The sequence below is a fragment of the Pseudomonas mandelii genome (assembly GCF_002251635.1).
In the GTDB taxonomy this organism is placed as follows: Bacteria; Pseudomonadota; Gammaproteobacteria; order Pseudomonadales; family Pseudomonadaceae; genus Aquipseudomonas; species Aquipseudomonas mandelii_B.
On record NZ_NMOJ01000034.1, the window covers coordinates 1 to 81,295 of the forward strand.

At 58.5% G+C, this 81,295-nt stretch carries 74 protein-coding genes and 4 pseudogenes; 36 read left to right on the forward strand and 42 right to left on the reverse strand.

Features of this window, described 5'->3' with window-relative positions; genetic code table 11:
* Positions 1-7: 7 nt before the first annotated feature.
* From B7L09_RS05135 to B7L09_RS32740, 4 genes and pseudogenes are all read right to left on the reverse strand, one after another.
* Positions 8-343, reverse strand: coding sequence for a hypothetical protein (locus B7L09_RS05135; protein ID WP_438269292.1), 336 nt, complete (start codon positions 341-343; stop codon positions 8-10).
* A gap of 157 nt (positions 344-500) precedes the next feature.
* On the reverse strand, positions 501-1,151 hold the full coding sequence (locus B7L09_RS05140) for a response regulator transcription factor (protein ID WP_010459044.1): 651 nt from the start codon (positions 1,149-1,151) through the stop codon (positions 501-503).
* Positions 1,152-1,255: 104 nt separating this feature from the next.
* Positions 1,256-1,843 carry a lecithin retinol acyltransferase family protein gene (locus tag B7L09_RS05145; protein ID WP_010459040.1) on the reverse strand — a complete coding sequence of 196 codons (588 nt, stop codon included), beginning with the start codon at positions 1,841-1,843 and terminating at the stop codon, positions 1,256-1,258.
* Positions 1,844-1,973: 130 nt separating this feature from the next.
* A pseudogene (locus B7L09_RS32740) lies at positions 1,974-2,195 on the reverse strand (serine/threonine-protein kinase PknK); the annotation flags it as partial.
* Between the two features lie 330 nt (positions 2,196-2,525).
* Between B7L09_RS32740 and B7L09_RS05155 the strand changes: the two are divergent.
* Together B7L09_RS05155 and B7L09_RS05160 are read left to right on the forward strand one after the other, a co-directional pair.
* A pseudogene (locus B7L09_RS05155) lies at positions 2,526-3,701 on the forward strand (NAD(P)/FAD-dependent oxidoreductase); the annotation flags it as partial.
* Positions 3,702-3,902: 201 nt separating this feature from the next.
* Entirely contained in the window at positions 3,903-5,363 is a 1,461-nt protein-coding gene (locus B7L09_RS05160; protein WP_094467984.1) for a M15 family metallopeptidase, read from the forward strand.
* Between the two features lie 72 nt (positions 5,364-5,435).
* Here the strand turns inward: B7L09_RS05160 and B7L09_RS05165 are convergent, their stop codons facing one another.
* Both B7L09_RS05165 and B7L09_RS05170 read right to left on the reverse strand, forming a co-directional pair.
* On the reverse strand, positions 5,436-5,894 hold the full coding sequence (locus tag B7L09_RS05165) for a GNAT family N-acetyltransferase (RefSeq protein WP_094467985.1): 459 nt from the start codon (positions 5,892-5,894) through the stop codon (positions 5,436-5,438).
* 20 nt (positions 5,895-5,914) lie between these two features.
* Positions 5,915-6,568 (reverse strand): peroxiredoxin, encoded by a 654-nt coding sequence (locus B7L09_RS05170; RefSeq protein ID WP_094467986.1) that lies wholly within the window; start codon positions 6,566-6,568, stop codon positions 5,915-5,917.
* A gap of 370 nt (positions 6,569-6,938) precedes the next feature.
* Here B7L09_RS05170 and B7L09_RS05175 point away from each other — a divergent pair, with 370 nt between their 5' ends.
* A complete protein-coding gene (locus tag B7L09_RS05175) occupies positions 6,939-7,211 on the forward strand; it encodes a DUF2790 domain-containing protein (RefSeq protein WP_094467987.1) in 273 nt (90 codons plus the stop codon).
* Between the two features lie 44 nt (positions 7,212-7,255).
* Here the strand turns inward: B7L09_RS05175 and B7L09_RS05180 are convergent, their stop codons facing one another.
* The 5 genes from B7L09_RS05180 to B7L09_RS05200 all read right to left on the reverse strand — a co-directional run bounded on the left by B7L09_RS05180 (position 7,256) and on the right by B7L09_RS05200 (position 13,347).
* Positions 7,256-8,194, reverse strand: coding sequence for a LysR family transcriptional regulator (locus tag B7L09_RS05180; RefSeq protein WP_094468041.1), 939 nt, complete (start codon positions 8,192-8,194; stop codon positions 7,256-7,258).
* A gap of 63 nt (positions 8,195-8,257) precedes the next feature.
* Entirely contained in the window at positions 8,258-9,208 is a 951-nt protein-coding gene (locus B7L09_RS05185) for an aldo/keto reductase (protein ID WP_094467988.1), read from the reverse strand.
* Between the two features lie 20 nt (positions 9,209-9,228).
* Positions 9,229-10,719 carry an efflux transporter outer membrane subunit gene (locus tag B7L09_RS05190; protein WP_094467989.1) on the reverse strand — a complete coding sequence of 497 codons (1,491 nt, stop codon included), beginning with the start codon at positions 10,717-10,719 and terminating at the stop codon, positions 9,229-9,231.
* A 19-nt stretch (positions 10,720-10,738) separates the two neighbouring features.
* Entirely contained in the window at positions 10,739-12,211 is a 1,473-nt protein-coding gene (locus tag B7L09_RS05195) for a DHA2 family efflux MFS transporter permease subunit (protein WP_094467990.1), read from the reverse strand.
* Positions 12,211-13,347 (reverse strand): HlyD family secretion protein, encoded by a 1,137-nt coding sequence (locus B7L09_RS05200; RefSeq protein ID WP_094467991.1) that lies wholly within the window; start codon positions 13,345-13,347, stop codon positions 12,211-12,213. Before B7L09_RS05200 ends, B7L09_RS05195 begins: the two co-directional genes overlap by 1 nt.
* Before the next feature lie 252 nt (positions 13,348-13,599).
* Between B7L09_RS05200 and B7L09_RS05205 the strand changes: the two genes are divergently transcribed.
* From B7L09_RS05205 to B7L09_RS05235, 7 genes and pseudogenes are all read left to right on the forward strand, one after another.
* Positions 13,600-14,226, forward strand: a complete 627-nt coding sequence (locus B7L09_RS05205; RefSeq protein WP_094467992.1) for a TetR/AcrR family transcriptional regulator — start codon at positions 13,600-13,602, stop codon at positions 14,224-14,226.
* Complete coding sequence (mug, locus tag B7L09_RS05210) at positions 14,219-14,725, forward strand: G/U mismatch-specific DNA glycosylase (protein ID WP_094467993.1); 507 nt, start codon at positions 14,219-14,221, stop codon at positions 14,723-14,725. Before B7L09_RS05205 ends, mug begins: the two co-directional genes overlap by 8 nt.
* A 200-nt stretch (positions 14,726-14,925) precedes the next feature.
* A complete protein-coding gene (locus tag B7L09_RS05215; RefSeq protein ID WP_094467994.1) occupies positions 14,926-16,299 on the forward strand; it encodes a glutamine synthetase family protein in 1,374 nt (457 codons plus the stop codon).
* A 10-nt stretch (positions 16,300-16,309) separates the two neighbouring features.
* Positions 16,310-17,701, forward strand: a complete 1,392-nt coding sequence (locus tag B7L09_RS05220; protein WP_094467995.1) for an aldehyde dehydrogenase family protein — start codon at positions 16,310-16,312, stop codon at positions 17,699-17,701.
* Positions 17,702-17,704: 3 nt separating this feature from the next.
* Positions 17,705-18,865 (forward strand): iron-containing alcohol dehydrogenase, encoded by a 1,161-nt coding sequence (locus tag B7L09_RS05225; protein ID WP_094467996.1) that lies wholly within the window; start codon positions 17,705-17,707, stop codon positions 18,863-18,865.
* A gap of 133 nt (positions 18,866-18,998) precedes the next feature.
* Positions 18,999-20,564 (forward strand): amino acid permease, encoded by a 1,566-nt coding sequence (locus B7L09_RS05230; protein WP_094467997.1) that lies wholly within the window; start codon positions 18,999-19,001, stop codon positions 20,562-20,564.
* Between the two features lie 164 nt (positions 20,565-20,728).
* A pseudogene (locus B7L09_RS05235) lies at positions 20,729-20,851 on the forward strand (GNAT family N-acetyltransferase); the annotation flags it as partial.
* 20 nt (positions 20,852-20,871) lie between these two features.
* On the opposite strand, the gene B7L09_RS05240 reads toward B7L09_RS05235, so the two are convergent.
* The 4 genes from B7L09_RS05240 to B7L09_RS05255 form a co-directional block, all read right to left on the reverse strand.
* On the reverse strand, positions 20,872-21,984 hold the full coding sequence (locus B7L09_RS05240) for a hypothetical protein (protein ID WP_010459008.1): 1,113 nt from the start codon (positions 21,982-21,984) through the stop codon (positions 20,872-20,874).
* 83 nt (positions 21,985-22,067) lie between these two features.
* Positions 22,068-23,243: a DUF2252 domain-containing protein gene (locus tag B7L09_RS05245; protein WP_420802912.1), complete on the reverse strand. Its 1,176-nt coding sequence runs from the start codon at positions 23,241-23,243 to the stop codon at positions 22,068-22,070.
* Between the two features lie 538 nt (positions 23,244-23,781).
* The gene (locus B7L09_RS05250) at positions 23,782-24,975 is read right to left on the reverse strand and encodes an MFS transporter (protein ID WP_094467998.1); all 1,194 of its coding nucleotides are present in this window, start codon (positions 24,973-24,975) and stop codon (positions 23,782-23,784) included.
* Positions 24,976-25,046: 71 nt separating this feature from the next.
* Entirely contained in the window at positions 25,047-26,069 is a 1,023-nt protein-coding gene (locus B7L09_RS05255) for an alpha/beta hydrolase (protein ID WP_094467999.1), read from the reverse strand.
* Between the two features lie 191 nt (positions 26,070-26,260).
* On the opposite strand from B7L09_RS05255, the gene B7L09_RS05260 reads away from it, so the two are divergent.
* Positions 26,261-27,160 carry a LysR family transcriptional regulator gene (locus B7L09_RS05260; RefSeq protein ID WP_094468000.1) on the forward strand — a complete coding sequence of 300 codons (900 nt, stop codon included), beginning with the start codon at positions 26,261-26,263 and terminating at the stop codon, positions 27,158-27,160.
* A 266-nt stretch (positions 27,161-27,426) separates the two neighbouring features.
* On the opposite strand, the gene B7L09_RS05265 is transcribed toward B7L09_RS05260, so the two are convergent.
* From B7L09_RS05265 to B7L09_RS05275, 3 genes are all read right to left on the reverse strand, one after another.
* Positions 27,427-28,257 (reverse strand): type 1 glutamine amidotransferase domain-containing protein, encoded by an 831-nt coding sequence (locus tag B7L09_RS05265; RefSeq protein ID WP_010458998.1) that lies wholly within the window; start codon positions 28,255-28,257, stop codon positions 27,427-27,429.
* A 271-nt stretch (positions 28,258-28,528) separates the two neighbouring features.
* Positions 28,529-29,278, reverse strand: a complete 750-nt coding sequence (locus tag B7L09_RS05270; RefSeq protein ID WP_094468001.1) for a creatininase family protein — start codon at positions 29,276-29,278, stop codon at positions 28,529-28,531.
* A 62-nt stretch (positions 29,279-29,340) separates the two neighbouring features.
* Positions 29,341-30,654, reverse strand: a complete 1,314-nt coding sequence (locus B7L09_RS05275; RefSeq protein ID WP_094468002.1) for an MFS transporter — start codon at positions 30,652-30,654, stop codon at positions 29,341-29,343.
* Between the two features lie 138 nt (positions 30,655-30,792).
* Here B7L09_RS05275 and B7L09_RS05280 point away from each other — a divergent pair, with 138 nt between their 5' ends.
* Positions 30,793-31,725, forward strand: a complete 933-nt coding sequence (locus B7L09_RS05280) for a LysR family transcriptional regulator (protein WP_094468003.1) — start codon at positions 30,793-30,795, stop codon at positions 31,723-31,725.
* 132 nt (positions 31,726-31,857) lie between these two features.
* Here the strand turns inward: B7L09_RS05280 and B7L09_RS05285 are convergent, their stop codons facing one another.
* Complete coding sequence (locus tag B7L09_RS05285; protein ID WP_094468004.1) at positions 31,858-32,592, reverse strand: FadR/GntR family transcriptional regulator; 735 nt, start codon at positions 32,590-32,592, stop codon at positions 31,858-31,860.
* Positions 32,593-32,851: 259 nt separating this feature from the next.
* On the opposite strand from B7L09_RS05285, the gene B7L09_RS05290 reads away from it, so the two are divergent.
* Both B7L09_RS05290 and B7L09_RS05295 read left to right on the forward strand, forming a co-directional pair.
* On the forward strand, positions 32,852-33,958 hold the full coding sequence (locus B7L09_RS05290; protein ID WP_083377142.1) for a mandelate racemase/muconate lactonizing enzyme family protein: 1,107 nt from the start codon (positions 32,852-32,854) through the stop codon (positions 33,956-33,958).
* Between the two features lie 104 nt (positions 33,959-34,062).
* The gene (locus tag B7L09_RS05295) at positions 34,063-35,004 is read left to right on the forward strand and encodes an AEC family transporter (RefSeq protein ID WP_094468005.1); all 942 of its coding nucleotides are present in this window, start codon (positions 34,063-34,065) and stop codon (positions 35,002-35,004) included.
* A gap of 249 nt (positions 35,005-35,253) precedes the next feature.
* Here the strand turns inward: B7L09_RS05295 and B7L09_RS05300 are convergent, their stop codons facing one another.
* Entirely contained in the window at positions 35,254-35,613 is a 360-nt protein-coding gene (locus tag B7L09_RS05300) for a DUF6124 family protein (protein ID WP_094468006.1), read from the reverse strand.
* 573 nt (positions 35,614-36,186) lie between these two features.
* Between B7L09_RS05300 and B7L09_RS05305 the strand changes: the two genes are divergently transcribed.
* Both B7L09_RS05305 and B7L09_RS05310 read left to right on the forward strand, forming a co-directional pair.
* Positions 36,187-37,275: an NAD(P)/FAD-dependent oxidoreductase gene (locus B7L09_RS05305; RefSeq protein WP_094468007.1), complete on the forward strand. Its 1,089-nt coding sequence runs from the start codon at positions 36,187-36,189 to the stop codon at positions 37,273-37,275.
* A 179-nt stretch (positions 37,276-37,454) separates the two neighbouring features.
* On the forward strand, positions 37,455-37,937 hold the full coding sequence (locus B7L09_RS05310; RefSeq protein WP_010458980.1) for a hypothetical protein: 483 nt from the start codon (positions 37,455-37,457) through the stop codon (positions 37,935-37,937).
* A 909-nt stretch (positions 37,938-38,846) separates the two neighbouring features.
* Here the strand turns inward: B7L09_RS05310 and B7L09_RS05320 are convergent.
* Entirely contained in the window at positions 38,847-39,440 is a 594-nt protein-coding gene (locus tag B7L09_RS05320) for an NADPH-dependent FMN reductase (RefSeq protein WP_010458976.1), read from the reverse strand.
* Positions 39,437-40,294: a sterol desaturase family protein gene (locus B7L09_RS05325; protein ID WP_042932176.1), complete on the reverse strand. Its 858-nt coding sequence runs from the start codon at positions 40,292-40,294 to the stop codon at positions 39,437-39,439. Before B7L09_RS05325 ends, B7L09_RS05320 begins: the two co-directional genes overlap by 4 nt.
* Before the next feature lie 67 nt (positions 40,295-40,361).
* On the opposite strand from B7L09_RS05325, the gene B7L09_RS05330 reads away from it, so the two are divergent.
* Positions 40,362-41,324: an AraC family transcriptional regulator ligand-binding domain-containing protein gene (locus tag B7L09_RS05330; protein ID WP_010458969.1), complete on the forward strand. Its 963-nt coding sequence runs from the start codon at positions 40,362-40,364 to the stop codon at positions 41,322-41,324.
* Between the two features lie 222 nt (positions 41,325-41,546).
* Here B7L09_RS05330 and B7L09_RS05335 read toward each other — a convergent pair whose 3' ends face one another.
* The 4 genes from B7L09_RS05335 to B7L09_RS05350 all read right to left on the reverse strand — a co-directional run bounded on the left by B7L09_RS05335 (position 41,547) and on the right by B7L09_RS05350 (position 45,510).
* Positions 41,547-42,557 (reverse strand): zinc-dependent alcohol dehydrogenase family protein, encoded by a 1,011-nt coding sequence (locus B7L09_RS05335; protein WP_010458967.1) that lies wholly within the window; start codon positions 42,555-42,557, stop codon positions 41,547-41,549.
* A 56-nt stretch (positions 42,558-42,613) separates the two neighbouring features.
* Entirely contained in the window at positions 42,614-42,910 is a 297-nt protein-coding gene (locus B7L09_RS05340) for an ArsR/SmtB family transcription factor (RefSeq protein ID WP_010458965.1), read from the reverse strand.
* 264 nt (positions 42,911-43,174) lie between these two features.
* The gene (locus B7L09_RS05345) at positions 43,175-44,014 is read right to left on the reverse strand and encodes a nitrilase family protein (protein ID WP_094468009.1); all 840 of its coding nucleotides are present in this window, start codon (positions 44,012-44,014) and stop codon (positions 43,175-43,177) included.
* On the reverse strand, positions 44,011-45,510 hold the full coding sequence (locus tag B7L09_RS05350) for a purine-cytosine permease family protein (RefSeq protein WP_094468010.1): 1,500 nt from the start codon (positions 45,508-45,510) through the stop codon (positions 44,011-44,013). The genes B7L09_RS05345 and B7L09_RS05350 overlap by 4 nt, the downstream gene beginning before the upstream one ends.
* Before the next feature lie 148 nt (positions 45,511-45,658).
* On the opposite strand from B7L09_RS05350, the gene B7L09_RS05355 reads away from it, so the two are divergent.
* Entirely contained in the window at positions 45,659-46,558 is a 900-nt protein-coding gene (locus B7L09_RS05355; RefSeq protein WP_094468011.1) for a LysR family transcriptional regulator, read from the forward strand.
* On the opposite strand, the gene B7L09_RS05360 is transcribed toward B7L09_RS05355, so the two are convergent.
* On the reverse strand, positions 46,555-47,085 hold the full coding sequence (locus B7L09_RS05360) for a cysteine hydrolase family protein (protein WP_094468012.1): 531 nt from the start codon (positions 47,083-47,085) through the stop codon (positions 46,555-46,557). The genes B7L09_RS05355 and B7L09_RS05360 overlap by 4 nt on opposite strands.
* Before the next feature lie 841 nt (positions 47,086-47,926).
* Here B7L09_RS05360 and B7L09_RS05365 point away from each other — a divergent pair.
* Positions 47,927-50,824 carry a beta strand repeat-containing protein gene (locus B7L09_RS05365; protein WP_438269293.1) on the forward strand — a complete coding sequence of 966 codons (2,898 nt, stop codon included), beginning with the start codon at positions 47,927-47,929 and terminating at the stop codon, positions 50,822-50,824.
* A 52-nt stretch (positions 50,825-50,876) separates the two neighbouring features.
* Here B7L09_RS05365 and ggt read toward each other — a convergent pair whose 3' ends face one another.
* Positions 50,877-52,604 carry a gamma-glutamyltransferase gene (gene ggt, locus B7L09_RS05370; RefSeq protein ID WP_094468014.1) on the reverse strand — a complete coding sequence of 576 codons (1,728 nt, stop codon included), beginning with the start codon at positions 52,602-52,604 and terminating at the stop codon, positions 50,877-50,879.
* Positions 52,605-52,753: 149 nt separating this feature from the next.
* Here ggt and B7L09_RS05375 point away from each other — a divergent pair, with 149 nt between their 5' ends.
* Positions 52,754-53,269 carry a methylated-DNA--[protein]-cysteine S-methyltransferase gene (locus tag B7L09_RS05375; RefSeq protein WP_094468042.1) on the forward strand — a complete coding sequence of 172 codons (516 nt, stop codon included), beginning with the start codon at positions 52,754-52,756 and terminating at the stop codon, positions 53,267-53,269.
* A 164-nt stretch (positions 53,270-53,433) separates the two neighbouring features.
* Here the strand turns inward: B7L09_RS05375 and B7L09_RS05380 are convergent, their stop codons facing one another.
* From B7L09_RS05380 to B7L09_RS05395, 4 genes and pseudogenes are all read right to left on the reverse strand, one after another.
* Positions 53,434-54,027 (reverse strand): NUDIX domain-containing protein, encoded by a 594-nt coding sequence (locus B7L09_RS05380; RefSeq protein WP_094468043.1) that lies wholly within the window; start codon positions 54,025-54,027, stop codon positions 53,434-53,436.
* A 144-nt stretch (positions 54,028-54,171) separates the two neighbouring features.
* Positions 54,172-55,173 (reverse strand): annotated as a pseudogene (locus B7L09_RS05385) (chitinase); the annotation flags it as partial.
* Positions 55,174-55,213: 40 nt separating this feature from the next.
* Positions 55,214-55,849, reverse strand: a complete 636-nt coding sequence (locus tag B7L09_RS05390) for a lytic polysaccharide monooxygenase auxiliary activity family 9 protein (RefSeq protein WP_094468016.1) — start codon at positions 55,847-55,849, stop codon at positions 55,214-55,216.
* Between the two features lie 222 nt (positions 55,850-56,071).
* A complete protein-coding gene (locus tag B7L09_RS05395; RefSeq protein WP_094468017.1) occupies positions 56,072-56,509 on the reverse strand; it encodes a hemerythrin domain-containing protein in 438 nt (145 codons plus the stop codon).
* A 153-nt stretch (positions 56,510-56,662) separates the two neighbouring features.
* Here B7L09_RS05395 and B7L09_RS05400 point away from each other — a divergent pair, with 153 nt between their 5' ends.
* The gene (locus B7L09_RS05400) at positions 56,663-57,094 is read left to right on the forward strand and encodes a GNAT family N-acetyltransferase (RefSeq protein ID WP_094468018.1); all 432 of its coding nucleotides are present in this window, start codon (positions 56,663-56,665) and stop codon (positions 57,092-57,094) included.
* 141 nt (positions 57,095-57,235) lie between these two features.
* Here B7L09_RS05400 and B7L09_RS05405 read toward each other — a convergent pair whose 3' ends face one another.
* A complete protein-coding gene (locus B7L09_RS05405) occupies positions 57,236-57,586 on the reverse strand; it encodes a hypothetical protein (protein ID WP_094468019.1) in 351 nt (116 codons plus the stop codon).
* Between the two features lie 164 nt (positions 57,587-57,750).
* Between B7L09_RS05405 and B7L09_RS05410 the strand changes: the two genes are divergently transcribed.
* The 9 genes from B7L09_RS05410 to B7L09_RS05450 all read left to right on the forward strand — a co-directional run bounded on the left by B7L09_RS05410 (position 57,751) and on the right by B7L09_RS05450 (position 62,787).
* Positions 57,751-57,999 (forward strand): hypothetical protein, encoded by a 249-nt coding sequence (locus tag B7L09_RS05410; RefSeq protein WP_008154823.1) that lies wholly within the window; start codon positions 57,751-57,753, stop codon positions 57,997-57,999.
* Between the two features lie 21 nt (positions 58,000-58,020).
* Entirely contained in the window at positions 58,021-58,350 is a 330-nt protein-coding gene (locus tag B7L09_RS05415) for a DUF6388 family protein (RefSeq protein ID WP_094468020.1), read from the forward strand.
* Between the two features lie 35 nt (positions 58,351-58,385).
* Positions 58,386-59,090, forward strand: a complete 705-nt coding sequence (locus tag B7L09_RS05420) for a YoaK family protein (protein WP_094468021.1) — start codon at positions 58,386-58,388, stop codon at positions 59,088-59,090.
* Positions 59,091-59,315: 225 nt separating this feature from the next.
* Positions 59,316-59,708 (forward strand): sulfurtransferase complex subunit TusD, encoded by a 393-nt coding sequence (gene tusD, locus B7L09_RS05425; protein WP_094468022.1) that lies wholly within the window; start codon positions 59,316-59,318, stop codon positions 59,706-59,708.
* A 1-nt stretch (position 59,709) separates the two neighbouring features.
* Complete coding sequence (tusC, locus tag B7L09_RS05430) at positions 59,710-60,072, forward strand: sulfurtransferase complex subunit TusC (RefSeq protein WP_094468023.1); 363 nt, start codon at positions 59,710-59,712, stop codon at positions 60,070-60,072.
* Entirely contained in the window at positions 60,072-60,365 is a 294-nt protein-coding gene (gene tusB / locus B7L09_RS05435; RefSeq protein ID WP_094468024.1) for a sulfurtransferase complex subunit TusB, read from the forward strand. The genes tusC and tusB overlap by 1 nt, the downstream gene beginning before the upstream one ends.
* Positions 60,362-60,697 (forward strand): TusE/DsrC/DsvC family sulfur relay protein, encoded by a 336-nt coding sequence (locus B7L09_RS05440; RefSeq protein WP_094468025.1) that lies wholly within the window; start codon positions 60,362-60,364, stop codon positions 60,695-60,697. Before tusB ends, B7L09_RS05440 begins: the two co-directional genes overlap by 4 nt.
* The gene (locus B7L09_RS05445) at positions 60,694-61,695 is read left to right on the forward strand and encodes a glycosyl transferase family protein (protein WP_094468026.1); all 1,002 of its coding nucleotides are present in this window, start codon (positions 60,694-60,696) and stop codon (positions 61,693-61,695) included. The genes B7L09_RS05440 and B7L09_RS05445 overlap by 4 nt, the downstream gene beginning before the upstream one ends.
* Positions 61,696-61,785: 90 nt before the next feature.
* Positions 61,786-62,787 (forward strand): glutathione S-transferase family protein, encoded by a 1,002-nt coding sequence (locus tag B7L09_RS05450; protein WP_094468027.1) that lies wholly within the window; start codon positions 61,786-61,788, stop codon positions 62,785-62,787.
* A 113-nt stretch (positions 62,788-62,900) separates the two neighbouring features.
* Here the strand turns inward: B7L09_RS05450 and cysG are convergent, their stop codons facing one another.
* The 6 genes from cysG to B7L09_RS05480 form a co-directional block, all read right to left on the reverse strand.
* Complete coding sequence (cysG, locus tag B7L09_RS05455) at positions 62,901-64,295, reverse strand: siroheme synthase CysG (protein WP_094468028.1); 1,395 nt, start codon at positions 64,293-64,295, stop codon at positions 62,901-62,903.
* Positions 64,296-65,576 (reverse strand): serine--tRNA ligase, encoded by a 1,281-nt coding sequence (serS, locus tag B7L09_RS05460; RefSeq protein WP_094468029.1) that lies wholly within the window; start codon positions 65,574-65,576, stop codon positions 64,296-64,298.
* 16 nt (positions 65,577-65,592) lie between these two features.
* A complete protein-coding gene (gene crcB / locus B7L09_RS05465) occupies positions 65,593-65,967 on the reverse strand; it encodes a fluoride efflux transporter CrcB (protein ID WP_094468030.1) in 375 nt (124 codons plus the stop codon).
* Positions 65,968-67,290 (reverse strand): replication-associated recombination protein A, encoded by a 1,323-nt coding sequence (locus B7L09_RS05470; protein ID WP_094468031.1) that lies wholly within the window; start codon positions 67,288-67,290, stop codon positions 65,968-65,970.
* A 187-nt stretch (positions 67,291-67,477) separates the two neighbouring features.
* Complete coding sequence (gene lolA / locus B7L09_RS05475) at positions 67,478-68,101, reverse strand: outer membrane lipoprotein periplasmic chaperone LolA (RefSeq protein ID WP_007904916.1); 624 nt, start codon at positions 68,099-68,101, stop codon at positions 67,478-67,480.
* A 78-nt stretch (positions 68,102-68,179) separates the two neighbouring features.
* Entirely contained in the window at positions 68,180-70,588 is a 2,409-nt protein-coding gene (locus B7L09_RS05480; protein ID WP_094468032.1) for a DNA translocase FtsK, read from the reverse strand.
* Between the two features lie 307 nt (positions 70,589-70,895).
* Here B7L09_RS05480 and trxB point away from each other — a divergent pair, with 307 nt between their 5' ends.
* From trxB to infA, 4 genes are all read left to right on the forward strand, one after another.
* Entirely contained in the window at positions 70,896-71,855 is a 960-nt protein-coding gene (gene trxB / locus B7L09_RS05485; protein WP_094468033.1) for a thioredoxin-disulfide reductase, read from the forward strand.
* Positions 71,856-71,919: 64 nt separating this feature from the next.
* Positions 71,920-72,600: a leucyl/phenylalanyl-tRNA--protein transferase gene (gene aat / locus B7L09_RS05490; protein WP_094468034.1), complete on the forward strand. Its 681-nt coding sequence runs from the start codon at positions 71,920-71,922 to the stop codon at positions 72,598-72,600.
* 57 nt (positions 72,601-72,657) lie between these two features.
* Positions 72,658-73,365 carry an arginyltransferase gene (locus B7L09_RS05495; RefSeq protein WP_094468035.1) on the forward strand — a complete coding sequence of 236 codons (708 nt, stop codon included), beginning with the start codon at positions 72,658-72,660 and terminating at the stop codon, positions 73,363-73,365.
* A gap of 100 nt (positions 73,366-73,465) precedes the next feature.
* On the forward strand, positions 73,466-73,684 hold the full coding sequence (gene infA, locus B7L09_RS05500; protein ID WP_002553999.1) for a translation initiation factor IF-1: 219 nt from the start codon (positions 73,466-73,468) through the stop codon (positions 73,682-73,684).
* 235 nt (positions 73,685-73,919) lie between these two features.
* Here infA and clpA read toward each other — a convergent pair whose 3' ends face one another.
* Together clpA and clpS are read right to left on the reverse strand one after the other, a co-directional pair.
* A complete protein-coding gene (gene clpA, locus B7L09_RS05505) occupies positions 73,920-76,190 on the reverse strand; it encodes an ATP-dependent Clp protease ATP-binding subunit ClpA (protein WP_094468036.1) in 2,271 nt (756 codons plus the stop codon).
* Positions 76,191-76,219: 29 nt separating this feature from the next.
* Positions 76,220-76,603, reverse strand: a complete 384-nt coding sequence (gene clpS / locus B7L09_RS05510; protein ID WP_094468037.1) for an ATP-dependent Clp protease adapter ClpS — start codon at positions 76,601-76,603, stop codon at positions 76,220-76,222.
* 224 nt (positions 76,604-76,827) lie between these two features.
* On the opposite strand from clpS, the gene B7L09_RS05515 reads away from it, so the two are divergent.
* Positions 76,828-77,109 (forward strand): cold shock domain-containing protein, encoded by a 282-nt coding sequence (locus B7L09_RS05515; RefSeq protein WP_094468044.1) that lies wholly within the window; start codon positions 76,828-76,830, stop codon positions 77,107-77,109.
* Positions 77,110-77,188: 79 nt separating this feature from the next.
* On the opposite strand, the gene icd is transcribed toward B7L09_RS05515, so the two are convergent.
* On the reverse strand, positions 77,189-78,445 hold the full coding sequence (icd, locus tag B7L09_RS05520) for an NADP-dependent isocitrate dehydrogenase (protein ID WP_094468038.1): 1,257 nt from the start codon (positions 78,443-78,445) through the stop codon (positions 77,189-77,191).
* Between the two features lie 493 nt (positions 78,446-78,938).
* On the opposite strand from icd, the gene B7L09_RS05530 reads away from it, so the two are divergent.
* Entirely contained in the window at positions 78,939-81,164 is a 2,226-nt protein-coding gene (locus tag B7L09_RS05530; protein WP_094468039.1) for an NADP-dependent isocitrate dehydrogenase, read from the forward strand.
* The last annotated feature ends 131 nt before the right edge of the window (positions 81,165-81,295 follow it).

An 81,295-nucleotide genomic window follows, 5' to 3' on the forward strand; every position in this document is an offset into this window, starting at 1 on the left:
TGTTTTTTCACTTACGCGCCAACTTGTACCGCACGCACTCTTCATAAAAGCTCTGCCGGACGTCCGCCGGCTTGTACCGCGACTTGCTGTCGTAGGTCTGCTCGGTGATGCCCATCGCCATCATGCGCATCCACGATTTGCTGAACTTGATGGTCTGGATCTTCTGCCGCGCGGCATACAGGGAGACCCCGGCCAGCTTGAGTTCCTGGGCCCTCGCCGCCGTGCCCGCCCCCCAGCTGCACATATACCGTTCATTAGACGCCAGCTCCTTGGCATGGGCAGAGGCTGCAACGCTGGCCAGGGCAAACGAGATCATCGTGACAAATACTCTTCGCAATTGCATTCCGCCTAACCACCTGAAAATGAAGTGATTTTGGCGACAACTGTGACGCTTCGGGGCCAGCAAAATGCCTCTTTTTCACCCCCCCCGCGACAGCATCGTGGGCGCCTTTGCGTTTTCGGCCGTACTCGAAATGGATCGGGCCAGCGGGCCTCTTGAGTCATTGATCGTGGCCAATCCCCAAGGACTCGGCCATGCGCACCAGGTCCGCAAATGACTTGGCGTGCATTTTTTTCATGGCATGGGCGCGGTGGATTTTCACGGTGATCTCGCTCAGGTTCATCTGCCCGGCAATCTGCTTGTTCATCAGGCCTTTGGCGGCAAGGGCCATCACCTCTTTTTCCCGGGCCGTCAGCGATTGGTAGTTGCTGTGCAGGTCTGATCGCTGTTGCTCGACTTCCCGGCGCCGGATATCGGCCTGAAGTGCGCCTGACACCGCGTCCAGCAGGTCCTGTTCACGGAACGGCTTGGCCAGAAAGTCCACGGCCCCTGCTTTCATCGCCTTGACCGACATCTCGATGTCGCCATGACCGGTGATAAAAATAATGGGGATGTTCGCGTTTGATTCCACCAACTGACGCTGGAAGTCCAGGCCACTGCTCCCTTGCAGTCGTACATCAAGGACCAGGCAACTGGCGCCCCCGGTCTTCGGATGCTGAAGATACTCGGCCGTGGAAGCGAATGTCTGGACCTGGATCCCGGCAGAGCGCAACAGATTAGCCAAGGCGTCGCGAATGGACGCATCGTCATCCACCACGTACACCATCGAACCTTGATTGCCTTGCTTACTGGAGGAAGGATTGCCGCTCATGGGCGGTCCTCAATGAGAATGGGTAGCAAAAAAGTGTAGCAGCACCTGAGGCCGATTTCCGAGGCGCGACGTTTTTGTAGGGTCGCGCTCGGGCCTAACCTGCACTAGGCAATAAAGTTGTGCTCCAGCGCCGAAATAAAAGAGAACAAAGAACGTGGGCTGTGCAACCAGGCATTGACCTGGGCGCTGTAACTTTTGCCGCGGGTGCACCAACTGCAAAAGTGCTCGCAGTTATTGGAGAAAATCCGGTATTGATTCTCGCCGATCCTGGAGCGCGCCCGGTTGGCGATTTCATGGCAGGGAAAGTCGCCTGGCTCCTGATACATCCAGACCGGTTTGCCGTGGGCGAAACGTTCAAGATCGATGACTTCGACGGGGCCGGGTTTGAATGAACTGCTGAACCCGGAATAGTGAGCCACTTTTCCACCGCCTAGATAGATGCCGTGATGCATATAGAACGTGCGTGGCCCCACCAGATGCGCACCGACAGGCAAGCTGTCCGCGGCCTCCTGGACGTCGATCAATTTCAACACAACGCCGGACGACAGGTAGGTTTCGGCGAAGGGGTGATTGACGGGCAACAGGGCGCTTAACTGACTGGACATCTCCGTTGTCATGATGGTCAGGCAAACACGTGCAGTTGAACGAAGCGATAAACAGCGTTCGACGACCTTGGTGGTAAAAGCACTCATGACAACTTCCTCCGTAACCCTTGCATTGACTCTATCGACAGGGTTGCGGAGTTTCATTTGTACATACGATTAGTCTGAACGACCTATGAATATACCTCCCCTAAACCTAAGTATTAATCCGGGGGCCGGGCAGCGTGAATTGCACCGTGGCACGCAACATCTCAAGCGGCTGCACCGCCCACGTGCGATCGAGTTCGTCCTTCAGGCCAAACTCATGTGCGAGTCGGCCAAGGCAGGCTGGGAGAGGTTGTTCCGCCGCAGGCCGCGCGATGAGCACAGGGCTGTCGCTGCCGGCGTTCGCGCGTAGCTCCCGACAGAAAATACGCTCACCGTCGTCCCAGGATAACTGCATGCTTTTGTTCATCTGAGGGTGAACACACGTTGGTTTTTTTATAGGCCGCACTGCGGTCAGGCTGTCGTCCAGTCCAGTGTCACCACCTTACAGACTAGCGCCACTTCGCAGACCTTCACACCACTGAGAACATTCCTGAATGTGTTGCTCCGCGCCCCTGTTAATACCTTTGTATAGATCCCTGCCACTGAGGTATGACTTTTCTGAACCGACGTAGCAGTGCGCCGGAAAAGTTCCGCCAATACCATGCACTCACAGCGGACGACTGCCGTCCCGCCAACTTGAAGAACAACTTCAAGACTATTGACCACTTCTTTTCAGGAACAAATCATGAAACAGCAAATTCTGGTTATCGGTGCGGGGTTCGGTGGTGTCTGGAGTGCATTGAGCGCCGCCCGTCTGCTGGACATGCACGACCGTAAGGACGTGGACATCACTCTGCTGGCGCCTCAGGCGGAATTGCGTATACGTCCGCGCTTCTACGAAACCGACGTGCACAAGATGTTCGCCCCCCTCGACGCGCTGTTCGATTCGGTGGGTGTGCGTTTCGTCAAAGGCATGGCCGAGCGTATCGACGAGCAGACCAAAACCGTCGGCTACCGCGATGAGGCGGGCCACGAGGGCACGTTGAGCTACGACCGTCTGATATTGGCCGCAGGCAGCCAGCTGGTCCGGCCGAAGGTGCCAGGTCTTGCCGAGCACGCCTTCGACGTGGATCAGATCGAAGCCGCCGTGCGCCTTGAAGACCACCTCAAATCCCTGAAAGACCGCCCTGCCAGCGTTGCGCGTAACACCGTGGTGGTCGCGGGTGGCGGTTTTACCGGCATAGAGACCGGCACCGAGATGCCGGCACGCCTGCGGGCTGTGCTCGGCGACGATCAGGATGTGCGCGTGATCATTGTCGACCGTGCGCCGCAGATCGGCGCGACGATGGGTGATGGCATTCGTCCCTCCATCATCGAGGCGTCTGAACACCTGGGCGTCGAGTGGGTGGTCAACGCCAGTGTCGCGGCAGTGGACGCCAACGGCGTGACCCTCGCCGATGGCCGCCACATCGAAGCCCAGACGGTGATCTGGACCGTCGGGTTCCGCGCCAGCCCGCTGACCGAACACCTGACCAGCGATCGCGACCCACAAGGGCGCTTGCACGTCGATGAGAACCTGAAGGTATTGGGCCAGACGCATGTCTATGCTGCCGGCGACGTCGCCTATGCCGCGACCGACGACCTTGGCAACTTCGCCGCCATGTCGTGCCAGCACGCGATCGCCCTGGGCCGTCATGCCGGGAACAACGTCGCCGCGGATCTGCTGGGTGTTGCGCCGACCCCTTACCGTCAACCGAAGTACGTGACCTGCCTCGACCTGGGTGCCTGGGGTGCAGTGTTCACCGAAGGCTGGGATCGCCAGCTCAAACTGGTCAAGGATGAGGCCAAGGAGCTCAAGACGCAGATCAACACTCAGTGGATCTACCCGCCAGCCGCTGATCGTGCCACCGCTCTGGTGGCGACAACTGTGACGCTTCGGGGCCAGCAAAATGCCTCTTTTTCACCCCCCCCGCGACAGCATCGTGGGCGCCTTTGCGTTTTCGGCCGTAATGCCTGCGCCTAAACATGAATCAGCCAGACACTGGCGGTCATGGTTTAAGATCCGTTTGAAGCGTCCTCCGGACTCGACAACACCTCCATGCGCTTAAACCTGAAGGTTCGTATGCCCTCCTCGCTACCCTTGCCAGTTCAATGCCGCCACCTGCCAGCCCGCTCGTGGCTGCGGTCACTGCTGTTGCTGAGCGTCATCCTGCCAGGCATCGCCAGTGCTGAGCCAAGACCCGACAACATGGTCTACCTGCGCACGATTGATCCGACCATCGTGCAAGACATTCGCTACGCCAGCGCCCATAACTTCACCGGACACTCACTCGACGGATACGCCGCTGCCGAGTGCCTGCTGTCGCTGGACACCGCCCAGGCCCTCGCCCGGGTGCAACAGGCACTTCAAAAGCAAGGCTATGGCTTGAAGGTGTTCGACTGCTATCGACCCAGCCGGGCGGTGGCCGATATGGGCCGCTTTGCGACTGAGCCGGGGGACCCGCGCAAAGCCGAGTTCTATCCGCGCGTGGACAAGCAGGACTTCTGGCGCCTGGGGTATGTGGCGCGGGTGTCGAATCACTCCAGAGGCTCGACCGTGGACCTGACGCTCATCGGTCCCAAGGCTCTGCCCGCCGATACCTGGACACCCAAGGCCGCGCAAGTTGATTGCACCGCGCCTTATGTCCAGCGCTGGCACGACGGCGCACTCGACATGGGCACCGGGTACGATTGCTTCGATGAGCGTGCGCACACCGCCAACCCGACGATCAATGCGACGGCGAAAGAAAACCGTCAGCGACTCAGCCGCGCCATGGAAAAAGAGGGTTTTGCCGGCTACTCGAAAGAGTGGTGGCACTTCACTTTCGGTGGAGACGGAGCACCGAAGAATGTGATGGATTTTCCCATCACGCCGTTGAGTGCCAGCGAGGTGCTGGACAGCAGCCACCAACTGATTGTGGTCACCACAAAAAACTGGGATGACATTCAGGGCACTGCCCAGCGCTATGAACGAGACGGGACCAGCTTTCGAAAAGTCGGTGACGGGTTTGCGGTGGTGGTCGGCAAGAACGGGTTGGCGTGGGGTAAGGGTTTGGGCAACGTTGAGCCTGGTGAAGGACCGGTCAAGCGTGAAGGCGATGGAAAAGCACCTGCGGGGATGTTCAAGCTTGGAACGGCGTTTGGCTACGATGCAACGGGCGATACAAAACTGCCTTATCTCGCGCTGACCTCGGCCACCGAATGCGTGGATGACAGCAAATCCGAACGTTACAACGAACTGGTCGACGGCGCGGCGATAACCAAGGACTGGAACAGCTCCGAGCAGATGCGCAAAGAGGCTGGGTATCGCAAAGGGATCTTTATCGAGCACAACACGCCGGCGTCACCGGGTGACGGCTCGTGCATCTTTTTCCATATCTGGCGCGGGCCTGCCTCGCCGACGTTGGGGTGTACGGCGATGGACCAGGGTGATATTTCGCGGTTGTTCGAGTGGCTGGATCCGCGTGAATCTCCGGTTTTGGTGCAGATGCCTGAGGGGCAATATGAGCAATGGCGCGAGCGATGGAAGTTGCCGCAGCGTTGATCGAATGCGGGATAACCACGTTCCAGCGAGGTATCACGCAGCTTATTGATGAGGGAGGTTGTTATGCGTTGGTCAACCCTGCTTCAAATCGAGGCAGTAGGTGTAATACCCCGGATCGCGCACGTAACCCAGCGACTCGTATAACCGCTGTGCGCCGAAATTATCCGTGGCCGTTTCCAGCACCATGCCCTTGGCGCCTGTCGACAGTGCAAAGGCTCGGGCAGCGTTCATCAGCAGCCTCCCCACGCCCTGCCCCCGGGCCTCGGGAGCGGTGAAGAGGTCGCTGAGCAGCCAGGTGCGGTGGGCGTCAATGGAGGAGAACGTCGGGTACAGCTGGACGAACCCCAGCGCATTACCGGTAAGGTCCGATGCGAAAAAGATCACGGATTCATCCCGGGCAATGCGTTCAGCGATGAAATCCCGGGACTGTTGAAGGTTCGAGGGCTGGCCGTAGAAGCCTCGATAAGCGTCGAAGAGGTGGGCGATTGTGTCGATGTGCGTTGCCTCGACACGCAAGACTTGAACGGCCATGCCTGGGGTCTCCGTAGGGGTTACTTCGGTTGCGCCACCGTGCGCAAATAAGGTTTCACCGTCTTGAAACCATCCGGGTATTTCTTTTTCGCGTCCTCATCGGACACCGACGTCGGGATGATCACGTCCTCACCCGGACGCCAGTTTACCGGGGTCGCAACGGTGTGTTTGGCGTTCAGTTGAAGCGCATCGAGCAGGCGCAGCACTTCATCAAAGTTACGCCCGGCACTCATCGGGTAGATGAGCATCGCCTTGACCTTTTTGTCCGGCCCGATGATGAACACGGAACGCACCGTGGCGTTGTCCACGGCCGTGCGTGCGCCGCCGCTGGCATTCGGGTGGATCATGTCGTAGAGCTTGGCCACCACCAGGTTTTCGTCGCCGATCATGGGGTAGTTGACCGCATGCCCCTGGGTTTCTTCGATGTCCTTGGCCCAGCTTGCATGGTTACTGACGGGGTCGACGCTGAGCCCGACGACCTTGGTGTTGCGTTTGTCGAACTCCGGCTTGAGCGCTGCCATGTAACCGAGTTCAGTGGTGCACACCGGGGTGAAGTCCTTGGGGTGCGAGAACAGAATCGCCCACTTGTCGCCGATCCACTCATGGAAATGCAGCGTGCCTTCGGTGCTTTCGACGGTAAAATCCGGTGCTTCGTCGCCAATGCGGATGGTCATGATCGTTCTCCTGAGGGTGAGTTCGTAGGGAAGCCGTCGGAACGCGAGTCGCTGTTCCAACGGCATTCGGGATCTGTGTTGAACCGGTCAACGCGGATCAGTATAGGAGACGCTTCAAGACCTGCCGGTGACCGGCGCATTCACTTTGTAAGTCCTTGATTCAGGCCTTTGAAGGCTGCTCAGGCAACACCGCCAGCGCTGATGCAGACGCAACGCCATTGGCTTTTTCGACGCCTGCCATTCATGCGTAATCCGGCAACAGTGTTTGTCCAGCGGGCCGCTATTTGAGGGTTCGGTAAACCCCTAGCATCGTCTCTACCCGGTGAGCCAATGGAGTCCGTCTCCATCGGCTCACGCCGGGTCAATCNANATGAAAGCTTTAAAAATTGCGCTGTTCCTGGCGCTGGGCGGTATAGGCGCACAGGCCTTTGCAAGCGACAACCCGTCTAAGGCCGAAGCCATTAAAACGCCGGTTGAAAGCTACTCCTACGGTACAAAACTGGACATCAAGAAAATCATCACCGTGACAGAGATTGCAGACGAGTGCGGCCCGGTCCCGGCCCGAATGACCTATGAAGATTCCAAGGGTCAACGCCATGTCCTTCAGTACCAGGTCATGGGCACTGGATGTTCAAATGGTTGAAGCCAGTCAGGAAAATGGAGGGTCGACACTCCATGCCTGCAACGTCATCTTTTTTTCGCTGAGCCGACGATTTTTTCATCCGCAGCCAGCACGTCCGGAATGGAGTATTTGAGAAACTCCACCCAGGTCTTTATTTTTGCATCGACGAACTTTCGTGACGGATAGATCGCATACAGATTCAGCGCTTCAAGGTGGTGCCCGGGCAATACGCGCACCAAGGTGCCGGCTCGCAGGCCATCGACCGCAGACGCGATGGGCTGGATACCAATCCCCATGCCGTTGGTAATCGCGACGGTCATGCCATCGGCGGTGTTGATGTGGAACGGTGATAGCGGAACGCTGACGGTCTCCACGCCATCCGGCCCCTCCAATACCCAGTTTTCAACCGGCATCACCGTATTCACGATTTTCAGACAGTCATGTTCGGCGAGCGCGGCCGGGGATTCCGGCTGTCCGCGTTTTTTCAAGTACGCCGGCGAGGCGCAGAGAATGCTGTAGGTGATGCCGAGTCGCTGCGCCACGAAGCCTGAATCGGGCAAGTCCCGGGCCAGCACGATCGACATGTTGTAACCCTCCTCCAGCAGATCCGGCAGTCGATTGGTCAGTGTCAAATCAAACATGACCGTCGGGTGCAGCTCTCTGTACCTGGCAACGGCATCGATCACGTAGTGATTGCCGATGGCGGCCATCGCGTGAATCTTCAGGCGGCCCACAGGTTGGGTGTTCGCGGTGCCCGCTTCCTCATCGGCCTCCCGCACCTCTTCAAGAATCCTCTCGCAACGTTCCAGGTAACGCAGGCCGGCTTCGGTCAGCGCCAGACGGCGGGTTGTGCGGTTGATCAGGCGTGTGCGAAGCCTGGCTTCCAGGCTGGAAACCGCTTTGGAAACGTTGGTCGTGGTGGTGTCCAATACCTCCGCCGCCGCCGTAAAGCTGCCGCTTTGGGCCACCGCCACGAAAAACCGCAGGGTCTGGAACACGTCCATGGTTTTCACCTCGCAGGGATGGAAAGAAGAGGCGGCCTTGTAAGGCCGCCCCGTCATCATGGGTTACTTCTTGCGCGGAATAAATCCTGGGACACCGGTTTCCACCACTGAGTTGAATCGAATCCTGGTGGTGATGTCGTTCTGAATTTCAACCATGGCCCTTTGCGGCAAGGTCGAAATATCGAAGTTTTCCCGGATATGACTCGGTGTCGCAGACGTGGTCAGGAACGCCACTCCACGCTGCACCGACCAGGCCAACGCCACTTGCGCCGGGGTCTTCTGCACACGCTGGGCAATCTGGGTGATCACCGGGTCTTGCAGGACATTAGGCTCCATGCCGTGACCCAGCGGCGCAAACGCAAGCACGATAATCCCATGCTGTTTGCAGAACTCGAGCAGTTCCCATTCCGGCAGGTACGGGTGGGACTCGACTTGCACCACGGCCGGTTTGATCCGCGCCACTTCGACTATTTCCTGCAGTTTTTCCAGGGTGATATCCGACAAGCCGATGGCCTTGCAGCGGCCTTCATCCACCAGGCGCTCCATTGCCCTCCAAGTCTCGATGAGCGTAACGCCGTCGTCGTAGATCACGTGGCCCGATTCATCCCTCGGATCCTGGTTGTCGCCGGGTTGAAAGGCAAACGGCGTATGGATCAGGTAGCAATCGATGTAGTCCACCTGGAGGCGTCGGCAACTGGCCTCGAACGCCGGTTCGACGCGCTCGGGACGGTGGTTGGTGTTCCACAGTTTGGTGGTGATGAACAAGTCTTCGCGGCGGACGTTTCCGGCATCCAGCATTTCCTTGAAGGCCACGCCGACCTGTTCTTCATTTCGATAACGCTCGGCGCAATCGAAATGGCGAAAGCCCGCTTCCAGCGCGTCTTTGACCGCTTGGGTGGTGACGCTGAGGTCGCGAAACAGGGTGCCAAATCCCACGGCCGGCATTTCAACGGAGCCGTGGTTCAGTGCAAATTTCGTGTCGCGAAGGTCATCGTTGAAGGGTTCGTAAGTCATGTCTGTACTCCAATCTCTGGCTATTGATACGAAGGTTTCGCTGCTTCACGACTGGCAACGCGCTGCTCGAACGCGCCGACAGAATTACCGCCAAGCGCCACGTACAGCTGCACGGTGTCGAGGTATTGCGCGGTCTTCACGCGGATCTGGCCGAGTAACGCCTGCTCGTAGGCACGTTCGGCTTCCAATACCTGTAGGATGCTGTTCTCACCTTGCGCGTAGGCTTGCTGGTTCAAGCGAAAGCTGGTGTCGGCGGCGCGCAGCGCGTCTTCCTGCGCCAGGTTTTGCTCGGCGTCGTGGTTGATCGCCTGGAGCGAATCCGCGACCTGGCCGAACGACTGAATGACGGTCTGCTGGTAGCCGGCGAGCGTCGCCTTGTAGCCGTCGACCGCCGCCTGACGCTCAGCCTTGAGCGTTCCGCCATCGAACAGCGGCCCTGCAATCCCCGCCGCGAAGCCCCAAAGCGCGGCGCCGCCATTGCCTGATGCGGCTTGCGCCAGCGACGCGGACAGCGTGACGCGGGGATAGAGATTGGCGGTGGCGATGCCGACTGCCGCGCTGGCCATGTGCAGTTCGGCCTCGGCTTGCAGGACGTCCGGCCGACCGTGGGCCATTTCCGACGGCACGCTGACGGGCACGTTCGCCGGCAATACAAACTCGGCAAAATCGAAGTCCGGCGCGCTCCAGTCGCCCGGGCCTTTGCCCGTCAGAATCGACAACGCGTGACGTGCGGCATCGCGCTGCTGAGCGAGGGGCGGCAGCAGCGTGCGGTCCTGGGCAAGCCGGGTTTCGGCCAGGGAAACGTCGATCTGCGTGGTGGTGCCGTTGGTGTGGGCCATGCGCACGAGGTCGAGGTTCTTCGCGTCATTGGCCAGCAGCTTTTCGACGGCCGCGATCTGCGCGTTGGCGGAAGCCACCAACAACGCCTGGCTGGCGACATCGCCGGTCAGGGTCAGGTACGCCGCTTCGTAACGATGCTTTTGCAGCGCGGCAAATGCTTCTTGCTGTTCGATCACGCGTTTGTTGCCACCGAACACGTCAAGGTCAAAGCCGACCCGTGGCCCGATGGCATAGAAGTTGGAAGTGGCAGGCTCCTTCGCGTTGTGTACCCGCTGGCGACCTGCCGTCGCGCCAAAATCGACTTGCGGATACAGTGCACCTTCTGCTGCGGCCACTGAAGACGCGGCTTGCCGGATCGTTGCGTCCGCCGCCACGAGCTCAAGATTGCCCTCGATGGCGCGACGCACCACGTTGTTGAGCTTCGGCGACTGGAAGGCTGTCCACCAGTCACCGCGGACCTTTTTACCCAAGTCGATGCGTTGTTCGCCGGGCGTGTTGCCGCCCTGGCCGAGGCGTTGCTCGGCCTGTTGATCATAGTGCTGCGAAAAGCTCGGCGGCGGCAATTGGTAGTCAGGGCCGACGGTGCAAGCGGTCAGGAATACCAGCGCCGATACCGCACCGAAGGTGGTTTTGAACAGCTGTCTGTTGAGGAAGTGCGCATTGGATTTCATTGGGCAAACTCCACGAAAACTAGTTGGTCGGAACGGGCTTGCGAAGAAAGACAACCAGTGGGCTCACCACCAGCATCGCCACCATCAAAATCTTGAATTGGTCGACCACCGCGATAAACGCCGCCTGGTGGGTGATCATTTCGTTGAGCCCCGCCAGTGCTGGCAGGGACATCGGCGCGACGGAATACGGCGTCACGTTACTGACGAGTGCCATGTGCATCGCTTGCGTGTTGTTGAAGAAATACAACTGCACAATCGCCACGCCCAACGTGCTGCCGTACACACGGGACAGATTGAACAGACCGGTGCCTTCGGGGCGTAACGTCGGGTCAAGCGTGCTGAACGCGACCTTGGTCAGCGACGGCATCAAGATGCCGATGCCAATGCCCTGGACCGCACCGGCCAACGCCACGGGCGACCAGTCCATCAACGGCGAATAACCGAGCATCAGCCAGTTGGCATAAATCACCACGCCAACGCCTGCCGCCACGAACAGCCGACGGTCGAAACGCTCGGGCACACGGTTCATCAGCAGGAACGCGCCGACCAGCCCGATACCACGGGGGATGGTCAGGGAACCGGTGGTGTCCGGCGGATAGCCGAGAATCTCGTCGAGCATTGGCGAGGTCAGGGCCATGGTCGACAGCAGCACGAAGCCGACGGCGAAAAAGATGATCGTCGACAGCACGAAATTGCGGTCGTTGAACAAGCGCTTGTTGAGGAAATGCACCTTCGCGGTCAGCACGTGCACCGCAAACAGGTAGGCCCCCAATGCGCAGCCGATGGCTTCCAGCCAGATTTCGGTCGAGGCAAACCAGTCCAGGCGTTCACCGCGGTCGAGCAGCATTTGCAGGCTGATCAACCCCAGCGTGAAGCTGCCGAAGCCAAAGAAATCGAACGTCGGCCGCTTTTCGGCTTTCTTCTCATTCAGCAACAGCGCCATCACGAGGAAGATAAAGACCGACAGCGGAAGGCTGATGTAGAAGATCGGGCGCCAGTCGAAATGCTCGCCGATCCAGCCGCCCAGGCTCGGGCCGCTGACGATGCCGAACAGCACGATGGCGGTCCAGGTTGCACCGAATTTTGCACGCTTCTCCAGGGGCAATGTCTCCAGCGAAATCGCCATCGACAGCGGCGCCAACACGCCACTCGCCAGGCCCTGGAGAATGCGCGCCCCGATGAATTCCAGCGACGTCGTTGCGTGGGTGGAGAGCAGCAAACCAAGGACGAAAAAGGCCAGCGCGGTTTGATAAACCCGCTTCAGCCCATAACGCCCGGCGAGCCATTGCGCGATCGGCATGGTGATGGCGCTCGCTGCCAGGTACGAGGTGAAGATCCAGCCCGCCTGGTCGTCGGTCATCGACAGGCTGCCTTGAATCAACCTGAGCACAGCATTCGGAAGCGGCAGGTTCGCCGACTGCATGTAAGTCGCGAGCAGCGCGGCGAACCTTAACGTTCCCGCACCTTGAGGTCCGGCAAGGTTGGCGTTCATCAGAAGTTACCTGCGGTCAACAGAGCCTTGAGCGGTTGCCACCACGGCGTGCGGTAGCCGGTATCGACCTTGACCGTGGCGCTGGTGCCCGAGAACAGCGGCAACGCAGGATCGGTCTCATCGAGTTCGAGCCGCACCGGTACGCGCTGCACCACCTTGACCCAATTGCCGGTCGCATTTTCCGGTGGCAGCAGGGCGAAGTCCGACCCGGCACCCGGGCTCATGCTGGTCACGTGGGCTTTGAAAACGTGATCAGGATAGGTATCGATACTGACCGTCGCCGCCTGGCCGGGGCGCATGTGGGTGACGTCGGTTTCGCGGAAGTTGGCTTCCACCCAGATCTCGCGATCCGACAGCAGGGCAAAGGCTGGCGCGCCGTTGTTAACGTAGTTGCCGACCTGCAAATCGTCGACCTTGGCGACGATGCCGTCATCCGGCGCATACACCGTCGCGTAGGAAAGGTAGAGCTGCGCTTCGTCGAGCTGAGCCTTGGCTTCACGAACCGTCGGGTGGGTATCGGCGTCGATGTTCGGATTGCCATTCAGCGCAACAACGGTACTGGCGATCTGTTGTTCAACCGACGCAATCCGTTGCCGGGCCACTTTGAAGTCGGTGTCGGCGCGTTCGTAAATGGCCCGCGAGACGAACTCGGTCGCCACCAGCGCCTTCTTGCGAGCAAATTCCCGTTGATCGAAATCGGCCGACTCTTTGGCCGATTGCAGTTCCGCCTGTTGCTGACGGTAGCTGGCCTTGAGTCCATCGATACGCAGGCGCGCCACGCTCAACTGCGCTTCTGCGCGGTTGACGGCGATCTGCAACGGTTTCGGATCGATGCGGAACAGCACCTGGCCTTTGTGCACCGGCTGATTGTCCTCGACGGCGATTTCAACCACTTGCCCGGAAATCCGCGCGTTGATCGAGGCCTTCGCCACCCGGGCGTAGGCGTTATCGGTCGAGATAATGGCGGCGCCGGCCTGATAACGAGCGAATCCGACGACGGCGAAAATCAGCGGCAGACCGACAATAAGGAACGGCCGCAGTTTCTGTTTGAACGGTTTTTTGATGGGCGTATCGCCAAGGTTCGGTGCGGGGTGCTCGAAGCTCTGCGAAGCCGGGATGTCGAACTGTTTAGTCATGATCGAATACACCTTTAACCGGGACATCGGGCCGGCGAAAAGTGTGGCGGCCCCGACGTCAATAGTTGCTGTGATGAATCAAGCCCGAGCACGGACGGGAGGATCGCTCCGCCGCACCTGTTTCGTCGCCGCAACACTCAGTTCGAGCTCCGCTTCAACAAACCGTAAACCAAGGAATTTCTGGTTCCTTAATTTTGTGCGATGGTGTAAGAATATCCCCACACAAACACTCCATCAAGGTTTTTATACGACATGGCACAAAAAAAGATTACCGAAGGAAAAGGCCGCGGCCGTCCACGCGCTTACGACCCGCAGACAGCTCTGCAGCAAGCGCTTGGTGTGTTCTGGAGCACCGGCTATTCCGGCGCGTCGCTGGACAGCATCGCCACCGCAGCGGGCATGAATCGCCCCAGCCTCTATGCGGCATTTGGGGACAAACACGCGCTCTACATAAAGGCGCTTGAGCAATATTGGGAATTTGCCGCGGCGGCGATGCACGAGGCGCTGACGGACAACACCCTGCCCCTGCGCGATGCGTTGATGCGTTTTTACGAAGGGCAGTTATCGATCTACTTCTCGGGCGACGGCCAACCGCGCGGCTGCTTCGCGATCGGCACAGCGACCACCGAAGCGGTCGAGGATCCGGAAATTCGCGAAGTACTGTCGGACCGGCTCAGCAGGCTCGATGCCGATCTGGAAACGCGTCTGCGCACCGCCATCGATTCCGGCGAACTCAAAGGCGATGTCGACGCCGCCGCCCTCGCCGTCCTCGCGTCCTCCCTGCTGCACAGCATTTCGATACGCGCACGGGCAGGCAAATCCCGAGAGGAATTGACGGAGCTGGCACGCAATGCGGTCGGTGTGATCTGCGGTGCGTGAAGGCCTCGAAGACATTCTGGCTGAACAGCTGGCGGTGATTTTTTGCGGCATTAATCCGGGCATGACGGCCGCCGCTCAAGGGCACCACTTTGCCGGCAGAGGCAATCGCTTCTGGCGCACGCTGCATCTTGCAGGCTTCACGCCTGAGGAAGTGCGCCCGGAAAACGACCGGACGATCTTGAACTATCACTGCGGATTGACGGCCGTGGTGGATCGGCCCACGGCGCGTGCGGATCAGTTGTCCCTGCATGAATTCACCGCCGCCGCGGCGAGTTTTGAACAGAAGATCGCTCGTTATGCGCCGCGTTATGTCGCGTTTCTCGGTAAAGCGGCGTATGGCGCGTTATCCGGCCAGCGCGACATTGCCTGGGGGCTTCAATCAAAAACCTTTGCCAATGCCCAGGTCTGGGTCCTGCCTAACCCGAGTGGGCGAAATCTCGCGTTCAGCCTGGATCAACTGGTGGACGCGTACCGCCAACTTTGGTCGGCAGTGAATTAGCCTGCACCGAGGACTCCCTCGGCAAGGCTCGGCCTGATTCACCCGGCGTCGTTCACCAAAACTTGCGTTCGGCGGCCGTAGGCTAAGCTTAGAGCAGCTTATTGCACACGATGCTCACGTCTGCAGGTTTGGGGTTGTTCTGGAGAGCGTCTGCAACAGCTATTTCAGACAGGCCCAACCTATTCACGCAGGACTACGTGATGACCGAGCCCCTTCTCAGTTTTGATCAACTCAAGCGTGCTGCCGCCTCCGGCGAAATTGATACTGTTCTTGTTTGCATGGTCGACATGCAAGGCCGACTGGTCGGCAAGCGATTCCAGGTCGAGTTTTTCATCGACAGCGGCCACGAAGAAACCCACTGCTGCAATTACCTGCTGGCCGACGACATCGACATGGAACCCGTACCGGGTTACGCCGCCGCCAGTTGGAGCAAAGGCTACGGCGACTTTGTCCTCAAACCCGACATGTCCACTTTGCGACGGGTGCCCTGGCTGGAATGCACGGCGCTGGTGCTGTGTGATGTGCTTGATCACCACCATCGACGCGACCTGCCGCACAGCCCGCGGGCGATTCTGAAAAAGCAGATCGAGCGACTGCGCGAACGCGGCTACACCGGCATGTTCGCCTCGGAACTTGAGTTCTATCTGTTCGACGAAAGCTACGAGGCCATCCACAAGCGCAACTACCACAAGCCGAAAACCGCCGGCCACTACATCGAGGATTACAACATCCTCCAGACCACCCGCGAAGAGCCAGTGCTGCGGGCGATTCGCAAGCATCTGCAAGCCTCCGGCATTCCCGTGGAAAACTCCAAGGGTGAATGGGGACCCGGCCAGGAAGAGATCAACATTCGTTACGCCGATGCGCTGACCATGGCCGACCACCACGTCATCATCAAGCACGCCTGCAAAGAGATCGCGCAGCTGCAAGGCAAGGCGATCACGTTCATGGCCAAGTGGCGGTATGACGCCGCCGGGTCCAGCAGCCACATCCACAATTCGCTGTGGGACAAGAACGCCAAGAAGCCGCTGTTCTTCGACGCCAAGGCCGAGTTCGGCATGTCGAAACTGATGCGCGCGTGGGTGGCCGGGCAGCTTAAATATGCCAACGACATCACCTGCTTTCTCGCGCCCTATATCAATTCCTACAAGCGTTTTCAGGCCGGCACCTTTGCGCCGACCCGGGCGGTCTGGAGTCGCGACAATCGCACCGCCGGCTTTCGTCTGTGCGCGGAAAGCAGCAAATCCATCCGCATCGAATGCCGCATTGGCGGCGCCGACCTCAACCCTTATCTGGCCTTTGCCGCGTTGATCGCTGCGGGGCTCGCCGGTATCGACGAGAAGCTCAACCTCACACCACCCTTCGAGGGCGATGCCTACGTCGACGAACACTTGCCGGAAGTGTCAAAGACCTTGCGCGAAGCCTGCGCCGCGCTCCAGGGCTCGACCATGTTGCGCGAGGCATTCGGTGATGAAGTGATCGACCACTACGTGCACACCGCCGAGTGGGAGCAGAAAGAGTACGACCGGCGCATCACCGACTGGGAATTGCAGCGCGGTTTCGAGCGCTATTGAGACCGCCATCATGACTGCAACGATTCAACTCATTTCACCGGTCAATGGCCGGGTCTATGCCGAACGTCGCTGTGCCAATCCTGCGCAGATCGAGCAGGCGCTGGCGGCTGCCGCAACTGCCCAGGCGTCATGGAAGCGCCGACCGCTGAGCGAGCGCGCCGCCTTTTGCAATGCTGCGGTGGACGCGATGCTGGCCATGAAGGACGAGATCGTCCCGGAACTGGCCTGGCAGATGGGCCGCCCCGTGCGCTTTGGCGCGGGCGAACTGCGCGGCTTCGAAGAGCGCGCCCGGCATATGATCGCCCTTGCACCTGAAGCGTTGGCAGCCATTGAACCCACGCCTGTCGACGGTTTCCGCCGCTGTATCAAGCGCGAGCCGATGGGGACGGTGCTGGTCGTCGCACCGTGGAATTACCCCTATCTGACGGCGGTGAATACGATTATTCCGGCGTTGATGGCCGGCAACAGCGTCATCCTCAAACACGCTTCGCAAACGCTGCTGGTGGGTGAACGGTTCGCCGAAGCGTTTCGCCGCGTCAATCTGCCCGAAGGCCTGTTTCATAACCTGCTGCTCAATCATGACCAGACCGCCGCGATCATTGCTTCCGGCCGTGTGCAACAGGTGAACTTCACTGGTTCGGTCGGCGGTGGCAGAACGATGGAAAGCGCAGCGTCAGGCCACTTCCTCGGCCTGGGCCTGGAACTCGGCGGCAAAGACCCGGCCTACGTCCGCGCAGACGCCAACCTCGACCACGCAGTGGAAAACCTGGTGGACGGCAGCTTCTTCAACTCCGGGCAAAGCTGCTGCGCCATCGAGCGCATCTATGTCGATGAAAAAATCTACCCGGCGTTTGTCGAGCGATTCGTCGCGCTGACGAATCAATACGTGCTGGGTAGTCCACTGGACGAAGCCACCACACTCGGCCCGATGGTGAACCCAGGCGCTGCGGAATTCGTGCGCGGACAAATCGCCGATGCGCTGGCCAAAGGCGCAAAAGCGCTGATCGATCCGAAGGCCTTTCCCCTCGACGCACCGGGCAGCGCCTACCTCGCGCCGCAGGTGCTGATCGACGTCACCCATCACATGTCGGTGATGCGCGAAGAAAGTTTTGGCCCAGTGGTCGGCATCATGCCGGTGACCGGCGATGACCACGCCATTGCCTTGATGAACGACAGCGAGTTCGGGCTCAGCGCTTCCATCTGGACCCAGGACCTCGCCGCCGCCGAACACCTGGGCAACGCGATCGACACCGGCACCGTGTTCATGAACCGCTGCGATTACCTGGACCCGGCCCTGGCCTGGACCGGGGTGAAGAACAGCGGCCGCGGCGTGACCCTGTCGCGCCTGGGTTACGAGCATCTGACCCGAGCAAAATCCTTCCATTTGCGCCATGAGATCTGAGCCATGAGCCTGACCGGGAACTGGAACTACCCCACGAGCATTCGCTTCGGTGTCGGCCGCATCAGCGAGCTGGCCGAGGTCTGTCGCAGCCAGGGTATCCAGCGACCGCTGCTGGTCACCGACAGCGGCCTGGGGCGCGCGCCGATCACCACGGCGGCTTTAGACTCCTTGCGTGCCGCCGGCCTTGGCGTCGCGCTGTTTTGCGACCTCAAGCCCAATCCGGTAGAAGCCAACCTCGCGGGCGGGCTCGATGCCTGGCGCGCCGGCAAACACGATGGAGTGGTCGCCTTCGGCGGCGGCAGCGGCCTGGACATGGGCAAGCTCATCGCCTTCATGAGCGGCCAGACCCGGCCGGTCTGGGATTTCGAAGACATCGGCGACTACTGGACACGCGCCGACGCCAGCCAAATCGCCCCGGTCATCGCGGTACCGACCACAGCAGGCACAGGTTCGGAAGTAGGCCGCGCAGCGGTGATCATCGATGAACGCACCCACACCAAACGCATCATCTTCCACCCGAAAATGATGCCACGCGTGGTCATCAGCGACCCGGCCCTGACCGTCGGCATGCCGGCCAAAGTCACCGCCGGCACAGGCATGGATGCCTTGGCACACTGCCTGGAAGCCTACTGCGCGCCTGGTTTTCACCCGCTGGCCGACGGCATCGCGGTGGAAGGCATGCGCCTGGTGGCCAACGCGTTGGTGCGGGCCGTGCACACCCCGTCCGACCTCGACGCGCGCGCGCAAATGCTCGCCGCCGCCGCGATGGGCGCCACCGCATTCCAGAAAGGCCTGGGCGGCATGCACGCCCTCTCGCACCCGGTCGGCGCGCTGTACGACACCCATCACGGCATGACCAACGCCACCTTTATGCCCTACGTACTGCAATTCAATCGCCCCGCCATCGAAGAACGCATCACGCGCCTGGCGGCTTATCTGCGCCTGCCCTCGCCCGGCTTCGACAGTTTTCTGGCCTTTATCCTCAAACTGCGCAAAGACATCGGCGTGCCGCACACGCTGGTCGAGTTGGGCGTGGATGACCAACAGGCCGACCTGATCGCGGACATGGCCATTGTCGACCCCTCTGCCGGCGGCAACCCGCTGCCATTGACCCGGACTGGCGCGGCAAGCATTTTCGACGCGGCTTATCACGGCCGTATTTAGAGCAGTTGTCTGTCCAGACATAGGGCATGGACAGGGTGTACCGGTTGGAAAAGGAGCAGTACGACAAGGGGTTGAAAGCCAGCCCATCCGGGACCCGGATGGATGCGTATCAAAACCTGAAGGGGCACACAACATGAAGCCAGCAAGCCAAGCCGGCACCGACGCGTCGCACGACGATGACGTCAAGGTGCTGCACAGCATGGGCTATGCCCAGCAACTCTCGCGACGAATGGGCGTTTTCTCCAACTTTGCCATTTCCTTTTCGATCATCTGCATCCTCTCGGGTGGCATCAACTCACTCGCCCAGGGCACCTCGGGCGCGGGTGGCGCGTCCATCGGCATCGGCTGGCCGATCGGTTGCCTGATCTCCGGGGTGTTTGCCATGGCCATGGCGCAGATCTCATCAGCCTACCCCACCGCCGGCGGCCTCTATCACTGGGGTTCGATTCTCGGTAACCGCTTCACCGGCTGGCTGACAGCCTGGTTCAACCTGCTGGGGCTGGTCACCGTTCTCGGCGCGATCAACGTCGGCACTTATTACTTCTTTTTCGGTGCTTTCGGACCAGCACTGGGGATGGAAGACACCATCACGACACGGATGATTTTCCTGGCGATCCTCACGGGCCTGCAAGCCTTGTGTAACCACCTGGGGATTGGCCTGACTGCGAAACTCACCGACTTCTCGGGGTACCTGATCTTCGCCACGGCACTGGCGCTGACCATCGTCTGCCTGATCTCGGCGCCCAGTTATGAATTCGCCCGGTTGTGGACCTTCGGCAACTACTCCGGCGAAGCGGGCGGCAGCGTCTGGCCGCAGGTGTCGAACGGCTGGATCTTCATGCTCGGCCTGCTCTTGCCGATCTACACCATCACCGGCTATGACGCCTCCGCGCACACCTCCGAAGAAACCCGCAACGCCGCCCTGTCGGTACCGCGCGGCATGGTCATGTCGGTGGTCTGGTCGTTGCTGTTCGGCTGGGTCATGCTCAGCTCCTTCGTGCTGATGCTGCCGAACATGGACGAAGCCGCGAAACATGGCTGGACCGTGTTTTTCTGGGCGATGGACACGCAAGTGAACCCGACAGTAAAAATGGCGCTGTACGTGGCCATTTTCATCTCGCAATTCCTCTGCGGACTGGCGACCGTGACCTCGGTGTCACGCATGATCTTCGCCTTCTCCCGTGACGGCGGCCTGCCGTTCTCCAGAGCTCTGTCCTCGGTTTCGCCAACCCTGCGCAGCCCGGTGGCTGCAATCTGGACCGGCGCCACCCTCGCCGTGTTATTCGTGTGGGGCTCGTCGGTGATCTCGGTCGGCGAAACACCGGTCTATACCATCGTGGTCTCCTGCACGGTGATCTTCCTGTTCTTCTCCTTCATCATCCCCATCGTGCTCGGCCTGTTCACCTACGGGACGTCGAAGTGGCCGACCATGGGGCCGTGGAACATGGGGCGCTTCTGGTACACCGTGTTCGCCCTCCTCTCGATCCTTTCGATGGTCATCATCTTCGTCATCGGCATCCAGCCACCGAACGAATGGGCGCTGTACATCACCATCGGCTTTCTGGTGCTGACCGCCATCGTCTGGTTCGGCTTCGAAGCCCGCCGCTTCCAGGGCCCGCCGATAGGCGACGTGATCATCAGGCGCCAGGCTGAAATCGCTGCGGCGGAAGAGGCGCTGAACAAACACGCCGGAGGCTGATACCGACCACCGCCATAAAAAAACGGGATGCCAAGCGTCCCGTTTTTACGAAAACAGATAGCACAAACAATCAGCTACCTGTGGCGAGGGAGCAAAATAGTCGCCCCCGGAAAACACCCAATGCACACACTTCCCCCCACGCCTGAGCCTGTTCCCAGGCGTGTGTTGGCGCTGTGCGGGTACCGTCGTCGATTACAGCAGAGGAGTTTTACGCTGCGTTGGGTTATCAGAACATCCGCGACGAGTTCCATGGGGCTGAGCGCACCATCGTTATGGAAAAGCGGCTTGAGGCTACCCCCCCAGTCGCTCAGTTTGCGGGCACGGTGATCACAGGTGTCTGTGGCGCCACGCCCGTTTCGGCCAGCGAAAACAGTACAAGAATAAACAAGAACTCCGATTTGGATTTCATGTCACGGTCATCGATCCAGAACCAATAGTCGCGATAGCGAACGGCTGCATAGGCATCGATTGGCCGCTCCCTGCTTGAGTGAATGCGCACTAATGGTTCGTCCCATGGGCTTGGATGCTCAGGCGCGGCAGGCGCCGGGTTTGCACGTCCTTCTTGCACATGGGCAGGTGGAACCTCGATGGTAGCGGCCAGCTCCACGAAGATTTCCGACATGGAACGAGTGAGTAGCACGACCTCGGTATCATCCTGCTGCACCATGCCGAACTTTAGATTCAGCTCGCTGGCATCGGGGCTCAAGTGAAGGAGTTCGCGCACCTTTCGGCGATCTTTCTCGATGTCGTCGGAGACGTCCCGCGAGATCAGGACGAGCATGCTTTCATCGTTGCTTCGTTGATTGATGCGCATCCCCAGCGACTCAGAGCGCTGGATCCGTCTGAAGGCCTCCAGTAACTCGTAGAAACGCGGATCTGCTGCTCGAAAACGCGAGGGGGATGTGGATCGGTTATAGACACCATTAACGGCGCTGGTGGTCAATTGCAGGACGCGATCGATAGGATAGCCGGCCTGAATCAGGGAGAACACGGCAGCCGGCGATAGGGGCTGCAGTAAATAGCGAGAGAATCTCTCCCCGGAAAGCGGGGTGTAGCTGATCGTCGGTCGATCCGTGTACACCCCGGAAGCCCCTATGGCCTGGCTGTTTCCATCGCTGGGAAGTCCAGAATACCAACTCGCTGCGAGGGTGACCTGGCTCTGCATCGCGCTGGAGGCAATGACCGAGGAAACCTCGAGGAACACGGGCGCATCTGCGTAGCGTAATTTGACGATATTGAGCAGTGTCTGTTCTTTCCAGGTCGAGGCAATAACTGCACTGTAATCTGTACGGTCACGCTGAATCGAGTTCGGTCCCATCGTTGTGCACCCGGTCACGCAGCAGGCAACGAAGAAGAGCGCTACTTGACGAGTACGGCCCGGCAATAGCCTGGTCTTCGCCGTTGAAAGATCGTGATCCATGACCTTGCCTCACAACGTATTGTTCTGTTGCACTGGGCAATCGGGTTCAGCACGCGAGGTAATGACTGCGCACTGGATCGGTTTCATAAGTCTTCTTCTCTCAACACTTTGATGCGCCCCGATTTTTCAGCGGCCACCAACGAGGCATGGTCTTTCGCGTTTTGCTTGGCGTAGCTCTGGGCAAATTCGCCAATAGCCAGATCGAAGGTGTCCGACTTGCCCAAATAGCCGCTGATGAGCGCAGCATCCCCGGATTTGGCGTGGGCACGGGCCAGTGTGAGACCGCACAACTCGGCATACAGCTTCATCTGATCGACCGTCGCGCCTTCGACAGGGGCCGCCATTTTCATGTCTCGCAACTGCCGGACGAAGAAATGCCGGCCACTTTCCCCCTGCGTCCAGCCCAGGAAAATATCGCTGGAGGCCTGCATCAGGCGTTGCCCGGTGACCACGCGCTCACCTTGATTCTCAAAGTCACTCTTGCCCGCAAAAGGAGCCAACACCGAAGGACAGGCTTCCTTGAATTGAAGGAGCAACGGGTGATTTTCAGCAGAAAAGAACAGGCCGACAAAACAATAGGTGCCGACGCTTCCGATCCCGACAGCCTTGACGACAAAGTCTTCGAGACGGTAACGATCGAACAGCACACGCCGTTCAAGCGGTAGCGATAATCGATAGTCTTGCAGCGCCACCTGCACACGTTGTGCAAAGTCCTTTTCATAGATATGAAACAGTATCGGTGGCTGATCGAGCAGGCGTCGACGTCCCGCTACTACGCTGCTGATTGTCGGATAAAGGTATTCGCCGATGCGTGCTTTGGCCTTGGCAATCAGCTGAACTCGGTTCTTTTTGATTTTCGCGTTGGGGGCCATGTCGATGATCGTTTGAGCGTCCAGGCGGTCATACCAGACGTCCAGCGGGCTCATCTTAGACAGTTTACGCAGGCGCTCGCGGTAAGCACGAACACACTGGACCGCTATCGCCTGGGCGTCTTTGTCGCTGAGCCGGTTGTCACGGGCAGCCACGACGAAACTGATTGCGAGGCGTTTTACATCCCATTCCCAGGGGGCTGGAAGCGTTTCGTCGAAATCGTTAATGTCAAAAATCAGGTTGCGTTCAGGAGTGGCAAAAAGTCCGAAGTTCAAAAGATGACAATCCCCGCAGGCTTGGACTTGAATGCCTGTGTTCGGCGTATTAGCCAAGTCATGCGCCATCACCCCGGCAGAGCCACGCAAAAAGGTAAACGGGCTGCGTAACATGCGCCCGTAGCGAACCGGAATCAGATTGGGCAGGCGATATCGGTTAGACGCTTCCAGGATTTCAATCGGGTCGCGGTGTTTACGCTTCGGCTTCCAAACGGCGTGAAGTGCGTGCGGCACGCTCTCGGATAAACGCTCACCTGCTTCCAGTCGTTCTTTGCGCGAGCGAAATATCGGTTCATCGTTCTCCATGCCTTTTGCGTCCTTCAACGTACCTTTGATAGGACTCTGCTTGTTGCGAGACATGTCCGCTCCTTTGTTCTCTGGGCACCATTGAGTCAACCACGGTTGTAATGAGCCATATCAGGGCAAGGCCGTAGCCATTGTTCATCAAAACGCTAACACCAGATGGCATTGGCATTTCTGACAAAAATCAATGCAGCGACGGGAAAAGCGTTCAGTGATGGGATGCCTTCAAGCAGATGTGCTTACGAAAACAGATAGCACAAACAATCAGCTACCTGTGGCGAGGGAGCAAAATAGTCGCCCCCGGAAAACACCCAATGCACACACTTCCCCCCACGCAACAGCGGCATTGTCATCGTAATGGGGGCAGATCCGATCGTGATACGAACAGTGCAAGTACGGCAGCCACCAGAAGAAATACTCCACTCGCGATGAATGTTGCCTGGTAGCCAACTCCGTCATAAAGCAGCCCACCCAGCGTCGCGCCGAGTGTGATAGCCAACTGAATAACCGCCACCATCAAACCGCCTCCGGTTTCGGCATCACGGGGAAGCGTGCGTGATAGCCAGGTGAACCAGCCCACAGGCGCGCACGTAGCAATCAGGCCCCACACACCCAGCAAAACGGCTGTCGCCCACATCGAGTTGCCGAAGACGAGTAGAGCCACAGCAATCCCCGACATCAGCAGTGGAATGATCATCAGCACTCGATTAAGGCTTCTGTTCAACACCGGGCCGATCACCATGGTGCCCACCAATCCGGCCATTCCGATAATCAGTAAAAGCAGCGAGAGTCCGGACACATTAACCCGTGTCACCGACTCAAGAAACGGACGCAGATAGGTGAATAACGCGAACTGCCCCATAAACAAAAATGCCACTGCGGCCATGCCCAGCGAGACTTTGGCGCTACCTAACAGCCGAAATACATCAAGTGCAGATCCAGATTCATTTTGGTCAGGCATTTTCGGCAGCGTGAATGCTTGCCAACAGAGCGCCAGAGCGGCGAGCGGAACCACGCAGAAGAATGCACCTCGCCAGCCGATCAACCCGCCCATGAAACTGCCAATGGGGGCTGCGACTGCAGTGGCAAGTGCGGTACCGCCCTGAATCAAAGCGATGGCTTTAGGCACAAAACTCTCGGGAGCAATCCGCATCATGACGGCGGTCGACATTGACCAACTGCCACCTATGGCGATCCCCAAAATGGCTCGACCCACCATCAGTGTCGAGTAGTTCGGGGCAAAAGCGACGAGCGTGCCAGAGGCAATCATCAAGGCTGTCAGGAAAAGCAAAACGGGTCTTCGGTCGAGCCGGCGAATGACTGAGGAAATGAAAAGACTGGTGATGACCGCGAAGAGGCCAGAAATTGAAATCGCCTGTCCGGCCTGCCCCTCTGTCAGCGCGAGATCGGTCGCAATCGGTGTGAGCAAGCTCACCGGCAGAAACTCCGAAGTCACCAAGGCGAAGGCGCACAGCGACATCGCCAGGACGGCTCCCCATACCTGTCGGCTCGCGGCTTGAATAGGTAAGGCAGTGCTGCTCATCTAATTTCCTTCAATACGTAAAGCGCCAACGCCTGTTGAGAGCGCATGGCCTGATAGCCCAACGATCAGTGTCACTTAAGGTTGGTTTGGAAGAACGAGGTCAGCTTGGCAAACGGGATAAGATCGACCCGATCATAGAGATCCACGTGGCTTGCACCTGGAATGATGACAAGCTCTTTGGGTTGACCAGCCAGACGATAGGCCTCTTCACTGAACTCACGCGAGTGAGCATTTTCACCGGCGATGAACAGCATTGGGCGCGGCGAGATCGTCTCGATATCGTTGAACGGATAGAAATTCATGAACTTGGTATTACTGGCCAGCGTCGGGTGAGTGGTCAGTAACGGCGACTGGCCTTTGGGGGTGAACTCACCGCGTGGCGTGCGGTAGAAATCGTAGAACTCACGCTCGATAGGGTTGGAGTTGTCCGTCAGCACATGGACAGTTCCGCTGGTGTGTTGGGTTTCGCCTCCGGTGAACTCGACATAGCGCTGCTCGGCAGCAGCGGCGATCACTTGTTTCCTCTGCTCGACAGTGTGCTTCAGGCCATTTCGGTTGGCCGCGCCCATGTCGTACATGCTGACCGTGGCAATGGCCTTGAGGCGTGGGTCGATCTTGGCAGCGCTGATGACGAAGCTGCCGCTACCGCAAATGCCCAGGACACCCATCCGGTTCCGATCAATGAACGTCTGTGTGCCAAGGTAATCAACAGCGGCACTGAAGTCCTCAGCATAAATTTCTGGCGAGACCGCGTTGCGCGGTTGTCCTTCACTTTCGCCCCAGAACGACAGATCGATGGCGAGGGTCACGAAACCTTGCTCCGCCAGTTTCTGGGCATACAGGTTCGAACTCTGCTCTTTGACCGCGCCCATGGGATGGCCAACGATGATCGCTGCGGTTTTGCTGCCGGGTTTCAAATCTTTAGGAACAAACAGATTCCCTGCAGTTTTCATCTGGTACTGATTGTTGAAGGTCACCTTCACCATCGTGACCTTCTCACTTTTGTAAAAGTTATCGGCTCCGTTAGACATGTCGGCTCCCAGTGCAGAGAGCGACGCCATCAGAAGGCCGAGCAAGATAACGAGTTTTCTCATGTGCTGCTCCCATCAGTGAATAGGTGCTGATCGACGTGGTTGCCGGGTCTGGATCAGCGGATCGTGTGGGCCCTGCCTGTGACCACAGGTGAGGCTTGCCCTATTCTCTGGGAATACGCAGTGCTTGGTAATCTAATGAAAGCTTGTTGAAGTTATAAGTACAGCTAATCAATTGCGCTAGGCAGGCTCCGATGCCACGACATAATCTGAACGACCTTTTGGCCTTTGTAACGGTCGCCAGGGAAGGCAGCTTCACCCGAGCGGCCGCCCTCTTGGGTGTCACGCAATCCGCCCTGAGCCAGACTGTTTCCGGGCTTGAAAAGCGGCTAAAAATCCGCCTGCTGACGCGTACCACTCGTAGCGTTTCGCCGACTAGTGCGGGGGAACGCCTGATGCAAGCCATTGGTCATCGTTTCGACGAGATCGAGGCCGAACTGGATGCTTTGACCGAGCTTCGTGACAAGCCGGCGGGCACGGTGCGCATTACCTGCGGCGATTTTGTCCTGAAGACAATCCTCCTTCCGCGACTCACGCCTTTGCTCCTCGAATACCCTGACATCAAGGTTGAGTTTGATATCAACTATGGCTTCCGGGACATCGTTGCTGATCGCTTCGATGCGGGAATCAGATTCGGCGACACCGTTGATAAAGATATGATCGCCGCGCCTATCGGACCTGAAGTACGGATGGCTGCGGTGGCATCGCCTTCGTATTTCGCACGCAACAGCATGCCCAAGAAACCGCAGGATCTGGTGAATCACACATGCATCGACATACGCTATCCAACGCTTGGCGGAGTTGACGCCTGGGAATTCGAAAAGCGTGGTCGAAAGATCAACGTGCGTGTCGTGGGCCAGGTCATTGTGAACACCAGCGCACATGTCCCGGCAGCGGCAGTTAACGGTTTGGGCATCGCATACTTACCGGAGGAAGAATTTGCACCGCACATTGAAGAGGGCCGCTTGGTGCGGGTACTGGAAGACTGGTGCCCTTTGTTTCCGGGTTATCACCTGTACTACCCAAGCCGTCGTTTGCCGACTCCGGCCTTTTCGCTGGTTCTTAGCGCTCTACGCGGTGAGGCTTTCTATTAACGCGGCGCGTGGGATGGAGGGGGGCTTTGGATCGAATGCGGTTACCACCTTTGATGCAGGGCATTGGAAGGCGGGAACCAAAACTATCGGGCGGTAAATCTCTAAACGAGGGCATTACGAAGCCGCCCTTGGGACTGGACGAAATGTGCGGGTGTCGTCTTCCGACACATAAGAAACAGGACGCACCAACGCCCGGATCTACCGGGCGCTGGCCAAGTTGAGAAGCCGCAGGTTCAGCCAGGTTTGCCCGGAACGGCCGCCCAGGATTACTTCAGTTTCGCCAGCATGGCCACGGCGACTGCCTTGGCCGACTGTGGGTTCTGGCCGGAAATGACTTCGCGATCTTCGATCACATTCTCGCTCCATGGCTTGGCTTCGGAGAAGTTAGCACCGGCTGCCGTCAGGCCATCCTGCGGGAACAGTTTCATATGGCCGCCGCCGAGGAAACCTTTGGCCTGCTCCTCTTCCGCGTCGGTGAAGGCGGTGACTTTGTAGCCCTTGTAAATCCAATTGGCTGGCGCTGCCGGCTGTTTGCCCGATTCCAGTGCAGAGACAAAACCGTGCGCATCCGGGATCGCCGACAACATGGCTATGGTGCCATGGCAGGTGAAGCCGGTGATCTTGCCTTTTTCATGGAAGTTGGTCAGCAGTTGGCCCAGTTGCTTGTCCTTCAGCAGATCCTGCATCGGGATATGACCGCCAGGCACGAATACAGCATCGAACTTGTCGTAGCCGATTTTCTGAACCTGCGCGAAGCTGATTGCCGGCGAGCCGCTCTTCGAGGTCAGCTTCAGCGTGTCCAGCAGCGCAAGACTTTCCTGACGGGCCTTTTCATCGCCGCCCCAGAAGCTCACATCATTGGATTTCTGGTCTGCGGTTGGCGCCTTGCCGCTAGGGGTGGCAAATACGACGGTTTGACCCGCCTCGATGAAGGTCTGTACCGGTTGCATTAATTCGTTCAGGAAGAAGCCTGTTTGCATGACCTTGCCGTCTTTCAGGTCCAGTTGAGCCTGATCCGACAGTACAACCAATACCGTGCCGGCGTTGGCATAGTTAGCGGCAGCGGTTAGCAGGGCGGCAATAATGGTTTTTTTCACGCGATTCTCCAGTAGCAATGGTTTGTTGGCGCCATCTTATTACTAGAGCAGAGAGTGATAGAGCCCCTGAATTGAATTTCACTTATTACACTGGGTAATGAATAGTTGGGGCTTGCTGTCGCTGAAGTGCTAGGCCTGCGGTTGAAATTTTCTCGGTGAAAACTCCGGGGCATGGATAACCCTCTGCGGGTGTCGTCTTCCGACACATAAGAAACAGGACGCACCAACGCCCGGATCTACCGGGCGCTGGCCAAGTTGAGAAGCCGCAGGTTCAGCCAGGCATTGATTCGCGGCTGAAAGCCTCCACCTCCCGCACCAGGCTTTTTGCTGCCAACATCACCAGTTCACNGCCTTTTTCCACCGTCGCCAGGGCCGGGTCCGAGCCCATGCGACCATCGGGGAAGCGTGCGCGGAAGTCCANCGCTTCGCGGATCGGGCCCCAAGGGGCGATCTGCGGCGAGTATTCAGCCGACTTGATCGAATCCGGGTAGGCCCATTGTGTGACCGCGATCTCGGACGGCGTGGCATGAACACCGTGCCCCGTAGGGAACTGCTCGCGCGCAAGCTCCCCTACCCCCTCAAGGTCCCACCAATTGCACAACTTCAGCGCGAACCCTGACGGGCGTCGAGCGAAGCTGGCTTCGGCGTAGAGCTCCGAGAACGCCGCCTCAATCGATGCAACGTTGCCACCGTGGCCATTGAGAAAGAGGATTTTTTCAAACCCGTGAGCGGCCAGCGAGCGCACCCAATCGCCAATCGCCGCAATGAAGGTCGACGGACGCAGCGAGATGGTGCCGGGAAAGCCCAGGTGGTGCTGGGCCATGCCGATATTGAAGGTCGGGGCGATCAGGATGTCGGCATTCTGCTGCGCCTCATGGGCGATGATCTCCGGGCACATCCAGTCAGTGCCCAACAGGCCGGTAGGACCGTGCTGTTCGTTCGAACCGATCGGGATCACGATGGTGCGGCTGCGTTGAAGAAATTGACCGATCTCGGCCCAGGTCGACAGGTGTAAAAGCATTTGAGTTCTCACTTTTAAAGGGTTCCTTGCGGAACATGACAAAGGACGCGGGTGGCAGCAGATCAACCCGCACTGTATTCCGGAATCGCGCCGTCACGGGTTTTCGGCTTGGTCGACAGGATCACCAACGCTGCGCACAAAAATACGCAACCCACGATAACGATGCCAAGATTCGCGCTGCCGGTTGCGGTTTTTGCCCAGCCGATCATGGCCGGCCCCCAGAAGCCGCCGGAAAGACCGATGGTATTAATCAAGGCAATGCCGCCCGCCGCCGCCTCGCCCTTGATGTGTTCGGAGGGCATCGCCCACAACACGGTGTAGGCCATGAACATCATGGCGGTTGCCAGGGTCAGCAGCGCCAGCGCGGCCATCAGGTTGCCGTCGGCAAAGGGGTACACAAGCAGCAGGATCGCGCCGATCCCCGCAGGCACTGCGCAGTGATAGCGTCTTTCACCGACACGGTCCGACCGGCGCCCTATCCAGTACATGCCGCAAGCGGCGGCGACATAGGGAATCGCGGCGTACCAACCCAGTTGCATGGTGTCGTTGACGCCCTGGGCCTTGAGGATTGCCGGCAGCCAGAAACTCATGGCGTAGATCGAAAAGATGATGCAGAAATAGGCGCTGGCGAGAATGTAGATTTTCGGGTCGCGCAACACCGCACGGAACGAATGGACGCGCCCGGTCGATTCACCCAGCTCACTGGCCAGCAAGGCCTTTTCTTCATGGCTCAGCCAGCGCGCCTCAGCGGGTCGATTGGAAAGGATGAAGAAGGTCAGCACACCAAGGAAGACGCACGGCAAGCCTTCAATCAAGAACATCCACTGCCAGCCGGCCAGACCGCCAACGCCTTCGAACGTGGTGATCAACCACGCAGACAGTGGGCCGCCCACAATGCCGCCAATGGGGCCGGCGATAAACACGATCGCAATGGCCCGCGCCATACGCTTCGGGCCGTACCAGCAGGACAGGTAATAAATCATGCCCGGTGCAAAACCGGCTTCGAACACACCCAGCAGAAAACGCATGGCGTAAAACATCGGCACGTTGCGCACGAACAACATGCAGGCCGAGGTGATGCCCCAACACACCAGAATGCGGCTAAAGGTTTTCCGTGCCCCTACCCTCGGCAACATCAGGTTGCTCGGCAACTCGAACAACACATACCCCAGAAAGAAAATACCGGCGCCCGCGCCATAGGCCGCATCGGAAAGTCCAAGGTCATTCTGCATCTGAAGTTTGGCAAAGCCGACGTTGATCCGGTCCAGATACGCAAATACATAACAGATGAACAGGAGGGGCAGCAGCCGCCAGTTGAGCTTGCGGTAAAGGGCTGAAATGGCATCACTTCGTGCCGGCGTCTGAAGAGTTGACATGCGAATCTCCCGTTTTTCTTGTTGGTCTGCGTTCGTCCTCAAGAATGTTGCACCGGCACCTCATGACCAGCAAGAGCAACTAAGTTCGTGTAGTGTTGCTCTACAGGCAACGCTACATCTCTGGAGAGAGTTCCCGGCATGCGCGAAATCAATCAACAACGGCTTCGGTATTTTCATGAGGTGCTGACGCACGGATCGATTCGTGGCGCGGCCGACAACATCAACACGTCGCCCTCGGTCATCACACGCCAGATCAAGCTGCTGGAAGAGGAAATCGGCGCCAAACTGTTCGAGCGCCAGGCACGTGGCGTTCAGCCCACCGAGGCCGCGGCGCACCTGCTGGAGTTCTGGCGCGGCTATCGATCGCACCAGGAGAAACTCGAAGATCAGTTGCAAGCGATCAAGGGCCTGCAGCAAGGCCATGTACGTGTCGTCATCAGCGAGGGCTATGTCGATGTGTTGGTCGACAACGTGCTCGCGCCGTTCTGCAAGCAGTACCCCAAACTTGATGTACGGCTGGACATCCTGCCCGTCGACGACGTCCTCAACGAAGTCGCCGAAAACCGTGCGCACATCGGCCTTGCGTACAATCCGCCGCCGCATCCGCACATCGACTACCGCGCGACGTTTTCGCAACCGGTGATGCTGTTGGTTCGCCCGGATCATCCATTGGCATTGCGAGGCGCGGCGGCAACCGTCGAGGATATCCTCGCCTGCCAACTGGTCCTGACGCCCACGACATTCGGTATCGGTCATGCGATCAAGATGCTCGAGTACGCCGAGAAAATCGAGATCCGCCCGGTACTCGTCAGCAACTCCCTCGCGGCGCTCAAGCGCATGGTGGAGGACGGAGGTTTCGCTTCGCTGCTTGGCGAATTCGCGGCCTATCGGGAAATCGCCAACGGCAGCCTGGCAGCGGTAGCGATCGACCATCCGTTGTTTCTTGGGGTTGAAGCAAAACTGCTGGTGAAGTCCGGTCGACCGTTAGCCGCTCCTGCTCAAGAGCTGCTGAACTGGATGCTGCAGCGCTTGCCGATGTTTGCGTCTGGTACAGGAGTGTCGAGTGCATGACCAGAGACAAGTCATCCCTATTCCCTTGCCTTCTCTCTTATTGGAACAGACGTGTTCGAGATGATCGGAAGACCAAAGGACAACCTTCCCAAGTTGTAGAACAACGAAACAAGATCCGCTCAGCTCAAACCATCAGAAAAATGTGATCTCGTAGCCGAATCGTGAGGCTGCGTTGACGATATGTTCCCCCATGATCTGCCGTGCCGCCGTCGCATTTCGATCGACAAAAGCCTGCACGAGCTCTTCATGCTCCCCGCGCGCAGCATGCGGAATGTTGCTGAACACCGGGCCTCGCCGCGCGAAGTTCAGGGTGATCAGTGCGCGCATTGGCTCGAGCACTGTGCGAATCATCGTCTCGAGATAGTCGTTGCCCGACGCTGCCGCAACGGCCCTGTGAAAATCGAGGTCGGCGTTGACGGTTTCCAGGGTCGGTTCGCCTTCGTATTGCATGCGCAGGACCGCGGCCTGAATGATTTTCAGCTTGGCCGGAGTCATGTGCGACGCGGTGAGCGCGGCGGCCTGGCTTTCCAGCACCGCACGCACTTCAAACATGTTTCGGATGGTGTTGTCACCGTCCAGCATCGGCGCACTCGCCTGCGGTACCAAAGGCTCTGACGCTTGGGAGGCGGCGGAGACAAAGACGCCAACGCCCTGGCGAGACTGAATCAGCCCCTGCGCCCGCAGCGTGGCGATGCCCTCGCGCACCACGTTGCGGCTGACGCCGAAGTTCTGCGAGAGAAACTGTTCAGTGGGCAAACGGTCTCCCGGCCGCAGCCGCCCGGAAGCAATCTCGTCACTCAGCGAGCGGGCGATGTGCTCGGCCAGATGAGGTCGCCGCGTTACGGGTTGCACATTCATTTCACTCATTCTTTTTCTCCCCTCACTTGTCTTCTTAATCTACATCAGAAGACTTGTTCCTGACAGTTGAAACTGAAATTCGCCAAACACATCAATCATATTTCCTTTTAAAAACAATTAATTAGTAAACACATAGGCCGAAATCTACCGAAACGGCACAGTTGTTCCGTCGAAGGACAACAGGATGTTGTGTACGTTGCCCTCAACCTGGCTCGGACGAATAAAAAATCGCCGTGCCAGCTTCGCAACCCGCCTGAGGCGCAATCCTATGAAAATTGCCAGCATTGAAACCATCCCGCTTCGTATTCCCTTCACCACGGGTGGCCCTTCGGCCGGCGGGGTCTGGGGGCCGAAAGACCTGCAAATGGTCGACTCTCTCGTGGTCAAGATCACCACCGACGACGGTATCGTTGGCTGGGGCGAAACCTTCGGCTTCACCGCGATCCCTGCAGTAAAAGTGGTGATCGACACCATCCTTGCACCTGAACTGATTGGCAGCGATGTCACTCGACGGGAGAAGCTACAGGGCGATCTGCAGAGGAAATTTCACGTTTTCGGTCGCAGCGGCGCGTTCATCTATGGCCTCTCGGCGATTGACATCGCGCTGTGGGACATCGCGGGCAAAGCCGCCGAAAAACCGATCTACCAATTGCTGGGCGGCAGTGAGGCCACGTCTCTTGCGGCGTATGCAAGCCTGATCCGGTATGCAGATCCCGAACTCATCCGCGTCAATGTGCAGCGCGCGGTCAACAGCGGTTTCCGCCACCTCAAGTTGCACGAGGTGGATATCGACGTCATCCGCGCTGCGTGTGAGGCCGCTGGCCCCGGCGTGGAAATCACTCTCGACGTCAACGCTCCGTGGACGGTGCGCGAAGCGCTGGACATGACCGAAAAACTTCGTCCGTTGAACCTGCGCTGGATCGAAGAACCGGTGTGGCCGCCGGAAGACTATTCAGGGCTGGCAAGGGTGCGCGCGCACGGCGGCATCCCGGTTGCGGCTGGCGAGAATGCCTCGACACTCATGGACTTCCAACACCTGCTTGAGGCCGGCGCTGTGGATTTCGTGCAGCCAAGCCCCGCCAAAATGGGCGGCATCACCGAACTGCAAAAAGTCTATGCGCTGGCCAACGCCCACGGCGTCACCGTGATGGTCCACGCCTTTTATGACGGCCCCGGCCTGCTGGCGGCGGTGCATGGAAGTGCAGCCCTGGGCGGCGCCAAGTCACTGGTCGAATGGCGTTACTTCGATCTCGAAGCGCAACTCTATGGCGACGCCATCATTCCGCGTAACGGACGCATCGACGTACCTCAAGGGCCGGGGCTCGGCATCGAGCCAGACCAGGACGTCATCCGGGACTACCGCTTCAAACCTTGACCCCATAAGCCGCTGGCTCATTGCAGCGTTGATCGACGCCGACGTGTCGGCCTCGATCAGCCATGACGACATTCTTGATAAAAATAAATACGAGGATTGATGACATGTTAGACAGGATCGTAGGACCCATCTTGCCCGTCGCCTTTGTGATCGCGCTGGGCTATATCGCCGGCAAGCGCGGACGACTGACCCATTCGGACAGCCTGCTGATCAGCCGCCTGGTGCTGGGCTGGATATTCCCGGCGTTGCTTTTTGTCGGGATGGCGAGCACGCCCCGTGAACAGCTCTTCGACTTCAAGTTCATCGTGGCGACGTTCATCGGCATCATGGGCATGTACACGATAGCGCTGGCGATCGGCTGGTTCAGCACTCGCGATCTCAAGGTGGCAACGCTCAAGGGCTTCGTCAACGGTTATCCGGACGCCGCCTTCATGGGCATCCCTATCCTGGGTGCAATGTTCGGCGCGGGCAGCATCTACTCGGTGCTGGTGCTCAACCTGGTCGCAAGCCTGGTGATGATCCCGCTGACAACCATGTTGCTCACCATCGCCGATGGAAAGGCCAGTGGCGGCCAGGCGTTTTTGTCGAGCCTTTCAGGGGCGGTACGTCGTCCACTGATGTGGGCGCCGGCCTTGGGGATTCTACTGTCCGTGCTGCAGGTCAAGTTACCTCCGCTTGCGGCGGAGTCTTTCACCCTTCTCGGCAAGGCCACGCCCGGTGTATCCCTGCTGTGCCTGGGACTGATCATGTCGTCGGAGAAACTGAAAATGTCCGGTGAAGTCTGGGGCAACCTGGGGCTCAAGCTGCTCATTCACCCAGTGTTGATGTTCGGCGCCACGGTACTGCTCGGCACTCATGGCCTGTACGCACAACAGATGATCCTGCTTTGCGCCCTTCCATCGGCGACGATTCCGGCGATGTTTGCGAACCAGACCGGCGCTTATCAAAGCGAAGCCGCAACCTCGATTCTGGTCAGCACCGTGCTGTCGATCGTGACGTTTTCTGCGGCGATCTACCTGATTGATGGAGGCCTTGCCGCTGCTTGATTGCGGGCTCGCGCAGGCCAGGCTGAAATCGCTGCGGCGGCAGAGGCGTTAAATAAACGCGCCTGAGGCTGATACCACCACCATAAAAAACGGGACGCCAAAGCGTCCCGTTTCTATGAAAACCGATAGCACAAACAACAAACAACCTGTGGCGACGGAGCTTGCTCCCTCGCCACAGAACAGCGGNGATAGCACAAACAACAAACAACCTGTGGCGACGGAGCTTGCTCCCTCGCCACAGAACAGCGGTTACACGGATGGCTCAACCTTATCCAACACCCGATTCGCCGCAACCTCCGCCACCATGATGCTGTTTGAAATGCCCAGCAAGGCATAACGCGACTCCCCCTCCAAATGATCCACCAACTGATGAACCATCACATCCACCGACGCCAGCGTCTCGACCAAAAAAACCGCCAGGGTTTCGGCCGTGGCTTCTGGGTCTACGGAAAATAGCTTGCTGGAGGTACGCGGGGTGGCTTTTATGTCGGCGCTTGATGGGAAGTGGAAATCAAGAGCGCGTTCGGCGGCGTCGTTGAGTTTTTTTGAATCGGGTTCGTAGGGGGAAACTGGATCGGTGTCGGGTGGGTTGGGCGTAATTTTGAACATACCTTAGGTTCCTAATGGTGTGCCAACCCTCTTGCTGCTAAACGAGAGGGAGGCAGCTGCACGCAGGTTAGCAGACCGGGAAACCTAAGAAGCCGGCGCGCCCAAGGGCGCCCTGCGCACAGCCACCATCAAAATGCAGGCGAAAACCTGACTGATAGAAGCGTCGTGCGTCTTAGGTTATCCATGGGCTGCTAAACCCGATCACTGATGAGCAGTGACACGGATCAAGTTACCGAGCGACCTAAAAGCGCACAAGCCGGCGGATTCTGGTGCAGTCGTAGGCAACGGCGCAAGGTTTTGTAGCTTTCAGGACGTAACCTTGAGGGCGTTTAAACACGCGCTCTCAAGAGTTGTTGAAAAAGCTGATACGCGCTTCCTACAGACGGAGAAAGCTTCGAAAAAACTTAGGAAGCCACTGCCGAATTTACAAGATTACCGTCGCAAGTGTGAAAGCAACGTGCTCTATTGAATCAGTCAGCTATCGGCCAGAAGCGGACATTCTATTCAGAGTGATTGGCACCGCCAGCCAGTCCGCAACCTCTCGCCTTTTGGGACTCGCATAAACAGCCTAAGATGCGTTTTGAAAACGGCGGAAATGGTCAGGGCAGACGAGTCGTTGTCATTGGTGCAGGCATCGTTGGCGCGTCATTGGCGTATCACTTGGCCGGTAAAGGCGCGAATGTCACCTTGGTAGAGGCTGAAGATATAGCTTCGGGAGTGACTGGCAGCTCATTCGCTTGGCTCAATACCTCACACCCCGAACCTGATCCAATTGCGCAACTGCGCGGCTCTGCCATCAAGGAGTACCGCCGACTCGAAACGCAGCTGCCTGGTCTGGAGATACGATGGACAGGTGCCTTGTCTTACAGCGTGATGGCGATTGGAGCGCTGCCGATCCCAGGTCACCAGGCTTCGGCAAATCTGGTGTCTCGATCGCAGATTCTCGACCTTGAACCAAATCTCAAGAACCCTCCCCAGTCTGCTCTATATGCGGCTGAAGAAGGAGCGCTGGACGCAGTGGCAGCTACGCATGCGTTGATCGCAGGTGCCCAGGCGTATGGGGCGAAGATTCTCACTCAGACGCGAGTGCTCGGTTTTGTAACCCAGAGTGCAACGGTGACCGGAGTCGAAACAACAATAGGCATCATCGATGCCGATATTGTCGTATTGGCAGCCGGGACAGGCATCACGAAGCTGACAGACATGCTTGGAGTGTCCCTGCCGATAGAGGCCTCGCCTGCCATTTTCATCCGTTACAAGTCACAACCCAACCTCGTGCACACCCTCATCTCCAGCCCTGAAATGGAAGTGAGGCAAAGTTCGGATGGTGCGTTGCTGGCGGCAGAAGATTACCTGGACGACGCCATGGAAAATCAGCCGGCAGCGATAGCGCTTCGAACTGCCAAGACAATCCAGAACGAACTCCATGGTGTTGTTTCCATAGATCCGGAATGGGCTTGTGTCGGACTCAGGCCCATGCCTGCCGATGGCATCCCCATCATCGGTTATCTACCCAAAGTGGGTGGCGTCTATGTTTGTGCAATGCACCCCGGAATTACTTTGGCGGCGATAGTGGGACGTCTGGCCAGCGAGGAGATCATCGATGACAAGGCGTCCAGTTCCCTTTGCCCATGCCGGCCCGATCGATTTTTGCAAGCGTAGGGGATCCTCTTGTGAGGCAGCAATAGGTCATTTCCGGCCTCTCGCGGAGATAGAATAGCGACCGCTGGTTCTTTCTGTGATGGGCTGATGCTTCGTCCGGTCGATATCAGGCATAACCCGTAGTCGATGCCTTATGAAGCTCCACCCTTAAAACTCCAACACTCCGCGATGGAATGAGAATGTCTAAAAAAACCATCTATGCCAAAGAATTCGACATCTGTGTATCGATGTCAGATTTAGTAACCTGGGAAGGTGACCGGAAGGCTCCCAGCGCCGACCTGCAGGCGGTATTTACCACCCTTGAAATTCCAGTCAACATTATCGAACTCCACGAGTTGTATTTCGCCCACCTTTACAACGGCTACGGCGACGTGCATGTGTATCATGCTCAAAATAACGGAGGCAGTATTTTCGCAATCGACTTGTATCGAGAGCTCACGGACCAGCAAGATTTGACAGGTCTATTTCTGCGTATTGAAAGCCCTGCATTTGATCAGGCACTCGCCCATCTCCGGTCATTCTTTGACAGCGCCAGGTGCCAAGTTGCCTTTGAGCAGGCAAGCTACTCTAGGCGACTTCGCGAAACGCTTGACGAAAGCAGATACCCTCGACTGGTCGAAGTCGATCACGACTTTATACAGCAGCATTACACTCATCGGTGACGCTAGCCAACCAGACACTGCACGCTCGCTGAAATTATCCGGGATCTTGCTGAAGCTGCTTGGGATGAGCACATCACGTTCGTCGATGCTTCGTACGAGGAAATGGGTAAAGCGTGACCCAAGAGCGGACAGTCGACCTTAGCTTCCCAAGCGCGTGCGCAAAGACCAGGTCTTGGGCAACAATCGACCAGACGGGAACGGAACGCAGGTCACCATAATCGAAGGAATGTTTGTTATGAGCCACCTTAACAACGACTTGAGGGCCGATTTCGTTGAGGCACTTGAGGAAATCTCGACGCTGATGTCCATTGCATACGACCAGCTCGGCCCTGTACCGGAAGANCATGCATTAGCTCAGGCAGGTTTAGAGAATGGTGGTGAAATAGTTCTGGATTATGTCGATCACAACGAGGCTGGAGTAGCGTTCGAACACCTGCTTTACATGATTGACGAACCACCGCTCGTTGTTTCTGAAAAATGCATAAAAATTTTAGCTCGGATCGCAAAGACCTTGAAGATGCCATTCACGAGGTGACAAAAATTTACCCACCTGAAGGTCAGCTTTGGGTCGATTTCTGTCCTTCGTATCAGACAGAAAATCGGCCAGAAGCAGTGTGGGCAGTCAGGCAAATCCCGCCCCTGAACAGTACGTCGCTAAAAAACTCATGAGCGGTTTACACAAAAAAGTAGAAGTCGGCCCTTCCCTACCTCGGCATCTATCGCTGCATCTTAATTGCTGGTGCGTTGATGGTGGTTTTTAACCATGCCAACCGCGTATCCGTTTGACTTAGATCAACCCGTCGATGCAACACCCTGCTCGCTCAATATTGAATGTTTTTGCATCGACGTGGTTGAAATGCACACATTAGCGCAAGGTTTATTTATTCAATTCGTTGAGGTGCGACAGTTTTACATCCCCGTAGAAAACTCAGGTGGGTGTTTGATTGCAGTTCGTATCGTGCGTAAGGCGTCATCGTATTGACAAAGTAAATGCAAAGCCCAGTCGATACGTGTGCGGATGCGAATATCATTTTCGTCTGAGGGAATTTCGCTATTCATCATCGATTCAACATTTCTTATGATGAGTTGTTCAGGCAAATACATGATCCGGCTGTTTTTGTAGCTCGAAGCACGCAATTCAGCAATTGGATAGGCTCCCCCGAGCCCAGCCGAAACCCCCACCAGGAGCGCTGGCTTGTGTCCAAGTTCACCGAGTCCTGCGTACAAAAAGAAATTTTTCAGCGCCGGGCAAGCCATGCCATTCCACTCCGGGCTGATCACGATCAGTGCGGTAGCTTTTTTGAGGATGGTTTGCTGGACATTCCAGATTCCATCAATGTCTTCTTCTGGCCACAGCGGTAGCCGACTGGAAGCCAAGTTCAGCAGTTCGCCTGAATCACAAAGACCAAGTTGCTCTAATCGGTCGCGCAAATATTTTGCGACTTTGAGTGATTGGCTGTTTGATCTATTCGATCCAGACAGCAGAACGATATGACGGCTCATTGCGCCACCTTCTGTTTAGCCTTGTGTGCTTTGGGGGTGACACGGCGTGAACGCACGATGGGCCAGAACAACTCTTCTTTCCAGCTGATCGGTGACAAGTGTTCGATGCCGTATAAGGGCGGACGCCGGCGGGTAATTTTGGCCGTACCGAACAGGATGTCCCAGAAGAACAACAGGTTGCCGAAGTTGCCCTTGTAATGCGTGACACCATCCTCGGCAGTCAAGCCGTGATGGGCTGAATGAGTGGAGGGGGTGGAGATCGTTCGCTCCAGAACCCAGACAATAGGACGCAACACACGGATGCCATACAGTTTGTCATCCCACGCAACGCTGCTGTGCGCTGCGAAGATGACGATCATCTTCAGGATCAGATAAACATAGTAAATATGCGCAAGCCCTAGATAGATCAGTAGGCCGGACAGCCAGATGCCGGGCATCAGCATGTAGTAGAAGCTGTTGTTTCGATAAACGATGCGGACACTCATGTAGGGCGCGGAGTGATGAGCGCGGTGCAGCGCATAAAGTGCCGGGACCCGATGTGTCAGTCGATGCCACCAGTATTGAGTCATGTCATCCAGTACTAGAAACAACACGAACCCTGCGACCCAAGGAATGGTGGCCAAGGCGCCTTTCATTTCCGGAACAGCCAGGCTCAGGATTTTTCCACTGAGCCACATGACACTGGGGAACGTGATTGCAACCAGGATCCCGGAGCCTATGACTTCGATCAGTACGTCACGCTTCCCGCTCGACGGGTGTCGGAGCGAAGAACACGCGAGTTCCAGCAAGATGAAGGCAAGGAATATCCCGGCCACTATTACGGAAGGATTGTTGGCGAGCATTATTGTATTCATGGCACTCTCGATTAAGGCCCTTGCGGGCAATGCCCTTTCATTAGAAGCCAACGAGTAAGCCGTCCCTATGCGCGAAACGGACAAAATTGAGCGAGAACAGGTCAATCGTTCCCCCCAGCGCTTTCACCGCGGCAAACTGGGCCAGGTGCTGGAGCGTTTCCTGGATAGCCAGGCCTTGAGAGAAAACAGGGATTACAGCCTGATCGAGCTGGATCAGCTTTGGCGCGAGGCGGCGCGCATCGATCCGGCGATCGGGTTGAAACTGTTCACGCTATTCACGCCTCAGGACTGGCACGTCCTGGCCTATCTGTGCTTGTACAGCCCCGACGTTTTATCATCCATGAAGCTTTGGGCCCGGTACGCGCGGCTTGCGGCGGACACAGACACGGTGAGACTGCTCAATGATGAAAACGGCGTCGGCATCGAGCTGTGCGTCGATGCGCCCAGTGAGCTGGCGCGCTATGTCATTGAGCACTACGGCGCAATGTCCATCGCGCAGTTGCGGCGTGGAACAGGGCAGCAGGTGCAGCCGGTCCTGGCAAGATTTACTCACTCTCGTCCGTCGTATTACAAGCAATACACCCAATGGTTTGGGGGCCGTGTCGAGTTTGACTGTCCGATTAACTGCTTCTATTTCGATGCTCGAAGCTTGAGCCTGCCGATGCAGACACGTCATCACGGGATGCTTGAGTTATTGACCCAGGAACTGGATCGACGGATCGCCGTGCATCGGAATTTCAGCGGTTGGTCAGCCAAGGTTGCTGAAGGAGCGCGACGATCTCTAGCGAGAGGTGAAACTCCCAATCTGGACAATCTGGCGAAGGCGCTGCACCAGACGCCAAGGACCTTACGGAGACGACTGGAAGAGGAAGGTACAACCTTCAGGCAATTGCTCGATCAGATTCGCGCAGAATTGGAACTGCATCTTGAATTGCAAGGAGAGTCATTAACGGAGATTGCAGCTCAACTAGGCTACAGCGATTTGACGGCGTATCTCCACGCCCGAAGTCGATGGCGTGACAGGAAGTAATGTGGCGGGCCCGAACTTTTCGGAACAACAGCGTTACCTCACAAATCACCTCATCCCACGCCAGTAATTTCCTTTGAAAAAAGGGGACGGATTTATTTTTAACAGCGCTTCAGGCACCTGGATCACAAATAAATCAGCCCCCTTTTACACATGGCTGCCGGTGCGACAGGGAGCAATGGGCTCTTTGAGATAGGCATATGGATCATGCCCATTCATGTGGGCTTAGATATCCAGACAAATTTTGCCGAAATGCTGGTTGGTTTCCTGATACTTGAACGCTTCGACAATCTCGCTCAAAGGGAAATGACGATCAATAATCGGGCGCATGCCATTAGCATTGATGGCTCGGATCATGTCTTGCTGCTGGCTGCGGCTACCCACCAATACACCCTGCAGACGCACTTGCTTGATCAGTGCCGGTACAAAATTCATTGCACCGCTTACGCCACTCAATATCCCGATGACGGAAATGTGACCAGCAACCCGAATTGCAATCATCGACTGCTCAAGCGTCGCAGGGCCGCCGACTTCGATGATGTGGTCAACACCACGGCCACCCGTTAGAGCGCGTGCAGTTTCGCCCCAGTTAAGGTCTTTGCGGTAATTGATGACATGATCGGCGCCTAGAGCTTTCAGACGTTCAAGTTTTTCGTCGCTTGAAGAGGTAGCAATGACGGTAGCACCGGCCATTTTAGCGAACTGCAGGGCGAAAATTGAAACGCCACCAGTGCCTTGGACGAGCACGGTGTCGCCCGGCTTGAGTGAGTCATCGGCCATCAGGGCGCGCCATGCAGTAAGGCCAGCGGTGGTAAGCGTCGACGCTTCAGCATGGCTGTAGCCAGTAGGCGCGAGGGTAAACGATGTGGCTTTGGCCGTCACTTGCTCACGAGCGTAGCCGTCAATGCCATCGCCTGGCACGCTGACAAAGCCTTCAACCAGTGGCACACCGTCGATCCACTCCGGGAAGAAGGTGCTGACGACCGAGTCACCCACCTTGAATTCAGTGACATCGGGGCCGACAGCAATGACTTCACCTGCACCATCGGCCATGGGGATGCGTTTTTCGCTAGGGCCCCACATACCGCTGACCACCGCAAAGTCGTGGTAGTTGAGCGAGTTGGCGTGAAGTCGTACGGTGATTTCGCCGAGCGCTGCGGCTTGGACTTCGCTGCTGCCAACCACAACGTTTTCATAGCCGCCACCGGGTTGGACGAAGATCGTTTTGCTGTTCATAGGAGGGTTCCTTATGTTTTCTAATTACGCGAAATAACGAAATGAAAGTTTAAAAATTACAATTCGATGATCAACCTGGCCGCAAAGTCGTCAATTGCCTGCTCATTGCGCCGGTAGTAAGTCCACTTTCCGATGCGGGTGGTTAGCACGAAGCCTGCGCGCTGCAGGATAGCTAAGTGTGCTGACGCGGTAGAAGGTGAAAGCCCTGCCTTGTGCTGCAAATGGGTTACGCACACCCCTATCGCAGGATCTCCATGATCCTGAGGTGGGAAATTATTAAGTGGGTCTTTGAGCCACTCCATCATTTGCATGCGAGTGTCATTGGCCAGGGCTTTGAGCTGTTCGAGTATCATGGTCGGCAATGCTACGCTTTTTTACGAAATGTTCAATAAATAATCTATTAGCATTGGCAAGGGTTTGAAATCAAAAACACTCATCCAGCTGAATCGCCCCTACTTTTGTCGATGTATTGGATGACTGCTTGAACTGTACCGCTCAAATCCCGCCCCTGAACAGTACGTCGCTAAAAAACTCATGAGCGGTTTACACAAAAAAGTAGAAGTCGGCCCTTCCCTACCTCGGCATCTGATATGCCAAAACAGGAACGGGATACCACTTCACCCCCCAACACATCCATACAACCCCAACCGCCGATCCCGATGCAAATCATTACGCGTACTAATCCGCTTATTCCGCGCCTCAGCAAGGTTAAGTGTCGCCAACAAAATCTGCTCCCCCCCCTGCTCCGCCGGCCCGGCCAACGGGTAACCATCCGCATCAACAATCACCGAACCCTGCACCCAACCCACCCCACGCTCATGCCCATGCCGATCACACGCGGCAATGAACATCCGGTTCACCGACGCATTGGCCTGAACCCGTACCACTTCCGCCGGGCGCTCGGTGGGCGGCCTCGGCCCATCGGGCCAGTTGACCGGCGCGCAGAGCAATTCTGCACCGGCCAGTGCCGGCAGGCGCACCCATTCAGGAAACTCCAGGTCGTAGCAAATCAGCAGGCCGATCCGTCCATGGACCGTTTCGACCACTGGCGGCGCGTCGTTGCCGGGGCTGAAGATTTCGCTCTCCGCGTCCCACAGGTGCGCCTTGCGGTACACGGCGCGCAGGCCCTGGGCATCGATCATCGCCGCGCTGTTGGCCAGTTCATCGCCTTGCAGTCGCTCGCAGAATCCGCCCACGACAACGACGTTCAATTCCTTCGCCAGCGCCGTCCACAGCCGCAGGGTTGGTCCGTCGGTTGTTTCGGACAAGGACAACGCTTCGTCACGGTCAGCAAACAGGTAACCGCTCTGCACCAGTTCGGGCAGCACCACCACTTGCGCACCTTGCAACGCCGCTGAACGAATCGCCCGTTCTGTCAGCGTCCGGTTGTAAGCGAGGTCGCCGATTTTCGGTGCGACCTGGCAGCAGGCGACCACGGTATTTTTCACGCTGTTCAACGGCCCTCCTCCATAGGTTGATGAGCCATGGCAACCATGTCGCTCTCGGTGATTGAGTCGATGATCCGGCGTTCGTATTCAAGGTCGATCGAACGGCTGAGGAGGTAGTACGTCAGGCCTGAAACCACCAGGCCGACCAGCCAGGCGATGTCCACGCCTTCGAGCATGCGCGCCAGCGGGCCGACGAACACTTCTTTGCCGGCGGCGGCATCGAAGATGTAGAAGAACGGCACCATCGCGGCAAAACCGATCAGGTACGAGACGATCCCTCGGAATTGCCAGGCACCGTAGATGCCCTTCGGTGTGAAGAAATGCGGGATCGCGTAGCGGCCTTTGCGCACGAAAAAGTAGTCGACCAGATTGACCGCGGTCCAGGGCACGAGGAAGTACAACAGCAGCACGAGGAAGGTGTTCAACAACGCGATGCCATCGCCTTTGATCGACAGCACGCAGGTCAACAGGATGAGGCTGATCGCGGAGATCGACATGACTCGGGCGCGAGGGGTTGGCGTGATCTTTTTGATCGAGTCGACGCCGGTCAATAAAGTCAGCATAGCGCTGTAGGTATTGAGCGCGATGATCGGCAGGAAGCCCAGCACCGAGACGATGACCAGCACATTGCCCAAGCCTGGGATCATCGACGATCCGACCTGGTTCAGCGCCACCAGCGCGTCCGCCGCTTTCAACTGCTGCGCGAGCCAGGCGCCGAGGCCGATCATCCAGCTCCCCGACAACGATGCGCCGATGAAGATGGCGGCGATCAGTTTTGGCCGGCTGGTGTTTTTCGGCAGGTAGCGGGAATAGTCGGAGACATAGGGCGCGTAGGAGATGTTGTAGCTCGCGCCGATGGCAAACAGCGTCGCGAACGCAACCCAGTTGAAGCCCAGATCGGTCGCCGGTGTGACGCCCTCTTGCCCGGCGCCGAAGATCAAGGCGATGGTGACCAGCGCATACAGCGGCAAGGTCGCCATCAACGCCCATTTGAAGGCTTTATGCATCAGGTCGTGGCCGTAGATCGACAGCAGCGCGCCGATCAACACCACGGCAACGGCGACAATAGTCGGGTCGATGCCGAAGACGTGTTCGAGGCCGTTCATGATCAGCGAGATGTTCACCACGTTGAAGCCGACAAACACAAACATCGTCGCGATCAAGGCCAGGATCACGCCGCGATAACCAAACTGGGCACGGGACTGGATCATTTGCGGCAGGCCCATTTCGGGGCCTTGCGAACCGTGGAAGGCCATGAAGATGGTGCCGAACATGATCCCGAGCGCACCGGCCAGCATCGTCCACAGCGCCGACAACCCAAGGCTTGGGCCGACAAAACCGATGGAGATGGTGAAGAAGTGGAAGTTGCCTAAAAACCAGAAAGGCCCTTGGCTGCTGAGCTTGGCGTGACGTTCGTTTTCCGGAATGTAATCGATCGAGTGGCCTTCGATGGCCAACCCGCCACTCGCCTCAAGGGCGTGCGCAGAATGAGGAGACCCTGACATACGATTGTTCCTATGCAGTTGATTGTTGTTTTTATGGGCAAAGCGCCGGTTTCATTGCAATGTAGGGCCTGGATCAGGGCTATAAAATATCGCAGGCACACTGTTTACATAGATCCGCGTCTATGTGAATGAACATTGAGGGACACCCATGCTGGGCACTGTATCGGAACTGGATCTGCGCTTGATCCGGGTCTTTCTCACCGTCGTTGAGGCGGGCGGCATTTCGGCCGCGCAAACCGCGCTCAATACCACTCAACCGACTATCAGTGCGCAACTGGCGACGCTGGAAGCGCGGGTGGGATTTCGCCTGTGCGAGCGAGGGCGCGGTGGATTTTCGGTGACGCCCAAGGGCGGCCAGTTTGTCGAGGCAGCCCGCCGGTTGCTGGCGGCGGCCGAAGGTTTCCGGGTGGAAGTCCAGCACATCAATCGCAAGGTGTCGGGCAACATCAACATCGGTTTGCTCGGTCAGATCGACCCCGTTGCCAACAAGAAGATCGCCCTCGCTATTGCGCGCTTAAGGGCCCGCCATGAGGGGTTGTATTTCCACTTCACGGAACTGTCGTCGTCGCTGCTGGAAGAGAAAATCATCAACAGCCATATTGATCTGGCGATCGGTTACTTCTGGCACCGCTTGCCGAACATCGATTACTTCCCCTTGTTTCAGGAAACCCAGATCGCCTACTGCGCCCCGGCTCATCCTCTGTTCGAGCATGTGGGCGAGCTGACCCGGGATGACGTCCGCGATTACGACTGGGTATGGCCCAGCCACCCCTTGCCGGAAATGCCCGCGCCCACCTCGATTGAACGCCTGACCGTGCTCACCGACAGCATGGACGGCGCGGCGCTGCTCATTCTGTCGGGGCAGCATCTGGGGTTTCTGCCGCAGCACTATGCGGCGAAGCATGAACAGCTGGGGCAGTTGCATCCGCTGAATCCCGAGCTGCTTCGCTATGAGGTGGGGTTTCATGCAGCGGTTCGGCATTCGGCGCGGCAGCGGGATTTGGTGAGCGCGTTCCTGAACGAGCTGATCGATGTTTTCGGTTCTTAGATGTGTATTTTACTGGCCGGGATAACGTCGATCCGCGCCACAGACCCAGTCAGGTGCGCCAGATCCTTGTTGTGCTCGGCGATGATGTCGTCGGCAGTCATATTGCCGTTGTCGACAGTGGAATGAGCGTCGGCAACAAGCACCACGTCGTAGCCCAATGCCAGGGCCTGGCGAACGGTGGCGTTGACGCAATAGTCGGTTTGCAGGCCGCAGATAATCAGGCGATCAACCTCCCGCTTTTGCAGCAATTGACGCAGGCTGGTCTGGTAGAACGAATCCGGTGTGGTTTTGCGCACCCGCAGGTCTTGCGGTGACGTTTCCAGTCCGCCGGCCAGTTGCCAGCCTTCGGAGCCGTGTTTCAGCAGGTCGCCCTCCTCGTGCTGGATGAAGATGACCGGTATCTCGGCTTCTCGGGCCCTGGCGCTCAGGCCGTTGATATTCTCGATGACGCGTTTGATCTCAAAGCATTCGTATTCGCCGGTGCACAGGGCGTGCTGGACGTCGATGATCAGCAGTGCAGTGGTCATGGGCTCAGGCCTTAAAGTAGTCCTTCAGATTAAGGGGTACGCCACCTGCTCCCTGGGGCCGAGTACAGATTGCGTACCGTCGATAATGCCGCAAAACACCTACGATGGAATAGCTTGAAATCGTTGCCTGTCCGCGATTTTATCCAGTCGGATAGAGCCCGCCCCAATGCCGCTAAGCTGAATTGAAAATTCATTAAACCACATCAACTATTTCGATATTAATTTATCTATTGCAACGAACAACATTAAACACTTCCAAAGCACAATAAGTGTGGTCATGCCTGAGTCATTGCTTTAGGGTGAATCTTCGATATCGAGAAGTTTCGCCAAGGACTGCGACCTGTTTAATGACAGGACTGCGGCTTTGCCGCTGGCTCTTAATGGATTTCAGCCAGTGACGTGTAAGTAATACCAGACCGTTCTATTTGAGCGCTATGGGCACTTACAATCCTGATTCCCGCTGATGCCGTTATATTCATTGAGCACATATGATATGAGTGACAACAAAGTCCTTGTCTTGCGCACTTGCGCCAACGACATGTCGGACCATGCCGGCCAGGTCTGGCCGGACACGGGCTTGGTGGTGTGCAAACACTGGAAGCCCAGCAAAAAACTCGAGAACGGCCTGGTCGGTTTATTGTGGGGAGAAGGTTCCTCTACTCAACTTAGTTTGCGAGCCGATGCCAAATGGGTTGTGTGCGAAGTTCACATTGATCAGATTATAAAACTTGATGAAGACGGCATGATCAAGTTCCCGGAGGCGGAAGTTGTTCACACGGGCACTCAAGACAGCTCGATCAATTACATTGCAGCGCACATTGAACACTATCAATCAGCAAACATTCCTTTAATCGACACCCCACTTCAATCACCAAATAAAACCTCCCGTCGCGAATTCGAAAGTCGGCGAGCACAGGGTTACACCCCTTCCGGCATCGGCGCTAAAACCGACGCCTCGCAAACTTTCGAAACCGCTGTTTATGGCAGCACGCTCACCGGCGGGCATCAAAGTTATCTGCTAGCGGGTTACGGCAGTACGGAAACAGCCGGCGGTCAGAGCTCATTGATTGCCGGATACGGCAGCACCCTGACGGCCGCCGACAGCAGCTCATTGACCGCTGGGTATGGCAGTACGGAAATGGCCGGCGATGACAGCTCGCTGATCGCCGGGTACGGCAGCACCCAGATCGCCGGGCAGAAAAGCACACTGACCGCCGATTACGGCAGCAGCCAGACCGCCCAGGATGGCAGCACGCTCGTTGCGGGTTATGGCAGTACCGAAACAGCGGGAAGCGACAGCTCGCTGACCGCAGGCTATGGCAGCACTCAAACCGCCCAAGAGGGCAGCGCCCTCACCGCAGGCTACGGCAGCACCGAAACAGCCGGATCGGATAGCGCCTTGATTGCCGGTTACGGCAGCACGCAAACGGCGGGACAGGACAGTACGTTGACCGCGGGTTACGGCACCACCCAAACCGCCCAAGACAGCAGCGCCCTCACCGCTGGCTATGGCAGCACCGGCACAGCGGGGCCGGAAAGCTCGTTGATCGCCGGCTACGGCAGCACNCAAACCGCCGGCNACGAAAGCACCCTGACCGCAGGNTACGGCAGCACCCAAACCGCCCAGGAAGACAGTTCNCTCACGGCCGGGTACGGCAGCACTGCAACGGCGGGATCCGACAGTACGTTGATTGCCGGTTACGGCAGTACGCAAACCGCCGGTCATGAAAGCACGCTAACCGGCGGGTATGGCACCACCCAGACCGCACAGGAAAGCAGTTCGCTCACCGCAGGCTATGGCAGCACCGCAACGGCCGGGCACGACAGTTCGCTGATCGCCGGATACGGCAGTACGCAAACGGCCGGTTATGAGAGCACGCTGACCGCCGGCTACGGCAGCACTCAGACCGCCCAGGAAAGCAGTTCCCTGACGGCAGGCTATGGCAGCACCGGAACCGCCGGGTACGCCAGTTCCCTGATCGCCGGTTATGGCACGACCCAGACCGCTGGCTATGAAAGCAGTCTGACGGCGGGTTACGGCAGCACCCTCACCGCTCGGGAAAACAGTTCACTCACGGCCGGCTACGGCAGTACGGAAACCGCCGGCGGCGACAGTTCGCTTATCGCTGGCTACGGCAGCACTCAGACCGCCGGTTATGACAGCAGTCTGACCGCCGGCTATGGCAGCACCCTCACCGCGCAGGACGGCAGTTCTCTCACGGCCGGTTACGGGACCACGGAAACCGCCGGGCATGAGAGTTCGCTGATCGCCGGCTACGGCAGTACCCAGACGGCGGGATATGAAAGCCACCTGACCGCCGGTTATGGCAGCACACAAACCGCAAGGGAAAGCAGTGTCCTGACGGCTGGCTATGGCAGCACCGCGACGGCGGGCGGCGACAGCTCGTTGATCGCCGGCTACGGCAGCACCCAGACCGCTGGCTATGAAAGCAGTCTGACGGCGGGTTACGGCAGCACCCTCACCGCTCGGGAAAACAGTTCACTCACGGCCGGCTACGGCAGCACCCAGACGGCGGGTTACAAAAGCACTCTGACCGCNGGTTATGGCAGTACNCAGACNGCTCAGGTAGGCAGTGATCTCACCGCCGGCTACGGCAGCACTGGCACCGCCGGCTCCGACAGTTCGCTGATCGCCGGNTACGGCAGCACGCAAACNGCCGGGNNCGAAAGCACGCTGACGGCAGGTTATGGCAGCACCCTCACCGCTCAGGACAACAGCTCCCTCACCGCTGGTTATGGCAGCACNGAAACCGCNGGCTACGACAGTTCGTTGATCGCCGGTTACGGCAGCACNCAAACCGCCGGTTACGACAGCACGCTGACGGCGGGTTACGGCAGCACCCTCACCGCTCAGGACAACAGCTCCCTTACCGCCGGTTATGGCAGCACCGAAACGGCGGGCTACGACAGTACATTGATCGCTGGCTACGGCAGCACCCTTACCGCTCAACACAACAGCACCCTCACCGCCGGTTACGGCAGCACCGAAACCGCGGGCCAGGACAGTTCCTTGATTGCCGGCTACGGCAGCACCCTGACCAGCGGCATCCGCAGCTTCCTCACGGCCGGATACGGCAGCACGCTGATCAGCGGATTGCGCAGTGTATTGACCGCCGGTTATGGCAGCAGCCTGACCTCCGGCATGCACAGCACCCTGACCGCCGGATACGGCAGCAACCAGATCGCCAGTTATCAAAGCTCTTTGATCGCCGGCCCCGACAGTACGCAGATTGCCGGGCACAAAAGCATGTTGATTGCCGGCAAGGACAGCTCACAGACCGCGGGTTATCGCAGCACCCTCATCGCGGGTGCCGGTAGCGTCCAGACGGCGGGTGATCGCAGCAAATTGATCGCCGGCAAGGACAGCACCCAGATCGCCGGCGACCGCAGCAAGCTGTTGGCGGGCAGCAATAGCCACCTCACGGCGGGTGATCGCAGCAAGCTGACGGCGGGCGATGACTGCACGTTGATGGGCGGCGATAAAAGCGTTTTGACGGCGGGTAAAAACAGCATCCTGGTGGGCGGCGCCCGCAGCAAGCTCATCGCCAGCCTGGGTTCGACGCTGACCGGAGGCGAGAATGCGACGTTGATTTTCCGATGCTGGAACGGCAAGCGTTACAAGAATGTCGTGGCGCATACCGGCAAAGATGGCGTGGAAGCGCATGTGCCGTATCAGGTGGACGAGGCGGATAACCTCGTCACCAAGCCCGACGAATAACCTTGTCGGTCGGGCCACCCTCGACGCTTGAGGGTGGCCATGGACTTACGCCTTAGTAGCCGAGCGACAACCCCGTGTTCCTGCGCGGGTCATTGGCCCCATAGAAGCGGTTCTTGCCCACCGGTTTGCCTTCCAGCGAAGGCGCGCCCACCAGGATCGCCGCCACATGGTTGGCATCCTGCGGCCCGGCGAACTTGTGCCCCCAACTTTCCAGCATTTTCACCGTGTCCGGACTGGTGGTGAAGGTCTCCAGGTTGGTCTCTTCCGGCAGCCATTGCTGGTGGAAACGCGGTGCATCGACCGCTTCCTGGATGTTCATGCCGTAGTCGATCACGTTGAGCATGGTCAGCAAGGTCGCGGTGATGATGCGACTGCCGCCCGGAGTACCGACAACCATCACCACTTTGCCGTCCTTGGTGACAATGGTCGGGCTCATGGACGACAGCGGTGCCTTGCCGGGCGCGATGGCGTTGGCTTCGCCTTGCACCAGGCCGTACATATTGGGCACGCCGATTTTCGAGGTGAAGTCGTCCATTTCGTCGTTGAGGATGACCCCGGTTTTGCTGGCCATTACACCGGCGCCGAACCAGTCGTTGAGGGTGTAGGTCACCGATACGGCGTTGCCCCACTTGTCGACGATGGAGTAATGCGTGGTGTTGTTGCCTTCATGGGGCGACACACCCGGCTTGAGTTCGCGGGACACGCCGGCTTTTTGCGGCTCGATCGCCGCGCGGATTTTGGTCGCGTAGTCCTTGTCCAGCAAATGAGCGACCGGGTTCTTCACGAAGTCCGGGTCGCCCAGGTAGCTGTTACGGTCCACGTAGGCGTGGCGCATCGCTTCGATCTGGTAGTGCAGGCCTTGGGCCGAGTGATAGCCCAGGTCTTTCATCGGGTAGCCTTCGAGGATGTTCATGATCTCGCAGATCACCACACCACCGGAGCTGGGCGGCGGTGCCGACACCACGTGGTAGCCTCGGTAGTCGCACTCGATGGGCGCCAGTTCACGGGTCTTGTACTTGTCGAGGTCAGCCTGGGTGATGATGCCTTTGCCGGCCTGGCTGGAGGTGACGATGGCGTCGGCCACCCAACCTTTGTAGAAACCGTCTTCACCCTTCTCGGAAATTTCCCGCAGGGTTTTGGCCAGGTCCTTCTGCACCAGTTTTTGCCCGACCTGCATCGGCTCGCCATTGCTCAGGAAGATCGAGCCGGAATCCTTGATGTCCTTCTTGAACACATCGGTGGCGTACTCCAGCAATTCGACATCGCCCTGCTCCAGCACAAAACCGTCTTCGGCCAGTTTGATCGCCGGGGCGATCACTTCCTTGCGGGGTTTGGTGCCGTATTTCTTCAGCGCCAGTTCCATGCCGGACACTGTGCCCGGCACGCCAACCGCCAGGTGGCCACGGGTGCTCAGGTCCGGCACGACGTTGCCCTCTTTGTCGAGGTACATGTCTGCAGTTGCGGCCAGCGGCGCTTTTTCGCGGAAATCGAGGAAGGTCTTGCGCCCGTCCGCCAGTTGAACGGTCATGAATCCACCGCCCCCCAGGTTACCCGCAGCGGGATAAACCACCGCCAGCGCATAACCCACGGCGACGGCGGCATCGACGGCGTTGCCACCGTTCTTGAGCACATCGACGCCCACGTGAGNNGCCAGATGCTGGGCCGTGACGACCATGCCGTTTTCGGCCGCGACCGGGGCCACGGAGGCAGCGTAAGCACTGAGGCAGCTGAGCGCCAATGAGGTCGCAATCAGCGATTTGGCAAAAGGTTCGAACTTCATGAGTCGGTCTCTTTTTGTTTTTAGGCTGTGTTTAAAAACGAAGGAAACGTTTCAAAGCAGAGGCAAGTATGGCCGGGATTGCGTTTTGCGCCTCCTCGCCGAGGCAGTATGCTTGGCCTCTGTTCAGCCCTTCCGAGGAGTTCGCCGGCATGACTTACACCTTCACCACCCTGGCGTCCCCGGTCGGTGAGCTGAAATTGGTCGCGAAAGATTCAAGACTGGCCGCCATCCTCTGGGAAAACGACAAGCCTCACCGCGTAAGGCTCGGGCCGATGAGCGAAGCCCCGGACAATCCGATCCTCCTACGCGCCGTTCAACAGTTGCAGGAATACTTTGCCGGCACGCGTAATCGCTTCGATCTGGAACTGGATTTCGCCGGGACCGAGTTCCAGAAGCAAGTCTGGCAGGCGCTGCTGACCATCCCCTTTGGCGAAACCCGCAGCTACAGCCAGATCGCCGAGCAGATCGGCAATCCAAGTGCGGTCCGGGCGGTGGGCGCGGCGAATGGCAAGAACCCGATTTCGATTGTTGCGCCTTGCCATCGGGTGATTGGGGCGTCGGGGAAGTTAACGGGGTTTGCGGGTGGGCTTGAGGCGAAGGAGCGGTTGTTGACGCTGGAGGGTTGCGAGTGGTCCGGGGCCAGTCAAACGGGCGAATTGTTTTAAGCTGACTGCCTCCGATCTCCGTGGCGAGGGAGCTTGCTCCCGCTCCAGTGCGTAGCACTGGCAAAAATCTCCGACAAAGCCAATATTTTGGGGTCGCTTCGCGGCCCAGTGCGAGCAAGCTCGCTCGCCACAGGGTTCTGGGTTCAGATCTCGGGGCTCAGGTCTCAGGCAGCGACGAAGATATTTTTCATCGCCGCATATTGCAGCAGCATGATGGTCTTCGCATCGCAGATCTCCCCGCGATAGAACGCTTCGAGCGCCTCGTCGAAGCTCCACTCCAGCACTTCCAGTTCTTCGGTTTCTTCTTCCAGCCCACCGCCCTCGCTGACTTTCGACGCCGCGTCATATTCTGCGATGAAGAAGTGCAGTTTTTCGGTGACCGAGCCTGGGCTCATGTAGGCCTCGAACACCTTTTGCACGTGGTGAACGCGATAACCGGTCTCCTCTTCGGCTTCAGCGCGGATGCGTTCTTCAGGATCGGCGCCCTCAAGCAATCCGGCCGCGACCTCGATCAGCAAACCATCATGGCCGTTGACGAACACCGGTAGCCGAAACTGACGCGTCAGCACAACAGTTCTTTTCTCGCGGTTGAACAACAGAATGGCCGCGCCATTGCCACGGTCATACACCTCTCGCGTCTGACGCTGCCAGTCGCCGTTGTTACGCTGAAAGTCGAAGGTGATTTTCTTCAGCAGGTACCAGTCGTGGGACAACACCTGAGTTTCAACGATGTTGACCCGTTCGGCTGTGTTCACCATCACAAAGCATCCTTTTTTCGTCAGAAGATCGCCATGGTAGGCGAAAACGGAAAAGCCCGGCATCTCTGCCGGGCTTCTTTATTACAGCTGGCTGGCGACTTCAGGCGCCGCGAGCCCTTCCCCGTGGGACGAGAGTCGCGCGCCGTTGATCAATGGTCCATAACGACGGCTGAACTCCCAGTTGTAGGGCACATGGTCTTTGTTTACACCATTGTCCCAGTTCACCGACCAGGTCATCAGGCCCTTGATCGANAGCCCCTTGGCGTCCAGACGCTTGAAGGCATTCACCACGGCTGCGGGGTTGATCACATAACCGGTGGCGGCTGCATCGACGTTAGCCGGTAGGCCAATGACGAACTTGTCCGCCGGGATTTTAGTAAACCCTCGCGTTCCGCTCACCAGACTTTCGGTCAGGTAAAACAGGAAATCCTCTTTCATTGCGTCGTTGTTCTGGGCAATCCAGGCACCGTTGCCGTTGTTGACCTCCTGCACCCAGATCCCGTCGCCCCCCTGGTTGTAATACTGCGGGGCAATGAAGTCGTAATAGCCTTCCAGCGCCTGGATGTAACCGACGTATTTACCGGCGGTGGTCAGGTAAGGAAACTCCGGCGCCATGCTGATAATGAAGTGTTTGCCTTCACCGGCGTAATGGTCCTTGACCAGTTTCAACGCAGCGGGCAGGACAGTCTTGTTGTCGGCGAAATCAATCGCGCTCTGCTCAAGATCGATGTCCAGCCCATCGAAGCCGTAGGTTTCCACCAGACGGATGATTTCATTGGCCAGNGGCTGTTCGTTGCCTTTGTGCAACTCGATGTGCGCATCGGCGCCGCCNAGGGAAATCAGCACCGCCCTGCCCTGGCTGTTCAGCACGCCCACCTGGCGGCGGAACTCGGCGTCGGANAGGTTGTANGGCTTGAACGTNGGGATNCCGTTGCCTTTCATGAAGGCCACGGCCACCACGTTGTAATCCGTCGGCACGTCCGCCAGGTTCATGTTGGCAAATTGGCCACGCTGGTAGCCGTCGCTCGCGCCGGCAGGCCAGTTGTGCCAGAAGCCCATGAGGATCTTTTTGCCGGCAATGCTCGGCATCAGCGAAGCGACATCGTTCAGCGGCGATTTCAGTAAGGTGAAGTCAATCTTTGACATGTTCTATTCCTTCAGAACGTGTGGGGTTTATCGCCGTGGCTTACTGGAAGTCCACGTCGAACGCTTGGTAGAAGGCGTTGCCGGTGTTGGCCACGATCCACATCAGCACGATGACGTGATGGCCTTTCTTGTTGCCCGGTAATTTCACTTCGTGGTTGACCTTGGCCTTCATCTCGGCGGAATGGCTGTAGTACGGAACCTGGGTATAGAAGTCGTCGAAGAACGATTTGGGCTCCAGTTGNGCGCGGNTGATGCGCTGTTTCGGGTCCCAGCCATCCTTGGTGATNAACCAACGATAGCCACGGGTGACGTGGGGTGCGGTGTATTCCCAGGTGACCTTGAAGGTCTGACCCGGGTCGACATTGAGCAGCGGCCAGGTGAAGGCGCGGTTGAGTTTCTTGGCCATTTCCTCGTTGGTGAAGTTGATGCAGTCACGGGCATCGGTCTTGCCGCCGCTGAGGATGAAGCCGTCGGCAGGTGGCGTGACGCTGTCGCTGTCGGTTTGATANGGCGCCGGGAANGGCCCGGCGGTCAGTGCCGGGAAGTTCTTGCCGCCTTCCATTTCGTTGACTTGCCAGTTACCCAGCAGCCCGAGNTCCACGGCGACNGCACCGCGGCTGGAGGGGGATGTGACACGACCGTGTCGAAGTTGAGGTTGAGTCTGTGGTTGGTTCATTTTTTTCACTCCGTTGATTTGAGACCTCTCCTTCCTGAGGAGAGGCCTCCAACCTAACGGAGCTGTTTTTTTTGTCCATCTGCCCATTTGTGCCCCGAATGAACCTGCCTTCGCAGATCACTCGCAAATACTGGATATAAAACCAGTACTCTGATTCAAGTCCTACGCCCTGTGTAGCAAAAGGATTACAACGCAAGGCAGCAATCGGGGCCATCGCACCCTCTAAGGAAGCTGTGCCTTGTATTCCTTTTCGTATTGGCCGGCCAGGGCCTCTTTCTGCTTGTCGTCAAGCAGCTTGCCGGCCATCTGGAAGAACTTCTGCTCCTCCTCTTCCAAGTGATGATGAACCTTCTCGGACAGCTTCTTGGCGGTCGCCAGCCAGGCCGGGCTGGACATTTCCGTCTCATCCAGCTCTTCCATCATTTCATCCATCTCGTGGTGTTCGGAGATGGCGTGGCGGCTGAGATCGACGCCATTGTCGAACTCCATCAGCGGGATGTAGAAATGGCGCTCTTCGGCGGTTTCGTGGGCCTGGAGTTCGGATTTGAGCTGTTTGTAAGCCTCGACCCGCTCCGGGGTGTCGCCGCTGGTCTTGATGAGCGCTTTGGCATAGGTGCGCTGGCGGTCGTGACTTTCACGCAGGGCTTCAAAAATATTCACGGGGTGATCCTCATTGGCCGCGTTCTGGAAGGACGCTATTCAGGCTAGACATCCGGGCGCGAGCGAGGGTTCCACTCAAGGGGCTGGAACAACCGCCGGGGCACAGGTTAGGCTTGCCGGCGTTGTTCCCTCATGGCCATAAGGATTGAGCTGATGAAACTGCGAATCGAAGAGTCACAAAACCCCACCGAAGACGAGGAGCAGGCGATCTTGCTGCCTTTGCGCCTCTATAACGCCTCAAAAGCCGGCGCCTCGAAGCCGGAGCCCATTGCCTGGCTGGTCCGCGACGAACACGACGAGATTCTCGGCGGCTTGTATGGCCGGTTTTTTTATCAGTGGTTGCACCTCGAGTTGTTGTCGGTGCCGGAGCAGGCCCGGGGACAGGACATAGGCACGAAGTTGATGCAAATGGCCGAAGACCTGGCGCGGAAGAAAGAATGCGCCGGGATCTGGCTCGACACCTTCGACTTCCAGGCGCCGGAGTTCTACAAGAAACTGGGCTATAGCGAGTTCGGCCAGATTGTCGACTATCCGCCGGGGCATAAGCGCTTCTTTTTCCAGAAGCGCCTGATCAACGACGTATAACCTGCTCGTATGATCCACACCATCCAACTGTGGGAGCGAGCCTGCTCGCGATGGCGGAGTGACATCCAACATTGATGTCGACTGACCCACCGCTATCGCGAGCAGGCTCGCTCTCACAGGGGTACTGCGTCGGCCATCAGGTCAGAGGCAGGTCGCCAGCGCCGCCAGGCGGCGCTTGGCCACAAAGTCGTCACGCTGTGCGTAGTAACTCAACACAGTGCCTGACGCATCGGTGGTCACGTCGACAAAGGACTCCGCAGAACGCGTGTAAACGGTGGACCCACCCTTCTCGCCCGGCTGCAAATACGCGCCGGCATCGACACCGAACACCGCCTCGTCCTGCCAGGAAAACTGCACGCACTGGGCGACGACTTTTTCCGGTTTGTCCGAGTTCAGGGTTTTGTAAGGGGCTTTGGTGCGGGCATCGTTCATCACCGAGCCGGCGCATCCCGCCAGCAACGTCACGGCCAGCGCCACCATCAGAATTCGCATTGTGTTCGCTCATCAAGAAAAAGCGGACTGTATCACCGTGGCACGGCGTATCGTTCTGCTTTACTTCATTTAAACCGCGACACCGCGTGACGATTCGCGCACCCTGTCGCGCCATTAACGTCGCATCGCCCGTTTTTTCCGGGCTCATTTTTTCTGGAAAGGTCATGACACCCAACGCCGAGTATTACAAACCGACCGCCGAATACGCTGACAAGCTGATCAGCCAGATCGGCCAGACGCCGTCCTGGATCGCCAAGCGCATTGGCGTCACCGACAAACGAATCCGCTACATCCTCGACGGCGAACGCACCGTCAAAGGCGAAACCACGCCGATCCAGATGACCTACCCCGAGCAGTTTGCCCTCGAGTGCCTGGCCGCTGCGGCCAAAGCCAGTAAGAAGCAATCTTCGTAACCCCAGCCTCAAGGAGCGACCATGGCGGCAACCGAACAGCAACACGAACAGGCGCTGAAGAAGTTTCTCGATGAGCGCCCCGAACTGCGCCACGAACTCGACAACCTCAATCCGCTGTTGGCTCAGGCCAAGGGCGAGACTGCGGCGCAATACCGTGACGAGCGCTTGCATGAGGCCTTCGAAGCCGAGGCCGAGCGTCTGGGTCTGTTTGCCTGGGAGCTGACATTGCAATTGACCGCCGCGACGGCCGAGGACTATCAGGCCCAACGCATGGAAGTGCACAAGGAAGTAGCCGAGATGGCCGGTATGGACTGGCTGGAGTATTGCGAGTTATATGGATTGAGCAAGTGACCCTGACGGTCGCTGCCTGAGGACGACTACCGCCGATGCTGCCATCCCTCTCGACTTCTCGCGCCAGCCCGGGCCATCTTCAAATCCAGAAATGGCGCGGACGCATCGGCATGGTGCTGGTGGCTGCGCTCTCGGTGCTCGCCGGCATGACCGACGCCATCGGCTTCATGGCCAGCGGCGACTTTGTCTCCTTCATGAGCGGCAACACCACCCGCCTCGCCGTTGCGATCAGTGACGGTGATTTCGGACTGACCCTGCGTCTGCTGATCCTCGTCGCCACGTTTATCGTCGGCAACGCCTTGGGCATTGTCGTCAGCCGCCTCGGTGGCCGCCGGGCGCTGCCCTTGCTGCTGTGCATCGCGATGCTGCTCTGCGGCGCCGCGGCCTGGCCTTATGACGATCAATTGCCGGCGCTGCTGGCGGCAATCATCGCCATGGGCATGCTCAACGCGGCAGTGGAAGAAGTGAACGGCCTGCCGGTCGGCCTCACTTACGTCACCGGTGCCTTGTCGCGCTTCGGGCGCGGGCTGGGGCGCTGGATGCTAGGTGAACGGCGTAATGGCTGGCGGGTTCAGTTGATTCCCTGGACCGGAATGTTTGCCGGTGCCGTGCTGGGCGCGGTGCTGGAACATCACCTAGGGCTCAAGGCGTTGTTTGTCAGCGGGTTGCTGGCGGGCGCGATTGGATTGCTCTCGCTCAAGATTCCGCGGCGGTGGCAGTTGGGCTATATGCCTCGTTAAGTCTTGTATTGACTGTTGGGCCCCCATCGCGGGCAAGCCCGCTCCCACAGGTTATGTGGTGACGCACAGATCCCTGTGGGAGCGGGCTTGCCCGCGTTATGTGGTGACGCACAGATCCCTGTGGGAGCGGGCTTGCCCGCGATGGGGCCGGCACAGATAACATCGATTTAGCCGCCCCGCCGATAAAGCTTTATCATGACCGCAGTTTTGCTGATCGAGTCTGTCATGAAGTTTGCGATTGCTTTGTTTTCCGCCGCCCATGCGCCCTCCTCGCGCCGCGCCTTGCTGTTCGCACAGGCAGCGCTTGCCGGCGGGCATGAGATTGTCCGGCTGTTTTTCTATCAGGACGGCGTCTACAACGCTTCTGGCAGCGTGGTCACGCCCCAGGATGAGCAGGACCTGCCCAAGCAATGGCGCGCCTTCGTCTCCGAGCATCAGCTGGATGGCGTCGTATGCATCGCCGCTGCCCTGCGCCGTGGTGTGTTGAACGAAGAAGAAGCAGGACGCTATCAGCGTGACGCCGTTGCCGTGGGCGTGCCGTGGGAATTGTCCGGCCTCGGCCAGTTGCATGACGCGGTGCAAGACGCTGACCGCCTGATCTGTTTCGGAGGCGCGTGAGATGCCCAAATCCTTGTTGATCATCAGCCGCCAGGCCCCGTGGTCCGGGCCGAACGCTCGGGAAGCCCTGGATATCGTGCTGGCCGGCGGTGCATTTGATCTGCCGATCGGCCTGCTGTTTATGGATGACGGGGTGTTTCAGCTGGCTGCGAAACAGGACGCCAAAGCCCTGCAACAGAAAGACCTGAGCGCCAACCTGCAAGCGTTGCCGATGTTCGGTGTGGAAGACCTGTTTGTCTGTGGCGACAGCGCTGCCGAACGGGGCCTGGACCTCGACGGTCGGTCGCTTGAAGAAGCCCGGGTGCTGACCGCCCAGGAAATCACAGCGCTTATTGACCGTTACGACCAGGTGATTACCCTCTGATGTCGACTTTGCATGTGTTGTCTCACTCCCCATTCGGCGATGACCGCCTGACCAGTTGCCTGCGCGTGATCGGCACGAACGATGCGCTGTTGCTGACCGGTGACGCGGTGTATGCGTTGCAGCCAGGCACTGCGCCGTTCAACGCGCTGAACGCTCGCCCGTTGAATCTGTTCGTACTGGCCGAAGACGCCCAGGCTCGTGCGCTGGCGATTCCTGACGCGGCCAGGGCCATTGATTACCCCGCCTTTGTCGAGCTGTCGATTCACTACGACAAGGTGAACAGTTGGCTATGAATTCCATGACGGTCGGCGCACGCGCCATCGAGCTGGACAAGGACGGTTTCCTGGTCGAACTGAGTGACTGGTCGAACGAGGTGGCCACCGCCCTCGCCGCCGCCGAAGACATCGAGTTGAGTCCGGAACACTGGGAAATCCTCGAGTTGCTGCGTGGCTTCTACGCCGAATTCCAGTTGTCCCCCGCCACGCGCCCGCTGATCAAGTACACCGCCTTGAAGCTGGGCCCGGAAAAGGGCAACAGCCTGCACCTCAACAAACTGTTCAACGGCACTCCCGCCAAACTCGCCGCCAAGCTGGCGGGCCTGCCCAGGCCGACGAATTGCTTATGACCGACTTTGCCCCGCTGACCCTTGAAACGCCCGCCGAACACCCATTCGCCCAGTTCGTGCGGATCCTCGGCAAAGGCAAGCGTGGCGCCCGCGACCTGACCCGGGCCGAAGCGCGTGAAGCCATGGGCATGGTGCTCGACGAAGAAGTCGAAGACACCCAGCTCGGCGCCTTCCTGATGTTGCTACGGCACAAGGAAGAAAGCCCGGAAGAACTCGCCGGATTCACCGAAGCCCTGCGTGAACGTTTGAACCCGCCAGCCCTGGCGGTGGACCTGGATTGGCCGACGTATGCCGGCAAGAAGCGTCACCTGCCGTGGTATTTGCTGGCGGCCAAATGCCTGGCGCAGAACGGCGTGCGCATCCTGATGCACGGCGGCGGCGCTCACACCGCTGGCCGGCTGTATAGCGAGCAATTGCTGGAAGGCTTGAACATCCCGTTGTGCCGCGACTGGCAACAGGTCGGCTCGGCGCTGGATAACGGTGGCCTGGCGTTCATGCCGCTGGTGGATTGGGCACCGCANCTGCAACGCATGATTGATCTGCGTAACACCCTGGGCCTGCGCTCGCCGATCCATTCCCTGGCGCGCCTGCTCAACCCGCTGAATGCACGCTGCGGCCTGCAAAGCATTTTCCATCCCGGCTATCAGGCGGTGCATCGCGATGCCAGCGGCTTGCTCGGCGACACTGCGATTGTGGTCAAGGGCGACGGTGGCGAAATCGAGATCAACCCGGACGCCGACAGCCACCTGTACGGCACCACCGGCGGCGAAAGCTGGGACGAGGAATGGTCGCAGTTGTCGACCCAACGCCACGTCAAACCCGCCGCGCTCGATCCTGAACACTTGAAAGCCGTCTGGCGCGGTGACGTGGTCGACAGCTACCCGCAAATGGCCTTGATCTCGACCATGGCCCTCGCGCTGCGTGGCCTCGGTCAGACCCGCAAACAGGCCTTCGAAACGGCTCAGCAGTATTGGGACGCACGGGACAGATCGATTTAACCGATCATAAACCCCGAACCTTTGCGCTATTTTATCGAACCTATGCGAATAGACTCCTCTCCAACGCTTATTGATTGAGGAGTCTTGAACATGGGTTTGTTAGTTGAAGGTCGCTGGCACGACCAGTGGTACGAAAGCAGCAAGGACGGCGCGTTCCAGCGCGAGCAGGCGCAACGTCGCAACTGGCTGACCGCCGACGGCAAGCCCGGCCCGACAGGCGTCGGTGGGTTTGCTGCCGAGGCTGGCCGCTACCACCTTTATGTGTCCCTCGCCTGCCCATGGGCGCATCGCACGCTGATCCTGCGCAAACTCAAAGGCCTTGAAAGCCTGATCGACGTNTCCGTNGTCAGTTGGCTGATGCTGGAAAACGGCTGGACCTTCGACAAGGCCCATGGCTCCAGCGGCGACAAACTCGACGACTTCCAATTCATGCACCAGCGCTACACCGCTGACACCGCCAACTACACCGGCCGCGTCACCGTACCGGTGCTGTGGGACAAAAAGCTCAAGCGCATCGTGAGCAATGAATCCGCGGAGATCATCCGCATGTTTAACAGCGCCTTCGATGACCTGACCGGCAATGACCTGGATTTCTACCCGGCGCCCCTGCGCGGCGAGATCGATGCGTTGAATGAGCGGATTTATCCGGCAGTGAACAACGGCGTTTATCGCGCCGGGTTTGCCACGTCACAGCAGGCTTATGAAGAAGCGTTTGATGATGTGTTTGCCGAACTGGACCGATTGGAGCGGCANCTGGNCGCGCACCGTTACCTGGCCGGTGAATACCTGACCGAAGCCGATGTGCGGCTGTTCACCACGCTGATTCGTTTTGATGCGGTGTATTACAGCCACTTCAAATGCAACCTGCGGCGGATTGCCGATTATCCGAACTTGTCGAATTGGCTGAGGGAGATTTATCAGTGGCCAGGCGTGGCCGAGACGGTGGATTTTTCGCACATCAAGGGGCATTACTATGCGAGCCACCCGACCATCAACCCGACCGGGATTGTGCCGAAAGGACCGGTGCAGGATTTCACAGCAACCCATGATCGGGCGCGGTTGAACGGGAAAGGGGTTTGGCGCAGGGCGTGATATTTAGGTAGCGTTTGAGGGCCCATCGCGGGCAAGCCCGCTCCCACAGGGATTTGAGTGNTNCCAAATGACCTGTGGGAGCGGGCTTGCCCGCGATGGGAACGACTCGGTCTCTAAACTTGCGCCTGAGCCCCTTCAAACCACGCCAGTTTCTCGCGCAATTGCACCACTTCCCCAACGATNACCAGTGTCGGCGCATGCACTTCATGCTCCGCCACCATGCGAGGNAAGTCNGCCAGGGTGCCGGTAAACACGCGCTGATTGGACGTGGTGCCCTGCTGGATCAACGCCGCCGGGGTATCCGCTGCGCGACCGTGCTTGATCAGTTGTTCGCAGATGATCGGCAAGCCCACCAGCCCCATGTAAAACACCAGGGTTTGTGCCGGCGCGACCAGGTCGGCCCACGGCAAGTCGGTGGAACCATCCTTCAAGTGGCCGGTGACAAATCGCACCGACTGGGCATAGTCACGGTGCGTCAGCGGAATCCCGGCATAGGCCGCGCAACCACTGGCGGCCGTGATACCCGGCACGACCTGGAACGGGATGCCATGGGCCGCCAGTTCTTCGATCTCTTCACCGCCGCGACCGAAGATGAACGGATCACCACCTTTTAGACGCAGCACACGCTTGCCTTGCTTGGCCAGATCCACCAATTGCTGGTTGATCTGGTCTTGCGGCACGGCATGGTCGGCGCGACGCTTGCCGACGTAAATACGCTCGGCATCCCGGCGGCACAGTTCAAGAATCGCCGGAGCAACCAAACGGTCATACAGCACCACGTCGGCTTGCTGCATCAGGCGCAGGGCGCGGAAGGTCAGCAGGTCNGGATCACCNGGACCCGCGCCCACCAAATACACTTCACCGGTGGCGACCGGCGCTTCGCCATTGATCTTTGCCAGCATCAAGCGTTCGGCTTCAGCGCCCTGCCCGGCCAGTTGCCGGTCGGCAATCGGGCCCTGGAACACATCTTCCCAGAATGCNCGACGCTGCTGCACATCCGGGAACAGGCGTTTGACCTGGCTGCGAAAACGCGCCGCCAGACCGGCCAACTGGCCGTAAGTGGAAGGAATCCAGGTTTCCAGTTTGGCNCGGATCANGCGCGCCAGCACCGGCGCATCGCCGCCGCTGGACACGGCAATCACCAAGGGCGAACGGTCGACAATTGCCGGGAAGATCACGCTGCACAAGGCTGGCGCGTCCACCACATTGACCGGCACGCAGCGACGCTTGGCATCACTGGAGACTTGCGCGTTCAGCGGTTCGTCGTCGGTGGCGGCAATGATCAGCCCGCAACCGTCCATGTCCGCTTCGAGGTAGCCCCGTAACAGGCACTCGCCACCGCTGCCGACAACCAGTTCGCGCAGTTGCGGTTCGATTTCAGGTGCGACCACCCGCAGCAGCGCACCGGCTTCGGCCAGCAGGCGGGATTTGCGCAACGCAATCTCCCCGCCACCGACGACCAACACACGACTGCCGCGCAGGTTATGAAACAGCGGCAGAAATTCCATTTAGCCGATGACCTCAACGCCCGCCATGTAAGGCTTGAGCACCTCAGGTACACGGATCGAACCGTCAGCCTGCTGGTAGTTTTCCAGCACGGCTACCAGCGTGCGGCCTACCGCCAGGCCCGAACCGTTGAGGGTGTGCACCAGTTCCGGCTTGCCGGTTTCCGGGTTACGGAAACGCGCTTGCATGCGACGGGCCTGGAAATCACCGCAGTTGGAGCACGACGAAATTTCGCGGTATTTGTCCTGGCTCGGCACCCACACTTCAAGGTCGTAGGTCTTCACGGCGCTGAAGCCCATGTCGCCGGTGCACAGCGCCAACACGCGGTAAGGCAGTTCCAGCAGTTGCAGGACTTNCTCGGCGTTGGCCGTCAGGCCTTCCAGCGCGTCCATCGAGGTCGACGGCTCAACCACTTGCACCATCTCGACCTTGTCGAACTGGTGCTGGCGGATCATGCCGCGGGTGTCGCGCCCCGACGCGCCGGCTTCACTGCGGAAGCATGGGCTGTGGGCGACGAACTTGATCGGCAGCTGCTTGGCGTCGAGGATCTCGCCGGCCACGATGTTGGTCAGCGACACTTCGGCCGTCGGGATCAGGTACAGATCGGCTTCGCCATCACGGCTGATCTTGAACAGGTCTTCTTCGAATTTCGGCAACTGGCTGGTGCCCATCAACGCCGGCGCCTGCACCAGGTACGGGGTGTAGGCTTCTTCGTAGCCGTGTTCGCNGGTGTGCAGGTTGATCATGAACTGCGCCAGGGCGCGGTGCATGCGAGCGATCGGGCCGCGCAGCAGGGCAAAACGAGCGCCGGACAGCTTGGCGGCAGTTTCGAAGTCCAGCCAGCCGAACTTCTCACCCAGGGCCACGTGGTCCTGGACCGGGAAATCGAACGCGGTCGGGGTGCCCCAGCGGCGCACTTCGACGTTGCCGTCTTCGTCATCACCAATTGGCACGGATTCGTGCGGCAGGTTCGGGATGCCGAGCAGGATCGAATCCAGATCGGTCTGGATCCCGTCCAGCTCGACTTTACCGGCACTCAACTCGTTCGCCATGCGCTCGACGTCCGCCATCAACGGCGCAATGTCTTCGCCGCGCTGCTTGGCCTGACCGATGGATTTGGAACGCGCATTACGCTCAGCCTGCAGTGCTTCGGTGCGGGTCTGGACGGTCTTGCGCTGTTCTTCCAGCGCTTCGATGCGCGCAACATCCAAGGCAAAGCCACGGGATGCCAGGCGGTCCGCTACGTCCTGAAGGTTGCTACGTAACAGTTTGGAATCGAGCATGTCGGTCTCTCGTTTATCAAAGTTTGGTCAAGGACAGGCCAGCCCAGGTGGCGAGCAGCCCGCCGAACACGCTGATGCCCGCATAGCCCAGGGCCAGCGGCANCTGCCCGCTTTCGAGCAGGCGCACCGTATCCAGTGAAAAGGATGAAAAAGTCGTCAGCCCCCCGAGGAAGCCGACCATCAACCCGGCGCGCACCTCGATCGGCACCTCCGGGCGTAGCAAAAACAGACCGTATAGAACGCCGATCAGCAAACAGCCGACGATATTAACGGCCAGCGTCGCGGTATAGAAGTGCCGCGGCCAATTAGCGTTGACCCAATTACCGGTGGCAAAACGCAACAGAGTCCCGGCGACACCGCCAACGGAGACCGCAATAACCAAAGGAATCACTTATTTTCTCCGCTGCCGGGGGCTTAGACGGTCAAGTTGTGCGAGGTGATTGAGCTTTTCACCGATCTTCAGCTCCAGGCCACGAGGCACCGGCTGGTAGAACGGCTGCGGCTCAAGCTCATCGGGGAAGTAATCTTCGCCGGCGGCATAGGCGTCCGGCTCATCATGGGCATAACGGTATTCATCGCCGTAACCCAGTTGCTTCATCAGCTTGGTCGGTGCGTTACGCAGGTGTAGCGGCACTTCCAGCGAACCGTGTTCGGTGGCGCTGCGCATGGCTGATTTGAAGCCCATGTACACCGCGTTGCTTTTTGGCGCGCAGGCCAGATACGTAATGGCCTGTGCAACGGCCAACTCGCCTTCCGGGCTGCCAAGGCGCTCCTGCACCTCCCAGGCCGCCAGGCACAGGCTCAGCGCGCGCGGGTCGGCGTTGCCAATGTCTTCGCTGGCCATGCGCACCACGCGGCGCGCCAGGTAAAGCGGGTCGCAGCCACCGTCGATCATCCGCGCAAACCAGTACANCGCGCCGTCGGGGTTGGAACCGCGCACCGACTTGTGCAGCGCCGAGATCTGATCGTAAAAGGCTTCGCCGCCCTTGTCGAAACGGCGGCGGGTGTCGCCGAGCANACTTTGCAGCAGATCGACACCGATCTCGCTGTTGTCTTCCGCCAGGTCCGAAGCGTTTTCCAACAGGTTCAGCAGCCGTCGGCCATCGCCATCCGCAGCGGACAGCAGCATCTGGAAGCCTTCATCGCTGAGGGTCAACTGCCGCTTGCCCAGGCCACGCTCTTCGGTCAGCGCCCGGTGCACCAATCTGCGCAGGGCCGCTTCGTCGAGGCTTTTGAGCACGTAAACCCGTGCCCGGGAGAGCAACGCGTTGTTGAGTTCGAACGAAGGGTTTTCCGTGGTCGCGCCGATGAAAATCAGCGTGCCGTCTTCAACGTACGGCAGGAATGCATCCTGCTGCGACTTGTTGAAGCGGTGCACTTCATCAACGAACAGGATGGTGCGCTTGCCATATTGACCGGCCTGCTGCTTGGCGACTTCCACCGCCTGGCGGATTTCCTTCACGCCAGCCAGTACCGCCGAGACCGTTTCGAAGTGCGCATCCGAGACTTCCGCCAGCAATCGCGCCAGGGTGGTTTTACCCACACCCGGCGGCCCCCAGAAAATCATCGAGTGCAGCGCCCCCTGCTCCAGGGCTTCGCGCAAAGGCTTGCCGCGAGCGAGCAGGTGTTCCTGACCGACGTACTCGTCCAGATTGGCCGCACGCAGGCGTGCAGCCAAAGGTTGAGCGATCGGGGCACTGCGAAACAGGTCCATCACGTACTTTTAAAACCTCGCTATGAACACCGCATCCCTCTGTAGGAGCATCCCTGTGGCGAGGGAGCTTGCTCCCGCTGGACTGCGCAGCGGTCCCCTTCATTTCAGGTAAAGAGCGGGCCGCTTCGCGACCCAGCGGGAGCAACCGCCATCGCCAGCAAGCCGGCTCCTACAAGGGTTTTGCGCTTTACTCCTGGATCACGTCGGCACCCTTGGGGATGTCGAACTTGAACTTGGACGCCGGGATCGGCTCGTTGGCCTTCACGCCGGTGAACAGGATGTTGGTGCGCTGACCGACGCTGTCGATCAGTTGCATGTCATTGACCAGGCCATTGCGGAACGACAGACGCAGGCTGTCGAACAGGGTGTCCTTGGTTTTCGGCTTCAAGGTGAAGTCGATCACGCCGCCAGCTTCCTTGGCACTGATGTCGAAGCTCTGGCTGATCTTGGACACGTCGCCGGACAGCAGCAGCGCCGGGGTCTGGGTCAGGCGCTGGTCAAGGGTCTTGATGGTGACCTGCTCCAGGTCCGGGTCCCACAGGGACACCTTTTTGCCATCGGAAACCATCAATTGCTCTTGCGGTGCGTCGGTATGCCAGTAAAACAGGCCAGGACGCTGCAGGGACATTTGCCCGGCCGTTTCCTGCAACTGGGTGCCGCTGCCATCCAGCGTCAGCTGAGAGAAGCGCGCAGTCAGGGTCTGGGATTTTTCCAGCAGTTGGGTCAGACGCGCCACGTCCTTGTCATCGGCGTGGGCCGAGAGCGTGGTCAAAGCCAGTACCGGCAGCAACAGCATGCGGATAAGACGCATGGGAGTCCTCATAACATTCGTGGGGGGTGCGGCGGCGCATCACCGCGCCGCCGCTTTTCAATTCAAGGCAGATTCAAATCAGTCGCGTACCGGGCCAGGTGCCAGGACTTCACGCGAACCGTTGGTATTCATGGACGTCACGACCCCGGCCATTTCCATGGATTCGATCATGCGGGCGGCGCGGTTGTAGCCGATTTTCAGTTTGCGCTGCACTGCGGAGATAGAAGCACGACGGCTTTCCAGTACGAACTGCACCGCTTCGTCGTAGAGCGCATCGGATTCGCTGTCTTCGTCGCCACCGCCACTGCCGCCGTCGAAGCCGCTGCCGGCTTCTTCAACGCCCGCGAGGATCTCGTCGTTGTATTCCGGTGCGCCGCGCAGCTTCCAGGCTTCCACCACGCGGTGCACTTCGTCATCGGACACAAAGGCGCCATGGACACGAATCGGCAGGCTGGTGCCCGGCGGCATGTAAAGCATGTCACCGTGACCGAGCAATTGCTCGGCGCCGCCCTGGTCGATGATGGTACGCGAGTCGATCTTGCTGGAGACCTGGAACGCCATCCGCGTCGGGATGTTGGCCTTGATCAGACCCGTGATGACATCCACCGACGGTCGCTGGGTAGCGAGAATCAAGTGAATACCGGCGGCCCGCGCCTTCTGGGCGATACGTGCAATCAGTTCTTCAACCTTCTTGCCGACGATCATCATCATGTCGGCAAACTCATCGACCACCACCACGATGGTCGGCAGCTTGGTCAGCAGCGGCGCTTCGTCGTGAATGCTTTCGCGCTTGTACAAAGGGTCAGTCAGCGGTGTGCCGGCGTCCTGGGCTTCCTTGACCTTGGCGTTGAAGCCCGACAGGTTACGCACGCCCATCTTCGCCATGAGCTTGTAGCGGCGCTCCATCTCGGCGACGCTCCAGCGCAGCGCGTTGGCGGCGTCCTTCATGTCGGTCACGACCGGGCACAACAGGTGCGGAATGCCTTCGTAGATCGACAACTCCAACATCTTCGGGTCGATCATGATCAGCTTGGCGTCATCGGGGCCGGACTTGAACAGGATCGACAGGATCATCGCGTTCACACCCACCGACTTACCGGAACCCGTCGTACCGGCAACCAGCAAGTGCGGCATTTTCGCCAGGTCAGTAATCACCGGCTTGCCGCCGATGTCATGGCCCAGGGCCAAGGTGACCGGCGATTTGAAGTTGTCGTATTCCGGGGTCGACAGCACCTCGGAGAAGCGCACGATCTGGCGGTCTTCGTTGGGAATCTCGATACCGACGGTGGTCTTGCCGGGAATCACTTCCACCACCCGCACACTGGTTACGGCCAGGGAACGTGCCAGGTCTTTCGCCAGGTTGGAAATACGGCTGACCTTGACGCCAGCGGCCGGCTGGATCTCGTAACGGGTAATGACCGGGCCTGGGTGGATCGAATCCACGGTGACTTCGACGCCGAATTCCTTGAGTTTGATTTCCAGCAGATGGCCTACGGCCGCCAGCGACTCCGGGGAATAGTTGAGCTGTTTCTTTTCTGCCGGGTCGAGAATCGAGATCGGCGGCAAGGTGCCTTCGACGGCACTGTCGACGAACAACGGCGCCTGTTTCTCTTTTTCCACGCGTTTGCTGGGCGCCGATGGCTTCGGCGGCGCAGGGGCAATCACCGGCGGCACCTGCTTCTCGCGATCCGACATGTGCTTGCTCAGGGCCTGTTCGCGTTCGATCAGGCGCTCCTTGACCTTGGCTTGCTCGCGTTTGTCGGTGACGGTCGGCGCAACCACGTCATGCACACGGTCGTCGACTTCACGCAGCTGCGCCACCAGTTGTTTGCGCTCGACACGGGCGCTCCACCAGCGATTGGCCGCGCCCTGGAACAGTTCGAACAGGTCGAGGGTGATCTTGCCGGTNACGTCCATCACCTTGAACCACGACAAGTCGGTGAACACGGTAAGACCAAACAGGAACAGCGCGATAAACATCAAGGTGCTGCCCTGGATATTCAGGGTCTTGCGCGCCAGGTCGCCAAGGCTTTCGCCCAGCGCCCCGCCCGCGCCCGCCGGCAGGCCGGTGGGTGCGTGGAAATGAATATGCGCCAGCGCCGCGCCGGAGAGCACCAGGAACACCAGGCCGATCAGGCGCCAGGAGAACAGCCAGCCGCTCCACTGCCACGGCTCGTGACGCTGGCGGAAGATCTGCCAGGTCTTGATCGCCAGCAGCAGCGGGAAGATGTAGGCAAAGTAGCCCAGCACCATGAACAGAATATCGGCGCTGTAGGAACCGGCGGGGCCGCCGAAGTTCTGCACGTCTTCGATCTTGCTGTTGTGGCTCCAGCCCGGATCGTCCTTGCCATAGGTGAGCAAGGCCATCATCAGGAACAGGCACAGGGCGCCAATGGCGATCAGCGCACCTTCCTTGAGTCGGTAGTGCAGGTGCTGACGCCAGGCCGGCACGACTGCTGCTTTAGGTGTTGCGGTGGATTTCTTCAAAACGGGTCTTTTCCTGCGCCCTGGGCGCGTCCATCTGTTGAATGACTATAAAAAACTGCCCAATCCAGGCAGGTAAAAAAGTTAACACGCGCAACTGGGACTACTTTTAACATTGCGCCCCGGTTTTTATAAACACGGTACGCACAGCTTATTTTGTTTCAACCACTGTTACAGACGGCATTGTACGGGTTTGTTCGCCCGATGCCATGCTTGAAGCCCTTCGGTGTAGCATAGCCAAAAGCACGTTACGCGCGTTTCAATTTGAGCATGCATTCTCTTTTGTGACAAAGGCTTATGAGGTGTTTTTATGAGCGAACCGAAGCATTCCCGCCTGATCATTCTGGGTTCCGGCCCTGCCGGATACAGCGCAGCCGTTTATGCCGCCCGCGCCAACCTCAAACCCGTTGTCATTACCGGCATACAGGCAGGTGGCCAGCTGACCACGACCGTCGAAGTCGATAACTGGCCCGGCGACGTTGAAGGCCTCACCGGCCCGGTGCTGATGGAACGCATGCAAAAACACGCCGAGCGCTTTGCCACCGAGATCGTTTACGACCACATCCATACCGCCAAGTTGCAACAACGCCCGTTTGAGCTGATCGGTGATGGCGACACTTACACCTGCGACGCCCTGATTATCGCGACCGGCGCTTCCGCGCAGTACCTGGGGCTGCCTTCGGAAGAAGCCTTTGCCGGCCGAGGGGTTTCGGCCTGCGCCACGTGCGACGGATTTTTTTATCGCAATCAAGTGGTCGCGGTGGTCGGCGGCGGCAACACCGCCGTTGAAGAAGCGCTGTACTTGTCGAACATCGCCAAGGAAGTCCACCTGATTCACCGGCGCGACAAGTTGCGCTCGGAGAAGATTCTCCAGGACAAACTCTTCGAAAAAGCCGCCAACGGTAATATCCGCCTGCACTGGAACCAGAATCTCGATGAAGTGCTGGGTGATGCCAGTGGCGTGACCGGCGCCCGCCTGCGCGACAGCCTCACGGGCGAAACCCGTGAATTGGCGCTGGCCGGCGTGTTCATCGCCATCGGCCACAAGCCCAACACCGACCTGTTCGAAGGCCAGCTGAAAATGCGTGACGGCTATCTGCTGGTCAAGGGCGGCAGCGAAGGCGATGCCACGGCCACCGAGATCCCGGGCGTGTTCGCCGCCGGCGACGTGGCCGATCACGTCTACCGCCAGGCCGTAACCTCCGCAGGGGCTGGCTGCATGGCCGCGCTGGACGCCGAGAAATACCTCGACGACATTCCCACCGTTTGACGGCACACTTCACGGCGGGCCCTCCAGCCCGCCACCGCCCTCCCCTTCTGCAAGCCCGGATGCCATGCTGACTTGGTTACAACGCAACACCCTGACGTTTCCGCCGCTGGAAAAAGCCATGCGCGACCCCAACGGTTTGTTGGCCGCGGGCGGCGATCTGTCCGCCGATCGTCTGATTCAGGCTTATCGCCACGGCTGCTTTCCATGGTTCTCGGAAGGCCAGCCGATCCTGTGGTGGTCGCCGGATCCGCGCACCGTGTTATTTCCCGACGAACTGCATGTCTCGCGCAGCCTGAATAAATTGCTGCGCCAGCAACGCTATCAAGTGACCTTCGATCAGGATTTTGCCTCGGTGATCAGCGCCTGCGCCGCGCCTCGGGATTACGCCGACGGGACCTGGATCACTGACGCGATGCAGACGGCTTACCTCGAACTGCATCGGCGTGGCTACGCGCATTCCGTGGAGGTTTGGGATGATGGCGTGCTGGTCGGCGGGCTCTATGGCCTGGCGATGGGTCAGCTGTTTTTTGGCGAATCCATGTTCAGCCGCGCCGACAATGCCTCGAAATATGGCTTTGCCACGCTGGTACGACACCTGAAAGACTCAGGTTTTGTACTGATCGACTGCCAGATGCCGACCGACCATCTGCACAGCCTCGGCGCCCGAGCGATTCCTCGGCGCGATTTCGCCAACTTTCTCGCGCAACATCTCGATCAACCCAGCAGCGCCACCTGGGTTTGCTGAGCGACTTTTGCCCGTGTGGCTTACACTTAATCCAAAGCTTATTCCCGAGGGTTGATCATGACCGAGCTGGCGCGCTTGAAGTTTTATGCCACTCAAGCCCACTCCTGCAGCTATCTGCCCGACGAGCAGGCCACCACGCTGTTCCTCGACCCCAGCCAGCCCATGGATGTGCATGTCTACGCAGACCTGTCTGAAATGGGTTTCCGTCGCAGCGGCGATCATCTTTACCGGCCTCATTGCCAGAATTGCAATGCGTGCGTCCCGGCGCGCATCCCTGTGGCGCAATTTACGCCCAACCGTCAGCAGAAACGCATTTTCAAACGTAACGCCGACCTGCAAGTGCGCCCGGCCCGGCCGAAATTCAGCGAAGAGTATTTCGATCTCTATCAACGCTACATCGAACAGCGTCACGCCGATGGCGATATGTACCCGCCGAGTCGCGACCAGTTTTCGACGTTCCTGGTGCGTGACCTGCCGTTCTCGCGATTCTACGAATTTCGACTCGAAGGCCGGCTACTGGCGGTCGCCGTTACCGACTTGCTGCCGAACGGTCTGTCGGCGGTCTACACCTTCTACGAGCCCGAAGAAGAACGCCGCAGCCTGGGTCGCTACGCGATCCTCTGGCAAATCGCCGAGGCCCAGCGCCTTGGACTGGAAGCGGTCTACCTCGGCTACTGGATCAAAAACTGCAAAAAGATGAGCTATAAGACGCAATATCGNCCCATTGAGCTACTGATTAATCAAAGATGGGTAACGCTTAACTAGAACCCCTTGGCTTGAACACCCTTTTTCGGGCACAATGCACGCCGCTTTTGCCTGGCGCAGTTGCACCGGGCCATTCACTGGATACCGAGGGCTTTACTGCATGTCGAAAGAAGACAGCTTCGAAATGGAAGGCACTGTCGTCGACACCCTGCCCAACACCATGTTTCGTGTGGAGTTGGAAAATGGGCACGTCGTAACCGCGCATATCTCCGGCAAGATGCGCAAGAATTACATTCGTATTCTTACCGGTGACAAAGTGCGCGTCGAGCTGACGCCCTATGACTTGAGCAAAGGGCGCATCACTTACCGCGCCCGTTAATCAAGTCAATACAAAACGCCCGGTGTATGCCGGGCGTTTTTGTTTGTGCGATTTGGTGGTTTTTTTGGTTCTTGGGTTTTGGGTGTATATCCGTTGCTGCGGTANCCAGTCAATATATTCAGCGACTGACCCACCGTCATCGGGAGCAAGCCCCTCCCACATTTGATTTTCAGTGGTTGGAACAGACAGCAAAAAGGCGCCTTTCGGCGCCTTTTTGCTGTGTTGCAGTCAGCTATCAGGCCATTTCGGCCGTGGTTTCGAACTCGAAGGTCAACTCGCCATCCTTCAAGTCGATGTGTACCACACCGCCATGATCGGAAAGCTCGCCAAACAGGATCTCTTCGGCCAGTGGCCGCTTGATCTTGTCCTGGATCAGACGCGCCATTGGTCGAGCCCCCATTGCCGAATCGTAGCCACCNTCTGCCAGCCAGCTTCGCGCCGCGTCTGTCACGTCCAGCTGCACGCGCTTGTCTTCCAACTGCGCTTGAAGCTCGGTAAGGAACTTGTCCACCACGCTTTTGATGACCTCATGGCTGAGGCGACCAAACTGGATAATGGTGTCCAGACGGTTGCGGAACTCCGGCGTGAAGCTCTTCTTGATCACTTCCATCGCATCAGACGAGTGGTCCTGATGGGTGAAACCGATCGAAGCACGCGCTGCTGTTTCGGCACCGGCGTTGGTCGTCATGATGACGATCACGTTACGGAAGTCCGCCTTGCGCCCGTTGTTGTCGGTCAGGGTCCCGTGGTCCATGACCTGCAGCAGCAGGTTGAAGACTTCCGGGTGGGCCTTCTCGATTTCATCGAGCAGCAATACACAATGCGGCTGCTTGGTGATCGCCTCGGTCAACAGACCGCCCTGATCGAAACCCACATAACCTGGAGGCGCACCGATCAGGCGCGACACGGTGTGGCGCTCCATGTATTCGGACATGTCGAAGCGCACCAGCTCGATACCCATGGCCTTGGCCAACTGCCGCGCCGCTTCGGTTTTACCGACGCCGGTNGGCCCTGCAAACAGGAACGAACCGACCGGTTTGTCCGGTGACTTGAGCCCGGCACGGGACAGTTTGATCGCGGTCGACANCGAGTCGATCGCAGCATCCTGGCCAAATACCGTCAGCTTCAGGTCGCGCTCTAGATTACGCAGCAGCTCTTTGTCGGAACTGTTGACGTGTTTTGGCGGAATCCGCGCGATCTTCGCCACGATATCCTCGACTTGAGGCACGTCGATGCGTTTCACGCGTTTCTCGACCGGCTGCAGGCGCTGGTAGGCCCCTGCTTCGTCGATCACGTCGATCGCCTTGTCCGGCATGTGGCGATCATTGATGTAGCGCGACGCCAGCTCAGCAGCCGCTCGCAACGCCTCATCGGTGTACTCGATGCCATGGTGCGCTTCAAAACGCCCCTTGAGCCCGCGCAGGATGCTGATGGTGTCTTCAACCGAAGGCTCGGACACGTCGACTTTCTGGAAGCGACGCGCCANGGCACGGTCCTTCTCGAAGATCCCGCGAAATTCCTGGAACGTGGTCGATCCGATGCAACGGATATCGCCCGACGACAGCAGCGGCTTGAGCAGGTTGGAGGCGTCCATCACCCCACCGGATGCCGCACCGGCACCAATGATGGTGTGGATCTCATCGATAAACAGGATCGCTTGCGGGCGTTTTTTCAGCTCGCCGAGCAGCGCCTTGAAGCGCTTCTCGAAATCGCCACGGTACTTGGTCCCGGCGAGCAACGCGCCGAGATCAAGGGAGTAGACGACGCTGTTGGCCAGCAAGTCAGGCACCTGGTTATCAACAATGCGCTTGGCCAGGCCTTCGGCGATCGCGGTTTTACCCACGCCAGCCTCACCCACCAGCAACGGATTGTTTTTGCGACGACGCGCCAGGATCTGCGCGACACGTTCGACTTCCAGCTCACGACCTACCAACGGATCGATACGACCCTGGCGCGCGAGTTCGTTAAGGTTGCTGGCATAGGCATCCAGTGGATTGCCCGAAGAAGAAGACTCACCGCCCTCGTCGTCCTGCATATCCTGCTCACCCTCGGAATGATCGCCGTGCCCAGGCACCTTGGAGATACCGTGGGCGATGTAGTTGACGACATCAATACGGGCAACGCTCTGCTGTTTCAGCAGGAACACTGCCTGGCTTTCCTGTTCGCTGAAAATGGCGACCAGCACGTTAGCGCCAGTCACTTCGCGTTTGCCCGAGCTCTGTACGTGGAAAACAGCACGTTGCAGTACACGCTGGAAGCCCAGGGTTGGCTGGGTCTCACGGTCCTCGTCATGCACGGGGATCAGTGGCGTGGTGGAGTCGATAAACTCCTGCAGGTCATGCTTGAGTTTGTCGAGGTTGGCGCCGCACGCACGCAGAACGGTGGCGGCAGCTTCGTTATCCAAAAGTGCCAGCAGCAGGTGTTCGACGGTCATGAATTCATGACGCTTCGAACGAGCCTCCTTGAAGGCAAGATTGAGAGTGACTTCGAGCTCGCGGTTTAACATAGCTTCACCTCATACCCAAGTGGTCGGCGTTAACCGTCCTTCTCGATTTCACAGAGTAGCGGATGCTGGCTTTCCCTGGCGTACTGGTTGACCTGCATGGCCTTTGTCTCGGCGATGTCGCGGGTAAACACTCCACATACTGCCCGTCCTTCTGTGTGAACGGCCAGCATTACCTTGGTCGCCAACTCGCGGTTCAGGTTAAAAAACACCTCGAGCACTTCGACCACGAAATCCATCGGTGTGTAGTCATCATTGAACAAAACCACCTTGTACATCGGCGGCGCCTGTAGAGCAGGCTTAGCCTCCTGAACAGCAATGCCTGCAGAATCGTCCTCGTGTGTCCCCGGGTGATCTTTTTGGAGAGCCGGGCGATCCTGATTGAATGTTAGTCGAATCTGGCTGATTGCATGCATGGAAAGAAAGGTTCGTCAGTGGTTCAAATACGGTGATGGGGGCGACCTGCCGGAATTTCAACTCTGACTATACGGTCGCCTTGACTATCGGCGAATCGGTGTTACAACCAATAGAACCCACAGTGGGTAAAAAAGGTCCGCGCAGTCAACCTTATTTATTCGTCCGACTGCGGATGTACTGGATGATACTCCAGTGATGGAGTCTGTTGCAGAGGGATATGGGTATGTCAGTCGGCAAGGTGAAATGGTTCAACAATGCCAAGGGGTTCGGCTTCATTAACACCGACGCCAGAGAAGGTCGCGACGAAGACGGTCATCTTATTGATTTCTTTGCCCACTATTCGGCCATTGAAATGGACGGATACAAGACTCTCAAGGCCGGGCAAATCGTAAGCTTCGATATCGTCCAGGGCCCGAAAGGGTTGCACGCAGTGAAGATTGGCTCTGTCGCTTCCGTTGACGAACAGACCGCGCCTGCTACCAAACAAGAAACAGTGTCGAGCTGACACGACCGATCATCCAGTCATAAAAAAACCGCCCGACTCAATCACTGAATCGGGCGGTTTTTGTCGTGCGTGAACTCGTTTACATGTGCGAGATGAGCGCATCACCAAACGCCGAAGAAGACAGCAGTTTCGCGCCTTCCATCAGACGGTGGAAATCATAGGTCACAGTCTTGGCCGAAATAGCACCATTGGTGCCCTTGATGATCAAGTCAGCCGCCTCCGTCCACCCCATGTGACGCAGCATCATCTCTGCGGACAGGATCAGGGAACCCGGGTTGACCTGGTCCTTGCCGGCGTACTTCGGCGCAGTACCGTGGGTCGCCTCGAACATGGCAATGGTGTCGGACAGGTTGGCCCCCGGGGCAATACCGATACCGCCCACTTCCGCCGCCAAGGCATCGGAGAGGTAGTCACCGTTCAGGTTGAGGGTCGCGATCACATCGTATTCGGCCGGACGCAACAGGATCTGCTGGAGCATCGCATCGGCAATAGCGTCCTTGACCACCACATTCTTGCCGGTTTTCGGATTTTTGAACTGCATCCACGGGCCACCGTCGAGCAGTGTCGCACCGAACTCTTCAGCCGCCACTTCGTAGGCCCACTCCTTGAAGGCACCTTCGGTGAACTTCATGATGTTGCCTTTGTGCACGATCGTCAGCGAGTCGCGGTCGTTATCCACGACATACTGCAGGGCTTTGCGCACCAGGCGCTTGGTACCTTCCAGGGACACTGGCTTGATGCCGATGCCGCAGTCCTGATCGAAGCGAATCTTGGTGACGCCCATCTCTTCTTTCAGGAACTTGATCACCTTGATCGCTTCCGGCGAACCGGCCTTCCACTCGATACCGGCGTAAATATCTTCCGAGTTCTCGCGGAAGATCGTCATGTCAACGTCGCCTGGCTTCTTGACCGGGCTAGGCACGCCTTCGAACCAGCGCACCGGGCGCAGACACACATACAGGTCGAGCTGTTGACGCAGGGCCACGTTCAACGAACGAATGCCGCCGCCAACCGGTGTGGTCAGCGGGCCCTTGATGGAAACCACGTAATCCTTGACCGCATCCAGGGTTTCCTGGGGGAGCCAGGTGTCCTGATCGTAAACCTGAGTCGCTTTTTCCCCGGCGTAGACTTCCATCCAGGAAATTTTGCGCTCGCCGCCGTAAGCCTTCTTAACAGCAGCATCGACAACCTTGATCATGACCGGGCTGATATCAACGCCAATACCGTCGCCTTCTATATAAGGGATGATCGGTTGGTCAGGAACATTGAGAGAATGGTCTGCATTGACGGTGATTTTGTCGCCGACTGCCGGAACCTGAATCTTCTTGTATCCCATGCTGAACTCCATCTATGGATTGAACATCTGGCTGCGTTCGAGCCTACTCCAGTTAAATCGGCACGCAAACCCTATGTTCCAACCATCTGCCGCAAAGCTGCACAGTTCGCGACGTACAAGCCTGAAAGCAAAGGGAAAAGCGCCAAACTCAAGCACGGTGCAAGACTCTACGCCCCCCTCGCCCCTGCGACCTTTAGACCAATGGACGAGAATCGTTGCATATGAACCATCGGCAGATTGCCAGCTACCTATGTATAATGCCGCCCGCTGACCACAGAGTCACGACGGCCGACCTCTCTACTACGAGGCTTGGGGCCTGAAAAAGCAGGACTGTTACCGCAGTCCACCCGCTTGACGCTCGACTGATGCACCCAACATCACCGCGAAGAAACCTCGACATTTCGCTCATGGATGACTTTGAACGAACGCGCTCCACCCGGCGCATCTCGAGTTTCTGCGCACGCTTTCAGCAAAGAAGAGAGTTAATCCGAATATGCCCACCCGCTCGAAGATCATCTACACCTTCACCGACGAAGCACCAGCCCTCGCCACCTATTCACTGCTGCCTATCGTAGAGGCCTTCACCGCTTCGGCTGATATCGCCGTGGAAACCCGCGATATCTCTCTTGCAGGGCGCATCCTGGCCAGCTTCCCCGAGCAATTGGGTGACAAAGCTGTCCCGGACCACCTCGCCGAACTGGGCGACCTGGCCGTTACACCTGAAGCCAACATCATCAAGCTGCCTAACATCAGCGCCTCGACCCCGCAGCTGCAAGCTGCGATCAAGGAACTGCAGGCCCAGGGCTACGCCCTGCCGGACTACCCGGAAACCGTAACCACCGACGCGGAAAAAGAAACCCGTGCACGTTACGACAAGGTCAAGGGCAGCGCCGTGAACCCGGTCCTGCGCGAAGGCAACTCCGACCGCCGCGCACCGCTGTCGGTCAAGAACTACGCCCGCAAGCACCCGCACAAAATGGGCGCCTGGGCTGCGGACTCCAAATCGCACATCGCTCACATGAGCAACGGCGACTTCTACGGCAGCGAAAAAGCCGTACTGATCGACGCCGCTGATGCCGTCAAAATCGAACTGATCGCTCAAGACGGCAACACCACCGTCCTGAAAGAAAAAACCACCGTGCAAGCCGGTGAGATCCTCGATTGCGCGGTCATGAGCAAAAATGCTCTGCGCAGCTTCATCGCTGCCGAGATCGAAGACGCCAAGAAACAAGGCGTGCTGCTGTCGGTCCACCTGAAAGCCACCATGATGAAGGTCTCCGACCCGATCATGTTCGGCCAGATCGTTGCCGAGTTCTATAAAGATGCCCTGGCCAAGCACGCTGTCGTGCTGGAGCAGATCGGCTTCAACCTGAACAACGGCATCGGCGACCTTTACGCTCGCATCAAGGCACTGCCTGCCGACCAGCAAGCACAGATCGAAGCTGACATTCAGGCGGTCTACGCCGCTCGTCCTTCCCTGGCGATGGTCAACTCCGACAAAGGCATCACCAACCTGCACGTGCCGAGCGACGTGATCGTCGACGCCTCGATGCCGGCAATGATCCGTGACTCCGGCAAAATGTGGGGCACCGACGGCCAGTTGCACGACACCAAGGCGGTGATCCCGGATCGCTGCTACGCCACCATCTACCAAGCCGTCATTGAAGACTGCAAGGCGCATGGCGCTTTCGACCCAACCACCATGGGCAGCGTGCCAAACGTTGGCCTGATGGCGAAGAAAGCCGAAGAGTACGGCTCCCACGACAAGACCTTCCAGATCAAGGCTGACGGCGTCGTGCGCGTCACCGACAGCAAGGGCNGCACCCTGCTGGAACAGGCTGTTGAAGCCGGCGACATCTTCCGCATGTGCCAGACCAAAGACGCACCGATCCAGGACTGGGTCAAACTGGCCGTCAACCGTGCCCGCGCCAGCAACACCCCAGCGATTTTCTGGCTGGACCCACAGCGCGCTCACGACGGCGTCGTGGTTGAGAAAGTTCAGGCTTACCTGAAAGACCACAACACCGAAGGCCTGGACATCCGCATCATGTCGCCGGTCGACGCGATGAAGTTCACCCTGGAGCGTACCCGCAAGGGCCAGGACACCATCTCGGTGACCGGCAACGTACTGCGCGACTACCTGACCGACCTGTTCCCGATCATGGAACTGGGCACCAGCGCCAAGATGCTGTCGATCGTACCGCTGATGAACGGCGGTGGCCTGTTCGAAACCGGCGCCGGCGGTTCGGCTCCCAAGCACGTGCAACAGCTGGTTGAAGAGAACTTCCTGCGCTGGGATTCCCTGGGCGAGTTCCTGGCCCTGGCCGCTTCCCTTGAGCATTTGGGTGTGACTTACAACAACCCGAAAGCCCTGGTGCTGTCCAAGACCCTGGACCAGGCCACCGGCCAGTTCCTCGACAACAACAAGTCGCCATCGCGCAAAGTCGGCAACATCGACAACCGCGGCAGCCACTTCTACCTGGCGCTGTACTGGGCTCAAGCCCTGGCCGCCCAGACCGAAGACACGGCACTGCAAGCGCAGTTCGGCGAGCTGGCTAAAACCCTGAGCGAACACGAGGCGACCATCGTTGCCGAGCTGAACGCCGTACAGGGCAAGCCAGTGGACATCGGTGGNTACTACGCACCGAACCCGGAGCTGACCAGCAACGCCATGCGCCCAAGCAACACCCTCAACGCGGCCATTGCCAAGTTGAAGTAAGGTTGTAAGGATGCAAAGAAGCCCCGGCCCCGTGCCGGGGTTTCTGTTTGTGCCCACTGCGCTTTTTGCTGAAGAAACCGGATCAAAATGTGGGAGCGGGCTTGCTCGCGATAGCGGTNTATCNGCCACCA

Bases quoted from the DNA above. Each gene is read 5' to 3' on its own strand.
- B7L09_RS05165 (WP_094467985.1), bottom strand. From the start codon at position 5,894: ATGGCCGTTCAAGTCTTGCGTGTCGAGGCAACGCACATCGACACAATC.
- B7L09_RS05320 (WP_010458976.1), bottom strand. From the start codon at position 39,440: ATGAGCCGTCATATCGTTCTGCTGTCTGGATCGAATAGATCAAACAGC.
- trxB (WP_094468033.1), top strand. From the start codon at position 70,896: ATGAGCGAACCGAAGCATTCCCGCCTGATCATTCTGGGTTCCGGCCCT.
- B7L09_RS05215 (WP_094467994.1), top strand. From the start codon at position 14,926: ATGACCGAGCCCCTTCTCAGTTTTGATCAACTCAAGCGTGCTGCCGCC.
- B7L09_RS05160 (WP_094467984.1), top strand. From the start codon at position 3,903: ATGCCCTCCTCGCTACCCTTGCCAGTTCAATGCCGCCACCTGCCAGCC.
- B7L09_RS05290 (WP_083377142.1), top strand. From the start codon at position 32,852: ATGAAAATTGCCAGCATTGAAACCATCCCGCTTCGTATTCCCTTCACC.
- lolA (WP_007904916.1), bottom strand. From the start codon at position 68,101: ATGCGTCTTATCCGCATGCTGTTGCTGCCGGTACTGGCTTTGACCACG.
- B7L09_RS05340 (WP_010458965.1), bottom strand. From the start codon at position 42,910: ATGATACTCGAACAGCTCAAAGCCCTGGCCAATGACACTCGCATGCAA.
- B7L09_RS05260 (WP_094468000.1), top strand. From the start codon at position 26,261: ATGCCACGACATAATCTGAACGACCTTTTGGCCTTTGTAACGGTCGCC.
- tusC (WP_094468023.1), top strand. From the start codon at position 59,710: ATGCCCAAATCCTTGTTGATCATCAGCCGCCAGGCCCCGTGGTCCGGG.
- B7L09_RS05355 (WP_094468011.1), top strand. From the start codon at position 45,659: ATGCTGGGCACTGTATCGGAACTGGATCTGCGCTTGATCCGGGTCTTT.
- B7L09_RS05180 (WP_094468041.1), bottom strand. From the start codon at position 8,194: ATGGACGTGTTCCAGACCCTGCGGTTTTTCGTGGCGGTGGCCCAAAGC.
- B7L09_RS05250 (WP_094467998.1), bottom strand. From the start codon at position 24,975: ATGAGCAGCACTGCCTTACCTATTCAAGCCGCGAGCCGACAGGTATGG.
- B7L09_RS05295 (WP_094468005.1), top strand. From the start codon at position 34,063: ATGTTAGACAGGATCGTAGGACCCATCTTGCCCGTCGCCTTTGTGATC.
- B7L09_RS05360 (WP_094468012.1), bottom strand. From the start codon at position 47,085: ATGACCACTGCACTGCTGATCATCGACGTCCAGCACGCCCTGTGCACC.
- B7L09_RS05185 (WP_094467988.1), bottom strand. From the start codon at position 9,208: ATGACTTACGAACCCTTCAACGATGACCTTCGCGACACGAAATTTGCA.
- B7L09_RS05305 (WP_094468007.1), top strand. From the start codon at position 36,187: ATGCGTTTTGAAAACGGCGGAAATGGTCAGGGCAGACGAGTCGTTGTC.
- B7L09_RS05300 (WP_094468006.1), bottom strand. From the start codon at position 35,613: ATGTTCAAAATTACGCCCAACCCACCCGACACCGATCCAGTTTCCCCC.
- tusB (WP_094468024.1), top strand. From the start codon at position 60,072: ATGTCGACTTTGCATGTGTTGTCTCACTCCCCATTCGGCGATGACCGC.
- B7L09_RS05145 (WP_010459040.1), bottom strand. From the start codon at position 1,843: ATGAGTGCTTTTACCACCAAGGTCGTCGAACGCTGTTTATCGCTTCGT.
- B7L09_RS05170 (WP_094467986.1), bottom strand. From the start codon at position 6,568: ATGACCATCCGCATTGGCGACGAAGCACCGGATTTTACCGTCGAAAGC.
- B7L09_RS05325 (WP_042932176.1), bottom strand. From the start codon at position 40,294: ATGAATACAATAATGCTCGCCAACAATCCTTCCGTAATAGTGGCCGGG.
- B7L09_RS05175 (WP_094467987.1), top strand. From the start codon at position 6,939: ATGAAAGCTTTAAAAATTGCGCTGTTCCTGGCGCTGGGCGGTATAGGC.
- B7L09_RS05405 (WP_094468019.1), bottom strand. From the start codon at position 57,586: ATGCGAATTCTGATGGTGGCGCTGGCCGTGACGTTGCTGGCGGGATGC.
- B7L09_RS05515 (WP_094468044.1), top strand. From the start codon at position 76,828: ATGTCAGTCGGCAAGGTGAAATGGTTCAACAATGCCAAGGGGTTCGGC.
- B7L09_RS05200 (WP_094467991.1), bottom strand. From the start codon at position 13,347: ATGACTAAACAGTTCGACATCCCGGCTTCGCAGAGCTTCGAGCACCCC.
- aat (WP_094468034.1), top strand. From the start codon at position 71,920: ATGCTGACTTGGTTACAACGCAACACCCTGACGTTTCCGCCGCTGGAA.
- B7L09_RS05330 (WP_010458969.1), top strand. From the start codon at position 40,362: ATGCGCGAAACGGACAAAATTGAGCGAGAACAGGTCAATCGTTCCCCC.
- icd (WP_094468038.1), bottom strand. From the start codon at position 78,445: ATGGGATACAAGAAGATTCAGGTTCCGGCAGTCGGCGACAAAATCACC.
- B7L09_RS05205 (WP_094467992.1), top strand. From the start codon at position 13,600: ATGGCACAAAAAAAGATTACCGAAGGAAAAGGCCGCGGCCGTCCACGC.
- B7L09_RS05400 (WP_094468018.1), top strand. From the start codon at position 56,663: ATGAAACTGCGAATCGAAGAGTCACAAAACCCCACCGAAGACGAGGAG.
- tusD (WP_094468022.1), top strand. From the start codon at position 59,316: ATGAAGTTTGCGATTGCTTTGTTTTCCGCCGCCCATGCGCCCTCCTCG.
- B7L09_RS05420 (WP_094468021.1), top strand. From the start codon at position 58,386: ATGCTGCCATCCCTCTCGACTTCTCGCGCCAGCCCGGGCCATCTTCAA.
- B7L09_RS05245 (WP_420802912.1), bottom strand. From the start codon at position 23,243: ATGTTACGCAGCCCGTTTACCTTTTTGCGTGGCTCTGCCGGGGTGATG.
- B7L09_RS05410 (WP_008154823.1), top strand. From the start codon at position 57,751: ATGACACCCAACGCCGAGTATTACAAACCGACCGCCGAATACGCTGAC.
- B7L09_RS05140 (WP_010459044.1), bottom strand. From the start codon at position 1,151: ATGAGCGGCAATCCTTCCTCCAGTAAGCAAGGCAATCAAGGTTCGATG.
- B7L09_RS05225 (WP_094467996.1), top strand. From the start codon at position 17,705: ATGAGCCTGACCGGGAACTGGAACTACCCCACGAGCATTCGCTTCGGT.
- B7L09_RS05275 (WP_094468002.1), bottom strand. From the start codon at position 30,654: ATGTCAACTCTTCAGACGCCGGCACGAAGTGATGCCATTTCAGCCCTT.
- B7L09_RS05230 (WP_094467997.1), top strand. From the start codon at position 18,999: ATGAAGCCAGCAAGCCAAGCCGGCACCGACGCGTCGCACGACGATGAC.
- clpS (WP_094468037.1), bottom strand. From the start codon at position 76,603: ATGCATGCAATCAGCCAGATTCGACTAACATTCAATCAGGATCGCCCG.
- B7L09_RS05285 (WP_094468004.1), bottom strand. From the start codon at position 32,592: ATGAGTGAAATGAATGTGCAACCCGTAACGCGGCGACCTCATCTGGCC.
- B7L09_RS05310 (WP_010458980.1), top strand. From the start codon at position 37,455: ATGTCTAAAAAAACCATCTATGCCAAAGAATTCGACATCTGTGTATCG.
- B7L09_RS05190 (WP_094467989.1), bottom strand. From the start codon at position 10,719: ATGAAATCCAATGCGCACTTCCTCAACAGACAGCTGTTCAAAACCACC.
- B7L09_RS05255 (WP_094467999.1), bottom strand. From the start codon at position 26,069: ATGAGAAAACTCGTTATCTTGCTCGGCCTTCTGATGGCGTCGCTCTCT.
- B7L09_RS05350 (WP_094468010.1), bottom strand. From the start codon at position 45,510: ATGTCAGGGTCTCCTCATTCTGCGCACGCCCTTGAGGCGAGTGGCGGG.
- B7L09_RS05415 (WP_094468020.1), top strand. From the start codon at position 58,021: ATGGCGGCAACCGAACAGCAACACGAACAGGCGCTGAAGAAGTTTCTC.
- B7L09_RS05375 (WP_094468042.1), top strand. From the start codon at position 52,754: ATGACTTACACCTTCACCACCCTGGCGTCCCCGGTCGGTGAGCTGAAA.
- B7L09_RS05280 (WP_094468003.1), top strand. From the start codon at position 30,793: ATGCGCGAAATCAATCAACAACGGCTTCGGTATTTTCATGAGGTGCTG.
- B7L09_RS05240 (WP_010459008.1), bottom strand. From the start codon at position 21,984: ATGGATCACGATCTTTCAACGGCGAAGACCAGGCTATTGCCGGGCCGT.
- B7L09_RS05335 (WP_010458967.1), bottom strand. From the start codon at position 42,557: ATGAACAGCAAAACGATCTTCGTCCAACCCGGTGGCGGCTATGAAAAC.
- B7L09_RS05440 (WP_094468025.1), top strand. From the start codon at position 60,362: ATGAATTCCATGACGGTCGGCGCACGCGCCATCGAGCTGGACAAGGAC.
- infA (WP_002553999.1), top strand. From the start codon at position 73,466: ATGTCGAAAGAAGACAGCTTCGAAATGGAAGGCACTGTCGTCGACACC.
- B7L09_RS05220 (WP_094467995.1), top strand. From the start codon at position 16,310: ATGACTGCAACGATTCAACTCATTTCACCGGTCAATGGCCGGGTCTAT.
- B7L09_RS05195 (WP_094467990.1), bottom strand. From the start codon at position 12,211: ATGAACGCCAACCTTGCCGGACCTCAAGGTGCGGGAACGTTAAGGTTC.
- B7L09_RS05135 (WP_438269292.1), bottom strand. From the start codon at position 343: ATGCAATTGCGAAGAGTATTTGTCACGATGATCTCGTTTGCCCTGGCC.
- B7L09_RS05380 (WP_094468043.1), bottom strand. From the start codon at position 54,027: ATGGTGAACACAGCCGAACGGGTCAACATCGTTGAAACTCAGGTGTTG.